103 protein-coding genes, 2 tRNA genes, 3 rRNA genes and 2 riboswitches (2 of these 110 running past the window's edge) are annotated in these 115,343 nt (G+C 54.0%); of the genes, 52 read left to right on the top strand and 56 right to left on the bottom strand.

Going from position 1 to position 115,343, the window contains the following annotated elements:
• From LQ901_RS13890 to pepQ, 14 genes are all read right to left on the bottom strand, one after another.
• A protein-coding gene (locus tag LQ901_RS13890) for a thiazole synthase (protein ID WP_152136855.1) crosses the window boundary here: on the bottom strand, positions 1-536 show its 5' portion. Its footprint begins 331 nt before the window's first position; the window shows 536 of its 867 coding nt (coding positions 1-536); it begins with the start codon at positions 534-536; the stop codon falls past the left edge of the window.
• Between the two features lie 16 nt (positions 537-552).
• Complete coding sequence (thiS, locus tag LQ901_RS13885; RefSeq protein WP_010863042.1) at positions 553-777, bottom strand: sulfur carrier protein ThiS; 225 nt, start codon at positions 775-777, stop codon at positions 553-555.
• Entirely contained in the window at positions 765-1,538 is a 774-nt protein-coding gene (locus tag LQ901_RS13880) for a HesA/MoeB/ThiF family protein (RefSeq protein ID WP_152136854.1), read from the bottom strand. The genes thiS and LQ901_RS13880 overlap by 13 nt, the downstream gene beginning before the upstream one ends.
• A complete protein-coding gene (gene thiE / locus LQ901_RS13875) occupies positions 1,532-2,587 on the bottom strand; it encodes a thiamine phosphate synthase (RefSeq protein ID WP_370635665.1) in 1,056 nt (351 codons plus the stop codon). Before thiE ends, LQ901_RS13880 begins: the two co-directional genes overlap by 7 nt.
• Positions 2,580-4,556, bottom strand: a complete 1,977-nt coding sequence (gene thiC / locus LQ901_RS13870) for a phosphomethylpyrimidine synthase ThiC (RefSeq protein ID WP_152136852.1) — start codon at positions 4,554-4,556, stop codon at positions 2,580-2,582. The genes thiE and thiC overlap by 8 nt, the downstream gene beginning before the upstream one ends.
• 288 nt (positions 4,557-4,844) lie before the next feature.
• A riboswitch (TPP riboswitch) is annotated at positions 4,845-4,948 on the bottom strand.
• 216 nt (positions 4,949-5,164) lie between these two features.
• Positions 5,165-5,240, bottom strand: a tRNA-Trp gene (locus LQ901_RS13865).
• Positions 5,241-5,312: 72 nt separating this feature from the next.
• Positions 5,313-5,389: transfer RNA gene (locus tag LQ901_RS13860), tRNA-Asp, on the bottom strand.
• 46 nt (positions 5,390-5,435) lie between these two features.
• Positions 5,436-5,551: ribosomal RNA gene (gene rrf, locus LQ901_RS13855) — 5S ribosomal RNA — on the bottom strand.
• Between the two features lie 139 nt (positions 5,552-5,690).
• Positions 5,691-8,594 (bottom strand): 23S ribosomal RNA (locus tag LQ901_RS13850).
• A 191-nt stretch (positions 8,595-8,785) separates the two neighbouring features.
• A 16S ribosomal RNA gene (locus LQ901_RS13845) occupies positions 8,786-10,327 on the bottom strand.
• The 16S, 23S and 5S rRNA genes sit together here with 2 tRNA genes alongside, the layout of an rRNA operon.
• Before the next feature lie 376 nt (positions 10,328-10,703).
• Entirely contained in the window at positions 10,704-11,258 is a 555-nt protein-coding gene (gene hemG / locus LQ901_RS13840; RefSeq protein ID WP_064978363.1) for a menaquinone-dependent protoporphyrinogen IX dehydrogenase, read from the bottom strand.
• A 2-nt stretch (positions 11,259-11,260) separates the two neighbouring features.
• Positions 11,261-12,715, bottom strand: a complete 1,455-nt coding sequence (gene trkH, locus LQ901_RS13835; protein WP_010863037.1) for a Trk system potassium transporter TrkH — start codon at positions 12,713-12,715, stop codon at positions 11,261-11,263.
• A gap of 35 nt (positions 12,716-12,750) precedes the next feature.
• Positions 12,751-13,365, bottom strand: coding sequence for an IMPACT family protein (locus LQ901_RS13830; RefSeq protein ID WP_233672336.1), 615 nt, complete (start codon positions 13,363-13,365; stop codon positions 12,751-12,753).
• Positions 13,365-14,675, bottom strand: a complete 1,311-nt coding sequence (gene pepQ / locus LQ901_RS13825; protein ID WP_039046348.1) for a Xaa-Pro dipeptidase — start codon at positions 14,673-14,675, stop codon at positions 13,365-13,367. Before pepQ ends, LQ901_RS13830 begins: the two co-directional genes overlap by 1 nt.
• Before the next feature lie 328 nt (positions 14,676-15,003).
• Here pepQ and fadB point away from each other — a divergent pair, with 328 nt between their 5' ends.
• Together fadB and fadA are read left to right on the top strand one after the other, a co-directional pair.
• Positions 15,004-17,172: a fatty acid oxidation complex subunit alpha FadB gene (gene fadB / locus LQ901_RS13820; RefSeq protein ID WP_233672335.1), complete on the top strand. Its 2,169-nt coding sequence runs from the start codon at positions 15,004-15,006 to the stop codon at positions 17,170-17,172.
• A 14-nt stretch (positions 17,173-17,186) separates the two neighbouring features.
• Complete coding sequence (gene fadA / locus LQ901_RS13815; protein ID WP_233672334.1) at positions 17,187-18,350, top strand: acetyl-CoA C-acyltransferase FadA; 1,164 nt, start codon at positions 17,187-17,189, stop codon at positions 18,348-18,350.
• A gap of 104 nt (positions 18,351-18,454) precedes the next feature.
• On the opposite strand, the gene LQ901_RS13810 is transcribed toward fadA, so the two are convergent.
• Both LQ901_RS13810 and LQ901_RS13805 read right to left on the bottom strand, forming a co-directional pair.
• Entirely contained in the window at positions 18,455-19,114 is a 660-nt protein-coding gene (locus LQ901_RS13810) for a transporter (RefSeq protein WP_152109856.1), read from the bottom strand.
• Between the two features lie 156 nt (positions 19,115-19,270).
• Positions 19,271-19,444, bottom strand: coding sequence for a hypothetical protein (locus LQ901_RS13805; protein ID WP_165807680.1), 174 nt, complete (start codon positions 19,442-19,444; stop codon positions 19,271-19,273).
• Between the two features lie 227 nt (positions 19,445-19,671).
• Here LQ901_RS13805 and tusA point away from each other — a divergent pair, with 227 nt between their 5' ends.
• On the top strand, positions 19,672-19,911 hold the full coding sequence (tusA, locus tag LQ901_RS13800) for a sulfurtransferase TusA (protein WP_010863030.1): 240 nt from the start codon (positions 19,672-19,674) through the stop codon (positions 19,909-19,911).
• 37 nt (positions 19,912-19,948) lie between these two features.
• Here the strand turns inward: tusA and LQ901_RS13795 are convergent, their stop codons facing one another.
• On the bottom strand, positions 19,949-20,218 hold the full coding sequence (locus tag LQ901_RS13795) for a hypothetical protein (protein WP_115150256.1): 270 nt from the start codon (positions 20,216-20,218) through the stop codon (positions 19,949-19,951).
• Positions 20,219-20,497: 279 nt separating this feature from the next.
• Between LQ901_RS13795 and LQ901_RS13790 the strand changes: the two genes are divergently transcribed.
• Positions 20,498-20,845 carry a RidA family protein gene (locus tag LQ901_RS13790; RefSeq protein ID WP_010863028.1) on the top strand — a complete coding sequence of 116 codons (348 nt, stop codon included), beginning with the start codon at positions 20,498-20,500 and terminating at the stop codon, positions 20,843-20,845.
• Positions 20,846-20,976: 131 nt separating this feature from the next.
• Here the strand turns inward: LQ901_RS13790 and LQ901_RS13785 are convergent, their stop codons facing one another.
• The 3 genes from LQ901_RS13785 to LQ901_RS13775 form a co-directional block, all read right to left on the bottom strand.
• Entirely contained in the window at positions 20,977-21,642 is a 666-nt protein-coding gene (locus LQ901_RS13785) for an OmpA family lipoprotein (protein ID WP_010863027.1), read from the bottom strand.
• A 201-nt stretch (positions 21,643-21,843) separates the two neighbouring features.
• Positions 21,844-22,389, bottom strand: coding sequence for a TMEM165/GDT1 family protein (locus LQ901_RS13780; RefSeq protein WP_225624440.1), 546 nt, complete (start codon positions 22,387-22,389; stop codon positions 21,844-21,846).
• A gap of 92 nt (positions 22,390-22,481) precedes the next feature.
• Positions 22,482-22,613, bottom strand: a riboswitch (yybP-ykoY riboswitch).
• An 81-nt stretch (positions 22,614-22,694) separates the two neighbouring features.
• Entirely contained in the window at positions 22,695-23,288 is a 594-nt protein-coding gene (locus LQ901_RS13775; protein ID WP_152109855.1) for a DNA-3-methyladenine glycosylase I, read from the bottom strand.
• Positions 23,289-23,378: 90 nt separating this feature from the next.
• On the opposite strand from LQ901_RS13775, the gene glyQ reads away from it, so the two are divergent.
• The 4 genes from glyQ to LQ901_RS13755 all read left to right on the top strand — a co-directional run bounded on the left by glyQ (position 23,379) and on the right by LQ901_RS13755 (position 29,452).
• On the top strand, positions 23,379-24,308 hold the full coding sequence (gene glyQ, locus LQ901_RS13770; RefSeq protein ID WP_010863024.1) for a glycine--tRNA ligase subunit alpha: 930 nt from the start codon (positions 23,379-23,381) through the stop codon (positions 24,306-24,308).
• 1 nt (position 24,309) lies between these two features.
• A complete protein-coding gene (gene glyS / locus LQ901_RS13765; RefSeq protein ID WP_233672333.1) occupies positions 24,310-26,382 on the top strand; it encodes a glycine--tRNA ligase subunit beta in 2,073 nt (690 codons plus the stop codon).
• Between the two features lie 293 nt (positions 26,383-26,675).
• Positions 26,676-27,920: a valine--pyruvate transaminase gene (locus LQ901_RS13760; RefSeq protein WP_233672332.1), complete on the top strand. Its 1,245-nt coding sequence runs from the start codon at positions 26,676-26,678 to the stop codon at positions 27,918-27,920.
• A 257-nt stretch (positions 27,921-28,177) separates the two neighbouring features.
• On the top strand, positions 28,178-29,452 hold the full coding sequence (locus LQ901_RS13755) for a valine--pyruvate transaminase (protein WP_010863021.1): 1,275 nt from the start codon (positions 28,178-28,180) through the stop codon (positions 29,450-29,452).
• A 122-nt stretch (positions 29,453-29,574) separates the two neighbouring features.
• On the opposite strand, the gene adiA is transcribed toward LQ901_RS13755, so the two are convergent.
• Complete coding sequence (gene adiA / locus LQ901_RS13750; protein WP_039046355.1) at positions 29,575-31,845, bottom strand: arginine decarboxylase; 2,271 nt, start codon at positions 31,843-31,845, stop codon at positions 29,575-29,577.
• Positions 31,846-32,971: 1,126 nt separating this feature from the next.
• Between adiA and potE the strand changes: the two genes are divergently transcribed.
• Positions 32,972-34,297, top strand: a complete 1,326-nt coding sequence (potE, locus tag LQ901_RS13745; protein WP_010863019.1) for a putrescine-ornithine antiporter — start codon at positions 32,972-32,974, stop codon at positions 34,295-34,297.
• Between the two features lie 579 nt (positions 34,298-34,876).
• Here the strand turns inward: potE and LQ901_RS13740 are convergent.
• The 12 genes from LQ901_RS13740 to mioC all read right to left on the bottom strand — a co-directional run bounded on the left by LQ901_RS13740 (position 34,877) and on the right by mioC (position 45,878).
• Positions 34,877-35,305, bottom strand: a complete 429-nt coding sequence (locus LQ901_RS13740) for a F0F1 ATP synthase subunit epsilon (RefSeq protein WP_010863018.1) — start codon at positions 35,303-35,305, stop codon at positions 34,877-34,879.
• A 21-nt stretch (positions 35,306-35,326) separates the two neighbouring features.
• Complete coding sequence (gene atpD / locus LQ901_RS13735) at positions 35,327-36,703, bottom strand: F0F1 ATP synthase subunit beta (RefSeq protein ID WP_010863017.1); 1,377 nt, start codon at positions 36,701-36,703, stop codon at positions 35,327-35,329.
• Between the two features lie 30 nt (positions 36,704-36,733).
• On the bottom strand, positions 36,734-37,597 hold the full coding sequence (gene atpG, locus LQ901_RS13730; RefSeq protein WP_010863016.1) for a F0F1 ATP synthase subunit gamma: 864 nt from the start codon (positions 37,595-37,597) through the stop codon (positions 36,734-36,736).
• A 51-nt stretch (positions 37,598-37,648) separates the two neighbouring features.
• Complete coding sequence (gene atpA, locus LQ901_RS13725) at positions 37,649-39,190, bottom strand: F0F1 ATP synthase subunit alpha (RefSeq protein ID WP_152129191.1); 1,542 nt, start codon at positions 39,188-39,190, stop codon at positions 37,649-37,651.
• 12 nt (positions 39,191-39,202) lie between these two features.
• Positions 39,203-39,736: a F0F1 ATP synthase subunit delta gene (gene atpH / locus LQ901_RS13720; RefSeq protein WP_010863014.1), complete on the bottom strand. Its 534-nt coding sequence runs from the start codon at positions 39,734-39,736 to the stop codon at positions 39,203-39,205.
• Positions 39,737-39,750: 14 nt separating this feature from the next.
• The gene (gene atpF, locus LQ901_RS13715; RefSeq protein WP_010863013.1) at positions 39,751-40,221 is read right to left on the bottom strand and encodes a F0F1 ATP synthase subunit B; all 471 of its coding nucleotides are present in this window, start codon (positions 40,219-40,221) and stop codon (positions 39,751-39,753) included.
• A gap of 37 nt (positions 40,222-40,258) precedes the next feature.
• Positions 40,259-40,516, bottom strand: coding sequence for a F0F1 ATP synthase subunit C (gene atpE, locus LQ901_RS13710; RefSeq protein WP_010863012.1), 258 nt, complete (start codon positions 40,514-40,516; stop codon positions 40,259-40,261).
• 57 nt (positions 40,517-40,573) lie between these two features.
• On the bottom strand, positions 40,574-41,374 hold the full coding sequence (gene atpB / locus LQ901_RS13705) for a F0F1 ATP synthase subunit A (RefSeq protein WP_010863011.1): 801 nt from the start codon (positions 41,372-41,374) through the stop codon (positions 40,574-40,576).
• Positions 41,375-41,382: 8 nt separating this feature from the next.
• Positions 41,383-41,763, bottom strand: a complete 381-nt coding sequence (locus LQ901_RS13700) for an ATP synthase subunit I (protein ID WP_010863010.1) — start codon at positions 41,761-41,763, stop codon at positions 41,383-41,385.
• Between the two features lie 718 nt (positions 41,764-42,481).
• A complete protein-coding gene (gene rsmG, locus LQ901_RS13695; protein ID WP_233672331.1) occupies positions 42,482-43,108 on the bottom strand; it encodes a 16S rRNA (guanine(527)-N(7))-methyltransferase RsmG in 627 nt (208 codons plus the stop codon).
• Positions 43,109-43,139: 31 nt separating this feature from the next.
• Positions 43,140-45,029: a tRNA uridine-5-carboxymethylaminomethyl(34) synthesis enzyme MnmG gene (gene mnmG, locus LQ901_RS13690; protein WP_233672330.1), complete on the bottom strand. Its 1,890-nt coding sequence runs from the start codon at positions 45,027-45,029 to the stop codon at positions 43,140-43,142.
• A 402-nt stretch (positions 45,030-45,431) separates the two neighbouring features.
• Positions 45,432-45,878 (bottom strand): FMN-binding protein MioC, encoded by a 447-nt coding sequence (gene mioC / locus LQ901_RS13685; protein WP_233672329.1) that lies wholly within the window; start codon positions 45,876-45,878, stop codon positions 45,432-45,434.
• A gap of 487 nt (positions 45,879-46,365) precedes the next feature.
• Here mioC and LQ901_RS13680 point away from each other — a divergent pair, with 487 nt between their 5' ends.
• Positions 46,366-48,417, top strand: a complete 2,052-nt coding sequence (locus LQ901_RS13680) for an EAL domain-containing protein (RefSeq protein WP_152136772.1) — start codon at positions 46,366-46,368, stop codon at positions 48,415-48,417.
• A 120-nt stretch (positions 48,418-48,537) separates the two neighbouring features.
• Here the strand turns inward: LQ901_RS13680 and mnmE are convergent, their stop codons facing one another.
• The 5 genes from mnmE to rpmH form a co-directional block, all read right to left on the bottom strand.
• Complete coding sequence (gene mnmE, locus LQ901_RS13675) at positions 48,538-49,896, bottom strand: tRNA uridine-5-carboxymethylaminomethyl(34) synthesis GTPase MnmE (protein WP_010863005.1); 1,359 nt, start codon at positions 49,894-49,896, stop codon at positions 48,538-48,540.
• A 68-nt stretch (positions 49,897-49,964) separates the two neighbouring features.
• The gene (gene yidC / locus LQ901_RS13670; RefSeq protein WP_039046357.1) at positions 49,965-51,587 is read right to left on the bottom strand and encodes a membrane protein insertase YidC; all 1,623 of its coding nucleotides are present in this window, start codon (positions 51,585-51,587) and stop codon (positions 49,965-49,967) included.
• A gap of 2 nt (positions 51,588-51,589) precedes the next feature.
• Complete coding sequence (yidD, locus tag LQ901_RS13665; RefSeq protein WP_010863003.1) at positions 51,590-51,847, bottom strand: membrane protein insertion efficiency factor YidD; 258 nt, start codon at positions 51,845-51,847, stop codon at positions 51,590-51,592.
• Positions 51,814-52,170: a ribonuclease P protein component gene (gene rnpA / locus LQ901_RS13660; RefSeq protein ID WP_010863002.1), complete on the bottom strand. Its 357-nt coding sequence runs from the start codon at positions 52,168-52,170 to the stop codon at positions 51,814-51,816. Before rnpA ends, yidD begins: the two co-directional genes overlap by 34 nt.
• Positions 52,171-52,190: 20 nt before the next feature.
• Complete coding sequence (gene rpmH / locus LQ901_RS13655; protein ID WP_010863001.1) at positions 52,191-52,325, bottom strand: 50S ribosomal protein L34; 135 nt, start codon at positions 52,323-52,325, stop codon at positions 52,191-52,193.
• A gap of 632 nt (positions 52,326-52,957) precedes the next feature.
• Between rpmH and dnaA the strand changes: the two genes are divergently transcribed.
• The 8 genes from dnaA to LQ901_RS13615 all read left to right on the top strand — a co-directional run bounded on the left by dnaA (position 52,958) and on the right by LQ901_RS13615 (position 64,777).
• Complete coding sequence (dnaA, locus tag LQ901_RS13650; RefSeq protein ID WP_010862999.1) at positions 52,958-54,343, top strand: chromosomal replication initiator protein DnaA; 1,386 nt, start codon at positions 52,958-52,960, stop codon at positions 54,341-54,343.
• Positions 54,344-54,359: 16 nt separating this feature from the next.
• Positions 54,360-55,460: a DNA polymerase III subunit beta gene (dnaN, locus tag LQ901_RS13645; protein WP_010862998.1), complete on the top strand. Its 1,101-nt coding sequence runs from the start codon at positions 54,360-54,362 to the stop codon at positions 55,458-55,460.
• Between the two features lie 18 nt (positions 55,461-55,478).
• Entirely contained in the window at positions 55,479-56,555 is a 1,077-nt protein-coding gene (gene recF, locus LQ901_RS13640) for a DNA replication/repair protein RecF (RefSeq protein WP_064977015.1), read from the top strand.
• A gap of 29 nt (positions 56,556-56,584) precedes the next feature.
• Positions 56,585-58,993, top strand: a complete 2,409-nt coding sequence (gene gyrB, locus LQ901_RS13635; RefSeq protein ID WP_152135456.1) for a DNA topoisomerase (ATP-hydrolyzing) subunit B — start codon at positions 56,585-56,587, stop codon at positions 58,991-58,993.
• A 262-nt stretch (positions 58,994-59,255) separates the two neighbouring features.
• Positions 59,256-60,623, top strand: coding sequence for a bifunctional UDP-N-acetylglucosamine diphosphorylase/glucosamine-1-phosphate N-acetyltransferase GlmU (gene glmU / locus LQ901_RS13630; protein ID WP_010862995.1), 1,368 nt, complete (start codon positions 59,256-59,258; stop codon positions 60,621-60,623).
• Positions 60,624-61,181: 558 nt separating this feature from the next.
• Positions 61,182-61,952 carry a DeoR/GlpR family DNA-binding transcription regulator gene (locus LQ901_RS13625; RefSeq protein WP_064977018.1) on the top strand — a complete coding sequence of 257 codons (771 nt, stop codon included), beginning with the start codon at positions 61,182-61,184 and terminating at the stop codon, positions 61,950-61,952.
• 67 nt (positions 61,953-62,019) lie between these two features.
• Complete coding sequence (gene glmS / locus LQ901_RS13620) at positions 62,020-63,852, top strand: glutamine--fructose-6-phosphate transaminase (isomerizing) (protein ID WP_233672328.1); 1,833 nt, start codon at positions 62,020-62,022, stop codon at positions 63,850-63,852.
• 205 nt (positions 63,853-64,057) lie between these two features.
• The gene (locus LQ901_RS13615) at positions 64,058-64,777 is read left to right on the top strand and encodes a bifunctional 2-polyprenyl-6-hydroxyphenol methylase/3-demethylubiquinol 3-O-methyltransferase UbiG (protein WP_233672327.1); all 720 of its coding nucleotides are present in this window, start codon (positions 64,058-64,060) and stop codon (positions 64,775-64,777) included.
• On the opposite strand, the gene LQ901_RS13610 is transcribed toward LQ901_RS13615, so the two are convergent.
• From LQ901_RS13610 to LQ901_RS13555, 12 genes are all read right to left on the bottom strand, one after another.
• Positions 64,752-66,476: an ABC transporter permease subunit gene (locus LQ901_RS13610; RefSeq protein ID WP_233672326.1), complete on the bottom strand. Its 1,725-nt coding sequence runs from the start codon at positions 66,474-66,476 to the stop codon at positions 64,752-64,754. The two genes, LQ901_RS13615 and LQ901_RS13610, sit on opposite strands and share 26 nt — an antisense overlap.
• Positions 66,464-67,462, bottom strand: a complete 999-nt coding sequence (locus LQ901_RS13605) for an ABC transporter ATP-binding protein (protein WP_233672325.1) — start codon at positions 67,460-67,462, stop codon at positions 66,464-66,466. Before LQ901_RS13605 ends, LQ901_RS13610 begins: the two co-directional genes overlap by 13 nt.
• A 7-nt stretch (positions 67,463-67,469) precedes the next feature.
• Positions 67,470-68,474: a putative 2-aminoethylphosphonate ABC transporter substrate-binding protein gene (locus LQ901_RS13600; protein WP_052242358.1), complete on the bottom strand. Its 1,005-nt coding sequence runs from the start codon at positions 68,472-68,474 to the stop codon at positions 67,470-67,472.
• On the bottom strand, positions 68,475-68,945 hold the full coding sequence (locus LQ901_RS13595; RefSeq protein WP_233672324.1) for an adenylyltransferase/cytidyltransferase family protein: 471 nt from the start codon (positions 68,943-68,945) through the stop codon (positions 68,475-68,477).
• An 8-nt stretch (positions 68,946-68,953) separates the two neighbouring features.
• Complete coding sequence (locus LQ901_RS13590; protein WP_233672323.1) at positions 68,954-70,960, bottom strand: sulfatase-like hydrolase/transferase; 2,007 nt, start codon at positions 70,958-70,960, stop codon at positions 68,954-68,956.
• 59 nt (positions 70,961-71,019) lie between these two features.
• Positions 71,020-73,125 (bottom strand): flagellar biosynthesis protein FlhA, encoded by a 2,106-nt coding sequence (gene flhA / locus LQ901_RS13585; protein ID WP_010862989.1) that lies wholly within the window; start codon positions 73,123-73,125, stop codon positions 71,020-71,022.
• An 11-nt stretch (positions 73,126-73,136) separates the two neighbouring features.
• Positions 73,137-74,252: a flagellar biosynthesis protein FlhB gene (gene flhB / locus LQ901_RS13580; protein ID WP_233672322.1), complete on the bottom strand. Its 1,116-nt coding sequence runs from the start codon at positions 74,250-74,252 to the stop codon at positions 73,137-73,139.
• A gap of 31 nt (positions 74,253-74,283) precedes the next feature.
• Positions 74,284-75,075 carry a flagellar biosynthetic protein FliR gene (gene fliR / locus LQ901_RS13575; protein ID WP_010862987.1) on the bottom strand — a complete coding sequence of 264 codons (792 nt, stop codon included), beginning with the start codon at positions 75,073-75,075 and terminating at the stop codon, positions 74,284-74,286.
• 13 nt (positions 75,076-75,088) lie between these two features.
• On the bottom strand, positions 75,089-75,358 hold the full coding sequence (locus LQ901_RS13570) for a flagellar biosynthetic protein FliQ (RefSeq protein WP_010862986.1): 270 nt from the start codon (positions 75,356-75,358) through the stop codon (positions 75,089-75,091).
• 13 nt (positions 75,359-75,371) lie between these two features.
• Positions 75,372-76,109 (bottom strand): flagellar type III secretion system pore protein FliP, encoded by a 738-nt coding sequence (gene fliP / locus LQ901_RS13565; RefSeq protein WP_010862985.1) that lies wholly within the window; start codon positions 76,107-76,109, stop codon positions 75,372-75,374.
• The gene (fliN, locus tag LQ901_RS13560) at positions 76,109-76,426 is read right to left on the bottom strand and encodes a flagellar motor switch protein FliN (RefSeq protein ID WP_369795303.1); all 318 of its coding nucleotides are present in this window, start codon (positions 76,424-76,426) and stop codon (positions 76,109-76,111) included. The genes fliP and fliN overlap by 1 nt, the downstream gene beginning before the upstream one ends.
• Before the next feature lie 122 nt (positions 76,427-76,548).
• Positions 76,549-77,451 carry a flagellar motor switch protein FliM gene (locus tag LQ901_RS13555; RefSeq protein ID WP_010862983.1) on the bottom strand — a complete coding sequence of 301 codons (903 nt, stop codon included), beginning with the start codon at positions 77,449-77,451 and terminating at the stop codon, positions 76,549-76,551.
• Between the two features lie 390 nt (positions 77,452-77,841).
• Between LQ901_RS13555 and fliE the strand changes: the two genes are divergently transcribed.
• The 6 genes from fliE to LQ901_RS13525 all read left to right on the top strand — a co-directional run bounded on the left by fliE (position 77,842) and on the right by LQ901_RS13525 (position 83,557).
• Entirely contained in the window at positions 77,842-78,189 is a 348-nt protein-coding gene (gene fliE, locus LQ901_RS13550) for a flagellar hook-basal body complex protein FliE (RefSeq protein WP_010862982.1), read from the top strand.
• A 13-nt stretch (positions 78,190-78,202) separates the two neighbouring features.
• Positions 78,203-79,912, top strand: a complete 1,710-nt coding sequence (gene fliF, locus LQ901_RS13545; RefSeq protein WP_039046365.1) for a flagellar basal-body MS-ring/collar protein FliF — start codon at positions 78,203-78,205, stop codon at positions 79,910-79,912.
• Entirely contained in the window at positions 79,899-80,912 is a 1,014-nt protein-coding gene (fliG, locus tag LQ901_RS13540) for a flagellar motor switch protein FliG (protein ID WP_010862980.1), read from the top strand. The genes fliF and fliG overlap by 14 nt, the downstream gene beginning before the upstream one ends.
• Positions 80,913-80,925: 13 nt before the next feature.
• Positions 80,926-81,687 (top strand): flagellar assembly protein FliH, encoded by a 762-nt coding sequence (gene fliH, locus LQ901_RS13535; protein WP_010862979.1) that lies wholly within the window; start codon positions 80,926-80,928, stop codon positions 81,685-81,687.
• Positions 81,684-83,015, top strand: coding sequence for a flagellar protein export ATPase FliI (gene fliI / locus LQ901_RS13530; protein WP_010862978.1), 1,332 nt, complete (start codon positions 81,684-81,686; stop codon positions 83,013-83,015). The genes fliH and fliI overlap by 4 nt, the downstream gene beginning before the upstream one ends.
• Before the next feature lie 98 nt (positions 83,016-83,113).
• A complete protein-coding gene (locus LQ901_RS13525) occupies positions 83,114-83,557 on the top strand; it encodes a flagellar FliJ family protein (protein WP_047707416.1) in 444 nt (147 codons plus the stop codon).
• A gap of 36 nt (positions 83,558-83,593) precedes the next feature.
• On the opposite strand, the gene flgN is transcribed toward LQ901_RS13525, so the two are convergent.
• The 3 genes from flgN to flgA form a co-directional block, all read right to left on the bottom strand.
• A complete protein-coding gene (gene flgN, locus LQ901_RS13520; RefSeq protein ID WP_233672321.1) occupies positions 83,594-84,022 on the bottom strand; it encodes a flagellar export chaperone FlgN in 429 nt (142 codons plus the stop codon).
• Positions 84,023-84,030: 8 nt separating this feature from the next.
• Positions 84,031-84,306, bottom strand: coding sequence for a flagellar biosynthesis anti-sigma factor FlgM (gene flgM, locus LQ901_RS13515; protein WP_010862975.1), 276 nt, complete (start codon positions 84,304-84,306; stop codon positions 84,031-84,033).
• A 226-nt stretch (positions 84,307-84,532) separates the two neighbouring features.
• Positions 84,533-85,228, bottom strand: coding sequence for a flagellar basal body P-ring formation chaperone FlgA (gene flgA, locus LQ901_RS13510; protein WP_233672320.1), 696 nt, complete (start codon positions 85,226-85,228; stop codon positions 84,533-84,535).
• A gap of 167 nt (positions 85,229-85,395) precedes the next feature.
• Here flgA and flgB point away from each other — a divergent pair, with 167 nt between their 5' ends.
• The 21 genes from flgB to LQ901_RS13405 all read left to right on the top strand — a co-directional run bounded on the left by flgB (position 85,396) and on the right by LQ901_RS13405 (position 104,299).
• Entirely contained in the window at positions 85,396-85,773 is a 378-nt protein-coding gene (gene flgB, locus LQ901_RS13505) for a flagellar basal body rod protein FlgB (RefSeq protein ID WP_010862973.1), read from the top strand.
• 11 nt (positions 85,774-85,784) lie between these two features.
• Entirely contained in the window at positions 85,785-86,207 is a 423-nt protein-coding gene (gene flgC, locus LQ901_RS13500; protein WP_010862972.1) for a flagellar basal body rod protein FlgC, read from the top strand.
• A gap of 46 nt (positions 86,208-86,253) precedes the next feature.
• The gene (locus LQ901_RS13495; RefSeq protein ID WP_152109846.1) at positions 86,254-86,985 is read left to right on the top strand and encodes a flagellar hook assembly protein FlgD; all 732 of its coding nucleotides are present in this window, start codon (positions 86,254-86,256) and stop codon (positions 86,983-86,985) included.
• 26 nt (positions 86,986-87,011) lie between these two features.
• On the top strand, positions 87,012-88,187 hold the full coding sequence (locus LQ901_RS13490) for a flagellar hook protein FlgE (protein WP_152109845.1): 1,176 nt from the start codon (positions 87,012-87,014) through the stop codon (positions 88,185-88,187).
• Positions 88,188-88,202: 15 nt separating this feature from the next.
• On the top strand, positions 88,203-88,928 hold the full coding sequence (gene flgF / locus LQ901_RS13485; protein ID WP_010862969.1) for a flagellar basal-body rod protein FlgF: 726 nt from the start codon (positions 88,203-88,205) through the stop codon (positions 88,926-88,928).
• An 11-nt stretch (positions 88,929-88,939) separates the two neighbouring features.
• Positions 88,940-89,725 carry a flagellar basal-body rod protein FlgG gene (flgG, locus tag LQ901_RS13480; RefSeq protein ID WP_010862968.1) on the top strand — a complete coding sequence of 262 codons (786 nt, stop codon included), beginning with the start codon at positions 88,940-88,942 and terminating at the stop codon, positions 89,723-89,725.
• A gap of 50 nt (positions 89,726-89,775) precedes the next feature.
• Positions 89,776-90,435: a flagellar basal body L-ring protein FlgH gene (flgH, locus tag LQ901_RS13475; protein ID WP_010862967.1), complete on the top strand. Its 660-nt coding sequence runs from the start codon at positions 89,776-89,778 to the stop codon at positions 90,433-90,435.
• Positions 90,436-90,443: 8 nt separating this feature from the next.
• Positions 90,444-91,538 (top strand): flagellar basal body P-ring protein FlgI, encoded by a 1,095-nt coding sequence (locus tag LQ901_RS13470; protein WP_010862966.1) that lies wholly within the window; start codon positions 90,444-90,446, stop codon positions 91,536-91,538.
• A complete protein-coding gene (gene flgJ / locus LQ901_RS13465) occupies positions 91,535-92,521 on the top strand; it encodes a flagellar assembly peptidoglycan hydrolase FlgJ (protein ID WP_039046369.1) in 987 nt (328 codons plus the stop codon). Before LQ901_RS13470 ends, flgJ begins: the two co-directional genes overlap by 4 nt.
• Before the next feature lie 144 nt (positions 92,522-92,665).
• The gene (gene flgK / locus LQ901_RS13460) at positions 92,666-94,069 is read left to right on the top strand and encodes a flagellar hook-associated protein FlgK (protein ID WP_010862964.1); all 1,404 of its coding nucleotides are present in this window, start codon (positions 92,666-92,668) and stop codon (positions 94,067-94,069) included.
• Positions 94,070-94,081: 12 nt separating this feature from the next.
• A complete protein-coding gene (flgL, locus tag LQ901_RS13455; RefSeq protein ID WP_047707404.1) occupies positions 94,082-94,984 on the top strand; it encodes a flagellar hook-associated protein FlgL in 903 nt (300 codons plus the stop codon).
• Between the two features lie 170 nt (positions 94,985-95,154).
• Positions 95,155-96,204, top strand: a complete 1,050-nt coding sequence (locus LQ901_RS13450; RefSeq protein ID WP_084977076.1) for a hypothetical protein — start codon at positions 95,155-95,157, stop codon at positions 96,202-96,204.
• A 229-nt stretch (positions 96,205-96,433) separates the two neighbouring features.
• Positions 96,434-97,258, top strand: a complete 825-nt coding sequence (locus LQ901_RS13445; RefSeq protein WP_047707402.1) for a flagellin — start codon at positions 96,434-96,436, stop codon at positions 97,256-97,258.
• A 316-nt stretch (positions 97,259-97,574) separates the two neighbouring features.
• Positions 97,575-98,891: a flagellar filament capping protein FliD gene (fliD, locus tag LQ901_RS13440; protein ID WP_233672319.1), complete on the top strand. Its 1,317-nt coding sequence runs from the start codon at positions 97,575-97,577 to the stop codon at positions 98,889-98,891.
• A gap of 20 nt (positions 98,892-98,911) precedes the next feature.
• Entirely contained in the window at positions 98,912-99,304 is a 393-nt protein-coding gene (fliS, locus tag LQ901_RS13435; RefSeq protein ID WP_010862959.1) for a flagellar export chaperone FliS, read from the top strand.
• Complete coding sequence (locus LQ901_RS13430; protein WP_010862958.1) at positions 99,301-99,591, top strand: hypothetical protein; 291 nt, start codon at positions 99,301-99,303, stop codon at positions 99,589-99,591. The genes fliS and LQ901_RS13430 overlap by 4 nt, the downstream gene beginning before the upstream one ends.
• Positions 99,592-99,605: 14 nt before the next feature.
• Positions 99,606-100,820 (top strand): flagellar hook-length control protein FliK, encoded by a 1,215-nt coding sequence (locus tag LQ901_RS13425; RefSeq protein ID WP_178088305.1) that lies wholly within the window; start codon positions 99,606-99,608, stop codon positions 100,818-100,820.
• Between the two features lie 11 nt (positions 100,821-100,831).
• Complete coding sequence (gene fliL, locus LQ901_RS13420) at positions 100,832-101,308, top strand: flagellar basal body-associated protein FliL (protein WP_010862956.1); 477 nt, start codon at positions 100,832-100,834, stop codon at positions 101,306-101,308.
• Between the two features lie 6 nt (positions 101,309-101,314).
• Complete coding sequence (locus tag LQ901_RS13415; RefSeq protein ID WP_152135447.1) at positions 101,315-102,064, top strand: FliA/WhiG family RNA polymerase sigma factor; 750 nt, start codon at positions 101,315-101,317, stop codon at positions 102,062-102,064.
• Between the two features lie 10 nt (positions 102,065-102,074).
• On the top strand, positions 102,075-102,929 hold the full coding sequence (motA, locus tag LQ901_RS13410) for a flagellar motor stator protein MotA (RefSeq protein WP_010862954.1): 855 nt from the start codon (positions 102,075-102,077) through the stop codon (positions 102,927-102,929).
• A gap of 2 nt (positions 102,930-102,931) precedes the next feature.
• Positions 102,932-104,299, top strand: coding sequence for an OmpA family protein (locus tag LQ901_RS13405; protein WP_152136783.1), 1,368 nt, complete (start codon positions 102,932-102,934; stop codon positions 104,297-104,299).
• A gap of 129 nt (positions 104,300-104,428) precedes the next feature.
• On the opposite strand, the gene LQ901_RS13400 is transcribed toward LQ901_RS13405, so the two are convergent.
• Genes LQ901_RS13400 through LQ901_RS13390 form a run of 3 tightly spaced genes read right to left on the bottom strand, consistent with a single transcriptional unit; the run spans position 104,429 to position 107,664 of the window.
• Positions 104,429-105,961, bottom strand: a complete 1,533-nt coding sequence (locus LQ901_RS13400; RefSeq protein ID WP_152117964.1) for a DHA2 family efflux MFS transporter permease subunit — start codon at positions 105,959-105,961, stop codon at positions 104,429-104,431.
• Between the two features lie 11 nt (positions 105,962-105,972).
• Positions 105,973-107,118, bottom strand: a complete 1,146-nt coding sequence (locus tag LQ901_RS13395) for an EmrA/EmrK family multidrug efflux transporter periplasmic adaptor subunit (protein WP_010862951.1) — start codon at positions 107,116-107,118, stop codon at positions 105,973-105,975.
• Between the two features lie 57 nt (positions 107,119-107,175).
• Entirely contained in the window at positions 107,176-107,664 is a 489-nt protein-coding gene (locus LQ901_RS13390; RefSeq protein WP_010862950.1) for a MarR family transcriptional regulator, read from the bottom strand.
• A gap of 224 nt (positions 107,665-107,888) precedes the next feature.
• Between LQ901_RS13390 and kup the strand changes: the two genes are divergently transcribed.
• The 7 genes from kup to rbsK form a co-directional block, all read left to right on the top strand.
• Positions 107,889-109,757, top strand: a complete 1,869-nt coding sequence (gene kup / locus LQ901_RS13385; protein ID WP_010862949.1) for a low affinity potassium transporter Kup — start codon at positions 107,889-107,891, stop codon at positions 109,755-109,757.
• Between the two features lie 47 nt (positions 109,758-109,804).
• Entirely contained in the window at positions 109,805-110,548 is a 744-nt protein-coding gene (locus LQ901_RS13380; protein WP_010862948.1) for a metallophosphoesterase, read from the top strand.
• Positions 110,549-110,848: 300 nt separating this feature from the next.
• Positions 110,849-111,268 (top strand): D-ribose pyranase, encoded by a 420-nt coding sequence (gene rbsD / locus LQ901_RS13375; RefSeq protein ID WP_010862947.1) that lies wholly within the window; start codon positions 110,849-110,851, stop codon positions 111,266-111,268.
• Positions 111,269-111,287: 19 nt separating this feature from the next.
• Entirely contained in the window at positions 111,288-112,793 is a 1,506-nt protein-coding gene (gene rbsA / locus LQ901_RS13370; protein ID WP_152135476.1) for a ribose ABC transporter ATP-binding protein RbsA, read from the top strand.
• A complete protein-coding gene (gene rbsC / locus LQ901_RS13365) occupies positions 112,790-113,770 on the top strand; it encodes a ribose ABC transporter permease (RefSeq protein ID WP_010862945.1) in 981 nt (326 codons plus the stop codon). Before rbsA ends, rbsC begins: the two co-directional genes overlap by 4 nt.
• 45 nt (positions 113,771-113,815) lie before the next feature.
• On the top strand, positions 113,816-114,703 hold the full coding sequence (rbsB, locus tag LQ901_RS13360; RefSeq protein WP_010862944.1) for a ribose ABC transporter substrate-binding protein RbsB: 888 nt from the start codon (positions 113,816-113,818) through the stop codon (positions 114,701-114,703).
• Between the two features lie 152 nt (positions 114,704-114,855).
• Positions 114,856-115,343 carry the 5' portion of a ribokinase gene (rbsK, locus tag LQ901_RS13355; protein WP_039046380.1) on the top strand. The gene runs 454 nt beyond the window's last position, so only the first 488 of its 942 coding nucleotides appear in the window; the start codon lies at positions 114,856-114,858; its stop codon lies off the right edge, out of view.

The raw sequence follows: 115,343 nt of genomic DNA, 5'->3' as shown, positions 1-115,343 counted from the left end.
CCCACCTCTTCCAACCGCTTACACAGCACTGGATCGGCATGGCAATACGGCAATACCGTAAAGCCATCACGTACCAACTGTTCGGCCGCCTGCAGAGTTTCCCACGGATCAGGCAGCAGATATTTTGGGTCTGGGTGGATTTCCAATTTCAACCAGGTAGTGCCGAGCGCCTCACGCGCGAGGTGGGCAGCCAGGATCGCTTCTTTGGCATCGCGCGCACCGGAAGTGTTCGGCAACCAACGCAGATGTGGCATTGCGCGCAGAGGGGTGAGGATATCGTCTTGCCCACCACCGCAGTCGACCCGCCTCAACGCCATGGTCACCAACTCGCTACCGCTGGCCTGCAACGCCGCCGCCATTTGCGTAGCCGAAGCAAATTTACCGCTGCCGGTCAGCAACCGTGAGCCAAAGGTCACGCCCCCCAAATTTAACTCATCGTGCCCAGTGGTCGGGGTTATCAACGCACTGGCGGATTGGCTGGCGTCATCCGTGGACAAGGTCTTGGATGCTAAAATGTTGTCAGTTTGGTTTTGCATAAAGTCGTCCCTCTTCTCAACCGCCAGCAATCGCCTGAAATACGGCTAGTTGATCGCCTGCTTGAAGCTGTGTTTGCGCCCACACGCTGCGCGCCAAAATTTGTTGATTGAGCGCCACGGCGCAGCCCTGCTGCGGCAAAGCGCGTTGCTGTAATAACTCAGCCACCGTAACCGGCGCTGCTAGCGTGACCGGTTGGCCATTTAGCACTATGGTTAATTCGCCCATGGTTAACGTCCCCATTGCTGACCTCCGCCACACACTGGACAGCCCGGATCGCTAGCCGGTTGCAACACCTGCCACTGTCCTTGCCATAAATCACAGCGCACCATAGTGGCGCACGCTGCCAACCCAGCGCGGTCCGCCGGCCTTTGTAAGCCAATCCGCAGCGCTTGTGTCGCCTGCCAGTGGCCAGCTAGCGCGGGGAGTGGACTGATGATCCCTAACGTGCGGCAACTGCCAGCTTCATCATGTGACAAGGCGGGAAACTGACAGTGATAACAGCCACCACCGGGGACAAAACTCATCAACTGACCGCGCCAGCCAGCCACCGCGGCGCTGACCAACGGTTTACCCGCCGCCACGCAGGCAGCATTAACCGCCTGACGGGTCGGCATGTTGTCACTGCAATCGAGCACTAGATCGGCCAGCGGCACTTCACGCGCCAGCCAGAGAGCGTCCACCCGCACGCGGTGAGTCCGCAAACGGCCAGCAGCACGCCCCTCTGACAACGCCGCGTGCGCAGCCTCGCTTTTACTGCGACCAACGTCCTGTAGCCGATACAGCCCTTGGCGCGGTAAATTAGATAGATCCACCTCATCATCATCAGCGGCGACCACCACACCGACTCCCGCAGCCAGTAAAGCCTGCGCAGCTGCGCATCCCAATCCGCCTAACCCAATTTGCAGCACGCGCAGCTTGGCTAAGGTGGCCTGACCGACTTCACCGACCTCATCGAGCATGATCTGACGGCTAAAACGCATAAATGCGTGATCGTCTAACATTTGACCGCCTCCTCGACTGTAGCCGAGAGCAATGTATTGCCCTGCCAGAGTGATTGCCAACACTGCACGGTGGCCGCCAAATCCTCGGCTTGCGTGACCGCCCGCACGACCGCAATGCTACCCACGCCACACGCCAACACCTGGGGCGCACACGGCAAATCAATGCCACCAATCGCCACCGTGGGGATACTGCCGACTAACACTTGCAATTGGCGTAAACGCCCCAATCCCTGCGGACGAGACGGCATCTGCTTCGTTGGGGTTGGGAAAATATGGCCCAGTGCGATATAGCTTGGCTGCAACGCCAGCGCTTGCAGCAATTCGGCATAACCGTGGGTCGATACACCGAGGCGCAGACCGGCCGCCGCCAGCGCAGATAAGTCCGCCAACGCCAGATCCTCTTGCCCCAGATGCACGCCATAGGCGCCATGCTGTAACGCCGCTTGCCAGTGATCGTTGATAAACAGCTGCGCCCGATAACGACGACCTAACGCCACCGCCGCCGCAATTTGCGCATCAACGTCTGCACTAAACGGCGCTTTGATGCGTAACTGCAAAGCTCGTACGCCCAGCGCCAGCAAACGCTCTAATAGCGCCAACGAATCCACCACCGGATAAAAACCCAGCGGCGCCGATTGGCATGGCGCAAAGTGGTGAGCGGGAAGTGAATGCGTTGCCGACGCTGCCGGCATCCACGCAGCCAGTGGCAGCGGAAAGTCGGCGACCTGTGTCGGCCACTGCAGTGGTTGGGGGAAAACTCTGGCGGCTTGAGTGGCCAGCGCACCGGCCAGCAACAGTGCATCCGCACCATCAAATCCCAGTTGTGGCATCAGCGCCCAGGCCGCCTGTAAACAAGCCAGATCGCCAGGAACCGCACGCCATTGGCGCAGGCTCGCGCCTTGCCAGTGCACTTCATCAATCCAACCGCCGTCGGCGGCTGGCGTGGTGGAGATCGGCGCTAATGGCGTTGATGGCAAGGCACTGCTTATCACTCCAGCCATCTCGGCCGCTTGGCGGATCTGCGTCGAATACGTCAGGAGATCAGGCATTTGGCACCTCCGCCGAGTCAGCCGGGTGATACAGCTCAGCTCCGCGCGCACGAAACTCTTGCGCCATCTGGCGCATCCCAGCATCGCTGGCCGTAGAGCCAGGCGCGGTCAGGTCGGTGGCCACTGACGCGTCAGCAGCCTGTGCTTGCGCATAGCTGCGGATATCTTGCGAGATCTTCATCGAACAAAATTTCGGGCCACACATCGAGCAAAAATGCGCGACTTTGCCCGATGCCTGCGGCAAGGTGGCATCGTGATAGGCCCGCGCAGTATCGGGGTCGAGGGATAAGTTAAACTGATCTTCCCAGCGAAACTCAAAACGCGCCTTGGACAAGGCATTATCGCGGCGCTGCGCCCCCGGATGGCCTTTCGCCAAATCGGCAGCATGTGCCGCTAGCTTGTAGGTGATGAGGCCGGTTTTCACATCGTTCTTATCCGGCAACCCCAAATGTTCTTTCGGCGTGACATAGCACAGCATCGCGCAGCCATACCAACCAATCATCGCTGCACCAATGCCGGAAGTGATGTGATCATAGCCCGGTGCAATATCGGTGGTCAGTGGCCCCAAGGTATAGAAAGGCGCACCGCCGCAGTGCTTGAGCTGCTCATCCATATTGGCTTTAATCAGCTGCATCGGCACATGCCCCGGCCCTTCAATCATCACCTGTACATCATATTCCCAGGCAATTTTGGTCAGTTCGCCTAAGGTATGCAGTTCGGCAAACTGCGCAGCATCATTGGCATCGTGAATTGAGCCCGGGCGCAAGCCATCACCCAACGAGAGGGACACATCGTACGCCTGACAGATTTCGCAAATCTCACGAAAATGGGTATACAGGAAGTTTTCTTGATGATGTGCCAGACACCACTTGGCCATAATCGAGCCACCGCGCGAGACAATGCCGGTCAGACGCTCCGCAGTCAGCGGAATATGGCGCAGCAACAAACCGGCATGCAGGGTAAAGTAATCCACCCCTTGCTCGGCCTGCTCTAACAGGGTATCGCGCATCACCGCCCAGCTCAGGTCTTCCGCCACCCCATTCACTTTTTCCAACGCCTGATACATCGGCACGGTACCGATCGGCACTGGGCTATTGCGTAAGATCCACTCGCGCGTCTCGTGGATCCGCCGACCAGTGGAAAGATCCATCACCGTATCGGCGCCCCAACGGGTGGCCCACACCAGTTTCTCAACTTCCTCTTCCACTGAAGAGGTGACCGAAGAGTTACCGATATTGGCATTCACCTTCACCATAAAGTGGCGGCCAATAATCATCGGCTCCGCTTCTGGATGGTTGATATTTAAAGGAATAATCGCGCGGCCGGCCGCCACTTCTTGGCGTACAAACTCCGGTGTAATTTGAGATGGGCTCTGCGCGCCGAACGCTTCACCGGCATGCTGCTGCGCCAATACCCCTTGCGCCTCGGACCATGCCGTCATGTTTTCACGCAGCGCAATGTACTCCATCTCCGGCGTAATAATGCCTTGCCGTGCGTAATGCAACTGAGTCACCGCTTTACCCAGCTGCGCACGTCGAATCGGTGCGCGCTGCGGAAAAGGTTGATCTAATGGCTGCGCCTCCGCCTGTTGCTGGCGGGTATAGCCTGAGCTCGGTTCAGCCAGCCACTGGGTATCCGCCCGTTCACTGATCCATTCTTCACGCAGGCGCGGCAAGCCGCGGCTAACATCCAAAGTAGCGGCCGGATCGGTATAAGGGCCTGAAGTGTCATACACCATCACCGGCGCATTGGGCTCATAGCGTGGCGCAGCCGGATCGCCACCCACTAACGTCGGCGACACGCTGATTGCGCGCATGCCCACCTGCAAGTCAGGGCGACTGCCCGGCAAAAATACTTTTTCCGAATTCGGGTGTGCAGAGCCCTGTAAGGTAGCCAGAAATTCACGCGCGGCGGCGCGCTGCTGCGCTCTAGAGTTAACTGCTGATTTTTCAACAAGATGAGATGACATAGCATTCCTTATAACGGGTTAATAAGAGATGCTTGTCGAACGTAGAAAGAAAAGAGGAGGGGGACGAGGTCGCTTGGCGTTTTCGCTTAATACGGCGTTGTCATCATCGGGGTCATCATCATCTCATCACCCAATAACCGTGCCGCATCATCACTCAACGCGATTTAACCACCGTACCAAGCGCGCTGATGCGGCCGGTACTGTCCATCGCGGATAAGGAAATGTTCACGTTGCCCATGAAACGCTAATCACAGCTTCATGCGATACCACATAACACTTACCGCGCGGGGAAAACCCACTCTTGTTCCCTTCGCAGGTATTAACCTGATCAGGTTCCACGGATCCCGCATTACAACTGCGGTCTCAGCCAAACGGCACTCCGACAAGAGCCTCGAGTATAAAGCAGTGCCGCCCAGAAACAAATGCTTAACCGTAATAACGTCATTGCATGGGAAGAAAAGGAGAATGAATTGCGATGGGAGAATGTAAGGAGAGCGACTAGGAATCGCGTAGATAAAGCCTCAAAAGGCCAAAATAAGAGGGGTAAATGATAGTGAAGCAGGAATACAGACAATAAAAAAGCCAGCATTGCTGCTGGCTTTTTTATCTGGCAGGGGCGGAGGGACTCGAACCCCCAACATTCGGTTTTGGAGACCGACGCTCTACCAATTGAACTACGCCCCTAAAGCTTTATTACTACGACTAGCGAGCTAGTGATAGTAAAAAGCCCAGCATCAGCTGGGCTTTTTGAATCAGTGGCGGTGCGGACGGGACTCGAACCCGCGACCCCCGGCGTGACAGGCCGGTATTCTAACCAACTGAACTACCGCACCACCGATTCTTTTTCCAACCCAATCAGTATAGGTTGCTAAATTTGATGCCTGGCAGTTCCCTACTCTCGCATGGGGAGACCCCACACTACCATCGGCGCTACGGCGTTTCACTTCTGAGTTCGGCATGGGGTCAGGTGGGACCACCGCGCTATCGCCGCCAGGCAAATTCTGTTTCTCTATCGCGTACACTACTTGTGTCTCGCGCCAGAGTTAAAATCTAAAAACAAGCTAAATAACTGATGTATTGTTCTTTGAACAAGTAACTCGTGACTTCATTCATCCAACATCACTTTGGCGTTGTATGGTTAAGCCTCACGGGCAATTAGTACAGGTTAGCTCAACGTATCGCTACGCTTACACACCCTGCCTATCTACGTCGTAGTCTCCAACAACCCTTTAGGAGGCTTTAAGCCTCAGGGATGACTCATCTCGGGGCAAGTTTCGCGCTTAGATGCTTTCAGCGCTTATCTCTTCCGCATTTAGCTACCCGGCAATGCCACTGGCGTGACAACCGGAACACCAGAGATGCGTCCACTCCGGTCCTCTCGTACTAGGAGCAGCCCCCCTCAATCATCCAACGCCCACGACAGATAGGGACCGAACTGTCTCACGACGTTCTAAACCCAGCTCGCGTACCACTTTAAATGGCGAACAGCCATACCCTTGGGACCAACTTCAGCCCCAGGATGTGATGAGCCGACATCGAGGTGCCAAACACCGCCGTCGATATGAACTCTTGGGCGGTATCAGCCTGTTATCCCCGGAGTACCTTTTATCCGTTGAGCGATGGCCCTTCCATTCAGAACCACCGGATCACTAAGACCTACTTTCGTATCTGCTCGACCTGTCCGTCTCGCAGTTAAGCTAGCTTCTGCCTTTGCACTAACCGCATGATGTCCGACCATGCTTAGCTAACCTTCGTGCTCCTCCGTTACTCTTTAGGAGGAGACCGCCCCAGTCAAACTACCCACCAGACACTGTCCGTATCCCGGATTACGGGACAACGTTAGAACATCAAACATTAAAGGGTGGTATTTCAAGGTCGGCTCCACGCAAACTGGCGTTCACGTTTCAATGCCTCCCACCTATCCTACACATCAAGGCTCAATGTTCAGTGTCAAGCTATAGTAAAGGTTCACGGGGTCTTTCCGTCTTGCCGCGGGTACACTGCATCTTCACAGCGATTTCAATTTCACTGAGTCTCGGGTGGAGACAGCCTGGCCATCATTACGCCATTCGTGCAGGTCGGAACTTACCCGACAAGGAATTTCGCTACCTTAGGACCGTTATAGTTACGGCCGCCGTTTACCGGGGCTTCGATCAAGAGCTTCGCTTTCGCTAACCCCATCAATTAACCTTCCGGCACCGGGCAGGCGTCACACCGTATACGTCCACTTTCGTGTTTGCACAGTGCTGTGTTTTTAATAAACAGTTGCAGCCAGCTGGTATCTTCGACTGAGTTCAGCTCCATCCGCAAGGGACTTCACCTACCATCAGCGTGCCTTCTCCCGAAGTTACGGCACCATTTTGCCTAGTTCCTTCACCCGAGTTCTCTCAAGCGCCTGAGTATTCTCTACCTGACCACCTGTGTCGGTTTGGGGTACGATTTCTGGTAACCTGATGCTTAGAGGCTTTTCCTGGAAGCGTAGTATCAGCTACTTCAGCACCGTAGTGCTTCGTCATCACGCCTCAGTGTTAATGAAAGACCGGATTTGCCTAGTCTCTCCACCTTCACGCTTAAACCGGGACAACCGTCGCCCGGATAGCCTAACTTTCTCCGTCCCCCCTTCGCAGTTACCACAAGTACGGGAATATTAACCCGTTTCCCATCGACTACGCTTTTCAGCCTCGCCTTAGGGGTCGACTCACCCTGCTCCGATTAACGTTGAACAGGAACCCTTGGTCTTCCGGCGAGCGGGCTTTTCACCCGCTTTATCGTTACTTATGTCAGCATTCGCACTTCTGATACGTCCAGCATACCTCACAGTACACCTTCAACCGCTTACAGAACGCTCCCCTACCCAATAACACCTAAATGTCATTGCCGCAGCTTCGGTGCATGGTTTAGCCCCGTTACATCTTCCGCGCAGGCCGACTCGACTAGTGAGCTATTACGCTTTCTTTAAATGATGGCTGCTTCTAAGCCAACATCCTAGCTGTCTAAGCCTTCCCACATCGTTTCCCACTTAACCATGACTTTGGGACCTTAGCTGGCGGTCTGGGTTGTTTCCCTCTTCACGACGGACGTTAGCACCCGCCGTGTGTCTCCCGGATAGCACTCTACGGTATTCGGAGTTTGCAAAGGGTTGGTAAGTCGGGATGACCCCCTAGCCTTAACAGTGCTCTACCCCCGTAGGTGTTCGTCCGAGGCGCTACCTAAATAGCTTTCGGGGAGAACCAGCTATCTCCCGGTTTGATTGGCCTTTCACCCCCAGCCACAAGTCATCCGCTAATTTTTCAACATTAGTCGGTTCGGTCCTCCAGTTAGTGTTACCCAACCTTCAACCTGCCCATGGCTAGATCACCGGGTTTCGGGTCTACACCTTGCAACTAATTCGCCCTATTAAGACTCGGTTTCCCTACGGCTCCCCTATTCGGTTAACCTCGCTACAAAATGTAAGTCGCTGACCCATTATACAAAAGGTACGCAGTCACACCACGAAGGTGCTCCCACTGCTTGTACGTACACGGTTTCAGGTTCTATTTCACTCCCCTCACAGGGGTTCTTTTCGCCTTTCCCTCACGGTACTGGTTCGCTATCGGTCAGTCAGGAGTATTTAGCCTTGGAGGATGGTCCCCCCATCTTCAAACAGGATACCACGTGTCCCGTCCTACTCATCGAGCTCACAGCAATGCGTCTTCGTGTACGGGGCTATCACCCTGTATCGCCGGACTTTCCAATCCGTTCCACTAACGCATCCACTGATTCAGACTCTGGGCTGCTCCGCGTTCGCTCGCCGCTACTAACGGAATCTCGGTTGATTTCTTTTCCTCGGGGTACTTAGATGTTTCAGTTCTCCCGGTTCGCCTCGTTAAGCTATGGATTCACTTAACGATACCTAAGTTATCTTAGGTGGGTTTCCCCATTCGGACATGGTTGGCTATAGCGCTCCATCCCAGCTCACCAACCCTTTTCGCAGGGTAGCACGTCCTTCATCGCCTCTGACTGCCAAGGCATCCACCGTGTACGCTTAGTCACTTAACCATACAACCCAAAATAATGTCGGGCTGAATGTCAGTCACTAAACTGGTCGTTGCCAGTTTCTCAAGTCGCTTGTTCTCAAGAACTTCAGTTATTTTTCAGCTTGTTTTCAAATTTTTAAAGAGCAGTTGTGCATCCGAAGATACATCAAACAATCTGTGTGAACACTCAGCTTAAGCGCCAAATATCTCAGGTAAGGAGGTGATCCAACCGCAGGTTCCCCTACGGTTACCTTGTTACGACTTCACCCCAGTCATGAATCACAAAGTGGTAAGCGCCCTCCCGAAGGTTAAGCTACCTACTTCTTTTGCAACCCACTCCCATGGTGTGACGGGCGGTGTGTACAAGGCCCGGGAACGTATTCACCGCGGCATTCTGATCCGCGATTACTAGCGATTCCGACTTCATGGAGTCGAGTTGCAGACTCCAATCCGGACTACGACATACTTTATGGGATTCGCTCACTATCGCTAGCTTGCCGCCCTTTGTATATGCCATTGTAGCACGTGTGTAGCCCTACTCGTAAGGGCCATGATGACTTGACGTCATCCCCACCTTCCTCCGGTTTATCACCGGCAGTCTCCTTTGAGTTCCCGACCGAATCGCTGGCAACAAAGGATAAGGGTTGCGCTCGTTGCGGGACTTAACCCAACATTTCACAACACGAGCTGACGACAGCCATGCAGCACCTGTCTCAGAGTTCCCGAAGGCACCAATCCATCTCTGGAAAGTTCTCTGGATGTCAAGAGTAGGTAAGGTTCTTCGCGTTGCATCGAATTAAACCACATGCTCCACCGCTTGTGCGGGCCCCCGTCAATTCATTTGAGTTTTAACCTTGCGGCCGTACTCCCCAGGCGGTCGATTTAACGCGTTAGCTCCGGAAGCCACGCCTCAAGGGCACAACCTCCAAATCGACATCGTTTACAGCGTGGACTACCAGGGTATCTAATCCTGTTTGCTCCCCACGCTTTCGCACCTGAGCGTCAGTCTTTGTCCAGGGGGCCGCCTTCGCCACCGGTATTCCTCCAGATCTCTACGCATTTCACCGCTACACCTGGAATTCTACCCCCCTCTACAAGACTCTAGCTTGCCAGTTTCAAATGCAGTTCCCAAGTTGAGCTCGGGGATTTCACATCTGACTTAACAAACCGCCTGCGTGCGCTTTACGCCCAGTAATTCCGATTAACGCTTGCACCCTCCGTATTACCGCGGCTGCTGGCACGGAGTTAGCCGGTGCTTCTTCTGCGAGTAACGTCAATGCCACTAGGTATTAACTAGTGACCCTTCCTCCCCGCTGAAAGTGCTTTACAACCCGAAGGCCTTCTTCACACACGCGGCATGGCTGCATCAGGCTTGCGCCCATTGTGCAATATTCCCCACTGCTGCCTCCCGTAGGAGTCTGGACCGTGTCTCAGTTCCAGTGTGACTGGTCATTCTCTCAAACCAGTTAGAGATCGTCGCCTTGGTGAGCCATTACCTCACCAACTAGCTAATCCCACCTGGGTTCATCCGATAGCATGAGGTCCGAAGAGCCCCCACTTTGGTCCGTAGACGTTATGCGGTATTAGCTACAGTTTCCCGTAGTTATCCCCCTCTATCGGGCAGATCCCCAGGCATTACTCACCCGTCCGCCGCTCGTCACCCAAGGAGCAAGCTCCTCTGTGTTACCGCTCGACTTGCATGTGTTAGGCCTGCCGCCAGCGTTCAATCTGAGCCATGATCAAACTCTTCAATTTAAAGTTTGTCGCTCGAATAAACTGGCAAATAAATTGTTCAGTCACTCGTTTAACTTAATATCTTTTGGATATCAGCATTCTCAAACGAGTGCCCACACAGATTGTCTGATTAACTTTTTAAAGAGCGTTTCGCTACCGAAGTAGCGACAGGAGGTGGATTATTCCGCAATCCTGTTTCGCTGTCAAGAAAATGTTTTGAATTTTCTCAAGAGCCGATATTCATTACTGCAGGCCAATCAGTGATTTGCATCACAACTGCCGTGTCAGTGGGGTCGCATTATAGGGCGTTTTGCGGCGGGCGCAAGGGAAAAGTGAGAAAAACAATTCGCCCGCTGCATTTTCATCCAAAACGGCAAAAAAACACACTTTTCAGGTCTTAGGCCTGCGCCGAAGGGGCTAAAACAGCGATTTTTTGCGCAAATTCGCTGACTTTATTCCAGTCGGTATATTCCACTTCTTTACTTGGATCGGTTTCACCACCGGTCATGCGCATAATGAATTGGATCATCACACGGTCAAACCAGCGATAACGCGGATAATAAAGCGCGCCAGCAAAGACCGCGGCCACGGTAGGCTGCCACACAGAACGCTGCAAGAACTTACGCACATAGGCGTTGGTCTCCGGCGTGCTCTTCTCCGGTTTACGCGCCGTTAAGTTCACCCCGAAAAAGGCGGTTGGTAATTGCTGCAATTCGCGCTGGTATTGCGCTATCCAGCGCTGCACCTGACGGCTAAAGTGCCCATAACGAATCGAGGCACCAATCACCACGGCACGGTACTCTGCCCACTGTGGTTGTAACGGCTGCTGCACATCATGCAGACATACCTGACAATCAGGCACCTGCTGTTGCAGCTGCGCAGCAATATGCTGCATGATTTTTAAGGTTTGTCCGTCCGTGCTGGAATAGAGCAATAAATAAGTCTGAGCCATGATCAGTTTTTCCAGAATGTTGGGGTAAACAAGACCAACAGGGTAAACACTTCCAAGCGGCCAAACAGCATCGCGACCACCAAAATCCATTTCGCGCTGTTATTCAGGTCAGCAAAGTGCGGGGCGACCGAGCCTAGGCCCGGACCTAAGTTGTTCAAACTGGCGGCCACGGCCGAAAAGGCGGTCAACTCATCCACCCCTGTGGCAATCACGGCCAGCAAGCAAAGCATAAACACCAAGGCATAGGCGGAGAAAAATCCCCACACCCCTTCAATGATGCGCTCCGGTAGGGCGCGGCGGCCCAGTTTTATCGAGTAGACCGCGCTGGGGTGCACCAGACGCTTTAATTCGCGGTTGCCCTGCAAGCACAGTAAAAGAATGCGGATCACTTTCAAGCCGCCGCCGGTCGAGCCGGCGCAGCCACCAATAAAGGAAGAGAATAATAACAGCAGCGGCAAGAACAGTGGCCAGTCTGCAAAGCTGGCGGTAGAAAAGCCGGCGGTGGTACTGATAGAAACCGATTGGAAAAACGCGTTATCCAGCGCCAGCTGCCAAGTGTCATACACCTGCTTATTCATCAACACGGCAAAGCAAATCAGCGTCAGGCTCAGCTGAACCAGCAGGAAAAAGCGGCATTCTGGATCGCGCCAATACAAACGCCACGGGGTACGGCTGGTGAGCGCCGAAAAGTGCAGCGAGAAGTTACACCCAGCGATGATTAAAAAGACCCCAGTAATAATGTTGATCGCCGGACTATTAAAGTAGCCGATACTGGCATCGTGGGTGGAAAAGCCGCCGATCGCGATAGTGGCAAAGCTGTGACTAATGGCATCAAAGCCGGACATCCCCGCTAACCAAAAGGCCAAGGCGCAAGCGATGGTCAGCAAGACGTAAATCAACCATAAGGTTTTGGCCGTTTCAGCAATACGCGGGCGCATCTTGTTGTCTTTCAACGGCCCCGGCATTTCGGCCCGGTACAGCTGCATCCCCCCGACGCCTAATAGCGGCAAAATCGCCACCGCCAACACAATGATCCCCATGCCACCTAACCACTGCAGCATTTGACGATAAAACAGTAAGGCTTTGGGCAGGTTATCCAGACCGACAATCACCGTCGCACCAGTGGTCGTCAATCCTGAGAAGGATTCAAAGAATGCATCGGTAAAACTTAGCGGTAACTCCGCGGAATAGATGAAGGGCAACGCCCCCACACTGCCGAGCACCGTCCAGAACAGCACCACAATCACAAAGCCATCGCGGGATTTGAGCTCATGCTTGTGCCGGCGATTAGGAAACCACAGCAGCGCACCGATCACCACGGCGGTGACAAAGGTGGTCATAAACGCGGTGCCCGAACCGTCACGGTACAGCAGCGCCACCAGCGCCGGAACGCACATGGTGACGGAAAACAGCATGATCAGCATGCCAACGATTCGGGTAATAGAGCGCAACTGCATGCAAAAGCTATCCTTGGACGAAAACGGAGGGGGAATTATTCAGACAATGTCTGCAAGATCAAGCCACCGCGGGTGCGATCTTTGAGCGCTTGAGCAAAAAGGGTGACCTGCTCCGCAGGCAAACCGATACGCAAACGAATATTGCCGCCAAATTCCACCTCCTGCTTCTCACCGTCATACGCCGCCAATAAGGTTTCCACCAAACTTAACTGAGCATAGTCACAGGTTAAGTAAAAGGCTTGCCGCTCAACTTTCTCTACCGTGGTCAGCAGCTTTAACGCCTGTTGCACCCCATTGCCGTAGGCCCGCACCAAACCACCGGTACCGAGGCGGATCCCACCATAATAGCGGACTACCACCGCCGTCAGCTCACCGACCCCACTCCCCAGTAGGCAGTTGAGGATCGGTTTCCCTGCAGTGCCAGCAGGCTCACCATCATCGGAAAAGCCCAGCTGCTGCGAGTCAGTCGGCGCACCGGCCACAAATGCCCAGCAGTGATGCCGAGCCTGAGGGTGAGCCGCTTTCGCCGCCTGAACAAAGGCCCGGGCCTGCTCGCTGCCCGGGGTATGTGCCAGTAAGGTGATAAAGCGACTTTTCTTTATTTCTTCAGCAAACTCGACCGCGGAGGCCGGAATGGGGTAGTGCGCCATCAGTTCAGTGCCAGATCCCGCGTCAGGTTTTCAATGCCGCCTTCGGTGATCACGATATTGTCTTCAATACGGATCCCACCAAATGGACGCAGCGCATCGATGCGTGCCCAGTTAATGTGGCTGTTCAGGGCGTGGTTTTTCCAAGGCTCGAGCAAAGAATCAATGAAATACAAACCCGGCTCGATAGTCAGCACCATGCGCGGCGCCAGTTCCCGCGTACAACGCAGGGCCGGATAGGCCGCAGGCGCAGCCAGATGAGTGCCTTGTTCATCTTGCATGAAACCGGCCACATCGTGCACTTGCAGGCCGAGTAAGTGACCCAAACCATGTGGCATGAAGCTACCAGTCAACCCTTCGTTGACCATATCTTCTTCATTGAGACGCACAATATCGTGCTCACGCAGCATGCGCGCAATACGCTGGTGCATCTGCAGATTCAGATCAGGGTAGCGCTGGCCCGGTTCAATCGTGGCAATCAGCTCTTGCTGATGACGATGCATATCGCGGATCAGCGCAGCAAAATCATTCTCTTCGCGGGCGTAGGTACGGGTGATATCGGCGACATAACCGTTAAAGGTCGCGCCCGCATCCAGCAAGAAGCTGTCGCTGCTGGCGGGGGTTTTACGCTGCAAGGTGGTGTAGTGCAAAATCGCGCCATGCTGATTCAAGGCCACGATATTGGTGTACGGCACCTCAGTATCACTTTGACCGGTAGCCGCCAGATACGCCAAGTTGATATCAAACTCGCTCATGCCGGCCATAAAGGCATCGTGCGCTGCGCGGTGACCATCAACGGCAATCTTCTGAGCGCTGCGCATACACTGCAGCTCGTAATCAGTTTTGTAAGCGCGCTGATAATGCAGCGTATTAAGTAGCGCGGGCGGGTTAATCTGACCAATCCCGGCTTCACGAGCCAACTGCTCGCTCGAGCCGATGTAGCCCCACTCGGCGCGCGCCGCCGGCAGATACTGCTCTATGTCACGCGGTTGGCGCAGCACGACTATCTCAAACTCTTCGGCCCAGTACTCTTGCGGTACCGGCTCGACCGCATGCCAATAATCCACCGGAGAATAGAAGAACAGACGCGGGCGATTCACGCCATCGACTTGCAGCCAGCAATGCGGCACATTCGTCAGCGGCAACCAGGCATTGAAATGCGGATTAACCTTAAACGGATAAGTATTGTCATCCAGAAATGCGTAAATCGGCTCGCCGGAGTGGATCAGCAGCCCTTGCAGCTGGTCACGTTCCAATACGGCCCGGGTGCGACTCTGTAGCTCGGCAATATGCGCGCGGTAAGCGTGTTCCATGAAAATACCCTTTCTTCTATTCATCACTGAATTCCCATAGTAGCACAGCCAATGTGCCCTGTGGCGCTTCGGCCATCGCGTAACCTTGCCCGTCAATCAGCACAAAATCTCCACATCGCCCCTTAAGGATATTGCGGTTTTTCGCCGCTGAATCGAGCCTCCTCATGGTTAACAAAAAATTAAACAAATGTTTTAAATGAGTGTTGAAATATTGTTAATTTGAAAGCACACTGGTTAAAAATATGACACTGGCTCGTTATCCGGTGCGTACCCTCTGCTGGCTGCGGCCAGTGTTGCCCCCGGAGAGATCCGGCTCTGGAGATAGAAGATGCTTTATCAAAGCCCAACCCTGACCCTGCGCTGGCTGACTGACGGGATTGCCGAACTGCAATTTTCCGCCCAGTCCGCCGCCGTCAACAAATTCGATCTGCAGACCTTAACCAGCCTCGGTGAAGCGCTGGAGCTGTTGCAAGGGCAAACCGCCCTGCAAGGTCTGTTGGTCAGTTCAGCCAAAGACTCTTTTATTGTCGGCGCTGACATCACCGAATTCCTCGGCCTGTTTGCATTGCCAGCAGAGGAGCTGCAACGCTGGCTGGCACGAGCCAATGCCATTTTCAATCAGCTGGAAGATCTGCCGGTCCCCACCGTTTGCGCCGTCAACGGAATTGCCCTTGGCGGGGGATTGGAGTGCGTGCTGGCCACCGATCTGCGCATCGGTGATAGCCAAGCGCGAGTCGGTCTGCCAGAAACCAAACTCGGTATCATGCCGGGCTTTGGCGGCACCGTGCGTTTACCTCGTCTGATTGGCGCCGATAGCGCACTGGAGCTGATCACCGCCGGTAAAGAAATCGGCGCTGACGCGGCCTTAAAGCTGGGTATTCTGGATGCGGTGGTCGCCAGCGATAAACTGCATGCTGCGGCGCTGCAAATGCTCAACGAGGCGATAGCAGGTCGGTTGAACTGGCAAGCTCGGCGACAGGTCAAATTGCAACCGCTGTCCCTCAATGCCACCGAAGCGGCCATGAGTTTTAGCACCGCTAAAGCGATGGTGCTGCAAATTGCCGGCAAACACTATCCGGCACCACTGGCCGCCGTCAGTAGTGTGGAAGCGGCGGCGCGCTGTACGCGCGATGCGGCGCTGGATATTGAAACTCGCCACTTTATTCCGCTGGCCAAATCCGATGTTGCCACCGCGTTGGTGGGGATCTTCTTGGGCGATCAGTTGCTGAAAAGCAAAGCCAAGCAAGCGGCCAAAGCCGGCAAACCCACCGCGCATGCTGCGGTACTGGGCGCAGGCATTATGGGCGGCGGTATTGCCTACCAGTCCGCTCTCAAAGGCGTACCGGTTCTGATGAAAGACATCAGCGAAAAATCCCTCACGTTAGGGATGACCGAAGCGGCCAAATTGCTGGATAAACAGCGCGAGCAAGGCAAAATCAGCGGCCTGCAGATGGCACAAACCCTGACTGCCATCACGCCAAGCCTCAACTACGCCGGTATCGAGCGCAGTGACATCGTGGTCGAAGCGGTGGTGGAGAACCCGAAAATCAAACAAAGCGTACTGGCTGAAGTTGAACAACTGCTGCCAATCGACGCCGTGCTGACGTCTAACACCTCCACCATCCCGATTAACGTGCTGGCCAGTGCCCTGCAGCGGCCAGAAAACTTCTGCGGCATGCACTTTTTCAATCCGGTACACCGGATGCCATTGGTTGAGATCATCCGTGGCGAGCGCACCTCTGAAGAGACCATCGCCCGCGTAGTGGCGTATGCCGCCAAAATGGGCAAATCACCGATTGTAGTGAATGACTGCCCGGGCTTTTTCGTCAACCGCGTCCTGTTCCCGTATTTTGCTGGCTTTAGCCTGCTGCTGCGCGATGGCGCTGACTTCCAGCAAATCGACAAAGTGATGGAAAAACAATTTGGTTGGCCTATGGGCCCGGCCTATTTGTTGGATGTGGTGGGGATGGATACCGCGCATCACGCCCAAGCGGTGATGGCAGCCGGTTTCCCGCAGCGGATGCAAAAAGATTACCGCGATGCGGTCGACGTGATGTTCGAGTTGCAGCGTTTTGGCCAGAAAAACGGACAAGGCTTCTATCGCTATACCCAAGATGCCAAGGGCAAGCCGAAGAAAGAGGCCGATCCCGCCACCTACACCTTGCTGAGCGAGGTATGCGCGCCACGGCGCGAGTTTAGCAGCGAAGAGATTATCGCCCGTTTGATGATCCCGATGGTCAACGAAGTGGTGCGCTGCTTGGAAGAAGGCATTATCGGTAGCGCCGCCGAAGCGGACATGGCACTGATTTATGGCTTGGGCTTCCCACCGTTCCGTGGCGGTGCCTGCCGTTATCTGGATAGCCTCGGTAGCGCTCACTATGTGGCACAGGCCGATGCCTTAAGTGCGCTGGGCGCCTTGTATCAGGTTCCGGATGGACTGCGTGATAAAGCCAGCCGTAACGACACTTATTATCCGCGCCATCGCCTGCCGGCCTGAGGGAGAAATTGAACATGAAAAACGTTGTCATTGTTGACTGCCTACGCACCCCGATGGGCCGCTCTAAGGGTGGGGCATTTCGTCATGTGAGAGCCGAAGATTTATCGGCACATCTGATGCGCGAACTGCTGCGCCGTAATCCCCAAGTGGCCCCTACGGCACTGGAAGATATTTATTGGGGTTGCGTGCAGCAAACTCTGGAGCAGGGCTTTAACATTGCCCGTAACGCCTCACTGCTGGCGGGGATCCCGCACTCCGTGGGCGCGGTCACGGTGAACCGCTTGTGCGGCTCTTCGATGCAAGCGCTGCACGATGCCACCCGCGCCATCATGACCGGCGATGGTGAGATCTTCATGATTGGTGGGGTCGAGCACATGGGGCATGTGCCGATGTCGCTCGGCGTCGACTTCCATCCGGGGTTGTCACGCTCCGTAGCCAAAGCGGCGGGAATGATGGGTTTAACCGCCGAGATGCTCGGTCGCCTGCACGGCATTAGCCGCCAGATGCAAGACGAGTTCGCTGCGCGTTCGCACCAGCGCGCCCATCAAGCCACCGTCGAAGGCCGTTTTAAGGCTGAAATTGCTCCACTGACGGGCCATGATGCCGACGGCACGCTGACGTTGTTCGATTTTGATGAAGTGATCCGGCCGGAAACGACCGTGGCGTCACTCAGCACCTTGCGTCCGGCCTTTGATCCGGTCAACGGCACCGTCACCGCCGGCTCGTCGTCAGCGCTATCTGATGGCGCTGCCGCGATGCTGCTGATGAGCGAGGATAAAGCCCGTGAGTTAGGGCTCCCGATCCGTGCGCGCATCAAAGCGATGGCGATTGCCGGGTGTGACCCGTCCATCATGGGTTATGGCCCAGTACCGGCCAGCCGCAAGGCGCTACAGCGCGCCGGTTTAACGATCGCCGATATCGATGTGGTCGAGTTAAACGAAGCCTTCGCCGCCCAAAGCTTGCCGTGCGTGAAAGACTTAGGCTTGCTGGAGGTGATGGACGACAAGGTCAACCTCAACGGCGGCGCGATTGCCTTAGGCCACCCACTCGGTTGCTCTGGCGCGCGGATCTCCACCACTTTGATTAACCTGATGGAAGCGCGCGATGCCAAGTTTGGTCTGGCGACCATGTGTATCGGGTTAGGTCAGGGGATTGCCACAGTCTTTGAGCGCGTGTAAATCTCGCGCGCGGTAAAACAAAACGGCAGGACCCAGATCCTGCCGTTGTTCGTTTACGCAGCCCTCTTCCCCGAACCTATTCGCGGCAAGAGTTCACCCCCCCATTAAAATCGGGTGAGCCTTTCATCCGCCGTACACAGGCTGTTGTGATGGCGTTCTACCCGCAGTGCTTGGCCGATAATGCCGGCACTGGCGACAAAAATCTGCATATAGCCAAACAGCTCCAGCGTCTCTTCCACCGTTTCTTTGATCATGCGCGCATAGCCGTCTTGCAGCAGCATCTGCCACAAACTGCTCATCCCCATCAAGCGGGAGAACACCAGCAAGGTCACCAGACCACACAGCATGCCTCCAAAAAACGGACTGCGTACCATCATCGCCAAACCGCGCAAAGTAGCCGCCCGCTCTTTCCACGCCACGCTGAGCGCCAAACCAGCCACCAGCAGCGCCGGTACCACCCAAAAGCCGTGGAACACCACATCCAAAAAAGCATCCAGTTCGCGGATCAGCAAGCAGGCAAAAAAGCCGCCCACCAAGGTCGCCGCCGGGCGCCATAAGCGGCTATGCCGAGCCAGCGCAAAATAACCCAACACCAGCAAAAACAGTAATACCTCTTGGGTCAGCTCCACCCAAGAAAACTCCGACAGGTTATGGGCATCGAAATAGACATCCAGCCGGAGTAATCCCACCATGCCTGCAGCGCATAGCGCCAATACCACAAACGCCAGTAAGGCGCGCAGGACCACTGCTAAATCAGTCTTCATGCTGTTCTCTATTGATGTGCAAATCATGCTTAGTTACATAAAATGTTGCCAAATTATGTGACCAAGTTCAAATAAAGAACACCCATTAAGGCCAATCCCAGCCGGATAAAACAGACAATTAATTTATATTTGTATTATTAATCAATAAGAAAGAGATCAGTCCGCTGCTGATAAAAAACCGCGCTCGAAACCGAACCCGACCGCAGAAGCCACCAGTGCCAGTAGCGTAAGTGGTGAGCAGGATGTTTCCAGCCATTGCAATAACAGCAAGCTGGTGGAGATGAAACACAGGGCGCCGTACATGGCGAGACGGTCATTCAACGTAAACATGAGAGGATCCCCGCAGCAGTGCCTAGCCTGAGGATTACCCTAATCGATGGCAGATTTTTTGCTGTTAGCCTGTTGGCAATTTGCCCCTTTTTTACGCTAAAGATTGGAGATGTGTGAGTTTACTCATTAAACTACTGCGCATATCCACTGCCCACCGCTCGCGCTGCGCGAGCAGAGTCACGGGCAGCATTAACGCTCAGACTTTTGACTTGCAGGATTGCTGTAGCATGAATTCCGTTGTCCCAGATCACACACTGGATGCCCAAGGGCTACGCTGCCCAGAGCCGGTGATGATGGTGCGTAAAACCATCCGCAATCTGACCACAGGTCAGACGCTGCTGATTGTGGCGGACGATCCGTCCACCACCCGCGATATTCCCAGCTTCTGCCGCTTTATGGATCACCAGTTGCTCGAGGCCCAAACCGAGAGCCTGCCGTATCGCTATCTGATCCGCAAAGGCGCGTAAAGCAAACAACGCTTAACGGCCAACTCGCGCATTCAGACTATGCCTCCGGCCAGCTGTCACTCGATTCCGCGCGATTTTGTTGCAGCTGATTGACCTGATGGCGCAGACGGCGATTTTCTTCCCGCAGCGGCTGCACATAACGCCAGCGGATCCACGACTCCAACGCTAAATAACCGGTGATCAGGCAGCCAATCAACAGCGGTAAGCCGGCATCGGTTAAGATCAGCGCCAGCATGTTGAGCAAAAAGGCAAAGTGAAAAAACAGACACTGCTTTTTCGCCGATAACAGTGGAAAACGTCGCCACATAAGCTGCTCCTTATCGGTATGGGTCTGACCCAAAGCGACATCGGGTGTTTGCACTCTCGACAGGTTCACTCCCGAAGCCCTCTTCAGTGTAGAAGTCCTACGCGCAGTCGGCTGCCGCGCCGGTCGCAAATCGGTGATTTTCTCTTTACGCCGAGCGCCTTCTGACAAGCTATAATCAGCGGCCAAGAGGCTGCCGTCCCAAAGCAGCTGGCGGATATCGGCGAGTGCCAAGCACCGCCATCCTTCCCTACCCCGTTTTATATTTAGCAAGGAGAGTGCATGAGCAGTATCGAACGCATCGGCACCACGGCCCGTTGGTCAGACATCGTGATCCATAATCAAACCGTTTATCTGGTTGAAGTACCGAGCCAACTGGATGCCGATATCACCGGGCAAGCCCATGAGGTGCTGGCCAGCCTAGAGGCGCTGCTAAAACAAGCGGGCTCTGACAAATCGCGTATTCTATCAGCCACCATTTATCTGAAAGATATTAGCGAGATCGCGGCCTTTAATGCGGTGTGGGATGCTTGGCTGCCGAGCGGCAGTGCGCCGGTGCGAGCCTGTGTGCAGGCAGTGATGGCCGATCCGGGTTACCGCGTCGAAATTCAGCTGACGGCGGCGCGCTAAGCGCGATTGTCCGCATCTCCGGCATTCCCTTCTTCTCTGCCAGTCGGTAAGTAAAGAAACTGCAGAGATAAAAAAACCGCGGCCCCTTTCGGTGACAGCGGTTTTTTCTACCTGTTACGGTAGCAGCCAAATCACTGGATTGGGCTTAAGGTGATCTCAACACGGCGGTTTTGCGCACGGCCGCTTTCGGTGTTGTTAGAGGCGATCGGATTATCCGGGCCGGCACCGTAGGTACGCAGACGAGAGGCTGACACGCCCTGCATCATCAGGTTTGATGCCACAGACTGCGCACGACGCTCAGACAGCTGCATGTTGTAAGCGCGCTTACCGGTGCTGTCGGTATAACCGATGATGTTCACCATGGTCTTTTCGTATTCTTTCAGGATCATGGCCACACCACTTAAGGTGTTGATACCGGCAGGCTTCAGGCTGGTGCTGTTGGTATCAAACGTCACGTTGTTTGGCATGTTCAGGATGATGTTGTTACCGTCACGGGTCACACTCACACCAGTGCCTCGCAGCTGCTGACGCAACTTCGCTTCTTGCACATCCATGTAATAACCGATACCACCACCCAGCGCTGCACCGGCTGCGGCACCAATCAAAGCACCTTTACCGCGGTCTTTCTTGGAAGAAGAGGCCACACCAATCAATGCCCCCGCTAATGCACCTATCGCAGAGCCACTCGCTGCTTTCGCAGTCTGCTCTTCATTGGTGTACGGGTTTACCGTGGTACAACCGGACAGAGCCACGGAAACACACAGAGCGCCAACCAGCGCTTTGATTTTATTACTCATTATTGTTTACCTAACTTATTCCATCTACGCGCACAAAAACGGGTTGCCGGTAAACCGACCCCCCTTGCCCAGCGCTACGGGACATTGAAGCGCCGTATTGCATCAATTCGGTCTGCATTTGGCAACCCATTTCATGCGCAGGCCTGCATTCCTGACACTTTGTATACTCACTTTCGCGCTAGCAGCAGGCCCAATGGCGGTTTACCACAGCAAAGTGATAATCCCGAGCGCAGCAAACACCATCGCTGCCGCGCGGTGGCCCCAATCCGACTTCATATACGGACTTAAGCGTTCACCAAACCACAGCATCGGCGCATTGGCGGCAATCATGCCCAAGGTCGAACCGATCATCACCAGCGTCACGTTGTCATAACGCGCGCCAAGCAACGTGGTCGCAATTTGGGTTTTATCGCCAATCTCGGCAATAAAGAAGATCACCAGTGATGTCCAGAAAGGATGCCCGCCCTTCACTTCACCGTTATCTTTATCCGGGATCAGCACCCAACCGGCCATCAGCAGGAAGCCGACGCCCACTACCCAACGCATAATCTCCGGCGTTAAATAGTTGCTCAGCTCCACCCCAATCCAGGCAGCCAGAAAGTGATTAAACAAAGTGGCACAAACAATAGCAGCCAGAATCCACCAAGGTTTGCGAAAACGTGCCACCAGCAGCAAAGTCAGCAGTTGGGTTCTATCGCCCATTTCGGCCAACGCCACGGAAGCAAAGGAAGTTGCAATTATCGACACGACATACTCATCAGGGGCGGGGGCCAACGTAAACATATGGCGTAACGCTGTCCCCGCCCCTGCGGTTACAGTCGTTAGCCATAGGTCTCGTCAACCTCAAAGATGCGAGGCCGCTGCCGCCATGCCCTTCGGGCAAGTTTGTTGACGACAGCTTTGCTACACCGAACAGGTACTGGCGTACCGGCAACGTATGTTGCAAAAGACTACTCCCCCATGACGGAAGAGAGACGTATCCGAAACAGAGAAAAGGACACGAAACGCCGGCATTTTACTGACTAAAAACCGCTGAAACAAGCAGCAATTCACTACCGATTGTCGTCTTTATCCGTAACGTGCGCACCATTACAGCGTGTATGCCAGTCACAGCTGGTGAGATGATCGTTCACCAAACCGGCCGCTTGCATAAAGGCATAACAGATAGTGGGGCCAACAAAGGTAAAGCCGCGCTTTTTCAACGCCTTGCTCATCGCCACCGACGCCGGCGTACTGGCCGGCACCTGCTCTGCGCTGGCAAAATGATTGATCTGCGGCTGCCCACCGACAAACGACCACAGCAGAGTACTGAAGTCTTCTCCCTGCGCTTGAAGCGCCAAATAGGCTCGCGCATTTTGCACTAGCGCGGCCAGCTTACGCCGGTTACGAATCAGGCCGCTGTCTTGCATGAATTCAGCCAACTGCGCCTCACTGAGCGCGGCCATGCGGCCGGCCGCAAAGCCGAAAAAGCAGTGCCGGTAGTGCGCCCGCTTTTTCAGTACCGTGATCCAAGATAGCCCCGCTTGCTGACCTTCCAGACACAACAGTTCAAACAGACGGTCGCCGTCATACAAAGGGCGTCCCCACTCCTGATCGTGATAAGCCAGATAAAGAGGATCGTCACTCACCCAGTTGCAACGCTGCATTCCGCCTCCTTTAAGTGTTTCTATTAAAGCTGTGCAAACGGTATACTAATTTCCTTTATCTCAACCTCAGCGAATTGGCAATCCATAATTATGGCTAAGTTCGATATTAAGACCTTTCAAGGCCTGATCCTGACTTTGCAGGACTACTGGGCCCGTCAGGGTTGCACCATTGTGCAGCCGCTCGATATGGAAGTGGGTGCCGGTACCTCCCACCCGATGACTTGTCTGCGCGCACTGGGCCCAGAGCCGATTGCAGCCGCTTACGTACAGCCATCCCGCCGCCCAACTGACGGCCGTTACGGGGAAAACCCGAACCGTCTGCAGCACTACTATCAGTTCCAGGTGATCATCAAGCCTTCTCCTGACAACATTCAGGAGCTGTACTTAGGCTCGCTCAAAGAGCTGGGGCTCGATCCGCTCATCCACGACATCCGCTTCGTGGAAGATAACTGGGAAAACCCAACGCTGGGTGCCTGGGGTCTGGGCTGGGAAGTGTGGCTGAACGGTATGGAAGTCACCCAGTTCACCTACTTCCAGCAAGTCGGCGGTCTGGAGTGTAAGCCGGTGACCGGTGAGATCACCTATGGTCTTGAGCGTCTGGCCATGTACATTCAGGGCGTAGACAGCGTTTACGATCTGGTATGGAGTGACGGTCCGCTGGGTAAAACCACCTACGGCGATGTGTTCCACCAGAACGAAGTGGAGCAATCCACCTATAACTTCGAACATGCCGATGTGGATTTCCTGTTCCAGTGCTTCGAACAGTACGAGAAAGAAGCCCTGCACCTGCTGAATCTGGAAAAGCCACTGCCATTGCCAGCGTATGAGCGCATTTTGAAGGCGGCCCACTCCTTCAACCTGCTGGATGCCCGTAAAGCGATTTCGGTGACCGAGCGTCAACGTTACATCCTGCGCATCCGTACGCTGACCAAAGCGGTAGCCGAAGCTTACTATGCCTCTCGTGAGGCGCTGGGCTTCCCTATGTGTCAGCGTGAAACTCACCCAGCAGAGGCGAAATGATATGACGCAACAAGCGACCTTTCTGGTAGAAATCGGTACCGAAGAGCTGCCACCAAAATCCCTGCGCGCACTGGCCGAAGCCTTTGCCGCTAACTTCACTGCCGAGCTGGATAAAGCCAATCTGGCGCACGGCCCAGTGCAGTGGTTTGCTGCGCCGCGTCGTCTGGCGCTGAAAGTGATCGACCTGCAAAAATCCCAGCCGGATCAGCAGATTGAAAAACGCGGCCCTGCGGTTGCCCAAGCATTTGGCGCGGATGGTCAACCGACCAAAGCCGCTGAAGGCTGGGCGCGCGGTTGCGGGATCACCGTCGACCAAGCCGAGCGTATGGTGACCGATAAAGGCGAATGGCTGCTGCACCGCGCCGTAGTCGCCGGTCGTCCAGCCAAAGAGCTGCTGTGCGACATGGTCGATAGCGCGCTGGCCAAACTGCCAATGCCAAAGCCAATGCGCTGGGGCGACAAGAGCACCTACTTTATCCGTCCAGTGCACACCGTTACCCTGCTGCTGGATGACGAGCTGGTTCCTGGCACCATTTTGGGGATCCACTCCGATCGCGTCATTCGCGGCCACCGCTTCATGGGCGAAGCCGAGTTTGAAATCGAGCACGCCGAGCAATACCCAGAGCTGCTGCGCCAGCGCGGTAAAGTGGTTGCTGACTACGCTGAGCGTAAAGCACTGATCCTGCGTGATGCCGAGCAAGCGGCGGCTGAGCTGGGCGGTAAAGCTGACATCAGCGAAAGCCTGCTGGAAGAAGTCACCTCACTGGTGGAATGGCCAGTGGTGCTGACCGCCAAGTTCGAAGAGAAATTCTTGGCGGTGCCAGCCGAAGCGCTGGTGTACACCATGAAAGGTGATCAGAAGTACTTCCCAGTCTACGCCGCCGACGGCAAACTGCTGCCAAACTTCATCTTTGTGACCAACATTGAGTCCAAAGATCCGCAGCAAATCATCAGCGGTAACGAGAAAGTGGTGCGCCCACGTCTGTCGGATGCGGAGTTCTTCTTCAAGACTGACCTGAAGCACAAGCTGGCTGACCGTCTGCCACGTCTGGAAACCGTGCTGTTCCAACAGCAACTGGGAACCCTGCGTGACAAGACCGATCGCATCGAGCAGATGGCCGGTTTCATCGCCAGCCAAATCGGTGCCGATGTAAACCACGCGCGTCGCGCCGGTTTGCTGTCTAAGTGTGACCTGATGACCAACATGGTGTTCGAATTTACCGACACCCAAGGCGTCATGGGCATGCACTATGCCCGTCATGATGGCGAAGCCGAAGATGTGGCGGTAGCCCTGAACGAGCAGTACATGCCGCGCTTTGCCGGCGATGCCCTGCCATCTTCAGCGGTCGCCTGCGCCGTCGCGATTGCCGACAAGATGGATACCCTGGCCGGTATTTTCGGCATCGGTCAACACCCGAAAGGGGATAAAGACCCGTTCGCCCTGCGCCGCGCCGCATTGGGCGTGCTGCGGATCATCGTGGAAAAAGACCTACCATTGGATCTGACCGCGCTGACCGAGCATGCGGTAGCCCTGTACGGTGACAAGCTGAGCAATGCCAACATGGTCATTGACGTGGTCGACTTCATGCTGGGCCGTTTCCGCGCTTGGTATCAAGACGAAGGCTTCAGCGTTGATGTGATCCAAGCGGTACTGGCACGTCGTCCTACCCGTCCAGCCGATTTTGATGCCCGCGTGAAAGCGGTATCGCACTTCCGTACTCTGGATGCGGCGGCGGCACTGGCAGCGGCCAACAAGCGGGTATCCAACATTCTGGCGAAAGTAGAAGGCGCGCTACCAAGTGCTATCGACAGCAGCCTGCTGCAAGAGCCGGCTGAAAAAGCGCTGGCCGAGCAAGTGCAGAGCCTGTCTGCCAAGCTGCAGCCACTGTTTGCTGAAGGTCGCTACCAAGAAGCGCTGACTGAACTGGCCGCCCTGCGCGAGCCGGTCGACGCCTTCTTTGACAGCGTGATGGTCATGGCGGATGACGTTGCCCTGCGTAACAACCGTCTGACCCTGCTGAGCACCCTGCGCGATCTGTTCTTGCAAGTGGCGGATATCTCCGTACTGCAATAAGCAGCGGTAAGCATCGTGACTAACCCCGCTTCGGCGGGGTTTTTTTATGCCCTGTCCTTATCTGCCCACGTATCCATTTTTATCCCCATGCCAACCCGCAATAACTACCATGGCATACAGCGCACGGTAATGCTTGGTTACACAGTACGGCCACGCAAAACGCGCTAACCATAGCCAAGCGTCGCCCTACGATCTATGGTTAGCAGCATCGCACCTTTTTTATTCGATTGACGTTATCCCTGTCCGGCTCTGGCTCCCGATGAGTCGGCCCGTCTCAGGCTGAGGATCTCTTCATGCACTTCTCGCAATTTGGCGAAAAATTCATGCGTCCTGCCGGCGTAACCCAGATGATGAGCGATCTGGAAGACGGTATCTACAGCGCCGATACCGTGATGTTAGGCGGAGGCAACCCCGCTTCCATCCCCGAAATAGAGGCGTATATTGCACAGCAACTGGCCACGCTGCAGCAGCAAGGTGAGCTGCGCGAGCTGGTGTGTAACTACAGCCCTCCGCCACGTGGGGAGGATTTTGCCACTACCTTGTGCCGGCTGTTTAACCAGCTGTATGACTGGGATCTCACCCCGGACAACATTGCCCTGACCAACGGCAGCCAGTGCGCCTTTTTTTACCTGTTTAACCTGTTTGCCGGCCATGATGCGCACGGTCGCCAGCGTAAAGTGTTATTTCCCCTCAACCCAGAGTACATTGGCTATACCGATGCTGGCTTAGAAGCCGGTCAGTTTATCTCGACCCATCCGCATATTCAGATGCAGGATGATGGCTTTTTCAAATATCACATCGATTTCGAGCGCCTGCCGCTGGATGACAATACCGGCCTGATTTGTGTCTCACGCCCAACCAATCCCACCGGCAACGTGATCACCGATAGCGAGCTCGAACGCCTGAGCGAGTTGGCGCAACAACACGATATTCCGCTGCTGATTGATAATGCCTACGGTCAACCGTTCCCTGACTTGCTGTACAGCAGCGCCTCGTTACCGTGGAACAGCCACACTATCTTGTGCATGAGCTTGTCCAAAATCGGTTTACCGGGCACCCGCTGCGGACTGGTGATCGCCGCGCCGGAGATTATCCGCGCCATTCGTAACCTCAATAGCATCATCAGTTTGTCCGTCAACGCCTTAGGCCCGTTGCTGCTGCAAGAGATGATCCAGCGTAACGATTTGCTCGACCTGTGCCAGAGCATCATCCGGCCGTATTACCAGAATAAAATCAATAAAGCGGTACACCTGCTGCGGCGCCATCTGTCGGCTTCGCTCTGTCAGGTGCATCGTCCGGAAGGGGCGTTTTTCCTCTGGCTGTGGTTCCCAAAACTCACCATCAGCACCGATGAGCTGTACCAGCATCTCAAGGCGCGCAAAGTGATTGTGGTGCCGGGCAGCTTCTTTGAGCTGGGTCTGGATGCGCCGTGGCCACATTTGCGCCAATGCATCCGGATCACCGTGATCCCCGATGCCGCTACCTTGGATCGTGGCCTGAAGATCCTCGCCGATGAAGTGATCCGCGCCAGCGCCTGATCCGTCACATATACCGCACGACACAACATCACAGCGCAGTCACCGATAAGGTGCTCACTGCGCCGTGGTGCTTTTTCTCTACCGCTCTTTTTTAGCACCGCCAACCAGCATGTCTCAGCACGTCAACGTGATTAAATTTGCCGCACTTTCCCTTGCCGATTGCGCCCTTATGCCGTTATGGTAAGAAAAAAACGCTGCGTTATTGCTCAATATGACGCAATGACACTCCATATCGGCACAGGAAGTGATTTTCCCTTATGAACTGGTCTTTGTTTGGTGACAAATTTACCCGGCAAGCTGGCATTACCCAGCTGATGGACGATCTGAATGACGGACTGCGCACGCCGGGCGCCATCATGCTCGGCGGTGGGAATCCGGCGCGCATCCCGCAGATGCAAGATTACTTTACCGAGCGCTGTCGTCATCTGCTCGACAGCGGTGAGCTCACCGATGCGCTGTGTAACTACGACGGCCCGCAAGGCAAAGACAGCTTCTTGCACGCATTAGCCGCTTGGCTGCAACAGCAGTTTGGCTGGCCACTGACCGCCGAACACATCGCCCTGACCAACGGCAGCCAGAGTGCCTTTTTTTATCTGTTCAACCTGCTGGCTGGCCCAAATGCTGCAGGTCAGCAAAAGCGGATTTTATTTCCGCTGGCCCCCGAATACTTAGGCTACACCGACGGCGGCCTGCAAGATTCGCAGTTTCTGGCCCATCGCCCCCTGATTGAAGAGCTGGACGACGGCTTTTTCAAATACCATATCGACTTTGATACCTTGCCACTGGGTGAGGATATCGGCCTGATTTGCGTGTCGCGCCCCACCAATCCCACCGGCAATGTGCTGACCGATCAGGAAATTACCCGCCTTGATGAGCTCGCGCGTGCCCATCGCATTCCGCTGCTCATCGACAACGCTTACGGTTTGCCGTTTCCCGGCATCATCTTCAATGACGCCAAACCACACTGGAATGACAACACCATCTTGTGCATGAGCCTGTCTAAACTGGGGCTCCCGGGTCTGCGCTGCGGCATTGTGATTGCCCACCCACGCATCATTCGCGCGATCGGCAACCTCAATGGCATTATCTCGCTGGCTCCCGGCAGTGTCGGACCTGCACTGGCGCTCGACATGCTGCGCCGTGGCGATCTGCTGCGCTTAAGTGAACAGGTGGTTCGTCCGTTCTATCAGCAACGCTTGAGCCAGACTCTCGCCATCTTGCGCCGTTATCTGCCCGCTAGCCGCTGTAAGATCCACCAGCCAGAAGGGGCGCTATTTTTATGGTTGTGGTTTGCAGGGCTACCTATCTCGACCCAAACCCTGTACGAACGCCTCAAAGCACGTGGTGTGCTGGTGGTTCCCGGCTGTCATTTCTTCACGGGGCTCGCGCAGCCGTGGCGGCATGCCGATGAGTGCATTCGCATGAACTATGTGCCAGAGCCAGAGTTGATTGAGCAAGGCGTGAAAATCTTAGCCGAAGAAATTGAGCGGGCGTGGCAGGAGGCGGACGCCGCACAGCCATTGAGCGAGTAAAGCGGCGCGCAAAAATATAGCGACTAACACCGATATAAAACAAACATACAGCAGACATAAAAAAACCCCGGTTAAACCGGGGTTTTTGTTTTCAAGCACCTGACATCAGAGGTCAGCGCGGCTTATTTTTTTACACACATTACGTGGTAAACGCCGTGCTCTTTCTCAGCACCTTCAGTTTCGTGTTCGAAACCTGGGAAGGTGTCATCCCACGCTTGCAGCGCTTTCAGGTAGCCAATTTGTGGGCTGTTGTCGTCGCCGAAGTTTTCGCCGGACATCAGCATTGGGATACCAGGTGGATAAGGAATTACAGAGTTCGCGGCAGTACGGCCAGCCAGCTCGTTCACAGATACCAGCTCAACATTGTCAGCCACCAATTGGCCATATGCTTTACGTGGCAGCATATCCATTTGTGGCAGAGTAGAGTAAGCCAGGTTCAGTTTCACGCTTGGGTTGTGAGTCTTCAGGAAGTCGATCATCTTGTCGCCCAGATCGTGCATACCCAGACCTGCGTACACTTCTGGTGCAGTGGCTACCAGACCTGGCAGAACTTCTTCCAGTGGAGTGTTGGCATCGTAGTGCTTTTTGAACGCCATCAGGCTGTTCATCAGAGTCACCCACTTACCTTTGGTTACGCCCATGGAGAACAGGAACATAACTTGGAAGTCAGTGGTACGGGTAGGAACGATACCTACGCTAGACAGATAAGCAGTTACCAGTGCAGCTGGAACGCCTTTCTCTTGCAGAGAACCGTCTTTGTTCAGACCCGGAGTCAGCAGGCTCACTTTAACTGGATCCAGCATTACCCAATCTTCATCCAGATCGGCAAAGCCGTGCCATTCGTCACCTGGGTTCAGTTTCCAGCAAGACTGTTCAGAGCTCAGCAGAGAAACTGGCGCTTCAGCGAAGTCATAAGACTCACCGCTTACTGGGTCGATAACAGTTTCTGGGTTCCAAGGCTTGAAGAACCAATCGTTGTTCTTCTCAGCATCGTGGAAAGAGCGCGCTACTGCTTGACGGAATTCAACCGCTTCAGTGATCACTTCAGTGGTCAGGTTGATACCTTGCTGACCATCCATCATCGCTGCCGCAACGTCGTTGGACGCAGCGATAGAGTACAGCGGAGAAGTGGTCGCGTGCATCATGTACGCTTGGCTGAATTGCTCTGGCTTGATGTTGCTACGGCCTTCACGCATGTGAATGTAAGAAGCCTGAGACAGCGCGTTCAGCAGTTTGTGCGTAGAGTGGGTAGCAAAGATAGTTGGTTGATCTTTACCGTGCGCTTCTTTATCACCACGCATTGCGTGGAAGCCCTTGTAGATAGGGTTGAAGCGAGAGTAACCGAACCAAGCTTCGTCGTAGTGAATACGATCAGTGCTTTGACCCAGCAGCTCTTGGATAGTGTCGCCGTTGTAGATCAGGCCGTCATAAGTACAGTTAGTTACCACACTGTAAGAAGGACGCTGATGTGGCGCTGCGCTCGCGAATTTGCTTTCTGCAATTTTCGCTTTGATAGCTTCAGGCTGCATCTGCTTCTTAGGGATTGGGCCGATGATGCCGTAAGCATTACGAGTTGGGGTCATGTAAACCGGTGCAACACCAGTCAGCATCAGACCTTGTTCGATAGATTTGTGGCTGTTACGGTCACAGATCGCGATATCGTCTTCAGAGCAGCACGCTTGGAAGATGGTACGGTTTGCACCGGAAGTACCAACGACCAGAGAGTAAGAACGGTCAGCACCGAATACGCGAGCGATATACTTCTCACTCTCACCGAAAGCACCGGTGTGGTCCAGCATTGAACCTAAAGAAGCACGTTCGATACCCATATCGGTACGGAAAATGTTTTCACCGTAGAAGTCGAAGAACTTACGACCGATAGGAGTCTTACAGAAACCGATACCACCTTGGTGGCCTGGCGCAGACCAGGAATACTCTTTCTCTTTCGCGTATTCCATCATGGCAGCCATCAGTGGCGGCATGATTGCTTTTTCATAGCGCGCAACGGCAGCTTGCAGACGGCCAACGATGAAATCAGTGGTGTCATCCAGGATCATGAAGGTTTCAGTCACCAGCTTCATCACTTCAGCAGTAACGGCTTTGTTGTCACCGTGAGAGCTTACCAGCAGGAATACTGGGGCTTTCTCGTGACGCAGACGCAGCTGCTTCAGGAAGTCGATGATTTCTGCAGACTCAGACGGAACCCACTCAGCCATTACGCAGTCAACTGCTGCAGTAGAGGTTACATAGGTGGTCGCGTTCTCGTAAGAGTGAGCAAACTGAACCTGTTCACCCTTGCTGGTCAGAGAGGTCACAATCTTTTCGATTGCTTCTTCCAGCGGAAGGTTAGTAACAGTGCTGTTTCCTACGATCAGATATTTCTTATCACACATAGATAAACCCATCATTCAAGGTGTACGCCGCACATACCAAGGTGTGCTCGGATAAATATCCGCAGACATTTATCGTCTGTACGTTATAAAACGGTGATTTGATAATGTATTCAGATTCTTCGAATAGATTCATTGAATAAAAGAACAATCTGAATACATAGTCAGATTGGCTGCGAACATTAAAGATAATCTGTCAGGTAAATAAGAAGACCAAAGATGGCTCTACGTTACCGTTACGTCGGAACCAATTAACAGATATCGCAGTCAATTAAAAAGATGGAACACAAACTCATCAAGCACAGTGATGGTAAATCCATTTTTTATTTTTTGCTATTAACTAATATGTCAAAACATTACAAAACAGCCTAGAGTGAATATAAACATACAAATACAAAATAACTATTCACTAATTTTTAGTCTGGCTGTATGATTACGCATAAATTTTAATTTAACGCTATAAATAGCGGTAAATAGTCGAGCTAAATACTCAGGAATAGATTGCAAAGCAAGAAAATTACCTAAATAATGCCGTGACTCAAGTCACAAAAAACCATGAAAAACGCTCATGGAAATAACTAGCAACACTTAACAACATTTCGTTTCCGCACCATACAAAATGATACCGCGAGCAATCTCTCGTTACCGCTCAACACATTTAAAATCCCATCCACATACATAAAACACAGTTGATCATAATTGTGCATACATAGAAATCGTTATTTCCACCATTAATAATCGCAAAAACAAGCAGATAGCCAAAACCACCTATTATTAAGCATAAATAATTCGTTACGTATTCTGGTGTTTTTTGTCGGAACTGAATTTGACCTAGATAGCTATCTACAATACTGTTTAAGCCGAAAAAGCAGCGTGCTGCTTAATTCCAATAAGTTTCATTCTTCATTTTCTTTTCGCCAGTTATGTAAGTTATTTCTCATATACTTCGGTATATGTGTTTTATGTCATTGGCTGACGATAGATATACAGAAACACACCGGAAATAAAACAATATTTGTCCGTGTATTTTATGCATGAATAAATACATTTTTATTTCTGGTTAAGCAAAAAGCATCAACATTATCGATTTCTAATATTAAAAGAATAATCCCTTTCGGAGATACAATTCATGGCTACAGAATCGAAAAAAATGGGGGTTGTCGGCCTGACCGTACTGGTTGCCGTTAATATGATGGGCTCCGGCATTATCATGTTACCGGCCAGTCTGGCACAGACCGGCGCCATCTCCATGCTCTCTTGGCTGGTTACCGCTGTCGGTGCCATGTGTATTGCTTACACCTTCGCAAAATGTGGTGCCTTCTGTAAGCGTGACGGCGGTATGTCTGCTTACTCTGAAGAAGCACACGGCAAATCTTCTTTCTTCATCGCCTCTTATACTTACTACGTGTGTCTGGTGATCAGCTGCGTAGCTATCGCGGTATCCGCAGCCGGTTACATGGCACCGTTCTTCCCGTGGATTAAAGCGACCCCAATCAACACCTTCATCACCGTTGTTGCCATCCTGATTGTGACCATGGTAGCGAACTTCAAGGGTCCTAAAATCACCGGTCAGATCTCTGGCTTCACCGTGTGGGGTATCATCCTGCCAGTAGCCGGTCTGTCTATCATCGGTTGGTTCTGGTTCGATCCAAAAATCTTTGCTGAAGCATGGAACCCGCACAACATGGGTACCGGTAGCGCTATCTCTTCTGGTATCGCACTGACCCTGTGGGCATTCCTGGGTATTGAATCTGCTGGTGCTAACTCTGGTGCGGTAGAAAACCCAGAGCGTAACGTACCACTGGCTTGCCTGTTCGGTACTGGCTTCGCAGCTATCGTGTACATCGCGTCTACCTCTGTAATCCAAGGTATCGTACCTAACGCGCAACTGGCTAACTCTGATGCGCCATTCGGTCTGGTGTTCTCCATGATGTTCACCCCACTGGTTGGTCAAATCGTTACTGCTCTGGCGGTTATCGCCTGTATCGGCTCCCTGCTGGGCTGGCAGTTCACCAACGCGCAGGTATCTAAAGCCGCTGCAGACATCCGTCTGTTCCCAGCAATCTTCGGTAAAGTGACTCGTGACGACGCACCAATCGCCGGTATGCTGATCATGCTGGTTCTGGAGCTGCTGCTGGCCTGTATGACCATCTCTCCAAACCTGCTCAAGCAGTTCAACGCCCTGCTGAACCTGGCCGTATTCATCAACATGGTGCCTTACGTACTGTCGATGACCGGTCTGCAAGTGATGCTGCGTAAGAACAAAGTCACCGAAAGCCAGTACAAAGCCGCCTCCATCGTGGGTACTCTGGCCGTGGCTTACAGCATCTACGGCGTGTATGCCTGTGGCGCTGATGCCGTGTTCGGTGGCTCTATCATCACGCTGATTGGTTATATCTTCTACGGCTTCCTGGCCGGTCGTGATACCAAACTGGCGATGGAAAACAGCAAATAAGTTTGCTGCTCGATTCAACGAAAAAGCCACACCCAAGGGTGTGGCTTTTTTATGTCTGCAATCTCTTATCTACCGCACGCGATCTCGACAGTCCCCATCGCACCGTTTCCCGTGTAGGTTTTAGCACTAGCAAGCCAAGCGCTAGCGATAATGACAGCGGAGCCTTCCCCCACGCCTCTCGCCAACACCACCCGCGCTTGCTACCACAGGTGTCAGCCTCGCCAGCCGATAAATCCGCCCCCTAAACTATGCTGCCAGAGACTCACACCGCTAGCCTCGGTTATTGAGTGCTCACTCTCGACGAATAACCCATCCCCTAATAACCCAATAACCCAATAACCCAATAACCCAATAACCGTACAACAGTGCATAACCTTGCCACCGAACTCTACCCGTATCATTCGCATAAAAAAGAATAATTATGCAAACAGTGCATAAACCATAGAATGCAGGTGTACGCGCGTTGAGAGGCATAATCTAGATCTCGATATCGTCATCCCCGGCACAACGCCTCACGGTGGTAAACGACAGACAAAAAAAAGCGACCCGTAGGTCGCTTTTTTCACGCAGAAATGAGACTTAACGTCTGCCGGCCTTGCTGGTCAGCTCGATAACCCGAAGTTTTGCCAGGGCTTTCGCCAGTTCCGCTGAGGCCTGAGCATAATCGATATCCCCGTGCGAACTTTTGATCTGCTCTTCGGCACGGCGTTTTGCTTCCTGTGCCCGCGCCAGATCCAAGTCCTGCCCACGGATAGCGGTATCCGCCAGTACGGTTACGGAAGTCGGCTGCACCTCGAGGATGCCGCCGGAAAGGTAAATCACCTCTTCCTTACCGTGCTGTTTGACGATCCGCACCATGCCCGGCTTAATGGCAGTCAGCAGTGGGGTGTGACCGGATAAAATACCCAGCTCACCTTCACTACCGGTCACCTGAATGGTTTCTACCAGACCGGAAAAAATACGTTTTTCCGCACTGACCACATCCAGATGAAAAGTTATTGCAGCCATATTGCCCTCCTCAACGAAGCATTAGTACTTCTTGGCTTTCTCAACCGCTTCGTCGATGCCACCGACCATGTAGAAGGCCTGTTCTGGCAGGTGGTCGAAATCACCTTCCAAAATGCCTTTAAAGCCACGGATGGTTTCCTTCAGCGGCACGTATTTGCCCGGTGAACCGGTAAATACTTCGGCCACGAAGAATGGCTGGGACAAGAAACGCTCGATCTTACGCGCACGAGCTACAATCAGCTTATCCTGCTCGGACAGTTCGTCCATACCCAGGATGGCGATGATGTCTTTCAGCTCTTTATAACGCTGCAGCACAGACTGCACTTCACGGGCCACATCATAGTGCTCTTGACCTACCACCAGCGGATCCAGCTGACGAGAGGTCGAGTCCAGCGGGTCAACCGCAGGATAGATACCCAGTGACGCAATCTGACGGCTCAGTACCACGGTCGCATCCAAGTGGGCGAAGGTGGTTGCTGGTGACGGGTCAGTCAAGTCATCCGCAGGTACGTATACCGCCTGTACCGAGGTAATAGAACCGGTACGGGTAGAGGTAATACGCTCTTGCAGTACACCCATCTCTTCCGCCAGCGTTGGCTGATAACCTACCGCAGAAGGCATACGGCCCAGCAGTGCCGATACTTCGGTCCCCGCCAGGGTATAACGGTAGATGTTATCGATGAACAGCAGTACGTCACGACCTTCATCACGGAATTTCTCCGCAATGGTCAGGCCGGTCAGTGCTACGCGCAGACGGTTACCTGGCGGCTCGTTCATCTGACCGTACACCAGGGATACTTTGTCCAGTACGTTGGAGTCTGTCATTTCGTGGTAGAAGTCGTTACCTTCACGGGTACGCTCACCCACGCCCGCAAACACGGAATAACCGGAGTGCTCGATCGCGATGTTACGGATCAGCTCCATCATGTTTACGGTTTTACCTACACCGGCACCACCGAACAGACCGACTTTACCGCCTTTCGCAAACGGGCATACCAGGTCGATAACCTTGATACCGGTTTCCAGCAGTTCAGTGCTGTTAGCCTGATCTTCGTAGCTTGGTGCTTCACGGTGGATCACCCAGCGATCTTGTTCACCGATTGGACCTTTCTGGTCAATCGGGTTACCCAACACATCCATGATCCGGCCCAGTGTTTCCACACCCACCGGTACAGTGATAGGAGCACCAGTATTGTGCGCTTTCAGACCGCGTTTGAGGCCATCAGAGGCACCCATCGCGATACAGCGAACAACACCACCACCCAGCTGCTGCTGCACTTCCAGTACCAGCTCAGCACCCTCAACTGTCAGTGCATCGTACACCTGAGGTACAGCGTCCTGCGGGAACTCTACGTCCACCACGGCGCCGATGATCTGGACGACGTTTCCAGTAGCCATCTTGAATCCTCTAAAGTAATTCGTTTGCCCTTAAACCGCTGCTGCGCCAGATACAATCTCGCTCAGCTCCTGAGTAATGCTGGCCTGACGGGCTTTGTTGTACACCAGTTTCAGGTCATTAATCAGGTTGCCGGCGTTATCGGTCGCCGCCTTCATTGCCACCATCCGGGCCGCTTGCTCACAGGCGAGGTTCTCAACCACACCTTGATAAACCTGCGATTCGATAAAACGCGACAGCAGGGTATCTAACAGCGGTTTTGGATCAGGCTCATACAGATAATCCCACTTATGGCTTGGGATATCGTTTTCATCCGGTTTAGGTAAGGGCAGAAGCTGATCGATCGTCGGTACCTGAGACATGGTGTTCACAAACTTGTTGTACACCACGTGCAACTGATCCAAGCGACCTTCGTCATAAGCCTGCAGCATCACCTTCACCGGCCCGATCAAATCGGACAGACTCGGGGTATCGCCCAGACCATTAGTCTGCGCTACCACTTTGGCTCCCGCGGAACTGAAGAATCCCGTGGCTTTTGAACCAATCAGCGCGACCTCAACTGCGACGCCTTTATCACTCCAACCTTTCATGTCGTTCAGGGTTTTCTTGAACAAGTTAATGTTCAAGCCCCCGCACAGACCACGATCAGTGGAGATAATCAAGTAGCCGACACGCTTGATATCTCGTTGTTCCAGGTACGGATGCTTGTACTCCAGATTACCAAGCGCGATATGACCGATCACCTTACGCATAGTTTCGGCATACGGACGACTGGCAGCCATGCGCTCCTGCGTTTTACGCATCTTGGAGGCGGCCACCATTTCCATAGCCTTGGTGATCTTCTGTGTGCTTTGCACACTAGCGATCTTTGTTCGTATCTCTTTTGCGCTGGCCATCTCTGCCTCTCCGTCATGACGGGGCAGCGACTTACGCCGCTGCCCGACAGGTTACCAGGTCTGGGTTGCCTTGAAGGTATCCAGAATAGACTTAAAGCCATTCTCGATCTCTTCGTTGTAACCACCCGTTTGGTTAATCTGTGCCATCAGCTCAGCGTAGTCACGCTGGGCGAAGGAAAGCAGAGCAGCTTCAAAGTCGCCAATCTTGTTCAGTGTGATGTCGTCCAGATAGCCACGCTCTGCCGCGAACAGCACCAGCGCCTGAGCCGCAACGGACATCGGGGCATACTGTTTCTGCTTCAGCAGTTCAGTCACTTTCTGACCGTGCGCCAGCTGCTTACGGGTCGCATCATCCAGATCGGAAGCAAACTGAGCGAACGCCGCCAGTTCACGGTACTGTGCCAGTGCGGTACGGATACCACCGGACAGTTTCTTGATGATCTTGGTCTGCGCCGCGCCACCCACACGGGATACGGAGATCCCAGGGTTAACCGCAGGGCGGATACCGGCGTTGAACAGGTTAGATTCCAAGAAGATCTGACCGTCAGTAATCGAAATCACGTTGGTTGGCACGAACGCCGAAACGTCGCCCGCCTGAGTTTCGATAATTGGCAGCGCAGTCAGAGAACCGGTCTGGCCTTTTACTGCACCGTTGGTGTAGCGCTCTACGTAATCCGCATTAACACGGGCCGCACGCTCCAGCAGACGGGAGTGCAGATAGAACACGTCACCTGGGTACGCTTCACGACCAGGCGGACGGCGCAGCAGCAGGGAAATCTGACGATAAGCAACAGCTTGCTTAGACAGGTCATCGTATACGATCAGCGCATCTTCACCGCGGTCACGGAAGTATTCACCCATGGCACAACCGGAGTACGGCGCCAGGTATTGCAGAGCCGCAGACTCAGACGCTGACGCCACCACAACAATGGTGTTAGCCAGTGCGCCGTGCTCATCCAGCTTACGTACCACGTTAGCAATGGTGGACGCTTTCTGGCCGATGGCCACGTACACACACTTAATGCCGGAGTCGCGCTGGTTGATGATGGCATCGATCGCCAGCGCGGTTTTACCGGTCTGACGGTCACCGATGATCAGCTCACGCTGACCACGACCGATTGGGATCATGGCATCGACAGACTTATAACCGGTCTGTACTGGCTGGTCGACCGATTGACGATCGATAACGCCCGGTGCAATCACTTCAACCGGCGAGAAGCCATCGTTGTCGATTGCGCCTTTACCGTCGATAGGTTCACCCAGGGTGTTAACCACACGGCCCAACAGACCACGACCTACCGGCACTTCCAGAATACGGCCGGTACAAGTGACTTTCATGCCCTCAGCCAGATCGGCATACGGACCCATCACTACCGCACCTACAGAGTCGCGCTCCAGGTTCAGTGCGATGGCATAACGGTTACCCGGCAGTGCGATCATCTCACCCTGCATTACATCGGCCAGGCCGTGAATGCGGATGATCCCGTCACTTACCGAAACAATAGTACCTTCGTTGCGAGCCTCGCTCACAACATTGAACTGAGCAATGCGCTGCTTGATCAGTTCGCTGATTTCGGTGGAATTCAGTTGCATGCTCCAGTCCCCTTAAGACTGCAACGATTCTGTGAGACGAGCTAAGCGGCCTCGGATCGAACCATCGATCACCAGGTCACCGGCGCGAATGATCACGCCGCCCATCACAGAATTCTCTAGGTTGCAATTCAGCTTAACTTTACGCGCCAAACGCTTTTCCATGGCTGCGATAATTTTATTCTGTTGTTCTTCCGTCAGTGGGGTGGCGGAGGTGACATCCACTTCCACTGTGGCTTCATACGCCGTGCGCAACTCAACAAATTGCATCAGAACATCAGATAACGCGGCCAGGCGGTGGTTTTCAGCCATCACCCGGATCAGGTTCTGGCCATGCGAATCGAGCTGTTCGCCACATACGGCAATAAACAAATCCGCCAACGCTTCCGGTGCTAACGCACCATCAAGCAATCCGGCAATCTGCTCATTGCGGGCAACTTGCGCAGCAAAGTCCAACATAGACTGCCACGCCTCAATCGCATTGTGTTCAACCGCAAAGTCAAATGCTGCTTTAGCGTAGGGACGGGCAACAGTAGTCATTGTTGACATAAGCCCTACCCTCCTTACAGTTCAGCAACCAATTTATCGACGATGTCGCTGTTAGCAGCTTCATCCACAGAACGCTCCAGGATTTTCTCCGCACCGGCAATGGCCAGTGCAGCCACCTGCTTACGCAGTTCCTCACGAGCACGCTTACGCTCAGCATCAATTTCTGCCTGACCTTGCGCAATGATCTTCTGACGCTCAGCATCAGCTTCAGTGCGCGCTTCATCCAGAATCAGCGCTTTACGCTTGTTCGCCTGTTCAATAATGGCCGCAGCCTGAACTTTGGCGTCTTTCAGCTGTTCCGCCATTTTGGCCTGAACCAGCTCCAAATCTTTGGCTGCACGATCTGACGCAGCCAGACCATCAGCAATCTTTTTCTGACGTTCTTCAATGGCAGCGATCAATGGTGGCCAAACGAGTTTCATGCAGAACCAGACAAATAACATGAACGAAATTGCCTGACCCAGCAGAGTTGCGTTGATATTCACAACGGCATCTCCCTAACAGTTAAGTGGCCGCGGAAAATTAACCCTGCAACAGACCCACAAACGGGTTAGCGAATACGAAGAACAGCGCGATACCTACGGCAATCATGGAAATCGCATCCAGCAGACCTGCGACGATAAACATTTTAACTTGCAGAGCAGGGGCCATTTCAGGTTGACGAGCAGAAGCTTCCAGGAATTTGCCACCCAAAATCGCAAAGCCGATAGCAGTACCCAGTGCGGCCAGACCGATCATGATAGCAACACCGATGATAGTAATGCTAATTACAGTTTCCATGGTTATCTCCAATTTATGTTTATAAACAGCCAGTTATTAAGGTTATGGGGGTCACAATTAATGATCTGAATCCGTATGCGCCATACTCAGGTACACCACGGTCAGCATCATGAAAATGAATGCCTGCAGGGTGATAACCAGAATGTGGAAGATGGCCCAACCGAGTTGCAAGAACGTAGCGATAAAGCCCGAACCCAAACCGGCGGTGTACATCACAGCAATCAGGATAAAAATTAACTCGCCGGCATACATGTTACCGAACAGACGCAAAGACAATGAGATTGGCTTAGCCAGTAAGGTCACGAGTTCCAGAACGAAGTTAAAGGGGATCATGAGCGGGTGGTTAAAAGGATGCAGCGTCAGCTCTTTGATAAAGCCCTTCGGTCCTTTTACTTTCACGCTATAGAAGATGATTAAGCAGAACACACCCAGTGACAACGCAAAGGTTGTATTCAGGTCAGTGGTAGGAACCACACGCAGATAAGGAATGCCCATCAGGCTGGCCGCTTGCGGCAGGAAATCGACCGGGATCAAGTCCATGGCGTTCATCAGGAACACCCAGACAAAAATGGTCAGCGCAAGTGGCGCGATAGTGTTGTTACGACTTTGGAAGGTATCACGTACCGTTTGGTCTACGAATTCGACCAGCATTTCGACGGCACACTGCAGTTTCCCCGGGACTCCGGAGGTGGCTTTCACCGCAACACGATAAAATAACCACAAAAACAGACAGCCAATGACGGCACCAAAAAAGAGCGTATCCAGATGGAATGTCCAAAACCCCTGCCCCACCGACAGGTTTGTCAGGTGGTGCTGGATATATCCGGACGGCGTGAGAGCTTCACCCGATGCAGACATGATGCTTCCTACTCGTTGTTGTTAAAAATTACCGGTGCCAACAGGTTCACTGCCAACACAGCCAAATAGGTCAAGCACAAAGGAAGGAGTAACACATCCATGTACCTGTAAACCAATGCAAAAAGCGCAACTGTTACAAAAATTTTGGTGAGTTCTCCCACCATAAACGAACGCATGACTTGCTCAGAGTGCAGTGCGCCGCCGTAGCGAAACGCGAACCAAGCAAACAGAGCATTGGGGATCAGAACCACCACGCCACACGCTAATGCGGACCAACCCCATTGTAGGCGGTACACACTAAACAACAGACTACACAACAGCACCACACTGGCTTGGATCCACCAGATCCGGCGCGCAAAACGGCGTCCGGCAAGGGTTAATACAGACATCTCGCCCTTCTGATTGATAAGTGCCAGCCAACAGGTACTCCGCGGCTGTCTTTAATTCTTCCCTGCACTTGCAGGCGGTATTTTTTTATTACTCAGCCAAGCGGTGCCGAATAAAACGAAATTATACGGAGTCGGTATATCAATGCAATCTGTTAGCAGCAAAAACACGCTAAATTGTTTACATTTGGTAAACACAAACCGCTTATTTTGTACAATAAATAAGAATGCTTGTAATGCAAAAGAAAAAGGATGTCAGTAATATTTAACCTAACTTAATCAACTAGATAAATATAAACAGCCTGTTCTTTCTTATGCCGACGATGCAGTGATGCTAAATATAAACACCCTAACTGCCGCGCAGCCTATTCTCCCAGCGTTTGACCGGAGAATAATATTACATAATGATGCTACGATTTCATTCTGTTGCAACAAGATATTCTTATCACATCCAAGAAAATCGATTCAGCCTCAACATAACCGGTAATTGCATTATGTTTTGAGGAAAACATCACAAAAAAATACGTCCGTTTGGTAACTATACATGTCGCGCCATTCTACGCGGATCACGCCAGCATCATGTAAATAGCACTCAATCAGATGCAAAACCAGCCCTTAGCTATGCCACTTGACTCATAGAAAAATAAGGCGGTATTTCGCACCGACAGATGTAACACCGCCGCTGGTGGTTACCCACAGCGGCGGTTATCGATAGTCGCGCTTATTGTACTTTGCGGATCAGCACCAGATGTCGCTCGGCATCCAGCTCCGGCACCAGCAGCGGAATAATTTGCTGGATTTGGCACCAAGCCGGCAATGGGTCACTCGCCGTATCAGGCGCGACGCCTTTGAGAGCATAAAACAGCCCTTGGTCAACAGCCGGCAAATGATGACACCAATCCACCATATCCTGCAGTGATGCAAAGGCACGGCTCAGTACGCCATCAAACCCCTGCTCCGGCTGGAACTCTTCCACCCGACTTTGCACAGGGATGATATTGGTTAAGCCTAATTCGTGTTGTACCTGACGGATAAAACGAATGCGCTTGCCTAAGCTATCCAACAGCGTAAAGGATTTATCTGGATTCATGATAGCCAGTGGGATCCCTGGTAAACCGGGACCAGTACCGACATCAATAAAGCGCTCACCTTGTAAGTAAGGACTTACCACGATGCTATCCAGAATATGCTTAATCAGCATTTCTTGCGGATCGCGCACCGAGGTCAGGTTATACGCTTTGTTCCATTTATCCAGCAGACCGACAAAGGCCAGCAGTTGCTGTTTTTGCTGATCGGACACGGAAAGTGCCGTCTGCGCCAGCAGACGGTCTAAAGTTTGCGCTAACATGCGTTACAGTTTCCTTGAAGGCTACGCGCCGTTATGCGGTGCGACGCAACAGACCTTGTTTTTTCAACCACACCAGTAAGATAGACACCGCGGCTGGAGTAATCCCCGAGATCCGCGAAGCTTGGCCAATACTGGTTGGTTTGTGATCGTTGAGTTTGGCAATTACTTCGTTAGACAGCCCGTTCACTTGGTGATAATCCAGATCCGCTGGCAACGGGGTGTTTTCGTGTCGCAATTGCTTTTCAATTTCATCTTGCTGGCGCGCGATGTAACCGGCGTATTTCACCTGAATTTCAACTTGCTCGGCGGCTTGCGCATCGGCCAGCGCCGGCGCAAAGGCCTCTAGAGCGGTCAAAGTGGCGTAATCCATCTCAGGGCGACGCAGCAGATCTTCTCCGCTGGCTTCCCGTGACAGTGGCGCGGAAATTACGGCGTTCACCGCATCGACACCCACGCTGGTCGGATTGACCCAGGTTGAACGCAGACGCTGACGCTCCAACTCGATGTTTTCCAACTTCTCGCTAAAGCGCGCCCAACGCTCGTCATCCACCAGACCTAACAGACGACCGGTTTCGGTTAAGCGCAGATCGGCGTTGTCTTCACGTAGCAACAGACGATATTCCGCCCGAGAGGTAAACATGCGGTATGGCTCTTGGGTCCCTAAAGTACACAAGTCGTCCACCAGCACGCCCAAATACGCTTGGTCGCGACGTGGGAACCAGCCCTCTTTTTCTTGGGCGAACAAGCCGGCGTTCAAACCCGCCAGCAAACCTTGCGCTGCCGCTTCTTCGTAACCGGTAGTACCGTTGATCTGACCGGCAAAGAACAGACCGCGGATCACTTTGCTTTCCAGCGTCTGTTTCAGATCGCGTGGATCGAAGAAATCATACTCGATCGCATAGCCTGGACGGACGATATTGACGTTTTCCAAGCCGCGGATCGAACGCACGATCGCCATCTGCACGTCAAAAGGCAAGCTGGTGGAGATCCCGTTCGGGTAAATTTCGTGACTGGTCAGCCCTTCTGGCTCTAAGAAGACTTGGTGTCCGTTACGATCACCAAAGCGCATCACTTTGTCTTCGATCGATGGGCAATAACGCGGCCCGATCCCTTCGATGATCCCGGCATACATTGGACTGCGATCCAAGTTAGCGCGGATCACATCGTGAGTACGCTCGTTGGTGTGGGTGATGTAGCACGGCATCTGCTCTGGATGCTCGCTGGCATCGCCCAAGAATGAGAAGACCGGCGCAGGATTATCACCCCACTGCTGCTGCAGGGCAGAAAAATCGATGGTTCGAGCATCTAAACGCGGTGGCGTACCGGTTTTGAGGCGCTTAACACGCAGTGGAAGCTCGCGCAGACGGTGCGATAGCGCGACTGCTGGTGGATCGCCCGCACGGCCGCCGCTGTAGTTTTCCAACCCGATATGGATCTTGCCGTCGAGGAAAGTACCCACGGTTAACACCACCGCTTTGGCGCGGAACTTCAAGCCCATCTGGGTGACGGCGCCTACCACCTGATCATTTTCTACGATCAGATCGTCGACTGCTTGCTGGAAGATCTGCAGGTTAGGTTGATTTTCCAGTGCGGTGCGCACCGCTTGACGGTACAGCACACGGTCGGCTTGAGCGCGGGTTGCCCGAACGGCTGGGCCTTTGCTGGCATTAAGAATGCGGAATTGGATACCGGCACGATCGGTGGCACGAGCCATCAGACCGCCCAAGGCATCGAGCTCTTTGACCAAGTGCCCCTTGCCGATCCCACCGATCGCAGGGTTGCAAGACATGTGCCCTAATGTATCGACATTATGGGTCAACAGGAGTGTCCGCAGTCCCATGCGGGCAGATGCCATCGCGGCTTCGGTACCGGCGTGTCCGCCACCGATCACGATGATGTCAAAGGGATCCGGGTAAAACATGATCACCACACCTCGGTTTGTGCGTTAACAAGATCTTCTTGGGGGAATTATTCGCTAAGGATCACGGATTCTACTTAAGTTTAGGTCGTAAGGGAAACCGGAATTGATCTGGCTTAAAAGAAAATAAAGATCTTTTTATATAGAGATCTTTTGTTGGATCTTCTATTAGGATCGCACGATCTTGTGGATAAGGATGAATTGATCAACGAGATCATTCAGTTACCAAGGATCATTTACTGTGGAAGATCCGTGATCCTAGGGCGGACAAGCTGGGATCAAAAGTGGGGTTTATCCACATAGGCCTGAGGCATGGTGAGTTGTTCTTTGAATAAATACCGGTTATCCCTGTGTATGATCAGTGCTTATCCACAGAGATCCACAGTGATAACCGAAAAATATTTTTTACTGTTTATCCAGTAAAGTTATCCACTGCTCAAGCCAGACCTCAGCCGGATCTTCGGGGATAACTCCGGTGCTGACATCAATTTCTAAGCGTTCACCGATCCGCTGCGCGCCTTTGGCTTGCAGAACCTGATCTAAGGTTTTCACAGCCTGACAAAAGGTATCGTAAGCTTGGCTACCTAAACCAATCAGGCCATAGCGCAGGCCGTGCAGATCGGCACTTTGTTGCAGTTGCTGCAGTAGCGGTTGCAGGTTATCGGGAACCTCACCAGCTCCGTGGGTTGAGCTGATCAGCAGCCACAGGCTATCGGAGGGGATCTCGCTCAGCTGTGGACCGTGTAAAACCTCAGTGGCATAGCCTTGCTGCTGTAACAGGCTTTCCAGATGTTCCGCCACATATTCGGCGCCGCCGAGAGTGCTGCCGGTGATCAAGCTGATGGATGTCATAACAATACTTACCTGTACTTACTCGTATTTGCCTAGCGCGTATTTACCCAGGACGCGGTATCAACACGATCTTACGTTGTGATGGCGGTCATTGTATGCCGGGATCGCACCCTTGCCTAGAGTTGGGAAGATCGTGTGGATAACTTTTCTGATCCGGTGATTTGCATTCACTGAATGGTGTGGACGTCACTGGGGCGTGGATCATTCGTAAAGTGGGGATCCACTCGGTTTTCGGCCCTTTAATGGCTTAGCGCGTCTGTTGCACGCATTTATCGCTAACAGGTTATGACGTGGCACAGAGTATGATCGGTGCGTCATGTTGACTACGGAGATCCGTTTGCCGCCTGCTTTTCCGGTGTCCTAAGGACAAGTCCCGAGAGCGTTTATGGTTCGTTGCTGGTATGGCAACGGAAGGCGGCCTTAAAGAGCATGTTGGCCGACAGGGACGACAGCACATGCGTAACCTGAAGTGATACCGAGCTTGGCCATGAGGTGTTTCCTGTCTTTGCTATCGCGTTGGCGTTCGTTGCCATTTTCCCCCCTGCGTACGGGGTATAGCACCTATCTTTATGATATCTCTGCTATTGCCTTATTGTTGCTACCGTTAACGCTCGCCAATGCGCTGACGGTGCTGTCGGGGCAAGCCCTGTCGTATGCCCATTGGCCGGCTGCCGCCGCGCAGTTATTTCACCTGTCCGATATTCTGATCAACTTATACCCGCTGGCCCTGTGCGTGGTGATCAGCTACTACCTATCGCATAAGACCTCGTTTAACAGCGCCGCGTTTATTTTGTATGCCTTGACCTTGCTCTATGTGGTGTCGGGCGTGAACGGTCTGTTTGCTGGCACCTTGCATCTGCCGAATAATCCGTTGTTGGCCATGCTCAGTGCGGTCATCACGCTGCTGTTTTGTCGCTGCTTTCGGTTTCGGGAGTTGCAGCCACAATCGGCGGATTTTGCCCTGTTATTGCTACGCCAAGTCGGTCAATTTTTACTATTTTGCTTGCTGGCGCTGTGGGTGGCGGCGCTGACGAGAGCCGGGATTGCACTGTTTACTGGGCTGCTTAGCCATTATCGCCCCGATCCGCTGACCTTGAGCGGCGGTTTGATGTATCAATTTATTCTGGGCGCCCTGGGTTCGGTGGGCATTAACGGGCATAACTTTTTATTGTCCGTGAAACAGATGCTGTTTGCGGTGACTCAAGAGAATTTAGCCGCGTGGCAGGCCGGGCAAGCGCCGCTGCATACCATTAGCCAAGGCTTTTATGATGCATTTTTGTCGATGGGTGGCTCGGGTAACAGCATTTCCCTACTGCTGTGTATTTTGCTGTTTTCTCGCGATCGTAAACACTTGATGTTGGCTTTTGCTGCCTTGCCGATGGTGCTGTTTAACATCAATGAAGTGTTGCTGTTTGGCTTACCGATTATTTTTAACCCCTTGCTGATCATTCCTTTTATTGGGGTGCCGTTGGTCAGTTTTGTACTGGCTTATTTGGCGATCAGTTATGGATGGGTCAGCCCTGTGGTGACCATTGTCGATTGGATGACGCCACCGCTGTTAAGTGGCTATCTGGCGATGGGCGAGCAGGTGAGCGGGGCGCTGTTGCAGCTACTGCTGATTGTGGTGGGGACGGCGCTGTATCGGCCGTTTTATCTGGCCTTTGCTGGCCAAGGGCAACGGATGGGGTCTGCGGTCGCCAGTGGTGTGGAGCGCGTGACCTTTAGTGCATTGCTCGCAGAGATGCGCACATCGGCGCAGGCCAGTTTACAGCGCGCCAATGCCCAGCGGCGGGTGACGCGAATTTTGCGCTCGGGCGCACTGGTGATGCACTATCAGCGTCAGCACGCCGTGCAGGGTGAGGCTGGGCACTGTTTTGAGGCATTGCTGCGCTACCGTGATGCTAGTGGGCTGTTGCATGGGCCGGCCTTTGTGGCCGATTTTCAGCTGTTGGATGCTATGCCAGAGCTGGATCGACGGGTGGTGGATCTGGTGTTGGCTGACCTACAACGCCTGCCTGCGGCGCCCAACGTGCGCGTGAGTGTGAATATTTCGGCGCGTACCATCAGCCAAGCGGAGTTTGTACCTTATTTGGCGGGGCGCTTGGCGCACTTTGGCATTGCGCCAACGCGGCTGGAGATTGAGATCACCGAAGAGGCGGCGTTGGATAACCGTTCACAGCTGTTAGACACCATGCAAGCGTTGCAGGCGATGGGTTGTCAGGTGGCGATGGATGATTTTGGCGCCGGTTTTGCCTCTTTCCCTCATCTGATGAAATACCCATTCGATAAAGTAAAACTGGATCGCTCATTACTGCTGGACTGCACGGCGCCGAAAGGGCGTGAGTTATACCGCTTGTTGGTACAAATCGGTCAGTTGGCACATTGTCAGGTGGTTGCCGAAGGGGTTGAAACTGAGCAGGAGCTGGCGTTTGTCAGCGAATGTGGCGTGGATCGGGTGCAAGGGTTCTTGATTGTCCGTCCGCAACCGCTGGAGGCGGTGAGTGCGTTTTTACGTGCTACAGAGAGTGACTTGCCGTAAGACCGTAAGACGTAGTGGCGTGTGTTTGCCGCGCTTAGATAATGCCAAAGCGGCCTGAATCAGACCGCTTTTAGGCAACACGAGGTGCTGCTGAGATTATGTTTCGGCAGCGCTATGCGCTTACTTGCCGATGCAGAAACTGGTGAAGATGCGACCGAGCAGATCATCGGAGCTAAACTCGCCGGTGATCTCGCCTAACGCTTGTTGCGCTAAGCGCAGCTCTTCGGCTAGCAGCTCTCCGGCGTTGTAGCCGAGCAGCTGTGCTTCGCCCTGTTGCAGGTGCTGATCGGCTTGCTCCAGCGCTTGCAGGTGACGACGGCGCGCCAAAAAGCCCCCTTCCAGACTGCTTTCAAAGCCCATACTCTCTTTCAGGTGCTGACGCAGCAACTCTACACCGTCGCCACTGCGCGCCGACAGGCGCAGCAAGGTATGGCCATGCTCGTCGCTCAAGCCCAGCGTTTCGCCGGTTAAGTCGGCTTTGTTGCGGATCACAGTCACCGGAATGCCGTGTGGCAGACGCTGCATGAACTCTGGCCAGATGGCTTGCGGATCGCTGTCGGTGGTGGTGGTACCATCGACCATGAACAGTACGCGATCGGCTTTGGCGATTTCGTCCCACGCGCGTTCAATACCGATCCGCTCCACTTCGTCAGTGGCTTCGCGCAGACCAGCGGTATCGATGATGTGCAGCGGCATACCGTCGATGTGGATATGCTCGCGCAGCACGTCGCGAGTGGTACCGGCGATGTCGGTGACGATCGCCGCTTCACGGCCGGCTAAGGCGTTCAGTAGGCTGGATTTGCCGGCATTCGGACGACCGGCTATCACCACTTTCATCCCTTCGCGCAGTAACGAGCCTTGGCGCGCTTCGCTACGGACCTGTTGCAGTTGCTGCATGATCCCACGCAGATCGTGGCTGACTTTGCCGTCGGAGAGAAAATCGATCTCTTCGTCCGGAAAATCGATCGCCGCTTCCACGTACATACGCAGATGGATCAACGATTCCACCAGCGCTTCGATGCGCCGTGAGAACGCGCCTTGCAGCGAGTTTACCGCCGAACGCGCCGCTTGTTCTGAGCTGGCATCAATCAGATCGGCAATCGCTTCGGCTTGGGCTAAATCCAGCTTGTCGTTGAGAAACGCACGTTCGGAAAACTCACCCGGACGTGCGACTCGCACTCCTGGAAATTGCAAAATGCGCTTGAGCAGCAGATCCAAAATTACCGGTCCGCCGTGGCCTTGCAGCTCCAGCACGTCTTCACCGGTGAAGGAGTGCGGGCCTTTAAAGTACAGCGCCAGACCTTGGTCCAGCACGCTGCCATCGCTATCACGAAACGGCAGGTAATCGGCGTAACGCGGTTTGGGGCAGCGACCGAGTACCGTTTCGGCAATGCTGACCGCTTGCGGGCCAGAGATACGTAAAATACCGACCCCGCCACGACCGGGCGGAGTGGCTTGAGCCACAATAGTGTCATTCATGAGGGAGCTCCTCCTGAAAAAAAGGCGACCCGCGGGTCGCCTGTGGTAAAAAATGTCATCAGCGCGGGTTATTTCTTATCGCGTGAATGCAGCCCTTTTTTCTCTAGACTGCGGTAGATCACCTGCTGCTGAATAATGGTTACGCAGTTGGAGACCAGCCAGTACAGCACCAGACCCGATGGGAACCACAAGAAGAAGACGGTAAACATCACCGGCATAAAGTTCATCACTTTCTGCTGGATAGGATCGGTAACCGCACTTGGTGACAGCTTCTGCAGGAAGAACATCGATACACCCATCAGAATTGGCAGGATGTAGTATGGGTCCGGTGCAGACAAGTCATGGATCCACAGCATGAACGGCGCATGACGCAGTTCTACCGATTCCATCAGCGTCCAGTACAGGGCGATGAAGATTGGCATCTGCAGCAGCAGCGGCAGACAGCCACCCAGTGGGTTAACCTTCTCTTTCTTGTACAGCTCCATCATTTCTTGGCTCATGCGCTGGCGGTCGTCGCCCAGACGCTCACGCATCGCTTGCAGTTTTGGCTGCAGCATGCGCATTTTGGCCATGGAGGTGTACTGTGCTTTGGTCAGCGGATACAGCAGACCTTTCACGATAAAGGTGATCAGGATAATTGCTACACCCCAGTTACCGACAATACCGTGCAGGAATTGCAGCAGCTGGAACATTGGCTTAGCAATGAACCACAGCCAACCGTAGTCGATGGTCAGATCCAAATTCGGCGCCACTTTTTCCATGGCGTCTTGCAGTTTTGGACCCACCCACAAAATGCTGTTCAGCTCGGCGGTTTTGCCTGCTTCAACGGTGGTTTCTGGACCACGGAAGCCGATAAAGGCAACGCCATCGCTGTCACGGCTGTACAGTTGGTTAGTTTCAGCACTTGGCGGCACCCAAGCACTCACGAAGTAGTGTTGCATCATCGCAACCCAGCCACCGTTGGTGCTGATAGCCAGATTCTTCTCCTGCATATCCTTGAAGCTGTACTTCTTATAACGGGTATCGGCAGAAGAGTAAGCGCCACCTTGGTAGGTTGGCATGGTCAGGCTGCTGCTTTTCTCGGTGATGGTCTGCTTGATTTGACCGTACAGCTGCACCTGAACCGGCTTATCGGTTTGGTTAGCAATGCTGTAATCCACGTCGATAGCGTAGCTGTCTGGCTTGATAACGAAGGTTTTGGTGTAAGTCACACCGTCTTTAACCAGAGTCAGCGGGATCTTCAGTTCCTTCTGGCCTTCGCCCAACGTAAAGTGATCGCCTTCAATCTGGTATTGAGCACGACCGGCGACGGTGTCAATTCCGTTGCTGCCAATCAGGCCACTTTGCGCCACGTACACATGCTTGGCGTTGTCATTGAGCAATACCAGAGGCTGCTTGGAATCCAGAGATTCTGGGTATTGCAGCAATTCGGCCTTCACCACGTCACCACCTAAGGTGTCGATGGTCAGACGCAGGACATTGCTTTGCACAGTAATGAGACGACCCTGTGTGCTGCTGTCGAGCGCTTGCGCACTGTTAGCCTGGGCTGGGACGTCGGCTGCTGTTTTCGCGTTGGCCTGTTGTGTGATTTCAGTAGCAGGCTTAGGACCGAAGTCAGTATTCCACTGCTGATACACCAGGAACGACACGAAAAGCAGAGCAATGAGAAGGAGGTTACGTTGGGAATCCATCTTCAGTGTTCTCTGTTATCGTCAGATTTGGCTGGCACGGGATCGTACCCACCGGGGTTCAAAGGGTGGCATTTTAATATGCGTTTGATTGTCAACCAACTACCTTTTAATGCTCCAAACCGGCGCAATGCCTCAATTCCGTAATGTGAACAGGTAGGTTGAAAGCGACAACGGGGGCCTATCAGAGGGCTGATGACCCACTGATAGACTTTGATGAATAGTATCATCAACCACGCGAGAGGCGAGAATGGCGACGCCATAATTTACTCAGAAGCTCCGTCAACTCAGGGTTACTGAGATCGGCAATGCCCTTTTTCGCAATCACCACGAAGTCTACCGCAGGCAGTTCATGTTGATTGAGACGGAAGCTTTCCCGTACCAAACGTTTGATGCGGTTACGCTCGTGAGCACGCTTGACATGTTTTTTGGCCACAGTGAGGCCTAAACGAGCATGGCCCAGATCGTTGGATCGCGCAAGAATAGTAAGCTGGGGAGAGCCGGCCCGTTGGGGCTGCTGGAAAACGAAGCTAAATTGAGCGGGAGTTAACAAACGTAACTCCCGAGGAAAAGCTAGCTTAATCACACTATGTTCAGTGTTCAGAATTAAGCTGACAGAGTGGAGCGGCCTTTTGCACGACGACGAGCCAGTACTTGACGACCATTTTTGGTGGCCATACGAGCACGGAAGCCGTGGGTGCGGGAACGCTTCAGAACTGATGGTTGGAAAGTGCGTTTCATGGCGATTTCTACCTAAAGCTGTATTACTGATCAGTATACGCATTACGTAAATACGTAAAACGGCGAGCGCTTATTCAGCCCTGCTTTTTCCTGTAGAGACTACAGGCGGCAGACAGATTTGAATAAAATGGCGCCTCAAAAGAGGCAGAATTGTAGTGATTGTACAATCCTGAGTCAATCAGCATCTGTTCAATACACGTCAATCTACGTAAGTTTCGCTCGAAGCGTGAATTATACGCATGCGCAGTATAAGTACAAGGATCGTGATGATCCTCCTGTGCGGATTCTCCTTTATAAGGCAGATCGACTCTTTGTGGATAGCGATGTGGATAGTCGTGTGGATGAGCGCCGGCGTGATCCACTCTACGAGGGAATGGGTCTCAAGCGGGGAAAACCGCGCGGTTATCCACATCTCTGGCGTGCTTGACGCACAAAAATGGCCGTCAGACTCTGGAAGCTGTGCAGCACTCTGTCGATCCAACATGTGATTTTTCTGTGGATAACAGAAGATCTTACCGCGGCTTTAGGCTATGATCCCCGGTTCACGATCCTGATCTGACTAGCGATCAGGATGGCATCTGGAATAGAATGTTTCCCCTTTTCTTATAGGTATTGTTCGAGTGGAGTCCGCCGTGTCATCTTCGCTTTGGCAGCAGTGTCTTGCCCGTTTGCAGGACGAACTACAAGCCACCGAATTCAGCATGTGGATCCGTCCCCTTCAGGCGGAGCTGCGCGACAATACACTGACGTTGTATGCGCCAAACCGTTTTGTGCTGGATTGGGTACGAGATAAGTATCTCAACAGCATCAACCGCCTGCTGAATGATTATTGTGGTACCGATACGCCGGAGCTGCGCTTTGAAATAGGCAGCAAGCCGGTCAGTGTGGTACTGCCCGAGCCGACCGCCAGTGTCAGTCGGCAGCCGATTAGTGCGCCGAGCGCAGCGCCGCAGCGTAGCTGGGATAGCGCGCCAGCGGTGCGTCCGGATATCAATCACCGCTCCAATGTGAATCCGAAGCACTGCTTCGATAACTTTGTCGAAGGTAAATCTAACCAGTTGGCGCGCGCGGCCGCCCGTCAGGTGGCGGATAACCCGGGTGGTGCCTATAACCCACTGTTTTTATACGGCGGTACGGGTCTGGGTAAAACGCACCTGCTGCACGCGGTGGGGAACGGCATTATTGCCCGTAAGCCGAACGCCAAAGTGGTGTACATGCACTCCGAGCGGTTTGTGCAAGATATGGTGAAAGCACTGCAAAATAACGCCATTGAAGAGTTCAAGCGTTATTACCGCAGTGTCGATGCGCTGTTAATCGATGATATTCAGTTTTTTGCCAACAAAGAGCGTTCGCAAGAAGAGTTTTTCCACACCTTTAATGCCCTGCTGGAAGGTAATCAGCAGATCATTTTGACCTCGGATCGTTATCCAAAAGAGATCAACGGGGTGGAAGATCGTCTTAAGTCGCGCTTTGGTTGGGGCTTAACGGTGGCGATTGAGCCGCCGGAGTTGGAGACGCGGGTCGCCATCTTGATGAAAAAGGCCGACGAGAACAATATTCGTCTGCCGGATGAAGTGGCGTTCTTTATCGCCAAACGTCTGCGCTCCAATGTGCGTGAGCTGGAAGGTGCATTGAACCGTGTGATTGCTAACGCCAACTTCACTGGCCGTGCGATCACGATTGATTTTGTGCGCGAAGCGCTGCGCGATCTGCTGGCGCTGCAGGAAAAGCTGGTCACTATCGACAATATTCAAAAGACCGTGGCTGAGTACTACAAGATTAAAGTGGCGGATCTGCTGTCGAAGCGCCGTTCACGCTCGGTGGCACGTCCACGCCAGATGGCGATGGCGTTGGCCAAAGAGCTGACCAACCATAGCTTGCCGGAAATCGGCGATGCCTTTGGTGGGCGCGATCATACGACCGTGCTGCATGCTTGTCGTAAGATTGAGCAGCTGCGTGAAGAAAGCCATGATATTAAAGAAGATTTTTCTAATTTAATCCGAACACTCTCATCATAATGGTCAGCATAACGCCATGAAATTTATCGTTGAACGTGAACGTCTGCTAAAACCGCTGCAGCAAGTCTGCGGCGCCTTGGGTGGCCGTCCTTCGCTGCCGATTCTGGGTAACCTGTTGTTGCAGGTGGCTGACGGCAGTTTGTCGATCACCGGCACCGATCTGGAAGTCGAGATGGTGGTGCGTTTGCCGCTGCAAGGTGAATTGCAGCCGGGCGCGGTGACCGTGCCGGCACGTAAGTTTCTGGATATCTGCCGCGGTCTGCCTGACGGGGCGGAAATTACCGTCTTGCTCGAGGGCGAGCGTGCGCTGCTGCGCTCGGGGCGTAGCCGTTTCTCGCTGTCGACCTTGCCGGCGGCGGATTTCCCGAATTTGGATGATTGGCAAAGTGAAGTGGAATTTGCGCTGCCGCAAGCGACTTTGCGCCGCCTGATTGATGCCACCCAGTTTTCGATGGCGCACCAAGATGTGCGTTATTACTTAAACGGTATGCTGTTTGAAACCGAAGGCGACAGCTTGCGTACCGTGGCCACCGATGGCCACCGCCTAGCAGTGTGCAGTATGCCGGTGGGCCAGACCTTACCGCCACATTCGGTGATCGTGCCGCGTAAAGGGGTACTGGAGCTGGTGCGTCTGCTCGATGGTGGTGATACGCCGCTACTGCTGCAAATTGGCCGCGGTAACCTGCGGGCGATTGTTGGCGATTTCACCTTTACCTCCAAGCTGGTGGATGGCCGCTTTCCCGATTACCGTCGGGTATTGCCGAAAAATCCGGACAAGCAACTGGAAGCCGGTTGCGATGAGCTCAAACAAGCATTTTCCCGTGCGGCAATTTTGTCGAACGAGAAATTCCGCGGCGTACGTCTGCACATTGTGCCGGGACAGCTGAAGATCACCGCCAATAACCCCGAGCAGGAAGAGGCGGAAGAGATTGTTGATGTGGCCTATCAAGGGCAAGAGCTGGAGATCGGCTTTAACGTCAGCTATGTGCTGGATGTACTGAATACCCTCAAGTGCGAGCGCGTGCGCCTGCTGCTGTCGGATTCGGTTTCCAGTGCTCAAATTGAAGATTGTGCCAGCGATGCGGCGGTGTACGTCGTGATGCCGATGCGTCTGTAGTCGTTGACATAACCTCTCATGGCCTTGTCACGCCTGCTGGTGCAGGATTTTCGTAATATCGCGCAGGCTGATTTGGCGTTCGACTCCGGCTTTAATTTTTTGGTCGGCGCCAACGGCAGCGGGAAAACCAGTTTGCTGGAGGCCATCTACTATCTTGGCCACGGGCGCTCGTTCAAAAGCCAATTGGCCGGGCGGGTGATCCAGCAAGATAAGCCGCATTTTATTTTGCATGGCCGCCTCGATGAGGGTGGCCATCCGGTGTCGCTGGGCTTACAGAAAACGCGGCAAGGCGACACCCGCGTGCGGATCGATGGTCAAGATGGGCAGAAAGTGGCGGCCTTGGCGCAACTGCTACCGATGCAGCTGATCACGCCGGAAGGCTTTACCCTGCTCAGTGGCGGGCCGAAATACCGGCGTGCCTTTCTCGATTGGGGTCTGTTTCACGATGAACCGGGCTTTTATGCCGCCTGGAGTAACCTGCGGCGTTTGCTAAAACAACGAAATGCGGCCCTGAAACAGGTTCGCCGTTACGCAGAATTACGCCCTTGGGACCGGGAGCTGGTACAATTAGCCCTTCAGGTGAGTGAGTGGCGGGCGCAATATGCCGCTGCTATTGCCCAAGAAATCCAGCAGACCTGTGCGCTGTTTTTACCCGAGATCCCAGTGAGCGTCAGTTTTCATCGCGGCTGGGAAAAAGGCGCGGATTATGCGCAGGTGCTGGAGCGTGATTTTGAACGCGATCGGGCACTGACTTATACCGCGGTAGGGCCACATAAGGCGGACTTTCGATTCCGCGCCGCCGGTACTCCGGTGGAGGATGTGCTCTCCCGTGGGCAGCTGAAACTGTTAATGTGTGCATTGCGTCTGGCGCAGGGACAGTATTTGACCCAGCGCAGTGCACGTCAGTGTATTTATTTGATTGATGATTTTGCCTCTGAGCTGGATCGTGGGCGGCGTCAGCTGCTGGCGGAAAAGCTAAAACAGACCGGCGCGCAGGTATTTGTCAGCGCGATTAGCCCGGATCAGGTCAGCGACATGACCGGCGAAAAGGGCAGGATGTTCCGCGTGGAACATGGCAAAATAAGTGCACAATGAGTGTGCAGGATAGAAGGCGAGATATTCTAATGTCGAACACCTATGACTCTTCAAGTATCAAGGTTCTGAAAGGGCTGGACGCAGTCCGTAAGCGTCCCGGCATGTATATCGGTGACACCGATGACGGCACCGGTTTGCACCACATGGTGTTCGAAGTGGTTGATAACGCGATCGACGAAGCGCTGGCCGGTCACTGTAAAGATATCGTGGTGACCATCCATGCCGATAACTCGGTTTCCGTACAGGATGATGGTCGCGGTATTCCTACCGGCATTCACCCAGAAGAAGGGGTGTCAGCGGCCGAAGTGATCATGACCGTACTGCACGCCGGTGGTAAGTTTGACGATAACTCCTATAAAGTGTCCGGTGGTCTGCACGGGGTAGGGGTATCGGTGGTTAACGCCCTGTCGGATAAGCTGGAGCTGATGATCCGCCGTGAAGGCAAAGTGCACACCCAAGAATACCATCTGGGTGAGCCGGTAGCGCCGCTGGCGGTGGTCGGTGATACCAATGCCACCGGTACTCAAGTGCGTTTCTGGCCCAGCCCAACCATCTTCACCAATATCGAATTCCAGTACGAGATCCTGGCTAAGCGTCTGCGTGAGCTGTCGTTCCTGAACTCTGGCGTGTCGATTCATCTGCTCGACAAGCGTAACGACAAGCAGGATCACTTTAAGTACGAAGGTGGTATTCAAGCGTTTGTGGAATACCTCAACCGCAACAAAAACCCAATTCACGATAAAGTGTGCTATTTCTCCAGCGAGAAAGATGGCATTGGCGTGGAAGTGGCGTTGCAGTGGAATGACGGTTTCCAAGAAAACCTGTACTGCTTTACCAACAACATTCCACAGCGCGATGGTGGTACCCATTTGGCCGGTTTCCGTGCCGCGATGACCCGTACCCTGAACGCTTATATCGAAAAAGAAGGCTTTGCCAAGAAAGCCAAGATCAACATGACCGGTGATGACTCCCGTGAGGGCCTGACCGCGGTGATCTCGGTGAAAGTGCCTGATCCGAAGTTCTCTTCTCAGACCAAAGACAAGCTGGTGTCGTCAGAAGTGAAGCCAGCGGTGGAATCGCTGATGGGCGAGCGTCTGCAAGAGTACCTGCTGGAAAACCCGAACGACGCCAAGATTGTGGTCGGCAAGATCATCGATGCGGCGCGTGCGCGTGAAGCGGCACGTAAAGCACGTGAAATGACCCGTCGTAAAGGGGCGCTCGATTTAGGCGGTTTGCCAGGTAAGTTGGCCGATTGCCAAGAGCGTGATCCGGCACTGTCTGAACTGTACATTGTCGAGGGTGACTCTGCGGGCGGTTCCGCCAAGCAGGGCCGCAACCGTAAAAACCAAGCTATTTTGCCACTGAAGGGTAAGATCCTGAACGTGGAAAAGGCGCGTTTTGACAAGATGCTCTCCTCACAAGAGGTGGCTACCCTAATCACTGCGCTGGGCTGCGGGATCGGCCGCGATGAGTACAACCCAGACAAGCTGCGTTATCACAGCATCATCATCATGACCGATGCCGACGTGGATGGCTCTCACATCCGCACCCTGCTGTTGACGTTCTTCTATCGTCAGATGCCAGAAATCATCGAGCGTGGCTATGTGTATATCGCCCAGCCGCCGCTGTATAAGGTGAAAAAAGGCAAGCAAGAGCAGTACATCAAAGATGATGAGGCGATGGATCAGTACCAGATTGCGCTGGCACTGGATGGCGCGAGCTTGTATGTCAACGAGCACGCCCCGGCGATGTCCGGCATGGCGTTGGAAACGCTGGTTAAAGAGTACAATTCCGTACACAAGCTGATTGCGCGCATGACCCGTCGTTACCCTGAGGCGCTGCTCAAAGAGCTGATTTATCATCCGACCCTGAACGAGCGGGCGCTGAACAACCAAGCGGCGCTGACCGAGTGGGCCTCCGCGCTGGTGGCTAAGCTGACCGAGAAAGAGACCTCCGGTAGTACCTACAGCTGTGAAATTCGTGAAAACCACGAGCGTCACCTGTTTGAAGCGGTGGTTACGGTGCGTACCCACGGTATCGACACCCAGTATCTGCTGGACTTCGATTTCATTCACGGCGGTGAATATCACCGGATCTGCGCGCTGGGTAGCCAGCTGCGTGACCTGCTGGATGCGGGCGCGTTTGTGGAGCGTGGTGAGCGTCGTCAGCCGGTGGCCAGCTTCGAGCAGGCGCTGGAGTGGCTGGTGAAAGAGTCACGTCGAGGCTTCTCACTGCAGCGTTACAAAGGTCTGGGCGAAATGAACCCAGATCAGCTGTGGGAGACCACCATGGATCCAAACAGCCGTCGTATGCTGCAAGTCACCATCAAAGATGCGATTGCCGCTGATCAGCTGTTCACCACCCTGATGGGGGATGAGGTTGAGCCACGTCGTGCCTTTATCGAGCAAAATGCGCTCAACGCTAACCTGGACGTGTAATCCTAGTTAACGTCAGATGATGGCGAAAAAAACGCAAAAAAGAGGGGCATGCCCCTCTTTTTTCATGTCTGGCGGATCGACAGGATCTCACTGACCCTCTTTATATTATTAAAAATCAATTCATTACGATTGGTGTCGGTGATCGGCGACAGGTTTTCTTTATCTGTGGTTCCGTTACACTTAGCGCATAAATAAGTCAGTCCGTGCGAAATACAGAGTGCACCGATTGAACCAGTACCCTTATTCAATTCAGGTTTTTAGCATGCCAAATCAACATTTCAGTGTGGTCATTCTGGCAGCCGGTAAAGGCACCCGGATGCATTCCGATCTGCCAAAAGTGCTGCATCCGATTGCCGGTAAACCGATGGTGTCTCACGTGATTGATACGGCTCGTAGTATCGGTGCCGAAAATATCCATCTGATCTACGGCCACGGTGGCGATCAGCTGCAGGCGCGTCTGAGTGGTGATGATCTGAATTGGGTGATCCAAGCGGAACAGCTGGGTACCGGTCATGCGATGCAACAAGCCGCGCCGCATTTTGCTGACGATGAAGTGGTGCTGATGCTGTACGGTGATGTGCCGTTGATTTCCGCCAATACACTGAAGCGTCTGCTGCAAGCCAAACCAGTGAATGGCATTGGTTTATTGACGGCGAAGCTGGATAACCCTGCCGGTTATGGCCGTATCTTGCGTGAAAACGGCAAGGTGGCGGGCATTATCGAGCACAAAGATGCTAGCGCTGAACAGCTGGCGATCCGTGAAGTGAACACCGGTATTCTGGTGGCGGACGGCAAGAACCTCAAGCGTTGGTTGGCGAAGCTGACCAACAACAATGCCAAAGGCGAGTACTACATGACTGATGTCATCGCCATGGCTTACGAAGAGCAGCATGAGATTGTGGCGGTGCATCCGAACCACTTCTACGAAGTGGAAGGGGTGAACAATCGTCAGCAATTAGCGCGTTTGGAGCGTATTTACCAAGGCGAGCAAGCCGATCGCTTGCTGGAAGCTGGGGTAATGCTGCTGGATCCGGCCCGTTTTGATCTGCGCGGTAGCGTGCAGTGTGGCCGCGATGTGGTGATTGATACCAACGTGATTTTAGAAGGTCAGGTTGTGCTGGGTAACCGCGTGCGCGTGGGGACGGGCTGTGTACTGAAAAACTGCACGGTGGCTGATGACACTGAAATCAAGCCGTATACCCTGATTGAAGATGCCAGCGTCGGTCATGCGTGTAGCGTCGGTCCGTTTGGGCGTCTGCGTCCGGGAGCGGTGATGCACGATCATTCCCACGTTGGTAACTTCGTGGAAATGAAAAAAGCGGTACTGGGCCAAGGCTCAAAAGCCAATCACCTGACCTATTTGGGCGATGCGGTGATCGGTGAGCGCGTCAATATTGGCGCGGGTACCATTACCTGTAACTATGATGGCGTGAACAAATTCCAGACCACCATCGGCAACGATGTGTTTGTGGGCTCGGATACCCAGCTGATTGCTCCGGTAGCGATCGCGGATGGCGCGACCATTGGAGCGGGCAGCACCATTACCAAAGATGTGGCGGAAGGTGAGCTGGTGATCAGCCGCGTTGCGCAGCGTCATATTCGCAACTGGCAGCGTCCGGTTAAAAAATAACCCTCAGCTCTGCTGATAAGTTTCAATTCCGGTAACAAACATAATAAATAGCGTGTATTACCTTTCTGGGCTGAGTCTTCTCAGCCCTTTTTTTATCCCTTTTATGCCCTTTCTTGTGTCTTGTTGATGGCTAGCTGTGCTTTTCCCGTCGTCTCTGGTTGAGCTGGACTATGCTGTAAACAGTACTCATTAATTAATACTTAAGAGTTATACCCTTCCTACTTGAAGTTGCAGTGGTGTTGGCTACGCTCGTTCACCCCAATCACATAGCCTTGTCTATGCTCATGGGGATTAACTCACTTGCCGCCTAACTGCAACGCCAAGTCGTTTGGGTATAGTTCTTCGTGCATTGATGTTGTTGATGCTGTGGGTGTGTTAGTGCATTGATAGCGAGCGGATCTTAGAGATGCTAAAGCTGAGGCTAAGCGTTTGAGATTGAAAATGGGGACAGAAAATCCGCCTTGTTTTACTGACGATTTTACTGACCAAATATTGATGTTTCGATTCGTAAGTTTATAATGAGCGAATTAACCTATTACGGGATGAAACGAAACTTCCATGAGTAAGCGCAATACCCAGCAACGGCGACATACCATCATGGCTTTGCTCAGCGAGCAAGGCGAAGTCAGTGTCGATATGCTGGCTAAGCGATTTGAAACTTCAGAAGTTACGATTCGAAAGGATTTGGCCGAGTTGGAGCGTAATGGCCTGTTGCTACGCCGTTATGGCGGGGCAGTCTTGATCCCCAGTGAGTTGGTGGAAGAGAGCGGCGAAGAAGAGCTGCTTTCTGTGCGTAAGCAGGCGATTGCGGCGTTAGCCGCCAGCCTGATCCGCGATCATAACCGGCTGATTATCGATGCTGGCAGCACCACGGCGGGACTGATCCCTCAATTAGGGCGTTTTCGCGGCTTGGTGGTGATGACCAATTCGATGCAAGTGGCATCGGCACTGCGTGAGCTAGAAGTCGAGCCGACCATTTTGATGACCGGTGGCACTTGGGATCCGCATTCGGAGTCTTTCCAAGGCCAAGTGGCCGAGCAGGTCTTACGCTCTTATGATTTTGATCAGCTATTTGTCGGCGCTGCCGGTATTGATGCAGCGCGCGGTACCACCACCTTCAATGAGCTGGTGGGGCTATCGCGGGTAATGGCTGAGGTGTCGCGGGAAGTGATTGTTTTGGCTGAGTCACACAAGGTGGGGCGCAAAATTCCCAACTTAGAGCTGCCGTGGGAGAGCATCACGGTACTGGTGACCGATCAGGGCATTGACCCGCAGGTTAAAGCGCAAATCGAACAACGGGGAGTGCAGGTACTCTGCGCTTCACTCTGATCCCTTCGCTGGGATAAGTGCAAAATAGCGCCGGACGCGGCTCCGGCAAGTAACAAGGACTGGATCTATGTGTGGAATTGTCGGCGCAGTAGCGCAGCGGGATGTGGCAGAGATTTTACTCGAAGGCTTGCGCCGTTTGGAGTATCGCGGGTATGACTCCGCCGGGATTGCGGTGGTGAATGCCGAAGGCCAGATGCAGCGCCTGCGCCGTTTAGGTAAGGTGCAAGTATTGGCCGAGGCTGTCGAGCAGCATCCACTGCAAGGCGGTACTGGGATTGCGCATACCCGTTGGGCGACCCACGGTGAGCCGTCTGAAGCTAACGCTCACCCGCATGTGTCTGATTTTATTGCAGTGGTGCATAACGGCATCATCGAGAACCACGAGCCACTGCGTAACGTGCTGCGTGAGCGCGGCTACGAGTTTCGTTCACAGACCGATACCGAGGTGATTGCGCACTTGGTGCATTGGGAGCTGACCCAAAACGGCGGTCCATTACTGGCGGCCGTGCAGCGCACCTTACGTCAACTGGACGGAGCCTACGGCACGGTGGTGATTGATGCGCGCGATCCAGAGCGCATGATTGCCGCGCGCTCCGGCAGTCCGTTGGTGATTGGCCGCGGTCTGGGTGAGAACTTCTTGGCCTCCGATCAGCTGGCGCTGCTGCCGGTGACTCGTCGCTTTATCTTCTTGGAAGAGGGCGATGTAGCGGAGATCACCCGTCGGACGGTGGCGATTTTTGATGTCGATGGCCAGCCGGTACAGCGTGCGGAGATCGAGTCTAACTTGCAGCATGATGCCGGCGATAAGGGGCAGTTCCGTCACTACATGCAAAAAGAGATTTACGAGCAGCCGGTTGCGATCAAGAACACCCTCGAAGGACGCGTTGCCCACGGCAGTGTCCAACTCAGTGAGCTGGGGGAAGCCGCCGATCAGCTGTTAGAGCAAGTGCAGCATGTACAGATCGTGGCGTGCGGCACTTCTTACCATGCCGGCGCAGTGGCGCGTTATTGGTTTGAGAGCATCGCTGGCGTGGCTTGTAACGTCGAGATTGCCTCGGAGTTTCGTTACCGTAAGTCGGTACGTCGTCCGGGTAGCTTGCTGATCACCTTGTCACAGTCCGGTGAGACTGCTGATACGCTGGCTGCGCTGCGTCTGTCTAAGACCTTGGGCTATCTGGGCTCACTGACCGTCTGTAACGTGCCGGGCTCCTCGCTGGTACGGGAGTCGGATCTGGCGCTGATGACTAAAGCCGGCGCAGAGATTGGGGTTGCCTCTACCAAAGCCTTTACCACTCAGCTGACGGCGCTGTTGCTGCTGGTGGCGCGCATTGGCCGTCTGCACGGGATGAGCGCCGAGCGTGAACAGGCATTGGTGCATGCGCTGCAAGCGCTGCCAAATCGTATTGACCAGATGCTGGCGCTGGATAAGACCATTGAAAAGCTGGCGGTGGATTTCAACGAGAAGAACCACGCGCTGTTCTTAGGCCGTGGCGATCAATATCCAATAGCTATGGAAGGGGCGCTGAAGCTCAAAGAGATCTCCTACATCCACGCGGAAGCCTATGCCGCTGGTGAGCTGAAGCACGGCCCACTGGCGCTGATTGATGCCGATATGCCGGTGATTGTGGTGGCGCCAAACAACGAGCTGTTGGAGAAACTCAAATCTAACATCGAGGAAGTGCGCGCTCGTGGCGGTCAGCTGTATGTGTTTGCCGCTCAAGACGCCGGTTTCCGCGATGAAGAGGGCATGAAGATCATCCCGCTGCCGCCGGTAGAAGAAGATGTGGCGCCAATTTTCTACACCATCCCACTGCAGCTGCTCTCTTATCACGTGGCCGTGAACAAGGGAACGGATGTGGATCAGCCGCGTAACTTGGCGAAGTCGGTGACGGTGGAGTAAGAATATAGCGTAGCTATCTTTCTACACTGATACGGGTAATTTAATTCTAAAAATCCCCATACTCTAATTAGAGGTGGGGATTTTTATTTGTGTCACCCTGTTTGTTTTAATTGTGTGACTAGATTGTGTGATCTTGGTTGTTAGGTCTGCGGTGAAAGTGTCGTTTCTAAAATAGGAGAGATGAATCGGACGGAAATAAGACAAGATGATAAATGGTGGCTTTAATAATTGGCGTAATGTCTGGGAGAGTAAAACTCTCAGCGATAGCCACTCGTTGTTATCGGCATTAATTCAGGCTAATGGTTTTGATACTGGTTGTGGCGATTACTCGGAGTCGCAATGGCTACATATGGCCGAAGATTTAGTGGCTCGTGCTCAGCTTGACTCTGCATCGTCTGTTTTAGAGTTTGGTTGTGGTAGTGGTGCATTGTTACTGGCTTTCCAGCAGCTCAGTGGCTGTGCGATAGCGGGAAGTGATTACAGCTCGGCATTAGTGGATATTGCGCGCACGCATCTGTCGGGAGAGTTTGTTGCTGGTGAGGCTCGTGACAGATTATTTCCAGCGAATCAATATGATATGGTTTTATCCCATTCGGTTTTTCAGTATTTCCCGTCGATGCAATATGCCGAACAGGTGATCGACGCGATGTTGACCTGTCTAAAATCCGGAGGAACCCTGTTTCTGCTGGATTTGAACGATCAAAGAAAAGAGTCGGATTATCATGCTGAACGGATGTCGGGTTATAAAACTCCGCATGAATATCAGCAGCGTTATCAACATCACCCGCATCAGTTTTATCAGCAAGGCTTGATTACGGAGATGCTGACTGCCCGAGGGTGCCATTCGGTGACTATTTTCCCGCATGCAGTGCGCGAATATAAAAACTCATCATTTCGCTTCAATGTAATGGCGACGCTATCTTAAGCGGTGAGGCATTGATGTCCGCGGTGACTTGAGATGGTGCACTCATCGTGATACATCGAGGCTGTTGCAGGCGAACCAACAGTCTATAAATGGCGCGTGCACTTAATGCCGTGAGGAGTAATACACTTCCCATGGCGGAGGCGGCGGCTAAATCTCCGGCATCATCCATATTCAATACCGCAATTGACGCTAACATCGTGTTAGGGCCATAAAGGAAGATCACGGCGGAAACTGTGGTTAATGCGTTGGTAAACAAGTAGAAAAACGAGTCAACTAGCGTTGATTGGCTGAGCGGTACGATCACCTTGTAAAAAGTGATACCGCAATTGACGCCAGACACGGTGCCTGCAGCTTCGTAGCGTGGGTTGATTTGCAGTAGAGTGGTACTGCTGGATAAAAACGGCACGGAAAAAAGATGGATCACGGTATTGATAACCAATATCAGCATGCCGTTGGTCCATGCCGAGACACTGCTAAATGTTAGTAGATAAGCTAAGCCAAGCACGGTGCCAGGCACACTCAGTGGTAGTAGGCTTAATAGGCGCAATCCCGTTTTGAGTGGTGGCCAAATCGCAGCGCGCTGTGCCAGATAGGCCACGATAAAGCAAAAGAGACTACCGCAAAGAGCAACACTGAAAGCAAATTGTAGCGAGTTAAGATACGGCTGCCAGCTATAGCCTAAGGCGGCGAAGCGATAGTTGTCTAAGGTTAACGTAAAATCATAGGGCCAATAGTTAATGAATGAGCCCCAAACTACCACGCCAATCACACTAACAATGACCAGTGTCGGCAGCCAGCACAGCAAGGTAAATAGGCTATCGCGCAGCAACGATTTTCCCGGTAGGGCTGAATCAAAAACGCCAGAGAGACGTGCTTGTTTTTTCCGCGCCCAGTTGTCGACGATGAAGGCCAGTAACATAGGAAGCAGCAGCAATAAACTCAGCGCAGCACCCATGGGGAAATTGTGTAGCCCGATGATTTGTTGATAAATTTCGGTCGCCAGCAGGTTGTATTGGCCCGCCAGGACTTTAGCAATCCCGAAGTCGGTCATCGTTAGCGTGAATACAACAAAACAGGCACTGATGATCCCATACAAGCTGTTAGGCAGGGTGATGGTAAAAAATTGACGTCCGTTACCAGCGCCGAGCATTTCTGCGGCTTGATACAGCCGAGGATCAATGGCTCGCAGAGTGGTGCACAGCAGTAATACCGCGTGAGGAAGGGTAAATAAGACCCCACCCAGCGTTACGCCGAGTGGCCCATAAAGCGGAATATCGATGTAGTCACTGAATACACCCTGACCACCAAACAGGTACATTAATCCTAAGCACGGCAAAATCGATGGGACACACAGCGGTAGCTGTAAACTTAATTGCAGCAAAGTGCGACCAGCGAGACGCGTTTTCGTTAGCCCATAGGCAATCAAGTACGCAAGGGTGACGCTGAGTAGCGTGACCAATGCACTGATCGCTAAGGAGTGTTCTAGTGCCGATACTAGGCCGGGAGTATGCAGTAGCTGCAGCAGGTTGGTGATGCCATTAAATTGCCCGTTACTGTCTTGTAGGCTGTAACGCAGTAACGTCACGATCGGCAGTAAAATACCCCCCGCGAGTACCAATAGACACCCGAATGCCGCCAATGCAGTGAGGTGGTGGCGAGCGGTAACCGATAAACGAGAGCGTGAGGTTATAGCTGGCATCGCTTGTCCTGCGGTAGGCTGACTGCTACCAGCGAATGTTGCAGCAATGGGCGTGCTTGTTCGGGGGGCAGATCTGCAAAAATTCGTGTTTTTTGATCGCTCATTAATAAGCACAAACGATAAAACGGCCCAATCAATTGCGCACATTCCAGACGCATCACTTGCGTATCTGGCTGACGTAGTGTGAGCTCATCTGCGGGATGTACCGCGATTTGCTCATAGCGGATCCCCCATGTGCCTTCATTGCTTGCGGCGGAGGGCTCAATAATATTCATGTTGCCGATGAATTCAGCCACGAACCGATTTTGTGGGTGGAAATACAGCGCCTCTGGCGTACCGATTTGTTCGATCGTCCCTTGATTCATGACCACGATGCGGTCGGCCAGAGCCATAGCCTCTTCTTGGTCATGGGTCACCATGATCACGGTGAGGCCGAGTTGAGTTTGTAGCCGCTTTAACTCACAACGCAGGGTTAAACGTACGCGCGCATCCAGAGCGGATAAGGGTTCATCTAACAAGAGTAGCGGGGGATGATTGGCTAGCGCACGTGCTAGTGCTACCCGTTGTTGTTGGCCACCAGACAGTTGTTGTGGGTAATGCTGGGCGGTATGGGACAAACCAATGAGCGATAACAATTCATCTGCGCGCGCTTGGCGACGCGTGCGAGGCCACTGTCGGCCGCGTAGGCCGTAGGTGATGTTGTCGCTTACTTTCAGATTAGGAAATAGTGCGTAGTTTTGAAATACCATGCCAAAACCGCGCTGACTCGCGGGCAGATGGCTAATGTCATGGCCTTGGAAAAACAGCTGACCTTGATCTGCCGGCTGTAAGCCGGCAATGATATTCAGTAAGGTGGTTTTTCCGCAGCCGGAAGGCCCAAGAAAACAGACAAACTCACCTTGTTTGACTGCCAGCGATACGCCGTGTAGAGCGCGGAAGTTGCCGTATTCTTTGACGATATGCTGCAATGCCAAAAACTCAGACATAGTATGCTTACCGTTGCTCGTAGTGTTGGCGCCAAGTCGCCAAAATCGCATCCCGTTGTTCGGCGGCCCACGGCAAATTGTTTGGGATCATCGCCTTATAAATAGCTTTACCTTCTTCGGTCATGAAGGCTTGGCGAGCGGTTATGCCTGAGAAATCGGCCCCAATTTTGGCGACATCTTCAGAGGCGAGCCAATCGAGCAGTGTCTGCGCGGCTTTTTGGTGCGCAGAGCCACGGATAATGCCACCCGCCTCCATTTCCCAGCCGGTTCCCTCACTGAAGGTCACGAGTTCGATTGGTGCGCGACGCTTGAGCAGCTTCTGGGCAAACGCCGAGGAGGAAAGGCCTATGGCCACTTCCCCTTGTGCGGCTAAGCTGCAAGGTTTGCTACCAGAGTGAACGTACATTTTTACGTTTTTATTCAGCGCATCGTTGTATTGCCATGCCTTTTCTTCACCCCACATCTGGATCCACGCCGATAAATTCATAAAACCGGAGCCGGAGGAGAGGGGATTGGGCGCCGCAATTTGATCGTGGTAAATCGGGTTGGTTAAATCCTGCCAAGTTTTTGGATAGGGCAGGTTATATTTTTTCATTAACCGCGTGTTGATACACAGCGACGTGGCCCATGCGTTCATGCCAATCCATTGTGGCGGGGTATCTTGATCGCGCATGCTTGGCAATAGCTGAGCGAAGCCTGCCGGTTGGTAAGGTTGTAGCAGGTTTTGCTGCTTCAATAGCATCAAACTGGTGGCGGCTACACCAATTACGGCATCTGCCTTGGGCGCGTCCTTTTCCGCCAGTAATTTGGCTGTGATCACCCCGGTTGAGTCACGTACCCAATTGATTTTTATATCTGGGTGACGCTGCTCAAATTGTGTTTTATAGGTATCCAGCAATTCATTTTCAATTGCGGTGTATACCAGTAACGTGGTCGGTTGTGCGGCGTGTACGGCGCTGGTGTATGTTGCACAGCACAGCATCCAAGCCAGTAATCTGCAAAGTTTGTTCATTTAATCCAGCTTAAATTCATTTTTAATCGCGGTGATCAGCATATGGGCGATCTTATCGGATGGCCCTTTTTTACCGCTGAGATTCATGGAAACCAGACTGTCTAAAACGCGTTCGCGCAAATCGGAGCTACTGATCCCGTCAGTTCGTGGAAATATGACCAACTTATGCTCAGGAATGTGATTGGCGTTATCGCAACCATGTACCAGATAATCGATGTTATGCTCGATTAAAAAATCGTGATCGATGAGCCAGTTACAAGGAATAACTTCATCCACGTAGCGGATGCTTTCCAAGATCTCCTTACGCTCGGCGTAATTGAGCTCGGCGGTATAGCCTTTTTTGGTTTGAATTTCGTCATCGGTAGTGAGGGCGACAATGACGCGCCCCAATTCGCTGGCTTTTTTCAGCAGCCGAATATGTCCGTGATGGATTAAGGTGGCTGACATATCCACCAGAATTCTCTTTTCCATAGACTCCACTACTTGTTAATAAATGGCATGGTATTGCGGATAATCTGGTTCAGCATCTGAGTTGCCACGGTTTGTTGCTCTTCTTCGCTATCAGCATTTTCGTGCTGGCAGAACAGTTGCGTTTCAATTTGACCCAGATCGATCATTCCGTCATTGGATGTTTTTCCCTGCGAAGTTAAGCAATATTTATGCCTTTCATCGATGATGCACGCATAGTAAGGGGCATCCGGGAACAGACTTTCGGTAAAGATTTGTGAGCGCGCGCTGGAGCCGCCCAGTGTTTGTGGCAAGTTGGCATCATTGTGTAGTGGATCGGGGATTCCGGCACAGTGCAGAACGCTACGGAACAGATCAAAATGCTGTACCAACTCCTGGCTGTGTATGGCTGGAATATTGCGGCCAGTCATATAAAGTGGCACTTTGGTGCGCTCTTCATCCATAAAGAAATCTGATTCGATCAGGTAGGACTGACCATGATCGGACACCAGTGACACGATAATATCGTTCTGCTCATAGTGGCTGCGGATATAGTCGAACAGCACTTTCAGTTGGCGGTCAACATAGGCCACTTGCTCTCGATATTGGAACACTTTGGCAGCGCTGCGCTTTTTGCGTACGCTAGTCTCACCGGTTTTTTCACTCACACGGTGAGCTAATGGGGTTTTTGCTTGATGACTGATGCTGGTAGTAAACTCATCGGCAATGTCATGCAGATCCGGTAGACAGATCCACATCCAGTTATTCTTTTCACCAAAGGTATCTAAATGCTCGAGCGTCTCTTGAATGACGTGTCGGCTATCCATGGCCAACATAGCGGGCTGATACAAGAAGCGATCCATGCCTTTGCCATAACCCGTGACCGGCGTACTGCGCCAATCTCCCGAAATTTGGCTACAGAAGTAACCCGCTTGCTGGAACACCTCGGTATAGGTTGGCGTGCGTAACAGTGTTTGGCTGTCTTTGGCGGGATGGAACATGCGGTGGTTATAGGTATACAAACCGCTAAAAATGCTGGCGAGAGAAACATATGTCCATTCACCACTGCTGTAGCAGTTTTCAAACTGGGTTCCTTCGGCAAAGAAGGCTGCCGTGTTTGGCATTAAAGCGGACAATCCGCCCTCTTGTTCGATGAATTTTTGTGACAATCCATCAACAAAAATAGTTAACACCAGAGCTGGGCCAGCAGATTCACGCCGTAAAGTGATTGGATCGCCAATCATAACCGGATGCTGAGCGCTGAGGCTGAGATTATCACCGGCATTGAACGGCAAATAATGAAAGCGTTTTTCTGGCAGCGTATGCAGCAAGTAGTGCTCATCATTCACGGTAATATTGATGGGCTGTTGCGCATGAGTAGGCATGATTGGTAACAGGCATTTTTCATCGGCCTGATATTGATACTGGGTATGCGCTTGACCTGGCAATAATTCACAGCCCACCAGCATACGCTGTTGCTCACCGGATAAACTTAAGATCCCGGAGTTTGTGCGCTCTTCTCGGCTGCGGTCATACATACCGACGGCGTACTCTTTGTTATTGATAGAGATACTTTGCCCAAACACACATTGGCCGGTGACATCCAGCGGGAATATGCGTTGGTAGCCATTAAGTTCGCCGAGAGTGCGCATTTTGATCTGTTGGCGCTGTTCTTCAGGCAACAAGTCATCTAGATGGCTGATGAGTTTCAGCGCGGCCTCTTGATCATGGGCATGTAACGCCAGCCGATAGGCTTCGGTCGTGTCTCCGACGGCCGCATAGTAAGCGGCGAGCTGCGCATTAATTTCAGTGTTGAGCTCAAAACGCTGATTAATTTCGCGTATAAATGCGGGATCTAGGTTGGCGAGCTGCTCGGTTTTTTGGGCGAATTTTAGTTTTAGTAGCGCGCCATTGAGATCGAGAGGGCCGAGTGCTTCGAGCTGTTGAAGGGCCTCTTGCGCTTGGGCCATTTTATTGGTGAGCAAAAACAGCCGACCTTTTTTGGCCAGCGCACTGGAGGTTTGTAACGTGCTGATCATGATGTTATCCGTTATTTACTGAGGTAATCCGCAGACGCAGCCTGCGAATTACGCGGGCGTTACCCCAAATTCCCTACTACTGACACATTCTTGTCATCAGGAATTTCATTAAACGAAAGTACGCTCAGGCCCGGGGCGCAGACGCGGGCGTAGCGTGACAGTAATGGGCGCAGCTGTGGCATAACCATCAGCAGTGGTGCGTGCCCGGCCATGCGCATGTTGTCGACCACTTGCGGCAGGCTGTACTGCAGTTTTTCAATCACGCCCGGTTCGAGGGCAAAGCCATCGAGTTGGACGTGGCCGGCTTGCTGCGCCTGGCTCAGGGCGCCGAGCAGGATATTTTCCAGTTCGGCGGCCAAGGTGATCACCGGGATGTCGCTGCGGTTGCCGACCAGTTGGTACAGCAGTGGGCGGCGTAGGGCGCAGCGCACGTCAGCGCACAGCAAAATCGGGTCTTTGGTCAGCTCCGCCGACTCCAGCAAGGAGTTGGTGATGGTGACGATATCGCGCAGTGACACATTCTCAGCCGCCAGCTGGCGAAATACGCGCAGTAGCTGCTGTGGATTGAGCCGTTGCTGCAGCTCATCGGCCATTTTGGCGTCGCTGGCTTGCAGGCGCTCGATGATCTGGCGCACTTCTTGTGGCCCCATCACCTCATCAATGTAGTCGTTGATGATTTTGCTGACGTGGGTCGATAAGATGGTCGCGTGATCGACCACGGTATAGCCGTAGTTGACCGCGCGGTCCTTGTTATCTGGGTGGATCCACACCGCTTCCATCTGGTAGGCCGGATCGGTGGTCAAAATGCCGTCGATATTGCCGTACACTTCGCCGGGATTGATGGCCAGCAGGTGGTTGTCTTCCAACTCGGCATTCACCAGCACCGCTTCGCGCAGGCTGATCCGGTACTCATCGGGCGCCAGTGTCAGGTCGTCGTGCACCCGAATTTGCGGGATCAGAAAACCGCGCTGTTCCGACAAGGTTTTGCGGATCCCGGTCAGGCGATTGAGCAATTCAGCGCCTTGGCGCTGATCGATCAGGTGCACCAGACGGTAGCCGACCGCAATACTGAGTGCGTAGACCGCAGGGATATCGCCATTGCTGACTTCCGGTGCGGGGCCAAACTCCGGCGATTGCACTAGCGCTTCGGCGCGGCGCAGATCATCCTCTGACTCAGTGTCGTCTTCATGGTAATGGCGCATCTTCCAGCCGGCCAGCGCAACCACACCGGCAAAGGCGAAAAATGCGAAGTGTGGCATGCCAGGAACCAAGCCCAAGATCAGCATGATGGCTGCCACCACAAACAGCACCACTGGCGAGGCCAGCATCTGACGGCTGATTTGCTTGGAGAAGGTGTCCTGATCGGTGACGCGGGTCACGATAATCGCCGCCGCGGTGGAGAGCAGCAATGATGGGATCTGGGCCACCAAGCCATCACCGATGGTCAGCAGGGCGTAAGTCTGGAAGGCGCTACCAAATGGCATCCCGTACTGGAATACCCCAATGCTGACCCCGCCGATGATGTTGATAAACAGGATCAACATACCAGCCACGGCATCGCCGCGTACAAACTTGGAGGTACCGTCCATGGCGCCGTAGAAGTCGGCTTCGTTGGCCACATCTTCTCGGCGTCGACGCGCTTGTTCATGGTCAATCAGGCCGGCGTTCAGATCGGCGTCGATGGCCATCTGTTTACCCGGCATGGCGTCGAGGGTAAAGCGCGCGCCCACTTCGGAGATCCGCTCGCCCCCTTTGGTGACCACCACGAAGTTGATGATCATCAAGATGACGAACACCACAATACCGACCACATAGTTGCCGCCGATCACCACTTCACCGAAGGCTTGGATCACCTTACCGGCGGCGTCGCCACCTTCGTGACCGTTGAGCAATACCACGCGCGTCGAGGCCACGTTCAGGCCCAGACGCAACAAGGTGGCAATCAGCAATACGGTCGGGAAGGCTGAGAAGTCCAGTGGCCGTTTGCTGTACACGCTCACCAGCAGTACCAGCAGCGCCAGTACGATGTTGAAGGTGAAGAACATATCCAGCAGCAATGGCGGGATAGGCAAGATCACCATGGCGAGCAGAACCAGCAGCATCAATGGGATGCCGATCTGGCCCTGACTCAGGTAACGGGTGAAGTTGGATAATTTACTGGGCATCATCTCTCCGCTTAATGGCGCAGTTCTGGCGGGATGGTTAATTCAGGCAACGGTGGTGGCGGTAGGCCACGGCCGAGCCGGTACTCTTCCAGATGGAAGACATAAGTCAAAATATGGGCCACGGCGGTATACAGCCCCGCCGGGATCTCCTGCCATTCCTTGGTGGAGTAGTACACCGCACGCGTGAGCGGCGGGACGTTGACGATCGGGCGGTTATGTTGCCGTGCCAGTTGCTGCATCTGCAGCGCCATGGCGTCTACCGCTTTGGCTAGCACAAACGGCGCTTCCGCCTTGTTCTGGTCATATTTCAGGGCCACCGCATAGTGGGTCGGGTTGGTGATAATCACATCCGCCTGCGGGATCACCTTGTGCATTCGGCGCATCGCCATCTGGCGCTGTAGGTTGCGAATGCGCGATTTAATCTGCGGGTTCCCTTCGCTGTTTTTATGCTCTTCTTTCACTTCCTGTTTGCTCATCTTGAGCTTTTTGATGTACTGCCACTGGGTGTAGGGCAGGTCGAGCAGGGCGATAAACAGCAGAGCCAAGCCATACAGCAGCACCGTCGACCAAATCAGATCGAGAGTCAGAGTAATGGCAGTGCCGATATCGCGATGCTGCAAGCTCAGCAGCATCTGGATTTTGTCGCCAACCACGCTCCACAAGGTCAGCGAGATCAGCGCGGTTTTCAGTACGCTTTTGACCAGCTCGGCGATCGATTGCGAGGAGAACATTCGTCCCATCCCACTGATCGGATTAAGCTTGGAAAACTTCGGCTGCAAGGAATCGATACTGACGTTCCAACCACCGCGCAGCAGGTTGCCGACCAAGGCGATGAGCATCAGCAAACCCAGCGGTACCAGCAGTGTCCAGCCCATGGCGGACAGGCTTTCGCCCAGATGTTTGAACGCCAGTTGCGGGTCGAACACCTCTTGTTTACTTAAGGCCAGGTTGTAGCGCATGCTGCCGGTCAGCAGACGGCCTAAGCTTTCGCTAAATGCCGACAGCGTGATGGTGCCACCCAGCACCAATAAGGCGGTGACCAGTTCGCGCGAGCGCGGCAAGTTACCCTCTTTACGCGCCTTATCCAGCCGCTGGCCGGTGGGTTTTTCGCTCTTATCCCCGCTCATTGCTTATCTCTTCTCGCTCATGGCTTGGCTCTTACGGGGTCACGGACGCGGGCGGGGCGTAAATGGCCGCCAGCAGGTTCAGCACTTCGCGGCTGAACTGGGTAAAGTTTTCCGGCACGCTGGAGAGCGTTAAGCCGACGCTCAGCACTCCGCACAGCAAGGTCATCGGAAAACCGAGCGAGTAGATATTCAGCTGCGGCGCGGCGCGGGTCATGATGCCGAAGGTCATATTGACCAGTAGCATGGCGGCGATGGCCGGTAACGCCAGCAGCAGAGCAGCGCCAATCATCCAACCGAACATGTTGATGATCTGCTGCAAGGCGGTATCCGACAGCATGCTACCGACTGGGATGGCGGTGAAGCTGCGCACCAAAATATCCAGCACCACTAAATGGCCATTGAGCGCTAAAAACAGCAGCGACACATACATCTGGTACATCACACCGAGCACGGCGGAGCTAACGCCATTGACCGGGTCATTCATCATCGCCATGCCAAGGCCCATCTGCATCGACACCAGCTGCCCTAAGGTGGTGAATACCGCAAACAGGATATCGACCACTAAGCCCAGCAGTGCGCCGATGATCAATTGCTGGATGGCGTAAAAAATGGCTAGCGGCGAGAACGGATCAACCGCGGGCATCGGCGGCATCAAGGGCGCCGCCACCACGCTAATCAGCAACGCCAGCCCGATGCGCACTTGAATCGGGATCTGCGGGTTGCCAAACAGCGGCATCACCATAAAGGCGGCGGTGAGGCGGAAAAACGGCCACCACAGCATGCCTATCCAGGCGGTAATATCGGCTGCGCTCAGGGTTAACATCAGCGGTGTCCCATCAGCCGATCAGGGTCGGAATTTCGTGGAAAATCTGGGTAAACAGATCGTGTAAGGTGGTCAACATCCACGAACCGGCAAACCCCAGCATCGCCAGCATCACCAAAAAGCGCGGCAGGAACGACAGAGTCTGTTCGTTAATCTGGGTCGCCGCCTGAAAGATACTGACCAGCAGACCGACCACTAAACTGGGCAGCACTAAAATGCACACCATAGTGGCGATCACGGTCAGGGCCTGACCAAAAATGACGGAGATGGCAGTGGTATCCATAGAGTCTGTCCGGTCAGCCGAAACTGGCACTTAAGGTGCCGACGGTCATCGCCCAGCCATCAACCAGCACGAAAATCATCAGCTTGAACGGCAGCGAGATAATCAGTGGTGACAGCATCATCATCCCCATCGCCATCAACACGCTGGATACCACCATGTCGATGATCAGGAACGGGATAAAAATCATAAAGCCAATCTGGAACGAGGTTTTCAGCTCGCTGAGCACAAAGGCCGGCATCAGGATCAGAAAATCCACTTTCTCTGGCGGGGTGGCGCGCGGCTCACCGGCGATATCCAGCAGCTGTTGCAGGTCACTTTCGCGCGTCTGCGCCAGCATGAATTTCCGCAGCGGCTTTTCCGCTTGGGCAAAGGCCTGCTTCAAGGTCAGGCTATCGTTCTGATACGGCTCGAAGGCGTTGACGTAGATGTCATTGAACACCGGACGCATGATGAACAAGGTCAGTGTCAGGGCGATACCAATTAAAATCCGGTTAGGTGGACTTTGCTGCAGACCTAAGGCTTGGCGCAAAATTGCTAGCACAATAATGATGCGGGTAAAGCTGGTGGTCATCAGCAGCATGGTCGGCAGGAACGACAGCGCCGTCATCAGCAGTAAGATCTGCAGCTTGACGCTGTACTCCTGTGCGCCACCGGCCTGCGGCGTAACCGTCAGCAGGCCGATATCCCCGTTCGCCGCTAAGGCTGGGTGAGCCAGCAGGCACAGCAGCACCAGTAACCCGAGCTTGCGCATTAGCGAGACAACCCTTTGAGCATGTCGTCGCTGTCCACCACGTTGGTCAGGCGCAGGCCATATTTGTTATTCACGATCACCACTTCGGCGTGGCCGAGCAGGGTGCCGTTGACTTTGACATCCATCGGCTCGCCGTTGAGTTTGTCCAGCTCAATCACGGTGCCGCGACCGATACTCATCAGATCGCCGATCATCAGTTCGGTGCTGCCAACTTCCAGCGTCAGTTTCACTGGAATATTGCGGATAAATTTCATGTCCGTTGGGAAGCTGGCTGCCTCCGGCGCGCTGGCCGGGGTTTCGGCGGCCAAATCGCCCATATCGAGATCGTTCAGATCCAGATTTAAATCATTCAGGGTTTCGGACATCGGGGGTTCCTTGCGGTTACAAAAAACGGTACATCATCAATATTTCCCGGTCAGTACCGGGCCGTAAAATGGCGTTAGGCCGGCGTGTCCAGCACGTCATCAACCTGCAGCACCAGATTGCCGTTACGCTCGGCAATGCGCGCTTTATACAGTGGGCTATTTCCCGCGCGAACGGTGAGCTGCGAAGGCATGTCCACGGGGATCACATCGCCCACTTGCAAATCCATCACGTCACCCAAAGTCAGCGATTTTTCGCACAAGGTGGTTTGCAGGCGCAGCGGTACTTGTTGCAGCCGCTCTTCCACCTTGGCTTGCAACGTCGGGTCGAGCTCGACGTTGGCCTCTTCTGCCGCTGGGGTACGTAAAAACTCCAGACCGTTAAATGGCAGCGCGATTTCCAGCCAGCCCAGATGTTCGCCAATTTGAATCGAGAAGCGACAGATCTGGAACAGCGGCTGATTGGCCATGCTGTTGTTTAAGTGCAGCGATTGCTGCTGGGTCATTTGGCTGTACCAGCTGGTTTGGTTGCGCCAGCAGTCATCAAATTGCTCCAGCAACTGGCGGAAAATCCGCTCGACTAAACGCAGCTCGGTATCACTCATCTCACTGCGACGACGGGTACTGGTGCCTTTGCCGCCGAAAAACAGATCGGCCATGAAAAACAGCAGATCGCCATCCATCGCAATCAGGCCGCGCATATCGTGCGGCTCAACCAGAAATTCGCGCTGGCTGTTGGGCTTCGGGATAGAGGCCAAGTATTCGCGCAGCTTCAGGGTATCTTGCTGCTCGAAGTGAAAATTCACCGGCTTGCGCAGCAGACCGAAGAAGAACTGCTTGGCGGAGCGCTCGAAACGCTGGCAGATGGTATCGAGGGTCGCCTGCAGCGCACCAATGCGATGCTCCGGGTTTGCCAGATCAAAAGTCTTGATATGCGCCTGTTCGCTGGGGGAGATAATTTTTCGTTTGATTGTTTTCATTCCGGCTCACTCGGCAACGTCTTACCGGGTCTTCTCGACCGCAAAATTCTGTGTCTGTAATAAGTAAGGTCTGCGTAATGCAAATTCTCTGCCAGTTTTTGAACAAAACCGCGTCAGTGTTAAGGCGGTAAGGGCGTGAGCAGCGGCTGTAAAGGACGGTAATTGGCGTGTCATTTTTTTGACTTAAGTCGCAAAGGTGACGATTGGGCATATATTGAGGCGCGGATTGATTGACAAGTGACAAAGAACAGTCAGCGCGCCTAGCCAGTGTTGCTCAATTAATGGCACGTTACTTGCTTTTGAACTGCGCGTAAAACCGTCCACGTCATTGTGGCGGTTTCCTTGTTTATCAGAGCCTTGTTCATCAGAGGATTTCGGAGAGTCAGCGTCATGTATCACACAGCCCCGGGAATGCAGTACACCTTGGCCCAGATGGAGGCGGTAAAGTCACAAATCGGCGTCGGCAGTAGCACCGAAATGGTTGCCGCCAACCCGTTGACCGCATCCGGTGCGCAGGTGCCGAGTTTCCGCGCGGCGCTGACCCAAGCGGTCGATCGGGTCGATACCCTAAGCAAAACCGCCAAAGACATGATGACCGCGGTCGATACCGGGGCCAGTCAAGATCTGGTCGGCGCCATGGTGGCGAGCCAGAAAGCCAGTTTGTCGTTCACCGCGTTAGTGCAGGTGCGTCAGAAACTGATGACAGCCTATGACGATGTCATGAAAATGCCGGTATAAGTGAGAGTCTGACGTGACCGAATTATTACAGAAAAAATGGGCCCAATTGCCGGCGCCGTCGGCGATGCTGGCCAAGGTAAAAGGCCGTCGCCTGAGCGCGCTGCTCGGGGTGATTGCGCTGGTGGTGACCGGCATTGTGGTGTTGGCGTTGTGGCTCGGTAACAGTGAATACCGCCCGCTGTATGGCCGCAATGAAGCTTTTGATCAAAGCCAAGTGATGTCCGTGTTGGATAAGCAGGGCTTTAATTTTTATGTTGATGGTAACAGTGGCCAACTTATGGTGGCCCGTGACCAGTTAGGCAAAGCGCGCATGGCACTGGCCGCGGCGGGCGTTAAAGTGCAGTTGCCCACCGGCCTTGAGATCTTGGATAAAGACAACAGTCTCGGCACCAGTCAGTTTATTGAAGATGCGCGCTACCGCCACGGGTTAGAAGGCGAACTGGCGCGTACCATCATGTCCCTTGATGGCATTACCAATGCCCGTGTGCATTTGGCCATTCCTAAACGTACCTTGTTTATCCGCGGTAATCCTGAGCTGCCATCGGCCTCGATTGCGGTGTCCTTGCAACCGGGCGTGAGCCTCAAACCGGGTCAGGTACGCGCGATTGTGAATCTGGTGTCGGGCAGCGTCACCGATCTGAAGCCGGAAAACGTGACGGTAGTGGATCAGGCCGGTCGTTTGCTGAGCGCCAACGATGCTGATGCGCAGGCCGGTGAAACCAACACCCAATATCTGGAATACGTTAACCGTTTGGAGCGCAGCTACATTGACCGCGCCACCCGGATGCTCGATCCGATGCTCGGCATGGGCAACTTTGAGGTGCAAGTGGCCGCCAAGGTCAATTTTGACCGTAAGGAAGCCACCGAAGAAGTGTACAACCCGCAAGGGGCGTTAACTCGTGAGTACAGTCGCGAAGATCGTAGCAATGAAGAGCAAAGTGCAGGGGTGCCGGGCGCGCTGAGTAACCAACCGGCTGACAAATCGACCAATACCAAAAACGCCAACAACAAGACCACCTCTACGACCCAAGAAAATCAGTCGGACAGTAAAGATCTGGTCAACCGCACCACCGAGCTGAACCGCGACTTCCAGTTAGATCGCACCCAACGTCATATCCGTTATCAGCAAGGCGAGCTGCAGCATCTGAGTGTGTCGGTGCTGATTAACGGCAAGCCAGAGCAATATTCGAAAGCCGAGCTGGATCAGATGACCACCATGCTGCAAGACGCCTTGGGCCTGCGCAGTGCCAATGGCGATCAGATTAGCTTGCACGTGTTCCCGTTTGTGGCCGGTGATAATCCGCTGAGTGCCGATGCGCCATGGTGGAAAGATCCGTTCTGGATGGATGTCCTGCGTTATGTGTTGGCTGCGGTCGTGGCGTTGGCGGTGCTGTTCGGTGTCGTCCGTCCGGTACTGCGTCAGCTGGCTAAGCCGTTGCCGGTGAACGATCCGGCGCTGCCAGCGCAAGCCGAGGATGATGCTACTGCCAGCAGCGGTGAGCTGCAGCCAGATGGCACGAGCGAGAAGGGCGAGGCGAGCGCGGCGTTGCCGGTATCACGTCCGGGTCTGACATTGAACGAAAACCTGCTGGAGCTGCCATCACCGGAAACCGGTTTGGAAGTGCAGCTGGAGCGTATCCAGTTCCTAGCTAATCAGGAGCCGGAGCGTGTGGCGCAGGTGGTTAAACAGTGGATAAAGGTTGAGCAACATGACGGAAACTGAAGTAATGCAGCCGGAAGACGGCTTGCAACAGGCGGCGATTTTGCTGCTGAGCATGGGGGAAGAGGCCGCCGCCAACATCCTCAAACAGCTCAGCCGTGAGGAAGTGAGCCGCCTGACCGTTGCTATGGCCAGCCTGCCGGGAGTGAAAAAAGATCAGGCGCAGTCCGTTTTTCTGCGCTTTTTCACCGACTTTCGTTCGGAGTCGGGGATCACCGGTGCATCGCGTGGCTATCTGGAGCGCACGCTGGATAAAGCACTGGGTCGCTCTTTGGCGCGTCCACTGATTGACAGCATTTATGGCGATACCCTACGTAGCAGCCTGCAGCGTTTGCAGTGGCTGGAGCCGTCTAAGCTGGTTGAACTGATTGCCGGTGAGCACCCGCAGTTACAAGCGGTGTTTTTGGCCTACTTAGAGCCGGATATGGCCAGCCAATTGCTGAGCCGTTTGCCACCAGAAACCCACGATGACCTGCTGTATCGTCTGGCCAATCTGGATGAGATCCATCCGGATATGATTGATGAAGTGCATGTATTGCTGGAGAAATTCTTGCAGCAAGTCGGCCATCGCACCAGCTCGCAAGTGGACGGTACCAAAAAGGCGGTGGATATCCTCAACCGTATGGGCAGCCGTACATCTGAGATCATGCTGTCGCTGCGCGACATGGATCCGAGCCTGATGGTGAAACTGGAAGAGAGCATGTACCAGTTCGACATTCTGGAGCGTCAGAGCGAGGCCACCTTGAGCCGCATGATCGAAGAAGTGCCGCAAGAGCGTTTGGCGCTGGCACTCAAAGGCTCGTCCACCACCTTGCAAGAGAAGATCTTTGCTTGCCTGCCGAAGCGGGCCGCTCAGTATCTGCGCGAAGAGATGGAGACCAAGGGTGCAGTACGCATGAGTGCGGTGGAAGAAGCCCGTACCGAAATCATGCAGACCCTGCGTCAGTTGGCCAACGACGGCGAAGTCGAGCTATCGCTGTTCGCGGAAAATGTGGTCGAGTAAGGGGATCTGAGCCATGTGTGACAAACCCGGCACCATTTTTCGTCCGCAACCCGGTCAATTCCGGCCATACCGTTTTCCGCCGCTGGTGGAAGAGCGGTCCCGGGATGACGAGTTTGATTTTGATGACTTTGCCGATGACAGCCACAGCCGTCATGGCAGCAGTGCCGCCCACTATCAGGAAGAGTTCAATAACGGCTTTCAGGACGGCATGCAAAAAGGCTACGACGAAGGCTTTATGCAAGGCCAGCAGCAAGGCTTGGAAGGCGGTCGTCAGCAAGGCTATCAAGCCGGTTACCAAGATGGCCAACAGCAAGGTTTGCAAGAGGGCCGTCAGCAGCTGACCCATTCGGTGACTGCCGCCGATGCGCTGTTGCAGCAAATTCAGCAAGTGTTCCATCAGCATGTGCGTGAGCAGAGCGAGATGATCTGCGATCTGGTGCAGAAGGTGGCGCGTCAGGTGATCCGCTGTGAGTTGACGTTACAGCCACAGCAGCTAGTGACCTTGATTGAAGAGACCTTAGCGCAAGTGCCTGAGCAAGAAGGTCAGATTGCGGTGCATCTCAATCCGCAAGATTGCCAGCGTCTGCAGCAATTGCTGCCGGATGTGGTGAACAAGTGGCAGTTGGAGCCGGATTCTGCGCTGGAAAGTGGCAGTTGCCGCGTGGTGACCCGTGATTCGGAGGCGGTGGCTGACAGTGAGGAGCGCCTGCAAGCTTGTATGGATGCGGTGCGCGATACGTTGCTGGTTGAACCGGTGGCTGAACACGCCGAATGAGTAATTTGCAGCAAACCTTAGCGCGTCGCTTGGCGCTGGCTGGTCGGCAATTGCCAGAGCTGCCGGTGGCGCGCACCTATGGCCGCTTAACCCGCATGACCGGCTTGACGCTGGAGGCGGTCGGTTGCCGTCTCAGTAGCGGTCAGCGCTGCATGATAGAAACCGACAGTGGCGCGCTGGTGGAAGCGGAGGTGGTCGGGTTTGACCGTGAATCTTCGTTCCTGATGCCGATCCGGCACACCTCGGGGCTGCGCCCGGGTTGTCGCGTGCTGCCGCTGCAAGGCGACAGCAAAATTGCCGTCGGTTATGGCTTGCTGGGCCGCATTTTGAACGGTGTCGGTGAGCCGCTGGATAACCGCGGGCCGCTGCAAACCGATCAGCGTATTCACCTGCAAGGTGAGAGCATTAACCCGTTGATCCGTCAGCCGATCAGTGAGCAGTTGGATGTGGGCGTGCGCGCCATCAACGGCATGCTGAGTGTCGGTAAGGGCCAGCGTCTGGGGCTGTTTGCCGGTAGTGGGGTGGGTAAAAGTGTGCTGCTGGGGATGATGACCCGCAACACCACCGCCGAAATTACCGTGGTGGGCTTAATTGGCGAGCGTGGCCGTGAGGTGCGCGAATTTATTGAGCATTCGCTGGGCAGTGAAGGGCTGAAAAATGCCGTCGTGATCGCCTCGCCAGCCGATGATCCGCCACTGCTGCGGCTGCGAGCGTCAGTATTATGCCACCGAATTGCCGAGTTTTTCCGCGATCGCGGCCATGATGTGCTGCTGTTGATGGACTCCTTGACCCGTTACGCGCAGGCGCAGCGGGAAATTGCGCTGGCTGTCGGTGAGCCGCCAGCCACCAAAGGCTATCCGCCATCGGTATTTAGCCTGTTGCCACAATTGGTGGAGCGCGCGGGTAACGGCGCGCACGGCAAAGGCTCGATCACCGCCTTTTATACCGTGCTGTCCGAGGGCGATGACCAGCAAGATCCGATTGCTGATGCGGCGCGCGCGATTTTAGATGGGCACATCGTTCTCAATCGCACCTTGGCTGAAAGCGGCCATTATCCGGCGATCGATATTGAGCAGTCGATCAGCCGTGCCATGCCACAAATTGTATCCCCTGAGCACCTGCGGCAGGCGCAGTTGGTCAAACAACGCTATTCCCGTTACCGCCAAGTGCAAGACTTACTGGCCTTGGGCGGCTATCAACCGGGGCAAGATCCACAGTTGGATACGGCGATTGCCAGTTATCCGGCGATCTGTGCCTATCTGCAGCAAGGCATGCAAGAAAAAGTCACCCTCGCCGACAGTACGGAACAGTTATTGCAACTGCGCTAACCGGCAGCTGGCCGACCTGTGAGCGTCAGCCAGCCGTCAGTGGGTACACGGTGAATTCGTTGGCCTGAGGTGGAGTTTTCGAGGAGCGGTCTTGCGTTATGTCTCGTCAGCACGGCGTGTTGCACGCCTGGTATCAGCAGCAGCAGCAGCGATTTGAACAGTTACAGTCCGAGCAGGGCAGTTGGCAGCGCCAGCAGCAGGCGCACGCCGAGCGCTTGGAGTTGTTGCAGCAGGTCTCGACCCAATATGCGCTCGGTAGCGGCAATGGCTCCAGTGCGCTGCTGGTAAAAGGCATTGGCCGCTTTCGTAACCAACTTTCCTTGATCACCCAATTACAGCAGCAAGAGCTGGCGCTGGCCGAAGCCGAGTTGCGTGCCGCCCGTGAGAGGGTGTTGCATCAGCATCTGAATTTGAAAAAAGGCGATACCTTGCTGCAAAAGTTGCAGCAACAGCAGTTACAGCGCGAAGCGAAGCGTGAGCAGCGGGTGTTAGATGAGCTGTCAGGACAGCGTTTTTTGCGTCGTCAGCAGGCGTGCCGTTAACACTACGCGGCGTAGGTGATTGCGGATGGCACAGGCTTAGCGCGGTGCGTAGGTCAGTCCCGCATCCGGTTTCAGTAATTGGGTCACCAGCTGTTTTTGCTGCGCCAGCAGTTTGCCGTTACGGCTATTTTGCTGCTGGCATGCTTGGATCAGCTGATGCAGCTGTTGCCATTGCTGCTGAGCAGTGGCGCTGAGCTGTTCTGGCAAGGCACGAAACAACGCTTGCATCCCGTGGTCATCGGCGGGCAGGCCGAGCGCTTGCAAGTGTTGGCAACGTTCGGTGGCGCGTTGCTGCAAGGTGTGCAGCAGCGGTTGCAACTGGTGGTTGCTGTCAGTTAAGCCATGGCTATCGCGCTGTTGCATCAACGTATACTGCTGCTGTAACAGCGGTTGCAGTTGCTGATAATCACGCACATCGTGCGCCAGTGTTTGCAGCAGCGCTTTAACGCGAGACTTACGATCCATAGCGTGGTTTAGCCTTTGTAATGTTGATACAGGCTGTCAGCCAGACGATCGGTGTTGATACTCAAGCCACCTTGCGCCAGCAGGGCGCGCATCTTCGCGACTTTCTCTAAATCCACTTCCGCCGGACGTGGCGTTTGCTGCGCTTGTTCCAGCATTTTCAGATCGCGGCTCAGGGCCACGGACTCAACCGGCTTGCTGTTGGCTGCGGGAGTTTTCTGGGCGGTGCCGCTGGCCGGAGTCAGTACACTGCTGACGGCCACGTCACGCTGTACTTTACCAATCATGGTTGCTCCTTTTGCATTAGGCAGTGTAGGCATCATGGTGGTGCTTACCTTAACGTCATCGGTGAAGTCAGTGCGTCGCCGTGAGTTTGGCTGTGGCATCTGACCGCTTGATTATATACGGCGACCGGCTACTGGCCTAACTTAAATCAGAGCGCACTTTTTTCGGCCGTTTTTTATTTGTGGCACATAATTGCCGGCGGCAGCGGCAAAAATCCGGCACTGACGGTTAAAAGTCGGTCATAACTTGACCCGGTCCGCTCACTCGGGCCCGAATTTCCTTGCCGCTGATGCTGTTTTGAATCCGAATTTTTTTGCCCTGACTACCATCTTCCAGCGCAATCCCTTTCATTGAGGCACTGACCCCATCCTTTTGCGCCAAGATCACCACTTCATCGCCGCGCTTAATCAGATCTGGTGCGGTCAGCATATTGCGATTAATCAGGCGACCGGCCGGTAGATTGCGGCGCAATGTCTGGCCAATCAGCGCCTGTGGATCGGTGAAATAGGCTTGGCGTAAAAACGCGATATCAGTGGCTTTAACGCTCAGATCGCCGGCGCTCAGCACTTGGCCGCGCTCGAGGTTACGGCTGGCAAAAATCAACGGCAGCAAGATGGAAACATCGGCTTTGACATGCAAACGCCAGGTTTTGGGGGCGCTACAGCGCACTTCGTAACTGATGCGACCGGCTGGAGGGTCCTCGCTCAGGCGCTGAATTTGCGGCGGCGTGGCGCACTCTGGGAAGTCCGGCATGTTGCGCAGCTTAACGTCAAACTGCTGACTCTTTTGTGCTTTTGCGAACGATGTCACGTCCTGTTGGATAAATTGCGTCACTTGTTCGGCGGGGGTCACGGCCGCCCACAGGGGGGCACTGCCGAGCAGCAGGGCCGGCAACAAGCCGAAGTATCGAGCCAGCATGGACATGGCGTCTCCTTTAATGCGCAGGAAGCACAGTTTCCGCTACTGACAGGGCACTGTTGCCCAGGGAATCTGTGCGCGGTTTTGCGCATTGTAATCCAGATGGTTAAAAAATTGGCGTGTTAATTGCTAAGAGACAGGGCTTATTCACGTTGTTTGCAGGGGGACAGAACATGTCACTGAGTTTTGATAAAGCGCTGGGTGTTTTTCCGCACACGCTCGATTTTCGCACTGAACGGGCCAAGGTTCTGGCCGGTAACCTCGCCAACGTGGATACCCCGGATTACAAGGCGCGCGACATCAGTTTTAAAGATGTGATGCGGCAGATTAATCGCTCGTCAATGAGCGCCGAGTTTGGCAGCCGTGCGGCGGCCGAACCGAATTATGTGGCCATGTACCGCAATCCGTATCAGCCATCGAAAGATGGCAACACCGTTGATCAGGGTGTTGAGCAGGCGCAGTTTGCGCGTAACGCGATGGACTTTCAGACCAGCTTGACTTTCATGAACATGACCTTCAGCGGGTTAAAGCAAGCAATTACCGGACAGTAATGAGGTAACCGATGTCATTCGGAGATATTTATGACATCGCCGGTTCGGCGATGACCGCGCAAACCGTACGACTCAACACCGTGGCCAGTAACATGGCGAACGTGGATGTTACGGCCGGTAGCGCAGCAGAGGCATACCGAGCGCGTCGGCCGGTGTTCTCTACCATTATGGGGAATACCGCGCACGGTGGTCTGGCGACCGCCAAAGTGAACATCCGCGGGATCGAAGAGAGCCAAGCGCCATTAACGCGCCGTTATGAGCCGAAAAACCCGCAAGCCGACAAAGACGGCTATGTGTTCGTCTCGAACGTCAACATCGTGGAAGAGATGGCGGACATGATGGCGGCGTCACGCAGCTTTGAAACCAACGTGGATGTGCTATCCCGCGTGCGCAGCATGCAGCAAGGGATCTTGCGTCTGGGCAATCCGGCCTAAGTGGGTTCGGCTTACGTTTTCGATTATCTGATTTTAAGGACGTCTCATGAGTCTGGCCCGAGTACAGTCTTCCAACCAGCCTTCGGCTGATGATGTCATGCCGCAGGGCGCGGTAAGCCAAAACGGGATGAACCCGAACCAAAACGATTTTATGACCATGATGGTGGCGCAAATTCGCAACCAGAACCCACTCAACCCGATGGACGGAACCCAGTACCTGACCCAGCTCGGCATGATGTCGGCGGTGTCGAGTCTGGAAGATGTCAAGCGAGGCACGCTGAATCTCAACATCGGCATGAGCAATGTGGAGATGCTGCAGAGTGCCAGCTTGATTGGCAAGAGCGTGTTGATGGAAGTCAACAATGCGCTGGAGGTCAAAGAAGGCCAGAAAATTGATGGTCGTATTCGTCTGGATAAAGCGGCGGATAACGTCAAAGTGGCGGTGTACGACGAAAAGGGTAAGTTGGTTGATACGTTAGATTTAGGTTCGCAGCCGGCTGGTTTAGTGAAGTTCGACATCGACGGCGATAAGTTGGGTGCCGGTAAATACAAATTTGAAGTGTTGGCTGAAAATGGCTCTGACGCTTGGAGTCAGCCTATGCTGCTGGCCGCTAAAGTGCAGGCGTTTCATATCAGTAAAAATCCCGACGTCCCGAATCAGTTGGAGTTGGCTGGTGTTGGCCGGATGTCTATCTATGACATGTGTGAAATCGCGGATTCCGACACGGTGCCGGCGATGGCTCAGTCACGTAAACCATTCCCATTTTCTCTCATCTGATCACCTAAGATTTTTCAGGAGTTTGTATGTCTTTTAATATTGGCCTGAGCGGTCTGCAAGCGACCAGTGAGCAGATGAACACCATCAGCCACAACATTGCCAACGGCTCAACCGCCGGTTTTAAATCATCCCGTACCGAGTTTCAGGATGTTTACTCTGCCACTTTCGGTGGCGGCCAAGCCAACGGCGTGGCGGTGTCTAACATTCGTCAAAGCTTTGCCACCGGCAGTATGACCACCACTAACCGTAACGGCGATCTGGCGATCAACGGCGATGGCTTTTTTGTGGTCGAGAACAACGGCCAGAAGTTTTATACCCGCGCCGGGATCTTCGATACCCGTCAGGACAAGAACAACCCAAGCATGATGAATCTGGTAAGCCCCGATGGCTCGTTGCTGCTGGGTAAAGGCGGTCAGCCGATCGCCATCGACAAAACGGATCAAGCGCCCAAGGCCAGCACCAAAGGCTCTCTGGGGCTAAATTTGGATTCGGGGGCGCCAATTATCGATGCAGCAAAACCGTTTGATATCAACGATCCGTCTACCTACAACTCCACCAGTACCGTGAAGGTATATGACAAGCTGGGTAATGAGCATCAGGTGACTCAATACTATCGTAAGACCGCCGATGGTAAGTGGGATATGCATGTGGCGATGGATAACACCCTGTTGCCAGGCGGCGCGACCCCCGTGGAGTTTGATGATTCCGGTAAGCTGACCAAGCCAAGCCCATCCAACTTGTCATTGACCCTGCCTAACGGTCAACCGTTGGCACTGGACATGAGTGCCATGACCCAGTACGGCGGCGGCTTTAGCATCAACTCAGTGAGTTCTGATGGCTATGCGGCGGGTAAGTTTGCTAACTGGTCCTTTGAGTCAGACGGCACCGTGGTGGCCCGTTATACCAATGGCGAAAAAGTCAGCCAAGGTCAGCTGCAACTGGCGCGTTTTACCAATAATGAAGGCCTGCAACCGGCCGGTGGTAACCGCTGGACCGAAACGTTTGCGTCTGGTCAGGCGATGACGGGCGTGGCTGGGGAAGGTCAGTTGGGCGGCATTTTGACCGGTCGTTATGAGAACTCCAACGTGAATATCACCGATGAAATGGTCGGTTTGATGGGCGCGCAGAGCAGCTATCAGGCCAACGCCAAGTCGATTCAGGTCGCCAATGAGATGACCAAGATCCTGTTCAACTCTCTGTAAGGCGCAGCTTAAGTCATGGATAAATTGCTGTTTACTGCGCTGTCGGGTGCGCGTCGAACCCTGATGTCACAGCAGGTGCAGGCTAACAACTTGGCCAACGTGAACACCACCGGTTTTCGCGCTGACTTGGAGCAGGCGTCCACTGAGCTGTTGCGTGGCGCCGGTTACCAAACGCGGGCACTGGTCGGTGAGCAAGCGCTGGGCTCGGACTTTTCCGGTGGCGCGCTGCAGCGAACCGATCGTCCGTTAGACGTGGCCATTCAGGGCGACGGTTTTTTTGCCGTGGAGACCCCACAAGGCGAAGCCTATACCCGCGCCGGTAACTTCACCACCAACGACGCCGGAGAGCTGAGCGTCAATGGCCATCCGCTCATGGGCACCGACGGCCCGATCGTGTTGCCAGAATACAGCCAATTGACCGTGGGGAAAGACGGCACACTGTCGATCGTGGCGCCGAATGGCGGCCTGATGCAAGAAGCCGGTCAGCTCAAATTGGTCAATCCGAAACCCGATCAAATCGCGAAAAGCCCTGATGGCCTGTTTCGCATGCTGGATAACAGCAGTGCTCCTGCCGATGACGGCGTACAGGTGGCCAGCGGCTATTTAGAGTCCAGCAACGTCAACGCGGTTGACGCGATGATCCGCAACATGACTTTGGCGCGTAACTTTGAACTTCAGGTCAAGATGATGAAAACCGCAGAGGATTTAACCACTGCCGGTAACCGTCTGATCCGTGAGTAAGGCATAACAGAATGAATGCAGCATTATGGGTAAGTAAAACCGGTCTGGCGGCACAAGATGTCCAGATGCAGGTGATTTCCAACAACTTAGCGAACGTTAACACCATCGGCTTTAAGCAAGACCGCGCCGCGTTTGAAGATCTGTTCTATCAGATCAAAAAGCAGCCTGGTGGTATGGCCGATCAGCAAAATGAGACCCCAGGCGGTCTGATGCTGGGTAACGGTGTGCGTGTCGTGGGCACCGAAAAGCTGATGAAGACCGGTGCCTATCAGCAAACTGACGTACCGACCGATATGTCGATTCAAGGTCAGGGCTTTTTCCAGATTGAAATGCCGGATGGCACCATGGCCTACACCCGTAACGGCCAGTTCCACCGTAATGCCGAAGGCATGCTGGTGAACTCCAGCGGTCTGCCGCTGAGCCCGAATATCGAGATCCCAGAAAATGCGACCAGCTTCTCGGTGGGTACCGATGGCACCGTGACCTATACCAGCGCCGATGATCCGCAGCCGCAAGAGTTAGGCCAAATCACTCTGGTGAACTTCACCAACCCAGCCGGTCTGGAAGCAGCCGGTAGTAACCTGTTCAAAGAAACCGGTGCCAGTGGCGCGCCGAATGAAGGGGTGGCTGGTGAAAATGGGCTGGGTCAGCTTAAGCAGTTCTCACTGGAAGGCTCCAACGTGAGCGTAGTGGAAGAGATGGTGAACATGATCACCACTCAGCGCGCTTATGAAATGAACGCCAAAGTGGTTTCCAGTGCCGATCAGATGCTGAAGTTTGTGAGTCAGTCACTGTAATTAGCGTGACGAGCGGCGCACGTGGCGAATAAAGAGAGAGTAAACCTAAGATGAGACGCGTTCTGGTTCTGTTAACCCTATTGCTGGCCGGGTGTGCACACCCGCCAATCGGCCCGTATCCGGGGGAAGATGAATTCACCCCACCGCCGATGAAATTACCAGCGATGGAAAGGGACAAGGACGGTGGCCTGTTCAGTACCGATTACAACATGGCACTGTTTCAGGACCGGCGCGCGTTCCGGGTTGGCGATGTGCTGACGGTGGTACTGCAAGAGCAGACCAGCTCCAGCAAGAAGGCCGGTACCAGCTTTGGCAAAGAGAGCAACACCAGCATCGGTGCCGCCACCTTGTTTGGCAGTGAGTACCCGAAAGCGGCGTCGTCATTGGGCGCCGATCGCGACTTTAAGGGCAACTCCACCAGTTCGCAGCAAAACTCGCTCTCCGGCAGCATCACCGTACTGGTGTATGAAGTGATGCCGAACGGCATTTTGCGCGTGCGCGGCGAGAAGTGGCTGCGTCTGAACCAAGGTGACGAGTATATTCGTCTCAACGGTTTGGTGCGGGTGGATGATATCGACGGGACGAACCGCGTGTCGTCGCAGCGTCTGGCGGATGCGCGGATCACTTACTCCGGTCGTGGCGCACTGGCTGACTCCAACTCGGCAGGTTGGTTGACCCGCTTCTTTAACAGCCCGTTCTTCCCGATCTGAGGATGATAATGAAGAGATGTTATTGGCTGCTGGCTCTGTGGCTTGGCAGCATGTCAGCCGTGGCGGCGCCACTGCTGGATATGGTGGACGTACAGGGGATCCGGGAAAACCAGCTGGTCGGTTATGGCTTGGTGGTCGGTCTTAGCGGTACGGGTGATAAGAGCCAAACCAAGTTCACCTCACAGTCGATCAAAAACATGCTAAGCCAGTTCGGGGTGCAATTGCCGGCCAATGCCGATCCGAAACTGAAAAACGTGGCCGCGGTTGCGGTCAGCGCGACCTTGCCACCACTGGCGGCGAAAGGTCAGGCGCTGGACATTACGGTTTCTTCAATGGGGGATGCCAAGAGTCTGCGTGGCGGTACCTTGCTGTTGACGCCACTGCGTGGGGTCGATGGCCAAGTGTATGCCATGGCACAAGGTAATCTGGTAGTGGGTGGTTTGAACGCCGAAGGCGCCAGTGGTAGCGGGATCACGGTCAATATCCCAACCGCCGGTTTGATCCCGAACGGCGCCCTGATTGAGCGCGAAATTCCGTCTTCATTCCTGACCAATCCCGACATTGTTCTGAATTTGAAGCAGCCCGGTTTTAACACGGCGCGTAATATCGAGATGGCGATTAACCGCGTGTTGGGCCCTGGGGTTGCCAATGCCCAGAGTAATGCCAAAGTGGTGATGCGGGCGCCGTTAGATCCGAGCCAGCGCGTGAGTTTTATGGCGGCGCTGGAGAACTTGAAGGTGGCGGAAGGGCCAACGCCAGCACGCATTATCTTCAATGCCCGTACCGGTACTATCGTGATGGGACAGAACGTGCGCGTGCGTCCAGCGGTGGTCAGCCACGGTTCGCTGACGGTGAACATTGTCGAGAATTCACGGGTCAGTCAGCCTAACCCGCTGTCGAACGGGCAGACGGTGGTCACCCCGCAATCGAATGTCAGCGTGAACGAAGAGCGTGGCAAGGCGTTTGTCTGGCCGGCCGGCACCTCACTGAAAACGATTGTTGATGCCATCAACAGCTTGGGCGCGACCCCGAGCGATCTGATGTCGATTTTGCAGGCACTCAAACAGGCCGGCGCGCTGGAAGGCGAGCTGATTGTCATATGAGTATGGAGATTTCTCCGGACGAGGCGCAAGCCTCGTTCCTGTATAACGATGTGCACCAGCTGCAAAACATCAAGGGTAACCGCGATCAGCAGCAAGCGTTACGTCAGGTGTCGCAGCAGTTTGAAGCGGTGTTCTTGCAGACCGTGCTCAAACATATGCGTCAGGCAAATAATGCTATGCGTGACCCCGACTCGCCACTTAGCAGTCGCCAGCAAGACTTTTACCAATCCTTCTATGATGGCCAATTAGCCTCGGAGATGAGCAAGAAAAGCCATCTGGGGATTGCGGAGATGCTGGTGAAGCAGCTCGCAGCAGCCGTACCGAAGGGCAACGGCAAACCGGTGTCGGGTGCGCCAAGTGAGTCGGCGCGCGCGGCGGAGAGTTTTGCCGTCACCATGCACGCCAAACCGGCGCAAGGCAAACCGATTCAGGCACCGTGGCTTCCGGCTACGGTACTGGATCGCATCTTTGGCGGCGCGGCGGAAATCAGCGCCGACGGGGCGACGGCGGCCACGTCTGATCCGCAGAAACAAAACTTTATCAATAAACTGTTCCCGTATGCGATCCGCGCTGCGCGCGCGCTGGGTACTTCGCCATCGGTATTGTTGGCGCAAGCGGCGCTGGAAACCGGTTGGGGCCGTGGCATTTTACGTCGCGGCGATCAGAGCAGTTATAACCTGTTTAACATCAAAGCCAGTCCGGGTTGGCAAGGCGAGCAGGTGACCGTGGCGGCGCCGGAAGTGATTGACGGACAGACCGTGAATCAAGAGTCGCCGTTTCGGGTCTACCAGAGCTTTGCGGAGTCGTTTGAAGATTACGTTAACTTCCTGCGCAGTAACCGCCGTTATGCCAAGGCTCTGCAACATGCCGATAATCCGGAACGCTATTTCAATCATCTGCAGCAAGCTGGCTATGCCACCGATCCGCAGTATGCCCGCAAACTGCAAGGGGTCTGGCAGCAAGTCCAACAGATGTTGGAGTGACCGACTAACGGGCTGGGCGATTTAATCGTTTTGCCCTGCAGGTCGCTTAATGACTGTCAGATGAGTTTTAAAACCGTGCAGGCCATTGCCTGTCGGCATTCGGCGTGAGGGTCGGGTGTTTTTACACTGAGTAAGGACGTTGTCATGAGTCTGATTAATATCGGTTTAACCGGTCTGGGCGCGGCCAATGCCGGCCTGAGCACCACTTCGCACAATCTGGTGAACATGAACACGCCCGGATATACCCGTCAACGTATCGGTCTGGCCAGTCAGGTTGGTCCCGGTGGCGTGGGCGCGGGTGTCGGTGTAACCGGCATTGATCGTCTGGCCGACGGCTTTTTGAATACCAGCCTGTGGCGCCAGTCTTCGGCGTTGCAGCAGAGCAATACCCAATATCGCTACATGAGCAAGACCGAACAGATCCTGACTGCGGATAGCTCTAGCATCAACGTGGGTCTGGATCGCTTTTATTCGGCGCTCAGCGAAGCGGCGGTCAATCCGCAAGATATGGCGCTGCGCCAATCGATTTTGTCGCAGGCCGATGCGGTGGTTCAGCGTTTCAATAACATGGATGCGCAATTAAAGAGTCAGCGTAAACAGCTTGATAGCCAACTGGACTCCAGCATCAGTCAGACCAACTCGTTGCTGGCCAGCATCGCCGAGATGAATAAGCAGATCAAAGAAGCGGGCGCGCGCGGGCAAACCATGACCGACGTGCTGGATGCGCGCGATCAGGCGATCAGCCAGCTGTCTGAGCAATTGAATGTTAATGTGCAGTACAAGCCAGACGGCACCGTGGACATCAACTTGGATCAAGGCCAGCCGCTGGTCAGCGGTAATACCGCCAGTCAGCTGGATATGGCGCGTGATGGCGTAATTAGCATTAAGCGCGGTGATGCCTCGTTCGCGATGCCACGCAATATTGGCGGCAATATCGGCGGCTTGATGACTTTTCGCGATAAAGACTTGGTCGAAAAGCAAAAAGAGCTGGATACCATGGCCTACGGCTTTGCCCAGCAGTTCAATACGGTACATAAGCAAGGTTATGATCTTAACGGTAACCTTAGTGGCAAGGACATGTTCAGCGGTGCCGACAGCGTAGAAGGCGCAGCCAGCCGTTTGTCGCTGGCGTTGAAAGACCCTGCTGATCTGGCGCTGGGTGATGATGTGGATATTGGCCCGGGTAACGGTAATAACCTGACCAAGCTGATTGCGCTGAAAGATACGCCGCTGGCGATCACCTTATCTCCTGCCGATCAGGCCGAATACGGTGTGACGGTTGCTGGCTTAAATGGCAAAACCCTGAGCAAGGCCTATACCGGGATTTGTGGTGATTGGGCGATTCAGACTGCGCAAATCAAAGCGGAGCTGACATCGAATACTTCGCTGTACAAGCAAGCCTTTAACGATCGGGAGTCCGTGTGTGGGGTTTCCAAAGATGAAGAGGCCGGGAATCTGATGCAATACACTCAGATGTACCAGTCCAGCGCCAAGATTGTTAGCACTGCTCAGCAGCTGTTTGACACCACCCTCGCGATGTTTAACTAAGGAGCCACCACCATGCGCATGAGTACGTTTCAGCTAAACAGCATGATGATGGACGGGATGCAAACCGCCAACAGCAACTACAACACCACCATAATGCAGATGCAGCGGCAGACGAAAATTTTGACGCCGTCCGATGACCCGATTGGCTCGGTACAGATCATGCTGTTGCAGCGTCAGCAGGCGGCAACCGATCAGTACAGCAAAAACATCAAAAACTTGATGAACGAATACACCCAGCAAGAAGCGTTGATGCGTAACGGCAACGATATTTTGCTGCGCGGTAAAGAGTTGGTGTTGAGTCTTGGTAATGGTGCCATGACCCAAGATGACCGAGAAGCGGTGGCTAACGAGTTGGAATCTATTCGTGATGAGTTGCTGAGTGTAGCGAATAGCCAAAATCCGGATGGGGATTATCAGTTTGCCGGTAACAAACTGAAAAATAAGCCGTACAGTGCACCGGATTATGTCTATCAAGGTGATAGCGCCCGTCGCACCTCCAGCACCGCGGAAGGGGTCACTTTGCCGGTTAACATGACGGCAGACACTATTTTTGGCTCCGGTAATAACACCGTGTTTAAAGCCATTGATGATTTGACCGCCGCTCTGCGCGATCCGGCCACCACCCAAGACGAGCTGGAAGCGCAGATGAAAAATGCGGATAGCAGTATTGCGTCAACCTCAGTACAGCTGAATAGTGTGTGGGGCGGGTTAGGTAGTCAGATGCAATCACTGGAGCGTATGGCCGGCGCGCACGAAGACAATACCTTGATGAACAAGAAGATGATTGGTGATATCAAGGATTTGGATATTCCAGAGGCTGCATCACGTCTGAAAGGCTACGAACTGGCGTTAACAGCCACTCAGTTGAGCTATTCCAAGATCAACGATATGTCCCTGTTTAACTACATCAAATAACATCGTCGCTTAAGTTAAGTGTGGCATGAGTTAAGCGTGACATGCGCCGGTTATCCATGCACTGGTCCAATACACAGAGCACTGCCTCTGCGTATTGCGATGGCGAAAGCGTCGTCGGGTTGTAAGTCGCATGCAGATTGAAGCAAATAGATAAATAAAGAGAACACACCTTGGTTAACCAAGTTAACAGTACCCGTCTGGGCACCCAACGTACTTCCGATCTGAATCACTCTCCGGTGGTGAGCCAGCAAAAAGCTGGCTTGGCGGTATCGGCGTCGGCCAGCGCGGCGGTAGATACCCGCACGCCGGCGGAAGAAATCGAACGTCTACGTCATGGTCAGCGCGGGAGTTTACTGGGCGTAACCGCCAAGGCGCACTACCAGTTAGCGAAAACGCAAACCGCCTTGCGAGCCTTGCACAGCGCCGAAGATATTTTGCAGCAAAGTAAACAACTGGCGCAGCGCAGCCTCAAACAAACCGAAGGCCGTCGTCAGCGTTTGACGCAGGAGTTGGCCTCATTGCAACGGCAACTGCGTCAGCAAGTGCACCAGACCTATGATGAGAAGCCGCTGTTTAATGCCGATTTTTCAGTACGGCATTTAAATCGTAATCAACAGCAACGTTTTTCCATTCGCGGTCTGCGCTTGCAAGGCGAGCGTAGCCAGCCGGAAGTGTTGAAGTTTGCCTTTGATGGCGGCAAGCCGCGTCAGGTGAAAGTACAGATTGAGCCGGAAGATGATATGGCGACCGTCGCGCGCAAACTGAGCCGTGGCCTGTCATCGCGTGGGATCCGCGCTGAGGTCGATAAATGGGGCGATCTGGAGTTTTCCGCTGCAAAAGGCAACTGGCAAGAGGTGGAAGAAGGCTTCTGGTTGACCGGCAACGGGCAGATTTTCCCAGCCGGTAATCCGGTTAAAGTTCAGCCAGAGCAGCGCCAGCCGCAGATGGTGGATGCTGAGAAGCTCAGCTTTCGCAAAACCCAAGATACACGCCAATCCTTGGCTGATATCGAACGCTTGATGCAGCAGATCCGTAGCTCCCTGCAAGAGCTGACGCGCTATCAGCAGCAGATTGAGCGCCAGTTGCAAGGGCGCTATGCTCGGATGCCGGAAACCGAAACGACGGGTATTTCAGATCGTATCGTCAATAAACCGCTGTCGAGCTTGTTGGCCCAGGCCGGCATCTCACGCCAGACGGTGGTGGCGTTACTGACGCGCTAACCCTAATTGTGTCGCAACTCGATATCTACAGTGCCGGCCATGTGTCGGCGCTGTGATTTTAGGGGCCGTGATGATGAATTTATGGGGCAGCTATAAGCACGGCATGATCCATCCCCATTGAAAAAAATTTCCTATCAGCAGAAAAAAAGATTTAAGCCGCCGCAAAACCCTTCCGCCTAATACCAGTAACAAGGTACGAGACCTGTTTCTGTATTTTAGGAGAGATCACATGTCACTGTCAGTTCATACTAACCAGTCTTCCCTGACTGCCCAGCGTTCCCTGGCTAGCACTCAACTGAGCCTGAACACTTCCCAGCAGCGCCTGTCTACCGGCCTGCGTATCAACAGCGCTAAAGACGATGCTGCTGGCCTGCAGATCGCTAACCGTATGGAATCTCAGACTCGTGGTCTGTCTGTTGCTCAGCGTAACGCGGCTGACGGTATCTCTCTGTCTCAAACTGCGGAAGGTGCGCTGAAAGAAGCCTCTAACATCCTGCAACGTCAGCGTGAACTGGCTCTGCAATCTGCTAACGGTACTAACACTTCAGCTGACCGTACTGCACTGAATGAAGAGTTCTCTGCACTGAATGCAGAACTGGCTCGTATTCAGAAAACTACCACTTTCGCAGGTAAAGCACTGTTTGAATCTGCTGGTTTGAAAGCGGGTATCTCTTTCCAAGTTGGTGCTGAAATGAAGTCTGCTGACAAGATCACCGTTAAGGTTGATACCGCTGCAGCATTCAAATCCAGTGCTGCAATTAGCGGTACTGCGGGCACTATCGGTGCAGTAGTTTCTGGTCTGGATAAAGCCATCGCTGCAATGGGTAAATCTATGGCAGAACTGGGTGCGGTACAAAACCGTTTCCAATCTACCATTAACAACCTGTCTAACATCGAAGAGAACGTGAGCGTGGCGAAAGGCCGCATCATGGATGCTGATATCGCTAAAGAATCTGCCAACATGACCAAGCAGAACATGATGATGCAAGCTGGCATCTCTGTACTGTCTCAGGCAAACCAGACTCCATCCATGATCATGGGTCTGCTGCGTTAATTACGCCTGATTACGCATAGGTTTTGTCTTGCGATAACCGATGTTGGTTACGCAAAGGAAAACTCGCAATCCAAAAAGGGGCCGACTGGCCCCTTTTTACTGAGTTTTGTTGTTCTTCTTCGCGGATGTGATGGTGAAGGGGCAGAGCAAAGTGCAGTTCTTACGCGCCAATAGCATTCTGCTCTATTGGCTGTGAATTGACTGTTTAATGGCATTTTTCTTGCATCATTTTTTTGCATTTAAAGCGTAGCGCATAGCATTTTGCGTCCGAGAGATAAGTACTCTCGGTGGCCGCGCGGTAGACAGAGGATAGATTATGGGCATTACCATTGGTGGTATCGGTACTCTGCCGATTGAAGATTTGATTTACGCACAGCTGTATTCCGAGCGTTTACCGAAAGAAACCCAGTGGAAGCGCCAAGAAGATCAAAACAGTGCCCTGATCACCGCCTACCGTGAAACTCAATCGGCGGTCAATAAACTGCGTACCGCAGCAGAAAAGCTGGACTCCGCGCGCGAGCTGAATAAAACCACGGTGGTGGCGGGTGATGACAAAATTTTGTCGGCCAGCGTCAACGGTACTACGGCCAGCGGTAACTACGAATTTGACGTTACCCAGATGGCACAGATTGGCCGTGAAAAAGTGGTGTTTGATGGCACGGATAAAGTGCCTCAAGATCAGGTCTTGAGCCTCACATACGGCGGCAAGGATTTTAGTGTTAATGTCAAAGCCGGTAGTTCGCTGGAAGATATTGCTGCGCAAATTAACGGTGATAAAAACAATCCGGGCGTGAAAGCAGCGGTGGTGCGTGAAGAGGGTGATAAATACTCGTTGGTGATCAGCGGTAAAGATACCGGTAAGGGCAATGCGGTATCGGTAACGTCAAACAATGCCGCGACCAAGATTGATTCTTTGCAAACCGCGCAAGATGCCGTGTTGAAGATGGGCTCGCTGACCTTCAGCTCCAAAAACAACAAGTTTGAAAACATCATTGACGGGATCTCGATTGAAGCCAAACAAGTCGGGAAAACCACCGTCAGTGTGAAGCCGGATAATGACGGCACCAAAGAAGCAGTAAAAAGCTTCGTCACCGCCTATAACGAGTTGGTCGACACTATCGACAAACACTCTAAGGCCACCGAAGTGACCGATGCTGACGGCAAGAAGCGTAAGAAGCCGGGGGCGCTGGGAGGCGACAGCATGACGCGCGGCATGATGAGTCAGCTGCGCAACAGTGTAGGTCAGGTGTATGACGGCAAAACCTTGTCGATGCTCGGTATCAAAACCGATCGCCAAGGCAAGCTGGAAATCGATGACGAAAAGCTGACCAAAGCGATTAACGAAAATCCGGAAAGCATCAGTACCGTTTTTTTGGGCGCTGATGGCAAAAGTGGCTTGATGCAAAGCATCACCGGTAACTTAAAAGATTTCAAAACTTCCGGTGGTAACTTCACCACCCGCATTGATCGCTTAGAGCAAGACCAGAAAAAGATCGCTGAAGATCGCGAAGACCTCGATGCACGCCTGAAAGTGCGTGAGCAATCGCTGCGCGATTACTACGCCAAGATGGACAAAATGATCAGCAGTATGAGTCAGACCCAGAACATGCTGTACGGCATGTTGATGGGCTAAATAATAATAGTGAATAGATGATGAATAACGGACTTAACGCTTATCAACAAGCCAAAACGCAGGCCCAGGCGGCGGCGGCTAGCCCGCATCGCCTGATCCTGATGTTGTTAGATGGTCTGCTGGATAACCTGACACGTGCGCGCGGTTTTATGGAGCGCGGTCAGGTTGAGCAAAAAGGGCAGATGATCACTAAGTGCCTGGATATTTTGCAGGGGCTGAGCGCCATTTTGGATATGGAAAAGGGCGGTGAGGTGGCTACTGAGCTGTACCGTCTGTATGACTACTGTGGGCGTCGCCTGTTTGAAGCCAACGCGCAAAACAGCATTGAGATGGTGGATGAAGTCAGCGGTCTGATCAGCGAAATTCGCGAAGGCTGGCTGGCCTTGCATCCGAGCAAAGTGACTGGGCAATGAGTGGACTCAGTGAGCGATTACAGCGCTTGAGTCAAGCCATGGAGCAGGCGGTGCGCAGTGGTGATTTTACCCTGCTCGCGGAGCTGGATCAGAAATTGCTTGCCGGATTGTCACGTCTTAACGGTGCCGAAATCCCCGCGGATGCGCAGCCAGTATTAAAGCAACTGGCCAGTCGTTATCCACAGTGGATTGCCGCTGCGCGCAGTGAACAAGCGCAAGTTCGGGCGCAAATCTGCCAGCAACCCTCACAGCAACAAGGCCTGCAGGCTTATATACAGAACTCATGACGAGGCTCGTGATAATGCAATTGACACAACTGACCTCCGCGCCATCGTCCGCCTCTCGTACCGGTGCATCTTCTGCTACCGGTAGCAGCGTACAACCTGCGGCGAATAAGGCCGATGGTCATAGCTTTAGTCAGTCGCTCAACGGTTCAAATAGCGCACATGACCAGCGTCCGACCGGAGCGGCAGACAACAAAACCGAATCAAAGACCGATAGCCGCGATGACATTAAGTCCGCGCAGCATGCGGATACTGACGCGCACACCCATGCCGGCGCACCGAGTAAAGATGCCGGTAAAGAGGATAAAGCGGCTTCCGAGTCTGCGCAGAGCGCGGCGACTACCGGGCAAGCCGATTTAGCGCAGCAGATTGCGTACTTGCTGCAAACCCAGCAAACCCTCGACCCGCAAACGTTACGCCAAGGTTTTGCCAATGGCGCGGCGCTAAACGGCGCAAGTGAGATGCCACTGACCGCGGCACTGACGGGATTGGCGGGCAATAACCTGCTACGCGGCAACGGCAAGAGTGAATCGCCGGTACATGATATTCCCGCTCCAGCGGATCAACGTGCCAGCAATGCTGACAGCACCCGTCCCGCCGTTGCGGCTGCGGCGACAGCCATTCCCCTAACCGAAGGGGATCTGAGCGCGTTGGCCAGTGCCCTGAGCGATAAAAACGTCACCGCACCGGTAGTGGCGATGAGCCAACAGGGGCTGAATGCCATCACCGCCAAGAGTCCTACGGCGATGGCCGCGAGCGCGCAGCCGAGCGCCGCAGATGCCATGAACACCCCATCGCCTACGTTGGCGCTGGATATCAACAAGCCACAGTGGGGCGATGCGCTGATTGAACAGCTGCGTCAGCGCATCCAAGTGCAAGCCGGCAACAAGCTACAACATGCACAGATTCGTCTGGATCCGCCGGAGCTTGGCAAGCTGGATATCAGCCTGCGCATGGATGGCGACAAACTGAGCGTGCAATTTACCGCCGCTCACCCGCAATTGCGCGAAGCCTTGTTGGCGGGCAGCGATCGCCTGCGCCAAGACTTTAGCCAAACGCAGATGAACTTGATTGATGTGTCGGTCTCCGGTGGCCAGCCACAACAAGGGCGGCAGGGGCAACAAGAGGCAGCGGGCCATGAAGGTCCGGTGATCCGCCGCGCTACCAGTCAGAGCACGATCCCGGCCCTCAGTCTGCCGCGTCAGCGCGCAGGTTTTGACAGTCTGGTTTAAGAGAGAACACGATGTCGCAAGGAAACAAATCCAAAGTCATTTTGCTGGCCATTATTGCCCTATTGCTACTGATCCTCATTGGTGGGGCAGGTTGGGGCTATTGGCACTTTGTGATGAATAAACCGGCAGAGCCGGTGAAGCCGGTGGCTGTATCCCACGCGGCGGTAGTGAAAAAGCCAATTTTTATCAATCTGGATCGCTTCGTGATCAGCGTGCAGGGCGAAGACCGCCTGCATTACATGATGCTGGAGCTGTCGCTGATGACCTACAGCAACCAGTTTGAAACTCAGGCGCAAGAGTTTATGCCACTGGTGCGTAACACCATTGTCACTGAGCTCAGCCACGAAGATTTTGCCAAGCTGACCGCGCCGGATGCGGTAGCGGCACTGCAAGCGAAATTGTTGACCGCGATCCGCGCCACCATGCAAAACATGACCGGGGAAAGCGCCATCGACAAAGTCCTGATCACCAAGCTGGTGGTGCAGTAACCGACTATGTGCGGAGCGGCGGATAACGCACAGGGCTTAAATGCCTATCAGACCAGCCAAAAACTGGGGCGACAGGCGCTCGAACAGCGTCTGTTGCTACAGCATGCGCCGCTGGTGCGCCGCATTGCCTATCATCTGGCACCGCAGGTCAGCGTGGTACTGGGTCGTGATGATTTAGAGCAGATCGGCATGCTAGCACTGTTGGGTGAGATCCGCCGTTACGATCCTGATGGCGATGTGCCGTTGGAAGTGATGGCGAGCCCCCGTATTCGCGGCGCCATGCTGGATGAGCTGCGTCGCCTCGATTGGCGCTCGCGCGGGGTGCGGCAAAAGAGCCATGAGCTGAAAGACCGCATTCGTAGCCTCAGCCGAGAGCTTGGGCGCAAGCCCACCCGACAGGAGCTGGCGTGGGCACTGCAAATTAGCGATGAAGAGCTGCACGAGCGTTTGCTGGCCTGTCAGGCTGAGCAAGTCGATAGTCTCGACAGCCTGCAAGAAGATGGCTTTGAAAGTTTCGGCCTGTATTGGCCGAGCGATGAAGCCCAGTCCGCCCGTTTCAAACGTGATTTATCCTGCGCCCTGCAGCAACTGCCGGAGCGGGAGCAGACCATCTTGAGCTTGTATTACGAGCACGAGATGAACCTCAAAGAGATAGCTCTGGTGTTGGATCTTACCGAAGCGCGGATCTGCCAGTTACATAAGAAAGCGCTGAAACAGCTCAACAGACTGTTAGACGGCTGGAACCAGCCGGACTAATGGGGGGTATATGCAACGGATAATTGGTTTTTTTATTGTTTTTGGCTGTGTCGTTCTGGGCTATCTGGAAGCGAAAGGTAACCTCGGTGCTTTGTGGCAGCCGGCGGAGCTGATTATCATCGTCGGTGCGGCGATGGGCGCCATGGTGGTGGCGCATCCGGTCGCGGTACTGAAGGGCATTGGTGGCCAGCTGAAAACCCTGCTGGGTAAAGGCTATACCCAAGATTACTACCGCGCGATTATCGAGCTGATGTTTGAGCTTTTAGAAACCGTGCGTAAAGACGGCATTAAAAAGCTGGATGAGCACATTGAAAATCCCGACTCCAGTGCGCTGTTCGCGAAATATCCAAGCATCACCGCCTCGCCGGTGTTATTGGCTTTCATCACCGATAACCTGCGTCTGATGGCGATGGGTAAGATGTCGCCACATGACTTAGAAGCGTTGCTGGAAACCGAAATCCATACCATCCAGAATGACCTGTTGCGCCCTTCTAAAGCCTTAGCCAAGACCGGCGAAGCGATGCCGGGTTTTGGTATCGTGGCCGCGGTACTGGGTATTGTGGTTACCATGCAGAATATCGGTGGCAACTTGGCGCTGATCGGGGCCAAAGTGGCTGCCGCGCTGGTGGGAACCTTCATCGGGGTATTGCTGAGCTACGGGGTATTTGATCCGCTGTCCGCGGCCATGGGCAACTTGGTGAAAAAAGAAGTCATGGGCCTGAAAATGGTGATGGCAATTTTAGTGGCGCAGCAACAAGGTCGTCCGACCCTGCTGGCGCTGGATGCTGGCCGTAAACTGCTGATCAGCGAATACAAACCGAGCTTCTTTGAGATGGAACGCTGGCTGACTGCCGAGCAGAACTGATTATGGCCAAAGATTCACACCACACCATTATCATCAAGAAAGTCCAACACGACGACCACGATGAAGGACACGGTGGCGCATGGAAAGTGGCATTTGCCGACTTTGCCATCGCCATGATGGCCTTTTTCATGGTGCTGTGGGTGATGGAAGTTGCCACTAAAGATGAGCGGCAAAAAGTTCAGCAGTACATGGCGACCTACAGCGTGTTCGACAACATGGATAACGTGTTCGACATCAGTAACAGCCCGTTCCCAGTCGATTTTGCTGGGCAGGCCTCGCCATTGGAAAACCCGGTCAAATCCGATTTTGATGGTAACGATAAGCTGGGTAATGCGCTGTTCCAAGAGAATAAATCCCAAGGTCAGTACAAAAACAAGGATTTGGGTAAGCTGCAAGGCAAGTACCTGAATCAGCAACAAATGGAAGTGCTGGCGGAAGCGTTGAATGCGGTGGCGGTGCGTTTAGATGCGACCAATAACGTGATGGTCGAAGTGGTGCCACAGGGTTTGCGTATTCTGATTCAGGATGATAACGAACACTACATGTTCGAGCGCGGTAGCATCCGTATCACTCCGTTCTTTAAGGGGATTTTGGATCAAATCTCGCCGGTGCTGGGGAGTATCCAAAACCGGATCATGATCAGTGGCCACACCGATAACACCCGTTATCCCAATAACGTGGATTACACCAACTGGGATTTGTCGGCGGAGCGTGCGTTAGCCGCGCGGCGGGTGATGACGGCCAATGGCATGAAGCGCGATCAAATTTTGCAGCTGGTGGCGATGGCCGAACAGATGCCGGTGAATATTGAAGACCCAATGAGCGGCCAAAACCGTCGCATTGAGATCACGGTACTGACTGAGCAAGCGGCTGCGCAAATTGCTCAACTATTTGGCCGCGCGAATGCCAAACCGATGCCGCCATACATGGCTCCTCAGCCGAATGCGGCGCCTCGGCCTGCGGCCAATGCAGTCAATGGTATTGGCACAGTGACGGCTCCTGCCGCCAACGGTATGGCGCCAAGCGCTAATTCTGTGCCGGTTAAATCGGTCGCGCCAAGCGCGGCGCAGCCGGACACATTACCGCCCGCGGCCAACCATGCGAGGTCTGCGGCGAGTGCCGGTAACCATATCGGTAAGAATAACGCTGGGTTGCCACCACTGCTGACCGATCAGGCTGGGAATCTGGTGCGTATCGGGATTGATCCGATTTTGCCGGGGATGGCGACTTTAACGCCGGATCACGCCAAGCCTGTCGGACAGCGCAGTGCGCCTACCGCGCCACTGAAAGCACTGCCGGTGAAGCCACATGTCGCGCCGGTAGCGCCAGCGCCGGAAGTGCTGTTGCCGGTGCGCGTTGAACATGGCTGAGCGCCAAGCATGCTTGCTCGGTTGCTGCCGATGGCTCAATCGTAAAAAAAGCCCGCCAGAAGATGGCGGGCTTTTTTGTGCATGCGTTTTTAGACCAATATTAATATACCGATAGCGGTGCGCGTCGCATCAATGCGCCCCGCTATTTCCGCCTGCGGCATTGAATGGCGGCTTGGCAAACCAGATCAGCACTAACAGACCGAGGAACATCACCCCACAGATCGTGAAGATGGTGTTCGCCGACAGAATATAGCTTTGCTGAGTGATTTGCTGCGCGAGCATTCCCGCCGCTTGCTGACTGTTCATCCCCAACTGATGCATGCTGTCCAGCGCCTGTTGAGCGGCGGGGTTATACGGATTTACATGCTCGGTCAGGTAAGTCTGGTTCACCGCTTCCCCGTTATCCCACAAGGTGGTGGTAATCGAGGTGCCAATTGAGCCAGCCAGGGTGCGCATAAAGTTCGACAAACTGGAGGCGTTGGCGAGCTGACTTGGCGGTAGACCCGACAAGGTAATGGTGGTCAGCGGCATAAAGAAGCAGGCGACCGCGATCCCTTGCACAAACTGCGGCCAGACAATCCACTCGAAGCTGATTTGTGGCGAGAACAGCGTGGCGCGCCACAAGAAGCAGCCGGCATAGACCAGAAAACTGATACTGACCAAAATCCGCATGTCTATCTTGTGCGCATAGCGACCGATGATCGGCGACAGCAGGAGTGGAATTAACCCCACCGGCGCTGAGGCCCAACCGGCCCACGAGGCGGTATAGCCCAAGTTGGTCTGCATCAGCAGCGGCAACAGCACGATCACGCCAAAGTAGATCATGTAGCCCAAACTGGTACAGATCACCGCAATGCTGAAGTTACGATAACCAAACAGGGATAAATCAATCACCGGATTGTCATCGGTTAACTCCCAGACAATAAAGAACGCCAGTGACACCACCGCCAGTACCGCCAAGATCACGATCTCGTTGGAATTAAACCAGCCAAGCTCGCGCCCTTGGTCCAGCATGATCTGCAAACTGCCGACCCCGAGCACCATTAAGCCCAGCCCGATGGTATCCATCGGTTTGTACTCTTTTTGCGTCTCGCGTCCTTCCAGTACCCGAGCGGTGAGCAGCACCACAAAGATCCCGACTGGCACGTTGATAAAGAAGATCCACGCCCAGTGGTAGTTATCACTGATGTAGCCGCCCAGTACCGGTCCGCAAATCGGCGCGACGATCACCGTCATCGACCATAGCGAGAGCGCAATGGCGCGCTTGGCCGGCGGGTAGTTGGCTAGCAGCAAACTTTGCGACAGCGGGATCATCGGCCCAGAGACCAGACCTTGCATCACGCGAAAGAAAATCAGCATTTCCAGCGATGAGGAGATCCCGCATAGCCAAGAAAACAGCGTGAACAGCACGGTCGACCACAAAAACAGTTTCACCTCGCCAAAGCGCTTGGCGAACCAGCCGGTCAGCGGTAACGAGATGGCGTTAGCCACCCCGAACGAAGTGATCACCCACGTCCCCTGCGTGGTGGACGCCCCCAGACTGCCCGAGATGGTCGGAATGGCCACGTTGGCAATCGAGGAGTCCAATACTTGCATAAAGGTGGCCATTGATAGGGCGAGAGTGGCCCAGATCAATGACTTCCCTTCTAACGGCGCATTCATATTCGCCGTCCTCAGCCCTGATTTTGCTGCAAGATAGCGGCAATACGCTGCTCAATCGGCGCCATATCCACGTGCAGTGCATCGGTAGACGAGTGCGCGTCTTGCTTGATGGAGGTCGCCAGCTCATTGCCATCGCGATCCAGCGTATTGACGGTCACGGTCATCGACAACCCAATTCGCAGTGGATGTTGATCCAGCTCTTTTGGCTCTAAGCGAATGCGCACCGGCAGGCGTTGCACCACTTTGATCCAGTTACCGGTGGCATTTTGTGGCGGCAGTAGCGAGAACGCTGAACCGGTACCGGCCGACAACCCTTCCACGGTGCCGTGATACACCACATCATCACCGTAGAAATCAGACACCAGTGTCACCGGCTGACCGATGCGCATGTTCTGCAACTGGGTTTCTTTGAAGTTGGCATCCACCCAGACGCTGTGCAGCGGGATCACCGCCATCAGCGGCGTGCCCGGCGTGACATAGCTACCCAGTTGTACTGAGCGTTTGGCGACATAGCCGTTACTTGGGCTGACCAAGGTGGTGCGCTGCAAATTGATCCACGCCTGCTTGACCACTTGCATGGCGTGTTGCACGGCCGGTTGCTGGGCCAGTGGCGTATTGAGTACCAAGGCTTGGGTGGCCAGCAGTTGCTGTTGGGCGGCGCTTAATTCCGCTTGTGCTTGTTTCACGCTGTCTTGGGCATGTTGTAGCTCTTGTTGCGAGATAGCATCACTGCGGCCCAAGGCGCTAAAACGGGTCAAATCGGACATCGCTTGCGACAACGCCACTTGGCGCGCCTGCACATTGGCCTGTAACTGGCCGACATCCACCATCAGTTTGTGGGTGTTACGCACGGTTTCGGCCAGTTGGGTTTCGGCTTGCTCCAGCGCCAGTTGGCTGTCGGTCGCATCCAGTTTTACCAGCGGCTGACCGGCCATCACTTTGTCGGTGTTGTCGGCCATGATGGCGGTGACACTGCCGGTAACGCGTGGGTTAATTGGCACGATATCGCCGGTCACATAGGCATCATCGGTGTTTTGGTAGTGGCGCAGCTCCAGATACCAATACGCCCCATAGGCGACACCGGCGGCGAGAAATAGGGTGGTTAAGCCGAGCAGCGCTCGTTTACGAACCTGATTTTTTGCGCTTGGCGCGGTCATGAAAACTCTTCCTTTGCACGGTAATAGGGGATAGTGCTGAGTGGCAACATTCGCCACTTAGCATTGCTGCAGCAACTTGTGCAGCAGATATTCAAACTGTTGTTTTTCTTCGGCGGAAAACGGTGCCCACAGGTTACGCAGGCGCTGGCGTTGTTCCGGCAGCAAACTCTGCATAAAGGCCAGCCCCGTTTCATTTAAGGTTAGTTGAAAGCAGCGGCGGTCGCCGTCTAGCAATTCACGGCTGATCCAACCACGTGCCACCAGTTCATCGGCAATTCGTGTGGCACTGGTGCGTGAGGTATTCAGCAGGTCGCTAAGCTCAGAGGGCTGCAACGAGTAATGCTCGCTGGTGTACAGCAACACCAGCGCGGTAAACAGGGTGTCGTTCAACTGATAGCGTTTCAGGGCCTCATTGTGCCGGCATAAGAGTTGATTGGTGGTGTGTTGCAGCAAGCGGCTCAGCACGATTTCCTGACGCGCGTCAGATTCGTTTAGCTGGCGGGCACGCTCGAGCAGGGTTTCAATCGGAAGTTTGGGTTTCGGCATGATAGGCTGTTAATCTAACGCAAAGTAAATTAATCGGACAAAAGATACTTCTCGCAAAAATAGTAACGGCTGAAACTATCATTGGCAAACTGCCAACGGGCCGTTTTCACGATAAATACGTAACAAATTGATAAAATATGTGGATGAGTACCCGGTCTGCACAGGGTCTCCTGCGCGGCATGGTAGGCTGACAACTGCCCTGCTGCCCGTCATTGGATTGTGATATGCAAAGTGAACATAAGCGAAATATTCCGGCGCTGACTTTGGCTGCCATTGGTGTGGTGTACGGTGATATCGGCACCAGCCCGTTATATACCTTGCGCGAGTGTATTCTGGCCGCCTCTTCGTTAGGGGTGACGCAAAGCGTCATTTTCGGTTTCCTGTCCACCCTGTTTTGGGTGTTGATGTTGGTTGTTTCTATCAAGTATGTCTGCTTTGTGATGCGGGCGGATAACGCTGGCGAAGGCGGGATCTTAACCTTGATGTCCTTGGCAGGGCGGCGAACTCAGCCACATACCACCGCAATCTTGTTGGTGATTGGCCTCATTGGTGCCGGCTTTTTCTACGGCGATGGCATGATCACTCCCGCCATTTCCGTATTGTCCGCCATGGAAGGTCTGGAGCTGATCACGCCGGTGTTAGACCCGTATATTGTGCCATTGGCGATGGTGGTGCTGACCGGTTTGTTCGTGATCCAAAAGCACGGCACCGGGATGGTGGGCAAGCTGTTTGGGCCGGTGATGCTACTGTGGTTTGTGCTGCTGGCGGTGCTGGGTATTCACGGCATTATTCAGCATCCGGCGGTGTTGCAGGCGCTCGACCCGCGCTGGGCGATCGACTTTTTCTGGCAGCATAAGCTGATTGGTTTTCTGGCCTTAGGCTCGGTGGTGCTGGCAGTGACCGGTGCTGAGGCGTTGTATGCCGACATGGGCCACTTTGGTACTAAACCGATCCGTTTGGCTTGGTTCATTTTGGTGTTCCCGGCGCTGATCCTGAACTACTTTGGCCAAGGGGCGCTGCTGCTGAGTAATCCTGCCGCCGTGCGTAACCCGTTTTTCCTGTTAGCCCCAGATTGGGCGCTGTTACCGATGGTGATTTTAGCTACATTGGCTACCGTGATCGCTTCACAGGCGGTGATTTCGGGGGCCTTTTCCCTGACGCGCCAAGCGGTACGGTTGGGCTATCTGCCTCCGATGACCATTTTGCATACCTCGGAAGAGGAAGCGGGGCAGATTTATGTGCCGTTGGTGAACTGGCTGCTGTTTATTGCGGTGGCGCTGGTGGTGGTGACCTTCAAACACTCCAGCAATTTGGCCTCGGCTTACGGCATTGTGGTGACCGGTACCATGGTGCTGACCTCGATTTTGCTGGCGGTGGTGGCGTGGCATAACTGGCGTTGGCCACTGCCGGTGGTGATCGTCATGCTGCTGGTGATGTTGAGTATCGATCTGCCGCTGTTTGGCTCCAACCTGATGAAACTGGAGTCCGGTGGTTGGTTCCCGGTACTGATTGGCTGCATCATGGTCGCGATCATGATGACGTGGAAGAGCGAGCGTTTTCATCTGGTGCGCCGGATGACCGAGAACAACGGCTCGCTGGAAACCATGATCAACGCACTGGAGAAAAATCCGCCGACTCGTGTACCGGGTACCGCGATTTTCTTGTCACGCGCCCCGAATGCGGTGCCGTATGCCTTGCTGCATAACCTCAAACACAATAAGGTGCTGCATGAGCGGGTGGTGCTGATGACCATCCGCACTGAAGATGTGCCCTATGTGGCGGCCGATCAGCATATTGGTATCGAAGAGCTGTCGCCGAGCTTTATCCGCGTGATTGCCACTTATGGCTTTAAAGAGACGCCAGATGTGGAAGAGGTGTTCCGCCGCTGCTGCATGAAAGGCATGATGTTCAGCTTGATGGATACTTCGTTCTTCTTATCGCGTGAAACGTTGGTGATGCGCCATCGCTCCTTGTGGGGACGGGTGCGCGGCCTGTTATTTATGTGGTTGAGTAAAAATGCGCTGCGCTCCACGGACTTTTTCCATATCCCGCCGAATCGGGTGGTGGAGTTGGGGGCGCAGGTCGAAATATAATACCGGTTCCAGCAGACAGGATCGGACGTGCGGTGAGGTGAGAGAAAGTGATTTGGTTGGCAGGCGATCCTCACGGCTCACTGGACTATTTGCTGCCGCTGCTGCATAGCGGGCGGCCAGATGCGCTGATTATTTTAGGCGATCTGGCCTTGCATTCGTCGGCCCAGCTGCAAGCATTGGAAGAGCTGACCCAAGTCTGGTTCATTCCCGGTAACCACGATAGCTTGTCGGTGGCGGCCTATGAAGCACTGTTCAGCGGCCCGTTTCGTGGCCGCAACTTGCATGGGCGCGTCACGGAAGTGGCTGGGGTGCGTGTGGCTGGATTAGGCGGGGTATTTCGCGGCCAGATCTGGATGCCGCCGTATAAACCGATGTTCTTCGATCCGATCCACTACTGTCAGCATCTGGAACAAAGTCAGCTGTGGCACGGCGGTTTACCGCTGCGCCACCGTACCACCTTGTTTCCCTCCGATCTGGAAGGCTTAAGCCAACAACAAGCCGATATTCTGGTGACGCACGAGGCGCCGCAGCCCCATGCCCGTGGCTTTGCGGTGCTCAATGATGTGGCCCGTGCGCTCGGGGTGCGCTGCCTGTTCCATGGCCATCACCATGTCAATCGTCACTATGGTGATTGTGGTGGTTTTCAGGCGATTGGCGTTGGTTATCGCGCGGTGTGCGATCTGCAGGGCAACTGGATTTGTCCGGGTGAGGAAGTGGCTCCGCATCATCAAGGTGGCCGTGGCCACTATTCCTCTTATCACCAAGGCAATGGCGGCTCACGCCAGCGTTAAACGGCAACATTTTTCTTCGCAGCGCTGTCCGGCTAGCGGTACTCGGGCAGAACGTTGGTGGTTTTCGGGCGTCGGAATGTCTTTTTTGTGTCTGCGCTCACAGCGTTTTATGTTGCCGACAGACTGTTATTTCCTATCCCTGTCGGCTTAACCGATCCAGCCTAAAATTTTTTCCAATTTCCCTGTTCTAACGCAGTTTTTTGCGCTGCTGCAGTTGTCGTTTTGCGCCGATATGCTTTAATTAGCGCATATCGAAACGTTTCGATGCCTATTTTTCTGAATCAGCCACGAGAGAAGGCCATGAAAAAAAGTCTGCTGCTGAATGCCGAGTTATCTCACCTGATCGCCTGTTTAGGGCATACCGATGCGGTGACAGTTGCCGATGCTGGCCTGCCAATCCCCGCGGAAACCGCGCGTATTGATCTGGCGCTGACCCACGGGGTGCCGTCATTTATGCAGGTGGTGCAGAGCATCACTGCGGAGATGCAGGTGGAAGCGGTACTGATGGCCGAAGAGTTTGCCACGGTGAGCCCTGAGCTGCACCGCGCGGTACTGGCGCATCTGGAGCTGCTGGCCGCGGAGCAAGGGCGCGAGATTTTTATCGAGTACGTGCCGCACGACACCTTCAAGGTACGCACCCGCAGCAGCCGCGCAGTGGTGCGTAGTGGTGAATGCACCCCGTACGCTAACCTGATTTTCTACTCCGGCGTGGTGTTTTAAGGAGCCCGTTATGGCGGATATGCCTTTACTGCAATTAAGCGGTATCGACAAAGCCTTCCCCGGCGTGAAAGCCCTGTCTGGCGCCAGCCTGACGGTGTATCCCGGCCGGGTGATGGCGCTGATGGGCGAAAACGGCGCGGGTAAGTCGACCTTGATGAAGGTGCTGACCGGCATTTACAGCAAAGATGCCGGTACGCTGCATTACTTAGGGCAACCGGCCAGCTTCAATGGCCCGAAAGCGTCGCAAGAGGCGGGGATCAGTATCATCCATCAGGAGTTGAACCTGATCCCACAGCTGACGATTGCCGAAAATATCTTCCTCGGTCGTGAATTTCTTAGCCGTTTTGGCCGTATCGATTGGCCACGTATGTACCAAGAAGCTGACCGCCTGCTGGCGCGCCTCAATGTACGGCATAACAGCCGCACCTTGTTAGGTGAGCTGTCGATTGGCGAGCAGCAGATGGTGGAAATTGCCAAAGCGATCAGCTTCGAGTCGCGCGTCATCATCATGGATGAACCGACCGATGCCCTGACTGATACCGAAACCGAGGCGCTGTTTGCGGTGATCCGCGAGCTGAAAGCCGAAGGGCGCGGCATCGTCTACATCTCGCACCGCTTAAAAGAGATTTTCGAGATTTGCGATGATGTGACCGTATTGCGTGACGGCCAGTTTATCGGCGAATGCCCAGTGGCGGCGCTGGATGAAGAGCGCCTGATTGAAATGATGGTCGGTCGTCGTCTTGATGAACAATATCCCCGCCTGAATCAGCCGCGCGGCGCACTGCGCCTCGAGGTTAACAATCTGTGTGGCGAGGCGGTGCATGATGTCAGCTTCCAGCTGCATCAGGGCGAAATCTTAGGTATTTCGGGCTTGATGGGCGCGGGGCGTACTGAGCTGATGAAAGTACTGTACGGTGCGCTGGCGCGCCATAGCGGTCAGGTGCGATTAGATGGCCAGGCGCTGGATATCCGCTCGCCGCAAGATGGTTTGCAGCACGGCATTGTCTACATCTCTGAAGATCGTAAAGGCGATGGCTTAGTGCTCGGCATGTCGGTGCAAGAGAATATGACCCTGACGGCGCTGCCGTATTTCAGTGGCTTTAGCCCGCTGGCTCCGCTGTATCAAGCGGAAGAAAAGCAAGCCGTGGGGGATTTTATTCGCCTGTTCAACATCAAAACCCCGCACATGACGCAACCGATTGGCCTGTTATCCGGCGGTAATCAGCAGAAAGTGGCGATTGCGCGTGGGCTGATGACGCGGCCTAAAGTGCTGATCCTCGATGAGCCGACCCGCGGGGTCGACGTTGGCGCCAAGAAAGAGATTTACCAGTTGATCAACCAGTTCAAACAAGAGGGGCTGAGTATCATTTTAGTCTCCTCGGAAATGCCGGAAGTGCTTGGTATGAGCGACCGGGTACTGGTGATGCACGAAGGCCGCATCAGCGGTGAATTTGCAATTGAAAATGCAACCCAAGAAGCACTGATGGCCGCCGCCGTCGGTAAACCCACAGGACAAGCAGCATGAGTGTGCAGACCATGAAAGGCCAGACATCCTCTTCCCGTTACTTCAGTAAAGCATGGCTTCTGGAGCAAAAATCCCTGATTGCACTGCTGGTGCTGATTGCCGTGGTGTCATTCTTAAACCCTAACTTTTTCATGCTGGATAACCTGCTGAATATCCTGCGCCAGACCTCGGTCAACGCCATTATTGCGGTGGGGATGACCTTGGTTATCCTGACCGCTGGCATTGATTTGTCAGTCGGCTCGGTGTTGGCGCTGTGTGGTGCGGTAGCGGCCACCATGGTCGGGCTAGAGTTACCGGTGTATGTGGTGATTCCGGCGGCGCTGGCCCTCGGCGCTGCGCTGGGTGGCATCAGCGGCGTGATCATCGCCAAAGGTAAGGTACAGGCCTTTATCGCTACCTTGGTCACCATGACACTGCTGCGCGGGGCGACCTTGGTGTACACCGATGGCCGTCCGGTCAGCACCGGTTTTTCCGATGCTGCCGATAGCTTTGCGTGGCTGGGTACCGGTTACCTGTTTGGTATCCCTGTGCCTATCTGGCTGATGGCACTGGTGTTCATCGCCGCGTGGTACATGCTGAACCACACCCGTATGGGCCGTTATATCTATGCGCTGGGGGGGAATGAAGCCGCCACCCGTCTGTCCGGTATCAATGTTGATCGGGTCAAAATTGCCGTGTATGCCCTGTGTGGTTTGCTGGCGGCGCTGGCCGGTCTGATTGTCACCTCGCGTCTGTCATCGGCGCAGCCAACCGCCGGTACTGGCTATGAGCTGGATGCGATTGCCGCGGTGGTGCTGGGCGGAACCAGTTTGGCCGGTGGTAAGGGGCGCATCATGGGGACCTTAATTGGTGCGCTGATCATCGGCTTTTTGAACAACGCCCTGAACTTGTTGGACGTGTCGTCTTACTACCAGATGATTGCCAAAGCGGTCGTGATCCTGCTGGCGGTGCTGGTGGATAACAAAAGCGGTAAATAAACCTCTGAACCCATAACAACACCCATAATGACAAGGATAAATCGGATGAACATCAAAAAACTGGCTACTGTGGTTTCTGCGGCTCTGCTGAGCGCGTCTCTGACCGGTAACGCACTGGCGAAAGACACGCTGGCGATGGTGGTTTCCACCCTGAACAACCCGTTCTTCGTCACCATGAAAGAAGGGGCGGAGAAAAAAGCCAATGAGTTGGGCTATAACCTGATTGTGCTCGACTCGCAAAATGATCCGGCCAAAGAGCTGGCGAACGTGGAAGACCTGACCGTGCGTGGCGTGAAGGTACTGCTGATTAACCCAACGGACTCAGCCGCCGTAGCCAACGCGGTAGCGATGGCCAATCGCAGTAACCTGCCGGTGATCACCCTCGACCGCGGTGCGGAAAAAGGCAAAGTGGTCAGCCACATCGCGTCTGATAACGTCGCGGGCGGTAAGATGGCCGGTGATTTCATTGCCGAGAAGCTGGGCAAGCAGGCCAAAGTGATTGAATTAGAAGGGATCGCCGGTACATCGGCGGCCCGTGAGCGTGGCGCGGGCTTTAAGCAAGCCATCGAAGCGCATCAGCTGCAACTGCTGGCGGCACAACCGGCTGATTTTGACCGCACGAAAGGTCTGAACGTCATGGAAAACCTGTTGGCCGCGCAGCCTCAGGTACAAGCGGTGTTTGCCCAAAACGATGAAATGGCGCTTGGCGCACTGCGCGCGCTGCAAGCTGCCGGCAAAGAAAATGTGCTGGTGGTGGGTTTTGACGGTACCGAAGACGGGATCAAAGCGGTACAGCGTGGTAAGTTAGCCGCCACTATTGCCCAGCAGCCGGATCAAATCGGCAGCATCGGCGTAGAAACAGCCGATAAAGTGCTCAAAGGCCAACCGGTCGAAGCCAATATCCCTGTTCCGCTGAAAGTGGTAACCAAATAAGTTAGGCGACCGGCAGCCCAGGCTGCCGGTCTGTTTTCCCAGCAATGCCATCGCCATGCGGCGGCCACCCAACGGGGTGCCTCGCTGTGCCGCGGGGCGAGAAACCGCTGCGCCTGCGTACAACGCGCTGCGCGCAGGTGAAAGGAGACTGTATGCACACCGGTAAACTTGTGGTGTTGGGTAGCGTGAACGCTGATCACATCCTGTCTGTTAATCACTTCCCGCGTCCGGGTGAGACCCTCACCGGCCATGCCTATCAAGTGGTGTTCGGCGGTAAAGGCGCCAATCAGGCGGTGGCGGCCGGTCGTTTGGGCGCTAATGTCAGCTTCATTGCCTGTGTTGGTGAAGATGATATCGGTGCCCGCATGCGCGAACAGTTTGTGCGTGATGGGGTGGATGTCCAAGGCGTGATGCGCGTTCCGGGTATGAATACCGGGGTGGCGATGATTTTTGTGTCCGCCCACGGCGAGAACAGCATTGGCATCGCTGCCGAAGCCAATGCGGCGTTGACTCCTGATCGCTTACAGCCTCATCTGGATCTGATCCGGGATGCTGATGCGTTGCTGATGCAGCTGGAAACTCCATTGGATACCATCATGGCGGCAGCCAGCGCCGCGCGCGCTGCGGGCACCACCGTGAT

It is taken from the genome of Plesiomonas sp. PI-19, from assembly GCF_021368255.1.
Lineage (GTDB): Bacteria > Pseudomonadota > Gammaproteobacteria > Enterobacterales > CAMTGL01 > Plesiomonas > Plesiomonas shigelloides.
This window is presented reverse-complemented; position numbering and strand designations above follow the sequence as displayed.

Excerpts from the sequence above, each read along its gene's own strand:
- LQ901_RS13740 (WP_010863018.1), bottom strand. The coding sequence starts at position 35,305 with ATGGCTGCAATAACTTTTCATCTGGATGTGGTCAGTGCGGAAAAACGT.
- LQ901_RS13490 (WP_152109845.1), top strand. The coding sequence starts at position 87,012 with ATGTCTTTTAATATTGGCCTGAGCGGTCTGCAAGCGACCAGTGAGCAG.
- recF (WP_064977015.1), top strand. The coding sequence starts at position 55,479 with ATGGCCTTGTCACGCCTGCTGGTGCAGGATTTTCGTAATATCGCGCAG.
- atpA (WP_152129191.1), bottom strand. The coding sequence starts at position 39,190 with ATGCAACTGAATTCCACCGAAATCAGCGAACTGATCAAGCAGCGCATT.
- LQ901_RS13525 (WP_047707416.1), top strand. The coding sequence starts at position 83,114 with ATGTCTCGTCAGCACGGCGTGTTGCACGCCTGGTATCAGCAGCAGCAG.
- mnmG (WP_233672330.1), bottom strand. The coding sequence starts at position 45,029 with ATGTTTTACCCGGATCCCTTTGACATCATCGTGATCGGTGGCGGACAC.
- adiA (WP_039046355.1), bottom strand. The coding sequence starts at position 31,845 with ATGTGTGATAAGAAATATCTGATCGTAGGAAACAGCACTGTTACTAAC.
- flgB (WP_010862973.1), top strand. The coding sequence starts at position 85,396 with ATGTCACTGAGTTTTGATAAAGCGCTGGGTGTTTTTCCGCACACGCTC.
- LQ901_RS13760 (WP_233672332.1), top strand. The coding sequence starts at position 26,676 with ATGCACTTCTCGCAATTTGGCGAAAAATTCATGCGTCCTGCCGGCGTA.
- LQ901_RS13880 (WP_152136854.1), bottom strand. The coding sequence starts at position 1,538 with ATGTTAGACGATCACGCATTTATGCGTTTTAGCCGTCAGATCATGCTC.
- atpB (WP_010863011.1), bottom strand. The coding sequence starts at position 41,374 with ATGTCTGCATCGGGTGAAGCTCTCACGCCGTCCGGATATATCCAGCAC.
- flgH (WP_010862967.1), top strand. The coding sequence starts at position 89,776 with ATGAGACGCGTTCTGGTTCTGTTAACCCTATTGCTGGCCGGGTGTGCA.
- LQ901_RS13390 (WP_010862950.1), bottom strand. The coding sequence starts at position 107,664 with ATGCCGAAACCCAAACTTCCGATTGAAACCCTGCTCGAGCGTGCCCGC.
- LQ901_RS13755 (WP_010863021.1), top strand. The coding sequence starts at position 28,178 with ATGAACTGGTCTTTGTTTGGTGACAAATTTACCCGGCAAGCTGGCATT.
- kup (WP_010862949.1), top strand. The coding sequence starts at position 107,889 with ATGCAAAGTGAACATAAGCGAAATATTCCGGCGCTGACTTTGGCTGCC.
- flgG (WP_010862968.1), top strand. The coding sequence starts at position 88,940 with ATGAATGCAGCATTATGGGTAAGTAAAACCGGTCTGGCGGCACAAGAT.
- LQ901_RS13810 (WP_152109856.1), bottom strand. The coding sequence starts at position 19,114 with ATGAAGACTGATTTAGCAGTGGTCCTGCGCGCCTTACTGGCGTTTGTG.
- LQ901_RS13430 (WP_010862958.1), top strand. The coding sequence starts at position 99,301 with ATGAGTGGACTCAGTGAGCGATTACAGCGCTTGAGTCAAGCCATGGAG.
- fliH (WP_010862979.1), top strand. The coding sequence starts at position 80,926 with ATGTGTGACAAACCCGGCACCATTTTTCGTCCGCAACCCGGTCAATTC.
- rpmH (WP_010863001.1), bottom strand. The coding sequence starts at position 52,325 with ATGAAACGCACTTTCCAACCATCAGTTCTGAAGCGTTCCCGCACCCAC.
- rbsB (WP_010862944.1), top strand. The coding sequence starts at position 113,816 with ATGAACATCAAAAAACTGGCTACTGTGGTTTCTGCGGCTCTGCTGAGC.
- atpH (WP_010863014.1), bottom strand. The coding sequence starts at position 39,736 with ATGTCAACAATGACTACTGTTGCCCGTCCCTACGCTAAAGCAGCATTT.
- flgC (WP_010862972.1), top strand. The coding sequence starts at position 85,785 with ATGTCATTCGGAGATATTTATGACATCGCCGGTTCGGCGATGACCGCG.
- pepQ (WP_039046348.1), bottom strand. The coding sequence starts at position 14,675 with ATGGAACACGCTTACCGCGCGCATATTGCCGAGCTACAGAGTCGCACC.
- LQ901_RS13795 (WP_115150256.1), bottom strand. The coding sequence starts at position 20,218 with ATGTGGCGACGTTTTCCACTGTTATCGGCGAAAAAGCAGTGTCTGTTT.
- LQ901_RS13400 (WP_152117964.1), bottom strand. The coding sequence starts at position 105,961 with ATGAATGCGCCGTTAGAAGGGAAGTCATTGATCTGGGCCACTCTCGCC.
- yidD (WP_010863003.1), bottom strand. The coding sequence starts at position 51,847 with ATGGCGTCGCCATTCTCGCCTCTCGCGTGGTTGATGATACTATTCATC.
- glyS (WP_233672333.1), top strand. The coding sequence starts at position 24,310 with ATGACGCAACAAGCGACCTTTCTGGTAGAAATCGGTACCGAAGAGCTG.
- hemG (WP_064978363.1), bottom strand. The coding sequence starts at position 11,258 with ATGGCTCAGACTTATTTATTGCTCTATTCCAGCACGGACGGACAAACC.
- LQ901_RS13415 (WP_152135447.1), top strand. The coding sequence starts at position 101,315 with ATGTGCGGAGCGGCGGATAACGCACAGGGCTTAAATGCCTATCAGACC.
- thiE (WP_370635665.1), bottom strand. The coding sequence starts at position 2,587 with ATGCCTGATCTCCTGACGTATTCGACGCAGATCCGCCAAGCGGCCGAG.
- LQ901_RS13790 (WP_010863028.1), top strand. The coding sequence starts at position 20,498 with ATGAGCAGTATCGAACGCATCGGCACCACGGCCCGTTGGTCAGACATC.
- LQ901_RS13495 (WP_152109846.1), top strand. The coding sequence starts at position 86,254 with ATGAGTCTGGCCCGAGTACAGTCTTCCAACCAGCCTTCGGCTGATGAT.
- flgJ (WP_039046369.1), top strand. The coding sequence starts at position 91,535 with ATGAGTATGGAGATTTCTCCGGACGAGGCGCAAGCCTCGTTCCTGTAT.
- thiS (WP_010863042.1), bottom strand. The coding sequence starts at position 777 with ATGGGGACGTTAACCATGGGCGAATTAACCATAGTGCTAAATGGCCAA.
- flgM (WP_010862975.1), bottom strand. The coding sequence starts at position 84,306 with ATGATTGGTAAAGTACAGCGTGACGTGGCCGTCAGCAGTGTACTGACT.
- fadB (WP_233672335.1), top strand. The coding sequence starts at position 15,004 with ATGCTTTATCAAAGCCCAACCCTGACCCTGCGCTGGCTGACTGACGGG.
- fliE (WP_010862982.1), top strand. The coding sequence starts at position 77,842 with ATGTATCACACAGCCCCGGGAATGCAGTACACCTTGGCCCAGATGGAG.
- rbsC (WP_010862945.1), top strand. The coding sequence starts at position 112,790 with ATGAGTGTGCAGACCATGAAAGGCCAGACATCCTCTTCCCGTTACTTC.
- tusA (WP_010863030.1), top strand. The coding sequence starts at position 19,672 with ATGAATTCCGTTGTCCCAGATCACACACTGGATGCCCAAGGGCTACGC.
- flgN (WP_233672321.1), bottom strand. The coding sequence starts at position 84,022 with ATGGATCGTAAGTCTCGCGTTAAAGCGCTGCTGCAAACACTGGCGCAC.
- LQ901_RS13785 (WP_010863027.1), bottom strand. The coding sequence starts at position 21,642 with ATGAGTAATAAAATCAAAGCGCTGGTTGGCGCTCTGTGTGTTTCCGTG.
- LQ901_RS13605 (WP_233672325.1), bottom strand. The coding sequence starts at position 67,462 with ATGTCTGAGTTTTTGGCATTGCAGCATATCGTCAAAGAATACGGCAAC.
- LQ901_RS13600 (WP_052242358.1), bottom strand. The coding sequence starts at position 68,474 with ATGAACAAACTTTGCAGATTACTGGCTTGGATGCTGTGCTGTGCAACA.
- fliR (WP_010862987.1), bottom strand. The coding sequence starts at position 75,075 with ATGTTAACCCTGAGCGCAGCCGATATTACCGCCTGGATAGGCATGCTG.
- flhA (WP_010862989.1), bottom strand. The coding sequence starts at position 73,125 with ATGCCCAGTAAATTATCCAACTTCACCCGTTACCTGAGTCAGGGCCAG.
- LQ901_RS13590 (WP_233672323.1), bottom strand. The coding sequence starts at position 70,960 with ATGATCAGCACGTTACAAACCTCCAGTGCGCTGGCCAAAAAAGGTCGG.
- gyrB (WP_152135456.1), top strand. The coding sequence starts at position 56,585 with ATGTCGAACACCTATGACTCTTCAAGTATCAAGGTTCTGAAAGGGCTG.
- flgA (WP_233672320.1), bottom strand. The coding sequence starts at position 85,228 with ATGTCCATGCTGGCTCGATACTTCGGCTTGTTGCCGGCCCTGCTGCTC.
- motA (WP_010862954.1), top strand. The coding sequence starts at position 102,075 with ATGCAACGGATAATTGGTTTTTTTATTGTTTTTGGCTGTGTCGTTCTG.
- LQ901_RS13610 (WP_233672326.1), bottom strand. The coding sequence starts at position 66,476 with ATGCCAGCTATAACCTCACGCTCTCGTTTATCGGTTACCGCTCGCCAC.
- LQ901_RS13680 (WP_152136772.1), top strand. The coding sequence starts at position 46,366 with ATGAGGTGTTTCCTGTCTTTGCTATCGCGTTGGCGTTCGTTGCCATTT.
- thiC (WP_152136852.1), bottom strand. The coding sequence starts at position 4,556 with ATGTCATCTCATCTTGTTGAAAAATCAGCAGTTAACTCTAGAGCGCAG.
- LQ901_RS13395 (WP_010862951.1), bottom strand. The coding sequence starts at position 107,118 with ATGACCGCGCCAAGCGCAAAAAATCAGGTTCGTAAACGAGCGCTGCTC.
- LQ901_RS13625 (WP_064977018.1), top strand. The coding sequence starts at position 61,182 with ATGAGTAAGCGCAATACCCAGCAACGGCGACATACCATCATGGCTTTG.
- potE (WP_010863019.1), top strand. The coding sequence starts at position 32,972 with ATGGCTACAGAATCGAAAAAAATGGGGGTTGTCGGCCTGACCGTACTG.
- LQ901_RS13470 (WP_010862966.1), top strand. The coding sequence starts at position 90,444 with ATGAAGAGATGTTATTGGCTGCTGGCTCTGTGGCTTGGCAGCATGTCA.
- fliP (WP_010862985.1), bottom strand. The coding sequence starts at position 76,109 with ATGCGCAAGCTCGGGTTACTGGTGCTGCTGTGCCTGCTGGCTCACCCA.
- yidC (WP_039046357.1), bottom strand. The coding sequence starts at position 51,587 with ATGGATTCCCAACGTAACCTCCTTCTCATTGCTCTGCTTTTCGTGTCG.
- LQ901_RS13700 (WP_010863010.1), bottom strand. The coding sequence starts at position 41,763 with ATGTCTGTATTAACCCTTGCCGGACGCCGTTTTGCGCGCCGGATCTGG.
- LQ901_RS13445 (WP_047707402.1), top strand. The coding sequence starts at position 96,434 with ATGTCACTGTCAGTTCATACTAACCAGTCTTCCCTGACTGCCCAGCGT.
- glmS (WP_233672328.1), top strand. The coding sequence starts at position 62,020 with ATGTGTGGAATTGTCGGCGCAGTAGCGCAGCGGGATGTGGCAGAGATT.
- glmU (WP_010862995.1), top strand. The coding sequence starts at position 59,256 with ATGCCAAATCAACATTTCAGTGTGGTCATTCTGGCAGCCGGTAAAGGC.
- dnaN (WP_010862998.1), top strand. The coding sequence starts at position 54,360 with ATGAAATTTATCGTTGAACGTGAACGTCTGCTAAAACCGCTGCAGCAA.
- atpG (WP_010863016.1), bottom strand. The coding sequence starts at position 37,597 with ATGGCCAGCGCAAAAGAGATACGAACAAAGATCGCTAGTGTGCAAAGC.
- fliD (WP_233672319.1), top strand. The coding sequence starts at position 97,575 with ATGGGCATTACCATTGGTGGTATCGGTACTCTGCCGATTGAAGATTTG.
- LQ901_RS13805 (WP_165807680.1), bottom strand. The coding sequence starts at position 19,444 with ATGTTTACGTTGAATGACCGTCTCGCCATGTACGGCGCCCTGTGTTTC.
- LQ901_RS13405 (WP_152136783.1), top strand. The coding sequence starts at position 102,932 with ATGGCCAAAGATTCACACCACACCATTATCATCAAGAAAGTCCAACAC.
- LQ901_RS13615 (WP_233672327.1), top strand. The coding sequence starts at position 64,058 with ATGATAAATGGTGGCTTTAATAATTGGCGTAATGTCTGGGAGAGTAAA.
- rbsA (WP_152135476.1), top strand. The coding sequence starts at position 111,288 with ATGCCTTTACTGCAATTAAGCGGTATCGACAAAGCCTTCCCCGGCGTG.
- flgK (WP_010862964.1), top strand. The coding sequence starts at position 92,666 with ATGAGTCTGATTAATATCGGTTTAACCGGTCTGGGCGCGGCCAATGCC.
- flgF (WP_010862969.1), top strand. The coding sequence starts at position 88,203 with ATGGATAAATTGCTGTTTACTGCGCTGTCGGGTGCGCGTCGAACCCTG.
- mioC (WP_233672329.1), bottom strand. The coding sequence starts at position 45,878 with ATGACATCCATCAGCTTGATCACCGGCAGCACTCTCGGCGGCGCCGAA.
- fliI (WP_010862978.1), top strand. The coding sequence starts at position 81,684 with ATGAGTAATTTGCAGCAAACCTTAGCGCGTCGCTTGGCGCTGGCTGGT.
- fliS (WP_010862959.1), top strand. The coding sequence starts at position 98,912 with ATGAATAACGGACTTAACGCTTATCAACAAGCCAAAACGCAGGCCCAG.
- flgL (WP_047707404.1), top strand. The coding sequence starts at position 94,082 with ATGCGCATGAGTACGTTTCAGCTAAACAGCATGATGATGGACGGGATG.
- rsmG (WP_233672331.1), bottom strand. The coding sequence starts at position 43,108 with ATGTTAGCGCAAACTTTAGACCGTCTGCTGGCGCAGACGGCACTTTCC.
- LQ901_RS13830 (WP_233672336.1), bottom strand. The coding sequence starts at position 13,365 with ATGGCGCACTACCCCATTCCGGCCTCCGCGGTCGAGTTTGCTGAAGAA.
- fliG (WP_010862980.1), top strand. The coding sequence starts at position 79,899 with ATGACGGAAACTGAAGTAATGCAGCCGGAAGACGGCTTGCAACAGGCG.
- rbsD (WP_010862947.1), top strand. The coding sequence starts at position 110,849 with ATGAAAAAAAGTCTGCTGCTGAATGCCGAGTTATCTCACCTGATCGCC.
- LQ901_RS13555 (WP_010862983.1), bottom strand. The coding sequence starts at position 77,451 with ATGAAAACAATCAAACGAAAAATTATCTCCCCCAGCGAACAGGCGCAT.
- trkH (WP_010863037.1), bottom strand. The coding sequence starts at position 12,715 with ATGCAGTTGCGCTCTATTACCCGAATCGTTGGCATGCTGATCATGCTG.
- LQ901_RS13595 (WP_233672324.1), bottom strand. The coding sequence starts at position 68,945 with ATGGAAAAGAGAATTCTGGTGGATATGTCAGCCACCTTAATCCATCAC.
- fliL (WP_010862956.1), top strand. The coding sequence starts at position 100,832 with ATGTCGCAAGGAAACAAATCCAAAGTCATTTTGCTGGCCATTATTGCC.
- atpD (WP_010863017.1), bottom strand. The coding sequence starts at position 36,703 with ATGGCTACTGGAAACGTCGTCCAGATCATCGGCGCCGTGGTGGACGTA.
- fliN (WP_369795303.1), bottom strand. The coding sequence starts at position 76,426 with ATGGGCGATTTGGCCGCCGAAACCCCGGCCAGCGCGCCGGAGGCAGCC.
- flhB (WP_233672322.1), bottom strand. The coding sequence starts at position 74,252 with ATGAGCGGGGATAAGAGCGAAAAACCCACCGGCCAGCGGCTGGATAAG.
- LQ901_RS13775 (WP_152109855.1), bottom strand. The coding sequence starts at position 23,288 with ATGCAGCGTTGCAACTGGGTGAGTGACGATCCTCTTTATCTGGCTTAT.
- LQ901_RS13570 (WP_010862986.1), bottom strand. The coding sequence starts at position 75,358 with ATGGATACCACTGCCATCTCCGTCATTTTTGGTCAGGCCCTGACCGTG.
- mnmE (WP_010863005.1), bottom strand. The coding sequence starts at position 49,896 with ATGAATGACACTATTGTGGCTCAAGCCACTCCGCCCGGTCGTGGCGGG.
- LQ901_RS13425 (WP_178088305.1), top strand. The coding sequence starts at position 99,606 with ATGCAATTGACACAACTGACCTCCGCGCCATCGTCCGCCTCTCGTACC.
- glyQ (WP_010863024.1), top strand. The coding sequence starts at position 23,379 with ATGGCTAAGTTCGATATTAAGACCTTTCAAGGCCTGATCCTGACTTTG.
- fadA (WP_233672334.1), top strand. The coding sequence starts at position 17,187 with ATGAAAAACGTTGTCATTGTTGACTGCCTACGCACCCCGATGGGCCGC.
- atpE (WP_010863012.1), bottom strand. The coding sequence starts at position 40,516 with ATGGAAACTGTAATTAGCATTACTATCATCGGTGTTGCTATCATGATC.